The organism is Nonomuraea sp. NPDC050643 (assembly GCF_040654715.1).
Taxonomy (GTDB): domain Bacteria; phylum Actinomycetota; class Actinomycetes; order Streptosporangiales; family Streptosporangiaceae; genus Nonomuraea.
Genome location: NZ_JBFAIM010000020.1, coordinates 112,901 through 202,836 on the forward strand (window position 1 = coordinate 112,901; position 89,936 = coordinate 202,836).

The 89,936-nt window shown below is 71.8% G+C and carries 78 protein-coding genes and 1 pseudogene (1 of these 79 cut by a window edge); 35 read left to right on the forward strand and 44 right to left on the reverse strand.

Going from position 1 to position 89,936, the window contains the following annotated elements; genetic code table 11:
• Positions 1 to 370: the 5' portion of a M50 family metallopeptidase gene (locus tag AB0I15_RS27250; protein WP_358101186.1), read on the reverse strand. The gene continues 329 nt to the left of window position 1, outside the view; 370 of the gene's 699 nt are visible here — the first part of the coding sequence; its start codon is at positions 368 to 370; the stop codon falls past the left edge of the window.
• Positions 371 to 404: 34 nt separating this feature from the next.
• On the opposite strand from AB0I15_RS27250, the gene AB0I15_RS27255 reads away from it, so the two are divergent.
• From AB0I15_RS27255 to AB0I15_RS27285, 7 genes are all read left to right on the forward strand, one after another.
• On the forward strand, positions 405 to 1,295 hold the full coding sequence (locus AB0I15_RS27255) for an amidohydrolase family protein (protein ID WP_358101189.1): 891 nt from the start codon (positions 405 to 407) through the stop codon (positions 1,293 to 1,295).
• 7 nt (positions 1,296 to 1,302) lie between these two features.
• Complete coding sequence (locus tag AB0I15_RS27260; RefSeq protein ID WP_358101192.1) at positions 1,303 to 1,770, forward strand: nuclear transport factor 2 family protein; 468 nt, start codon at positions 1,303 to 1,305, stop codon at positions 1,768 to 1,770.
• Between the two features lie 19 nt (positions 1,771 to 1,789).
• Positions 1,790 to 2,908 (forward strand): magnesium/cobalt transporter CorA, encoded by a 1,119-nt coding sequence (gene corA, locus AB0I15_RS27265; RefSeq protein ID WP_358101195.1) that lies wholly within the window; start codon positions 1,790 to 1,792, stop codon positions 2,906 to 2,908.
• Positions 2,909 to 2,923: 15 nt separating this feature from the next.
• Complete coding sequence (locus AB0I15_RS27270) at positions 2,924 to 3,652, forward strand: hypothetical protein (RefSeq protein WP_358101198.1); 729 nt, start codon at positions 2,924 to 2,926, stop codon at positions 3,650 to 3,652.
• A 503-nt stretch (positions 3,653 to 4,155) separates the two neighbouring features.
• Positions 4,156 to 4,404: a hypothetical protein gene (locus tag AB0I15_RS27275; protein ID WP_358101201.1), complete on the forward strand. Its 249-nt coding sequence runs from the start codon at positions 4,156 to 4,158 to the stop codon at positions 4,402 to 4,404.
• Positions 4,405 to 4,433: 29 nt separating this feature from the next.
• Complete coding sequence (locus AB0I15_RS27280) at positions 4,434 to 6,464, forward strand: hypothetical protein (protein WP_358101204.1); 2,031 nt, start codon at positions 4,434 to 4,436, stop codon at positions 6,462 to 6,464.
• Positions 6,461 to 7,012 carry a hypothetical protein gene (locus tag AB0I15_RS27285; RefSeq protein WP_358101207.1) on the forward strand — a complete coding sequence of 184 codons (552 nt, stop codon included), beginning with the start codon at positions 6,461 to 6,463 and terminating at the stop codon, positions 7,010 to 7,012. Before AB0I15_RS27280 ends, AB0I15_RS27285 begins: the two co-directional genes overlap by 4 nt.
• 606 nt (positions 7,013 to 7,618) lie before the next feature.
• On the opposite strand, the gene AB0I15_RS27290 is transcribed toward AB0I15_RS27285, so the two are convergent.
• The 8 genes from AB0I15_RS27290 to AB0I15_RS27325 form a co-directional block, all read right to left on the reverse strand.
• Entirely contained in the window at positions 7,619 to 9,106 is a 1,488-nt protein-coding gene (locus tag AB0I15_RS27290; protein ID WP_358101210.1) for a heparinase II/III family protein, read from the reverse strand.
• A gap of 65 nt (positions 9,107 to 9,171) precedes the next feature.
• The gene (locus AB0I15_RS27295) at positions 9,172 to 9,948 is read right to left on the reverse strand and encodes a hypothetical protein (RefSeq protein ID WP_358101213.1); all 777 of its coding nucleotides are present in this window, start codon (positions 9,946 to 9,948) and stop codon (positions 9,172 to 9,174) included.
• Positions 9,941 to 10,576 carry an RNA polymerase sigma factor gene (locus AB0I15_RS27300; protein ID WP_358101216.1) on the reverse strand — a complete coding sequence of 212 codons (636 nt, stop codon included), beginning with the start codon at positions 10,574 to 10,576 and terminating at the stop codon, positions 9,941 to 9,943. The genes AB0I15_RS27295 and AB0I15_RS27300 overlap by 8 nt, the downstream gene beginning before the upstream one ends.
• Before the next feature lie 58 nt (positions 10,577 to 10,634).
• Positions 10,635 to 11,576: a winged helix DNA-binding domain-containing protein gene (locus AB0I15_RS27305; RefSeq protein WP_358101218.1), complete on the reverse strand. Its 942-nt coding sequence runs from the start codon at positions 11,574 to 11,576 to the stop codon at positions 10,635 to 10,637.
• 61 nt (positions 11,577 to 11,637) lie between these two features.
• Positions 11,638 to 14,229, reverse strand: coding sequence for a DUF3488 and transglutaminase-like domain-containing protein (locus tag AB0I15_RS27310; RefSeq protein WP_358101221.1), 2,592 nt, complete (start codon positions 14,227 to 14,229; stop codon positions 11,638 to 11,640).
• Entirely contained in the window at positions 14,226 to 15,323 is a 1,098-nt protein-coding gene (locus tag AB0I15_RS27315; protein ID WP_358101224.1) for a DUF58 domain-containing protein, read from the reverse strand. The genes AB0I15_RS27310 and AB0I15_RS27315 overlap by 4 nt, the downstream gene beginning before the upstream one ends.
• Position 15,324: 1 nt before the next feature.
• Complete coding sequence (locus AB0I15_RS27320) at positions 15,325 to 16,359, reverse strand: MoxR family ATPase (RefSeq protein WP_358101226.1); 1,035 nt, start codon at positions 16,357 to 16,359, stop codon at positions 15,325 to 15,327.
• A gap of 13 nt (positions 16,360 to 16,372) precedes the next feature.
• A complete protein-coding gene (locus tag AB0I15_RS27325; protein WP_358101229.1) occupies positions 16,373 to 18,505 on the reverse strand; it encodes a fibronectin type III domain-containing protein in 2,133 nt (710 codons plus the stop codon).
• Positions 18,506 to 18,658: 153 nt separating this feature from the next.
• On the opposite strand from AB0I15_RS27325, the gene AB0I15_RS27330 reads away from it, so the two are divergent.
• From AB0I15_RS27330 to AB0I15_RS27340, 3 genes are all read left to right on the forward strand, one after another.
• A complete protein-coding gene (locus AB0I15_RS27330; protein ID WP_358101232.1) occupies positions 18,659 to 19,855 on the forward strand; it encodes a hypothetical protein in 1,197 nt (398 codons plus the stop codon).
• Entirely contained in the window at positions 19,855 to 21,324 is a 1,470-nt protein-coding gene (locus AB0I15_RS27335) for a hypothetical protein (RefSeq protein WP_358101235.1), read from the forward strand. Before AB0I15_RS27330 ends, AB0I15_RS27335 begins: the two co-directional genes overlap by 1 nt.
• A gap of 122 nt (positions 21,325 to 21,446) precedes the next feature.
• Positions 21,447 to 24,635 carry a chromosome partitioning protein ParA gene (locus AB0I15_RS27340; RefSeq protein WP_358101238.1) on the forward strand — a complete coding sequence of 1,063 codons (3,189 nt, stop codon included), beginning with the start codon at positions 21,447 to 21,449 and terminating at the stop codon, positions 24,633 to 24,635.
• 54 nt (positions 24,636 to 24,689) lie between these two features.
• Here AB0I15_RS27340 and AB0I15_RS27345 read toward each other — a convergent pair whose 3' ends face one another.
• The 4 genes from AB0I15_RS27345 to AB0I15_RS27360 all read right to left on the reverse strand — a co-directional run bounded on the left by AB0I15_RS27345 (position 24,690) and on the right by AB0I15_RS27360 (position 27,563).
• Positions 24,690 to 24,812, reverse strand: coding sequence for a hypothetical protein (locus AB0I15_RS27345; RefSeq protein ID WP_358101241.1), 123 nt, complete (start codon positions 24,810 to 24,812; stop codon positions 24,690 to 24,692).
• A gap of 131 nt (positions 24,813 to 24,943) precedes the next feature.
• The gene (locus AB0I15_RS27350; protein WP_358101244.1) at positions 24,944 to 25,705 is read right to left on the reverse strand and encodes a hypothetical protein; all 762 of its coding nucleotides are present in this window, start codon (positions 25,703 to 25,705) and stop codon (positions 24,944 to 24,946) included.
• Positions 25,706 to 25,714: 9 nt separating this feature from the next.
• Entirely contained in the window at positions 25,715 to 26,092 is a 378-nt protein-coding gene (locus AB0I15_RS27355) for a hypothetical protein (protein ID WP_358101247.1), read from the reverse strand.
• A 115-nt stretch (positions 26,093 to 26,207) separates the two neighbouring features.
• A complete protein-coding gene (locus AB0I15_RS27360) occupies positions 26,208 to 27,563 on the reverse strand; it encodes a citrate synthase (protein ID WP_358101249.1) in 1,356 nt (451 codons plus the stop codon).
• A 69-nt stretch (positions 27,564 to 27,632) separates the two neighbouring features.
• Here AB0I15_RS27360 and AB0I15_RS27365 point away from each other — a divergent pair, with 69 nt between their 5' ends.
• Entirely contained in the window at positions 27,633 to 28,853 is a 1,221-nt protein-coding gene (locus AB0I15_RS27365) for a hypothetical protein (protein WP_358101252.1), read from the forward strand.
• A 98-nt stretch (positions 28,854 to 28,951) separates the two neighbouring features.
• Here AB0I15_RS27365 and AB0I15_RS27370 read toward each other — a convergent pair.
• Positions 28,952 to 30,167 (reverse strand): annotated as a pseudogene (locus AB0I15_RS27370) (MFS transporter); the annotation flags it as partial.
• Positions 30,168 to 30,273: 106 nt separating this feature from the next.
• Between AB0I15_RS27370 and AB0I15_RS27375 the strand changes: the two are divergent.
• Together AB0I15_RS27375 and AB0I15_RS27380 are read left to right on the forward strand one after the other, a co-directional pair.
• Positions 30,274 to 30,906, forward strand: a complete 633-nt coding sequence (locus AB0I15_RS27375; RefSeq protein WP_358101255.1) for an HAD family hydrolase — start codon at positions 30,274 to 30,276, stop codon at positions 30,904 to 30,906.
• Positions 30,907 to 30,925: 19 nt separating this feature from the next.
• Positions 30,926 to 31,555 (forward strand): dihydrofolate reductase family protein, encoded by a 630-nt coding sequence (locus tag AB0I15_RS27380; protein ID WP_358101258.1) that lies wholly within the window; start codon positions 30,926 to 30,928, stop codon positions 31,553 to 31,555.
• On the opposite strand, the gene AB0I15_RS27385 is transcribed toward AB0I15_RS27380, so the two are convergent.
• The 3 genes from AB0I15_RS27385 to AB0I15_RS27395 all read right to left on the reverse strand — a co-directional run bounded on the left by AB0I15_RS27385 (position 31,543) and on the right by AB0I15_RS27395 (position 37,341).
• Positions 31,543 to 32,430, reverse strand: a complete 888-nt coding sequence (locus AB0I15_RS27385) for an NAD(P)-dependent oxidoreductase (RefSeq protein WP_358101260.1) — start codon at positions 32,428 to 32,430, stop codon at positions 31,543 to 31,545. The two genes, AB0I15_RS27380 and AB0I15_RS27385, sit on opposite strands and share 13 nt — an antisense overlap.
• Before the next feature lie 75 nt (positions 32,431 to 32,505).
• Complete coding sequence (locus tag AB0I15_RS27390; protein WP_358101263.1) at positions 32,506 to 36,231, reverse strand: AAA family ATPase; 3,726 nt, start codon at positions 36,229 to 36,231, stop codon at positions 32,506 to 32,508.
• The gene (locus AB0I15_RS27395; RefSeq protein WP_358101266.1) at positions 36,232 to 37,341 is read right to left on the reverse strand and encodes an exonuclease SbcCD subunit D; all 1,110 of its coding nucleotides are present in this window, start codon (positions 37,339 to 37,341) and stop codon (positions 36,232 to 36,234) included.
• A 106-nt stretch (positions 37,342 to 37,447) separates the two neighbouring features.
• On the opposite strand from AB0I15_RS27395, the gene AB0I15_RS27400 reads away from it, so the two are divergent.
• Positions 37,448 to 38,941, forward strand: a complete 1,494-nt coding sequence (locus AB0I15_RS27400) for a prolyl oligopeptidase family serine peptidase (protein ID WP_358101269.1) — start codon at positions 37,448 to 37,450, stop codon at positions 38,939 to 38,941.
• Here the strand turns inward: AB0I15_RS27400 and AB0I15_RS27405 are convergent.
• Complete coding sequence (locus tag AB0I15_RS27405; RefSeq protein ID WP_358101272.1) at positions 38,914 to 39,852, reverse strand: alpha/beta hydrolase; 939 nt, start codon at positions 39,850 to 39,852, stop codon at positions 38,914 to 38,916. The genes AB0I15_RS27400 and AB0I15_RS27405 overlap by 28 nt on opposite strands.
• Before the next feature lies 1 nt (position 39,853).
• Entirely contained in the window at positions 39,854 to 40,714 is an 861-nt protein-coding gene (locus AB0I15_RS27410; RefSeq protein WP_358101275.1) for an enoyl-CoA hydratase-related protein, read from the reverse strand.
• A gap of 170 nt (positions 40,715 to 40,884) precedes the next feature.
• Between AB0I15_RS27410 and AB0I15_RS27415 the strand changes: the two genes are divergently transcribed.
• On the forward strand, positions 40,885 to 42,309 hold the full coding sequence (locus AB0I15_RS27415) for an LCP family protein (RefSeq protein WP_358101278.1): 1,425 nt from the start codon (positions 40,885 to 40,887) through the stop codon (positions 42,307 to 42,309).
• Here AB0I15_RS27415 and AB0I15_RS27420 read toward each other — a convergent pair.
• The 4 genes from AB0I15_RS27420 to AB0I15_RS27435 are packed head-to-tail and all read right to left on the reverse strand — an operon-like array spanning position 42,284 to position 45,603.
• Positions 42,284 to 43,237, reverse strand: coding sequence for an asparaginase (locus AB0I15_RS27420; RefSeq protein ID WP_358101281.1), 954 nt, complete (start codon positions 43,235 to 43,237; stop codon positions 42,284 to 42,286). The two genes, AB0I15_RS27415 and AB0I15_RS27420, sit on opposite strands and share 26 nt — an antisense overlap.
• A complete protein-coding gene (locus AB0I15_RS27425; RefSeq protein WP_358101284.1) occupies positions 43,230 to 44,051 on the reverse strand; it encodes an amino acid ABC transporter permease in 822 nt (273 codons plus the stop codon). Before AB0I15_RS27425 ends, AB0I15_RS27420 begins: the two co-directional genes overlap by 8 nt.
• Positions 44,048 to 44,692 (reverse strand): amino acid ABC transporter permease, encoded by a 645-nt coding sequence (locus tag AB0I15_RS27430; protein ID WP_358101287.1) that lies wholly within the window; start codon positions 44,690 to 44,692, stop codon positions 44,048 to 44,050. The genes AB0I15_RS27425 and AB0I15_RS27430 overlap by 4 nt, the downstream gene beginning before the upstream one ends.
• A complete protein-coding gene (locus AB0I15_RS27435) occupies positions 44,692 to 45,603 on the reverse strand; it encodes a glutamate ABC transporter substrate-binding protein (RefSeq protein WP_358101290.1) in 912 nt (303 codons plus the stop codon). The genes AB0I15_RS27430 and AB0I15_RS27435 overlap by 1 nt, the downstream gene beginning before the upstream one ends.
• Positions 45,604 to 45,710: 107 nt before the next feature.
• On the opposite strand from AB0I15_RS27435, the gene AB0I15_RS27440 reads away from it, so the two are divergent.
• The 3 genes from AB0I15_RS27440 (at position 45,711) to AB0I15_RS27450 (ending at position 47,924) form a co-directional block, all read left to right on the forward strand.
• Entirely contained in the window at positions 45,711 to 46,853 is a 1,143-nt protein-coding gene (locus AB0I15_RS27440; RefSeq protein ID WP_358101292.1) for an ROK family transcriptional regulator, read from the forward strand.
• A gap of 70 nt (positions 46,854 to 46,923) precedes the next feature.
• Complete coding sequence (locus AB0I15_RS27445; protein WP_358101295.1) at positions 46,924 to 47,562, forward strand: TetR/AcrR family transcriptional regulator; 639 nt, start codon at positions 46,924 to 46,926, stop codon at positions 47,560 to 47,562.
• 188 nt (positions 47,563 to 47,750) lie between these two features.
• Positions 47,751 to 47,924, forward strand: a complete 174-nt coding sequence (locus tag AB0I15_RS27450) for a hypothetical protein (protein WP_358101298.1) — start codon at positions 47,751 to 47,753, stop codon at positions 47,922 to 47,924.
• A gap of 150 nt (positions 47,925 to 48,074) precedes the next feature.
• On the opposite strand, the gene AB0I15_RS27455 is transcribed toward AB0I15_RS27450, so the two are convergent.
• Positions 48,075 to 48,587, reverse strand: a complete 513-nt coding sequence (locus AB0I15_RS27455) for a GntR family transcriptional regulator (protein WP_358101301.1) — start codon at positions 48,585 to 48,587, stop codon at positions 48,075 to 48,077.
• Positions 48,588 to 48,620: 33 nt separating this feature from the next.
• Here AB0I15_RS27455 and AB0I15_RS27460 point away from each other — a divergent pair, with 33 nt between their 5' ends.
• The 4 genes from AB0I15_RS27460 (at position 48,621) to AB0I15_RS27475 (ending at position 52,127) form a co-directional block, all read left to right on the forward strand.
• Complete coding sequence (locus tag AB0I15_RS27460; RefSeq protein ID WP_358101304.1) at positions 48,621 to 49,706, forward strand: MFS transporter; 1,086 nt, start codon at positions 48,621 to 48,623, stop codon at positions 49,704 to 49,706.
• Between the two features lie 103 nt (positions 49,707 to 49,809).
• The gene (locus AB0I15_RS27465) at positions 49,810 to 51,456 is read left to right on the forward strand and encodes a YwqJ-related putative deaminase (RefSeq protein ID WP_358101307.1); all 1,647 of its coding nucleotides are present in this window, start codon (positions 49,810 to 49,812) and stop codon (positions 51,454 to 51,456) included.
• A gap of 2 nt (positions 51,457 to 51,458) precedes the next feature.
• Positions 51,459 to 51,800 (forward strand): hypothetical protein, encoded by a 342-nt coding sequence (locus tag AB0I15_RS27470; RefSeq protein ID WP_358101309.1) that lies wholly within the window; start codon positions 51,459 to 51,461, stop codon positions 51,798 to 51,800.
• Positions 51,801 to 51,887: 87 nt separating this feature from the next.
• Complete coding sequence (locus tag AB0I15_RS27475) at positions 51,888 to 52,127, forward strand: hypothetical protein (RefSeq protein ID WP_358101312.1); 240 nt, start codon at positions 51,888 to 51,890, stop codon at positions 52,125 to 52,127.
• Between the two features lie 91 nt (positions 52,128 to 52,218).
• Here AB0I15_RS27475 and AB0I15_RS27480 read toward each other — a convergent pair whose 3' ends face one another.
• The 3 genes from AB0I15_RS27480 to AB0I15_RS27490 form a co-directional block, all read right to left on the reverse strand.
• Positions 52,219 to 53,223 carry an enolase C-terminal domain-like protein gene (locus AB0I15_RS27480; protein WP_358101315.1) on the reverse strand — a complete coding sequence of 335 codons (1,005 nt, stop codon included), beginning with the start codon at positions 53,221 to 53,223 and terminating at the stop codon, positions 52,219 to 52,221.
• Between the two features lie 10 nt (positions 53,224 to 53,233).
• Positions 53,234 to 54,616, reverse strand: coding sequence for an MFS transporter (locus tag AB0I15_RS27485; RefSeq protein ID WP_358101318.1), 1,383 nt, complete (start codon positions 54,614 to 54,616; stop codon positions 53,234 to 53,236).
• A gap of 77 nt (positions 54,617 to 54,693) precedes the next feature.
• Positions 54,694 to 55,434 carry a TetR/AcrR family transcriptional regulator C-terminal domain-containing protein gene (locus tag AB0I15_RS27490; RefSeq protein WP_358101321.1) on the reverse strand — a complete coding sequence of 247 codons (741 nt, stop codon included), beginning with the start codon at positions 55,432 to 55,434 and terminating at the stop codon, positions 54,694 to 54,696.
• Between the two features lie 98 nt (positions 55,435 to 55,532).
• On the opposite strand from AB0I15_RS27490, the gene AB0I15_RS27495 reads away from it, so the two are divergent.
• A complete protein-coding gene (locus AB0I15_RS27495; RefSeq protein ID WP_358101324.1) occupies positions 55,533 to 56,978 on the forward strand; it encodes a DHA2 family efflux MFS transporter permease subunit in 1,446 nt (481 codons plus the stop codon).
• 26 nt (positions 56,979 to 57,004) lie between these two features.
• Here AB0I15_RS27495 and AB0I15_RS27500 read toward each other — a convergent pair whose 3' ends face one another.
• From AB0I15_RS27500 to AB0I15_RS27520, 5 genes are read right to left on the reverse strand one after another with little or no spacing between them, the layout of a single operon-like run.
• Complete coding sequence (locus AB0I15_RS27500) at positions 57,005 to 58,150, reverse strand: VWA domain-containing protein (RefSeq protein WP_358101326.1); 1,146 nt, start codon at positions 58,148 to 58,150, stop codon at positions 57,005 to 57,007.
• On the reverse strand, positions 58,147 to 60,411 hold the full coding sequence (locus AB0I15_RS27505; protein ID WP_358101329.1) for a DUF5682 family protein: 2,265 nt from the start codon (positions 60,409 to 60,411) through the stop codon (positions 58,147 to 58,149). The genes AB0I15_RS27500 and AB0I15_RS27505 overlap by 4 nt, the downstream gene beginning before the upstream one ends.
• Entirely contained in the window at positions 60,408 to 61,472 is a 1,065-nt protein-coding gene (locus tag AB0I15_RS27510; protein ID WP_358101332.1) for an AAA family ATPase, read from the reverse strand. Before AB0I15_RS27510 ends, AB0I15_RS27505 begins: the two co-directional genes overlap by 4 nt.
• Positions 61,469 to 62,812 carry a DUF5691 domain-containing protein gene (locus AB0I15_RS27515; RefSeq protein ID WP_358101335.1) on the reverse strand — a complete coding sequence of 448 codons (1,344 nt, stop codon included), beginning with the start codon at positions 62,810 to 62,812 and terminating at the stop codon, positions 61,469 to 61,471. Before AB0I15_RS27515 ends, AB0I15_RS27510 begins: the two co-directional genes overlap by 4 nt.
• The gene (locus AB0I15_RS27520) at positions 62,809 to 64,428 is read right to left on the reverse strand and encodes an SWIM zinc finger family protein (RefSeq protein WP_358101421.1); all 1,620 of its coding nucleotides are present in this window, start codon (positions 64,426 to 64,428) and stop codon (positions 62,809 to 62,811) included. Before AB0I15_RS27520 ends, AB0I15_RS27515 begins: the two co-directional genes overlap by 4 nt.
• Positions 64,429 to 64,573: 145 nt before the next feature.
• Here AB0I15_RS27520 and AB0I15_RS27525 point away from each other — a divergent pair, with 145 nt between their 5' ends.
• On the forward strand, positions 64,574 to 65,119 hold the full coding sequence (locus tag AB0I15_RS27525; RefSeq protein WP_358101338.1) for a cupin domain-containing protein: 546 nt from the start codon (positions 64,574 to 64,576) through the stop codon (positions 65,117 to 65,119).
• A gap of 38 nt (positions 65,120 to 65,157) precedes the next feature.
• On the forward strand, positions 65,158 to 65,730 hold the full coding sequence (locus tag AB0I15_RS27530; RefSeq protein WP_358101341.1) for an HAD family hydrolase: 573 nt from the start codon (positions 65,158 to 65,160) through the stop codon (positions 65,728 to 65,730).
• A 47-nt stretch (positions 65,731 to 65,777) separates the two neighbouring features.
• On the opposite strand, the gene AB0I15_RS27535 is transcribed toward AB0I15_RS27530, so the two are convergent.
• Positions 65,778 to 66,299 (reverse strand): hypothetical protein, encoded by a 522-nt coding sequence (locus AB0I15_RS27535; RefSeq protein WP_358101344.1) that lies wholly within the window; start codon positions 66,297 to 66,299, stop codon positions 65,778 to 65,780.
• A gap of 159 nt (positions 66,300 to 66,458) precedes the next feature.
• Between AB0I15_RS27535 and AB0I15_RS27540 the strand changes: the two genes are divergently transcribed.
• From AB0I15_RS27540 to AB0I15_RS27555, 4 genes are all read left to right on the forward strand, one after another.
• Complete coding sequence (locus tag AB0I15_RS27540; protein ID WP_358101347.1) at positions 66,459 to 66,740, forward strand: DUF1876 domain-containing protein; 282 nt, start codon at positions 66,459 to 66,461, stop codon at positions 66,738 to 66,740.
• 72 nt (positions 66,741 to 66,812) lie between these two features.
• A complete protein-coding gene (locus AB0I15_RS27545; RefSeq protein ID WP_358101350.1) occupies positions 66,813 to 67,736 on the forward strand; it encodes an alpha/beta fold hydrolase in 924 nt (307 codons plus the stop codon).
• Positions 67,714 to 68,616: an aminoglycoside phosphotransferase family protein gene (locus AB0I15_RS27550; protein WP_358101353.1), complete on the forward strand. Its 903-nt coding sequence runs from the start codon at positions 67,714 to 67,716 to the stop codon at positions 68,614 to 68,616. Before AB0I15_RS27545 ends, AB0I15_RS27550 begins: the two co-directional genes overlap by 23 nt.
• A gap of 68 nt (positions 68,617 to 68,684) precedes the next feature.
• Complete coding sequence (locus AB0I15_RS27555) at positions 68,685 to 70,223, forward strand: aldehyde dehydrogenase family protein (protein ID WP_358101356.1); 1,539 nt, start codon at positions 68,685 to 68,687, stop codon at positions 70,221 to 70,223.
• Between the two features lie 40 nt (positions 70,224 to 70,263).
• On the opposite strand, the gene glnII is transcribed toward AB0I15_RS27555, so the two are convergent.
• Positions 70,264 to 71,283 carry a glutamine synthetase gene (gene glnII / locus AB0I15_RS27560; RefSeq protein ID WP_358101359.1) on the reverse strand — a complete coding sequence of 340 codons (1,020 nt, stop codon included), beginning with the start codon at positions 71,281 to 71,283 and terminating at the stop codon, positions 70,264 to 70,266.
• Positions 71,284 to 71,384: 101 nt separating this feature from the next.
• Positions 71,385 to 71,909, reverse strand: a complete 525-nt coding sequence (locus AB0I15_RS27565; protein ID WP_358101362.1) for a hypothetical protein — start codon at positions 71,907 to 71,909, stop codon at positions 71,385 to 71,387.
• A gap of 81 nt (positions 71,910 to 71,990) precedes the next feature.
• On the opposite strand from AB0I15_RS27565, the gene AB0I15_RS27570 reads away from it, so the two are divergent.
• Entirely contained in the window at positions 71,991 to 73,454 is a 1,464-nt protein-coding gene (locus AB0I15_RS27570) for an LLM class flavin-dependent oxidoreductase (protein ID WP_358101365.1), read from the forward strand.
• A gap of 15 nt (positions 73,455 to 73,469) precedes the next feature.
• On the opposite strand, the gene AB0I15_RS27575 is transcribed toward AB0I15_RS27570, so the two are convergent.
• Complete coding sequence (locus tag AB0I15_RS27575; RefSeq protein WP_358101368.1) at positions 73,470 to 74,384, reverse strand: FAD-dependent oxidoreductase; 915 nt, start codon at positions 74,382 to 74,384, stop codon at positions 73,470 to 73,472.
• Positions 74,385 to 74,511: 127 nt separating this feature from the next.
• Here AB0I15_RS27575 and AB0I15_RS27580 point away from each other — a divergent pair, with 127 nt between their 5' ends.
• The gene (locus AB0I15_RS27580) at positions 74,512 to 75,705 is read left to right on the forward strand and encodes a TerC/Alx family metal homeostasis membrane protein (protein ID WP_358101370.1); all 1,194 of its coding nucleotides are present in this window, start codon (positions 74,512 to 74,514) and stop codon (positions 75,703 to 75,705) included.
• A gap of 43 nt (positions 75,706 to 75,748) precedes the next feature.
• On the opposite strand, the gene AB0I15_RS27585 is transcribed toward AB0I15_RS27580, so the two are convergent.
• Together AB0I15_RS27585 and AB0I15_RS27590 are read right to left on the reverse strand one after the other, a co-directional pair.
• On the reverse strand, positions 75,749 to 78,940 hold the full coding sequence (locus tag AB0I15_RS27585; protein WP_358101373.1) for an AAA family ATPase: 3,192 nt from the start codon (positions 78,938 to 78,940) through the stop codon (positions 75,749 to 75,751).
• Positions 78,941 to 78,951: 11 nt separating this feature from the next.
• The gene (locus AB0I15_RS27590; RefSeq protein ID WP_358101375.1) at positions 78,952 to 79,599 is read right to left on the reverse strand and encodes a hypothetical protein; all 648 of its coding nucleotides are present in this window, start codon (positions 79,597 to 79,599) and stop codon (positions 78,952 to 78,954) included.
• A gap of 290 nt (positions 79,600 to 79,889) precedes the next feature.
• Here AB0I15_RS27590 and AB0I15_RS27595 point away from each other — a divergent pair, with 290 nt between their 5' ends.
• On the forward strand, positions 79,890 to 80,225 hold the full coding sequence (locus AB0I15_RS27595; protein WP_358101378.1) for a carboxymuconolactone decarboxylase family protein: 336 nt from the start codon (positions 79,890 to 79,892) through the stop codon (positions 80,223 to 80,225).
• On the opposite strand, the gene AB0I15_RS27600 is transcribed toward AB0I15_RS27595, so the two are convergent.
• A complete protein-coding gene (locus AB0I15_RS27600; protein ID WP_358101381.1) occupies positions 80,185 to 81,360 on the reverse strand; it encodes a PQQ-dependent sugar dehydrogenase in 1,176 nt (391 codons plus the stop codon). The genes AB0I15_RS27595 and AB0I15_RS27600 overlap by 41 nt on opposite strands.
• Positions 81,361 to 81,386: 26 nt before the next feature.
• Between AB0I15_RS27600 and AB0I15_RS27605 the strand changes: the two genes are divergently transcribed.
• Complete coding sequence (locus AB0I15_RS27605; RefSeq protein WP_358101384.1) at positions 81,387 to 82,136, forward strand: SDR family oxidoreductase; 750 nt, start codon at positions 81,387 to 81,389, stop codon at positions 82,134 to 82,136.
• A 130-nt stretch (positions 82,137 to 82,266) separates the two neighbouring features.
• Here the strand turns inward: AB0I15_RS27605 and ugpC are convergent, their stop codons facing one another.
• A complete protein-coding gene (gene ugpC, locus AB0I15_RS27610; protein WP_358101386.1) occupies positions 82,267 to 83,478 on the reverse strand; it encodes a sn-glycerol-3-phosphate ABC transporter ATP-binding protein UgpC in 1,212 nt (403 codons plus the stop codon).
• A 179-nt stretch (positions 83,479 to 83,657) separates the two neighbouring features.
• Here ugpC and AB0I15_RS27615 point away from each other — a divergent pair, with 179 nt between their 5' ends.
• Complete coding sequence (locus AB0I15_RS27615) at positions 83,658 to 84,740, forward strand: LacI family DNA-binding transcriptional regulator (RefSeq protein ID WP_358101389.1); 1,083 nt, start codon at positions 83,658 to 83,660, stop codon at positions 84,738 to 84,740.
• An 18-nt stretch (positions 84,741 to 84,758) separates the two neighbouring features.
• Here AB0I15_RS27615 and AB0I15_RS27620 read toward each other — a convergent pair whose 3' ends face one another.
• From AB0I15_RS27620 to AB0I15_RS27635, 4 genes are all read right to left on the reverse strand, one after another.
• Entirely contained in the window at positions 84,759 to 85,172 is a 414-nt protein-coding gene (locus tag AB0I15_RS27620; protein WP_358101392.1) for an RloB family protein, read from the reverse strand.
• A 268-nt stretch (positions 85,173 to 85,440) separates the two neighbouring features.
• A complete protein-coding gene (locus tag AB0I15_RS27625) occupies positions 85,441 to 86,688 on the reverse strand; it encodes an ATP-binding protein (RefSeq protein WP_358101395.1) in 1,248 nt (415 codons plus the stop codon).
• 142 nt (positions 86,689 to 86,830) lie between these two features.
• Positions 86,831 to 87,382 (reverse strand): helix-turn-helix domain-containing protein, encoded by a 552-nt coding sequence (locus AB0I15_RS27630; RefSeq protein ID WP_358101398.1) that lies wholly within the window; start codon positions 87,380 to 87,382, stop codon positions 86,831 to 86,833.
• 78 nt (positions 87,383 to 87,460) lie between these two features.
• Positions 87,461 to 88,591 (reverse strand): hypothetical protein, encoded by a 1,131-nt coding sequence (locus AB0I15_RS27635; RefSeq protein ID WP_358101401.1) that lies wholly within the window; start codon positions 88,589 to 88,591, stop codon positions 87,461 to 87,463.
• 187 nt (positions 88,592 to 88,778) lie between these two features.
• Here AB0I15_RS27635 and AB0I15_RS27640 point away from each other — a divergent pair.
• On the forward strand, positions 88,779 to 89,936 hold a 1,158-nt coding region (locus AB0I15_RS27640; RefSeq protein ID WP_358101403.1), incomplete at its 3' end, for an ATP-binding protein.

Genomic DNA, 89,936 nt, shown 5'->3' on the forward strand with positions numbered 1-89,936 from the left:
ACAGCAGCACGCTCCAGATCAGCAGCGTGATGCGGCCCTGCTCCACCAGCCACGCCGCGGCCAGCCCCAGCAGCGGCGGCGCGAGGTAGCCCGCGAGCGCCGTCAGCACCATGCCGGGACCGGTGGGCCTGCCCCGGGTCAGGGTCACGCCGGAGGTGTCGGAGTGCAGGCGGATGCCTTCGAGCTTGCGCCGGGTGAGCAGCGCCATCAGCGCGTGGCCGCCCTCGTGGGCGATCGTGATCAGACCCCTGGAGACCTGCCAGGGCATGCGGAAAGCGACGATCAGCAGGGCGGCCAGAACCGAGACCAGCACGACCAGGGGGTCGGGGTCAGGCTGAACCTTGATCAGGTGGGCCCAGAGCTCTTCCATCGAGGAGAAACCCTATCCGGGTAAAGTCTCGGCCGTGGCCACAGAACGACATTCTGACGCGCGGGTGCCGGACTGGTTGCGCGGGCTCGGGCTTCCCGGGCTGATCGACCTGCACGTGCACTTCCTGCCCGCGCGGATGGAGCGGCGGGTGTGGCACCACTTCAAGCACGGCGGGCCGCTCATGGGCGACGGGTGGCGCATCGCGTACGAGTGGCCGGTCGAGGCTCGGGTGGAGCGGCTGCGGGAGATGGGGGTGCGGGCGTACCCGGCGCTCGCGTACGCGCACAAGCCCGGCATGGCCGCCGACCTCAACGCCTGGACCCTGGACTTCGCCCGCCGTACACCTGGATGCCTCCCCTCGGCGACCTTCTACCCCGAACCTGGGGTCGTGGACTACGTGCGCCGGGCGCTCGACGAGGGCGTCAAGATCTTCAAGGTGCACCTGCAGGTGGGCGGGTTCGATCCGCGGGTTCCCGAGCTGGAGGGGGTGTGGGGGCTGCTGGCGGAGGCGGGGGTGCCGGTGGTGGTGCACGCCAGTTCGGTGCCCGTACCCGGGGGGTACGTCGGAGCCGAGCCCATCGGCCAGGTGCTGCGCGCGCATCCGGGGCTGCGGGTGGCGATCGCGCACCTGGGGATGCCGGAGTACGGCCCGTTCTTCGAGTTGGCCGCCCGCTACGAGCGGGTCGCGCTGGACACGACGATGGCGTTCACCGACTTCAGCGAGCGGGGCATGCCGTTCCCCGCCCGGTTGCGGCCCGCGCTGCTTGATCTGGGTTTGTCGGGGAAGGTGGTGCTCGGCAGTGATTTCCCCACCATTCCCTACCCCTACGCCCATCAACTCGACGCGCTGGCCCGGCTCGATCTCGGCGATGCCTGGCTGAGAGCCGTCTGCTGGGACAACGGCGTGGCGATGGCCATGGTCTGATAGAGGAGTGAACGATCGGCACGTGGCGCTCATCAGCGCTTTCTACGACGCTCTGGGGCGCGCGGACTTCGCGGCCATGGAGCGCTGCTACCACCCTGAGGCGAGCTTCGGCGACCCCATCTTCCAGGAGGTCGAGGGGCGGGACAGGGTGATGAGGATGTGGCGGCTGCAGCTCGGCGTACGCGACGGGCTGAAGTCGGAATACCGCGACGTGACGGCCGACGAGCGCAGCGGCTCCGCCCGCTGGACCGCCCGCTACATCTTCACCAGCACGGGCCGGGAGGTCACCAACGAGATCGACGCGCTGTTCAGGTTCGAGGACGACCTGATCGTGCGTCACCATGACGAGTTCGATTTCAGGCGCTGGTCGAAGATGGCGCTGGGCAGGCCCCACGGGCTGCTGTTCGGCTGGACGCCGCTGTGGCGCAAGACCATCAGAGACCGCGCGACGCGGCAGCTCGACGAGATGCGGTAGCCCGTACAGGAGGCGGTTCATGGCCAGGGTGAAGGGGTTCAGGCGCAGCGGGGACACGCGTGAGTCGGCGCCCGAACACTCGATGGACCCGCGTGCCGTGGAGGAACCGCCCTACCGCCCGACGGTCATCGACAACGCGATCTACGCCGACGGCGAGCGCGTCGACAATCCCGGTTCGCTCGCCGACGCCTTCGAACGCCTCAAGCAGATGCCCGACGCCATGGCCTGGATCGGGCTCTACCGGCCGAAGGAATGGGAGCTGGTCAAGCTCGCCGAGGAGTTCGAGCTGCACGAGCTGGCGCTCGAGGACGCCATCGTCGGCTCCCAGCGGCCCAAGGCCGACCGCTACGGCGACACGTTGTTCGTGGTGCTGCGGGCCGCGCGTTACCTGGACGAAGTGGAGGAGGTCGCGTTCGGCGAGGTGCACGTCTTCGTCGGCCCCGACTTCGTCCTCACCGTACGCCACGCCGAGGCCCCTGACCTGCAGGCCGTGCGCAAGCGCATGGAGTCCGACCCCGACCTGCTGCGCCAGGGCCCGCAGGCCGTCCTGTACGCCATCCTCGACGCCGTGGTCGACGGCTACGCCCCCGTGGTGGCCGGGCTGCAGAAGGACATCGAGGAGATCGAGGCCCAAGTCTTCAGCGGCGACCCGTCGGTGTCGCGCCGCGTCTATGAGCTGTCGGGCGAGGTGATCGAGTTCCAGCGGGCCACGGCTCCCCTGGTGTCGATGCTGCACGGGTTCATCGCGGGGGCGTCCAAATACGGGGTGACGGAGGAACTGCAGAGCTACCTGCGCGACGTGGCCGACCACGCGATCACGGTGACGGAGCGGATCTCGTCGTTCCGCCAGATGCTGCAGAACATCCTGATCGTCAACTCGACCCTGGTGACCCAGGCCCAGAACGAGGAGATGGCCCGGATGACGGAGGCCAGCATCCAGCAGGGGGAAGAGGTCAAGAAGATCTCGGCGTGGGCGGCCATCCTCTTCGCCCCGACGCTGGTCGGGACCATTTACGGGATGAACTTCGACTTCATGCCGGAGACGCACTGGGCGTTCGGCTACCCGTTCGCCATCCTTCTGATGGGCGCGGTCTGCCTCGTCCTGTACACGGTCTTCAAACGCCGCGACTGGCTCTAATTAGTATCTGGCCCCATGATCACTCGTACATTAGTGGGCACGGCCGCCGCCCTTACCGTCTTCACCACCACCGCGCACGCCGAACCCGTCAAGGGCGCTCCCGACCTGACCCACAACGCCCTCTACAAGGCGGCCAAGCTGCCCAAGGTCCCCTGCAAGCCGGTCAAGGGAACGAGCCTGGCCTCGACCAAGAACTACGTCACCAAGCTGGTCGACTGCCTGAACCGCGCCTGGAAGCCGGTCATCAAGGACTTCAGACCGGTCAAGGTGAAGTTCAAGGATGCGGCGGACAAGCAGTCCTGCTCCACCGGCCTCGACCTGTCCGGCTCCTTCTCGGAGATCTGCGCCACGACGATCAATGTGCGGGTGGCCTCGGACTGGATCAAGGCCAAGGACGATCTGAAGGTGTTCACCTCGATCGTCAGGACCTGGAGCTCGGTCGTCACCGGACAGACCGGGATCGGCCAGGCATGGTGGGCGCTGGAGAACGGCGCGTCGGAAGCCGTCATGGACGAGCACAACCGGCGGTACTACCTGCAGATCGACTGCTTCACCGGGGTGTCGGCGAAGAGTCTGGGGCGGGTCGTCAAGGACTGGAAGTCCGTGACCAGGATTCCGGAGTTCTGGAAGAACCGGTTCCACGGCACAGCGGCCAATCGTCTCCGCTGGAGCGAGCAGGGCTACAAGGCCGGCCGGCCGGGCGCGTGCAACACCTGGACGGCGAGTTCCGCCAAGGTCGCGTGACGCTTCAGAGCGCCGCGATCACCAGCCCCCGCCACGAACAGGGCTGTGCTTGCGGCGCACGCTTTACCTGCATGCGGCGACGTCCATCCACAGCCCTCCTCATGCGCCTTCGCTTCATCGTTCTTCTGGGCGTTCGAGCCCCTGGACGGATAGCCCCGTCTCCTGATGAATTGCGCGGACGATCCCACGGCCTGCGCCGGTCCATCAACCGGCGCTCATGCGATCGTGCCAGCGATTTCGAGCCGACGAGCCGCTCTTCGGCACCCTGTGCGCGCAGCACGTGATCCGCCGCTCCCGCTTGACGATCTCGGTCATTTCATTCGGCAATTAGACATTTATTTCCGGCATGCCCGGCATAGACCGCTAGGGCCTATATCTTTCTGCGGCCCCATAGCCTTTTCGCTGTATCGACGGGATTCCACTTCCCGGCGCCCGCCGCCACACCTACGATGCCATCGGTCTGACATCCCCTATTTCCAGGAGAGCGGCAGGATCGGGCGGCAATGGCGACGCAGGAAGAGATCGACACGGTTAGGCAGCGTATTGAACAGTTGCGCGAATTGCACGCGGGCGACGTGATCGCACTGGCCAGGCTGGTCGATGACGGCGCCCTCAAGGGCCAGGCCGGAGACCGGCTGACCACCGATCTACGGGCATGGGACCGGGCCTTCAAGGACCTGTTCACGCGCGCCCTGGCATCGCTCGACACACTCCAGCCGTCCGATCCCGTGAAGGGGGCCACCAGCAGGTGAGCCCTCAAGTCGGCATCAACCCCACGCTGATGACCCAGCTGATCAACGGCATGAAACGGGTCAGCGGCACACTCCCGGACGTCGCCCTTCAGGTGGAACGCTCTCTGACCTCTCTGGGCATCCGCCTGTGGAGCCCCACCCACGTCCACGTCATCGGCCGCCAGATGAGCGACCAGATCCCCGCGCTCCAGGGCCGCCTCGACCTGATCCTCGCCGCACCCGACCGCGAGTCCGACAAGGGCGGCGTCCTCTGGGCCAGCGAATCGGCGTGGCTGTCGAAGTCCCCCGCCGAAGGCGCCGCCACCGCCAAGGCCCTCGCCACGAGGCTCCGTGACCAGATCGCCGGCCATGCGCTCGACACCGAAACGGTGGCCGCGATCGAGTTGCACAAGAACGACCCGTACTTCGCCCTGGCCTTCGCCATGGAGGTCCCGCCGCGCGAGCTCAAAGCCCTGATCGCCAGAGCGTACGGCTCGGACCTACCGCCGTCGAACCGCCCGGTCCAGCATGACGTCCGAACACAGGACCGGCTCGCGACCATGCTCAGCACCCTCCTGGGCACGGCCTCCCGTGGGGTGGGCCGGATGCAACTGGCCGATGACTACACCGATCAACTGGTCGACGGCATCGAGAACCCGCAGGACGCGTTCGCGGTGAAGAGACTGCTCCAGGACGGGGAGTTCGACCATACCTTCCTGCTTACGCTGGTCCGCAAGCTCTACGACAAGGACATGGCCCATCCTCCCGACTTGAGCCTCCCTCGGGACATCTGGTCGATTCCCGGCCCCAAAGACACCTCCCCCGGCGACCTCAGCCCGATGGGTACGGCCCTGACCGCCCTGGCCCACCATCCCGCCGTCGCCCAGGACTTCTTCACCGACCCGCAACGTAGGCCACTGGCCTACTTGATGCGGCGGCACCACTGGGACAGCGACGCGGACACGGATCTCGGCTGGGCCATCGAGGCGGCGAGCACCGAATTCCGCGACCATGATTTGCCGCCGGGCGGGTCACGCGGCTACAAGTCGGCCCTGATCGCCTCATGGGCACTCCACTTCTGGAGCGACCCCAAGGTGCGAACGAACCTCCCACACACTCGCCATCACCTTGGCACAATCCTTGCCCAGTACCCGGGGGACGTGCACCGCGACACCCAGTCCTTTACTGACAAGGTGCCAGGTGCGGTCACGGATAAGGACCCGGACAAAAACGTACAAGGCACAGAGCCGTACGGCGCCAAGTTCAACGCAAATGAGATTCATTCGGTCATGATGTGGGCGTTCGAAGACGAGGACGCGTTCGAAACCATGGCTGCTGCACATGGACTGTACGCCGCTAAGATGCTAGACGAGCTTGCGACCAGGATCGCTACAGAAGTCCGGACCGAGTACGCGACATGGCGAAAATCGCATCCAGCAGCCACGCAACGTGAAATTAACGCCAAACGCCAGGACATCCTCGAACAGCGCATGAATCAGAGTGGAGGGCAAGAGTTCGCACGGGCCGCACGAAGCCTCAGCATGACTACTTGGATCATTACAGACGCTGCAAACGCAGCCGCCATCCAGGACGCGAAAGCACGTGATGCACGGTTTGCCGCCTTCAAAGACATGGCTGAGAGAGTCGCGGGGCTGGCTCCAGGCCCGCAAGGGAAGTTCGTCGGACTATTGATCGACAAAGCGAAGGGGACGGTCTTCGGGCAGTTGAGATCCAGTCACGAGGATCGGGCGCGCAAAGACGCGGACACCGCGCAAGGGGTCGCCAAGCACATGTTCACCGATCTAACGGCGGCAACAATGATGCGACACGGCTTGTTCGGAGGGAAATCCGCCTCCCCTAAGACGCATCCATATTCCCACGAAGATTATTCTCCGGGTTCGAAGGGCCACTTCATGAGCGAAGGAAGTATCAAACCGTGGGCCGATATGAATTCCGACGAGCGCGACGCCTACGAAGAATGGCTGAAACTGAATGAGGTCGGCCGCGTCTTCAACGGGCCGGACGGGGCCATCTCGCTCGGCTTCAAGGAGGCCGAAACCTATTACAGGCGCGACTCATGAGGCTCACCTCCTCGGCGGGAAGCATACTGACCCTGCTCGCCTTGACCGTAGCGTGCACGTCTCGTCCTGCTCCACTGCCGGATGACCGACCGCTGGGCAACGTGACCGCCTCTCCCCGAGAATGCGACCTTGTCTCGGCGAACGCGATTAAAATTGCAACCGGCTTCACTGAGTACAAAGCCGTCGGCACGAAGATGGACAAGGGTCGTTTCGCGTCGTGTTCAGTGGCCGAGAACCTGACGCCCAAAGGCAAGTTGGGACTGGTCATCGAACTTTTCGACCCGTCACCTAACGACGCGGAAGATCTAGAGAACACGAAACTGTCCACCCGAGGAAATGACCTACCAGACGAGCTGGGGCCTGGTTTCGCAGCGCAACGGAAGGACGGCAAGGAACAGACCATTTCCTTCGTCTACGGTTGGACCCCTGATATCCAGCGCCTTCTCACTGTGAGCATCGTGGAGAACGTTCCGGGCCGGGACTCGCTCGCGGATGCGACCGAGTTCTTCCGGCAACTTAAGCCCATCCTTCTGGACAAGCCCAAGTAGCTGGCGCCGACGTTCATCTCAAGCCGCAGGAATCCAAGTCCAGCCCCCTCCAGGGGAAGCCACTGCCATTCCCTTCAGCGTTACCGGATCAACGCGGAATGGGGCCCGAGTGCTGTCCATCGTCACTGCGATCGTCGACGACGTCGGGGACGAGGCTGTGGCCAAGTGGTGTGAGCGAAGACCCTTACACTGACTGGCTCTTGTCCTTTCAGGGTTCGTGATCCTGCGGCCTGTAAAGGCTGACCATGTCCTGGTGATCGGCTCGCAGAACCGTGTAAGCGTCGCCTGTGTGGCTTTCGGTGGCCAGTAAGGGCCTGATGACGTACTGCATGTCCAGGATGGTCTTGTCCCGTCACCCTGCAGCAGGCGAGCCCGTCCTAGAGCGGCGGTTCCTTGATCGAGTTGCGCGCGGCACAAGGATGCGTGCTTCCGGCGTTCGGGTGTGTCCTCGGTGTGTGGGCCTGAACGGGCTGCGGGCCTCTGTCAGCCGGAAGGGCCGGGAGGAGTTGCATGGCTTCTCTGGTGGGCCTGGGGCGGCGGGTCATCGGTGTGGGAGGTGGTTGGGTGGTCCGGTGAGGGTGATGGGGCCGTCTGGAGTGGGGAGGGTCAGGGGGTGGGGGTGTCTGTGCCGGGGATGATGAGGGTCAGTACGCGTGCCGCCTCCGGCGACAGTACGGTCACCCCCTCCGCGGTACGCAGGTAGCCCGGCGAGATCGGGCCGGACCCCACCTCCTGCCCCGCCCCCGGGAACTGGAGCATCGTCACCCGGAAGCCGTCCGAGTCGCCCAGCACCACCATCCCCTCCCCCTGGGAGACGATCCTGAGGGCGGGGTCGAAGTGCCACAGGCTGCGCAGGGTTCCCGTCGGTACGGAGTCGTGCACGGCCATGAGGTCGGACCCGTGGTGGACGAGGATGTGGCGGGTCCTGCGGACCCCGTAGGCGTCGTCGGCCAGCTCGTACGACTGCCGCCCCGGCCCCACCGAGGAGGCGACCAGGTCGGTGGCCGTGCCGGGGCGGAAGTCGGCACCCGTCACGATGGGGACGTTGTGCGCCTCCGGCGAGCGCGTCCACGCGACGTACTCGGTGCGCTCGTAGGAGTGGAACCCGGCCTCGACCAGGATGCGGCGGCCCTGGGCCGAGTAGGTGACGCCCAGGTGGTCCTCGTGGCCGTGCAGGCGCCGTCCCGGGCCGAACCTGATCGAGTAGTAGGCGGAGGCCGGGTCGTCCCACGCGGTCCTGCCGAAGACGTAGCCCGTGTCGAACACCCCCACCTCCGGCCACGTGTGGGCGAAGCCGTCGCCGCGGTTGTCGGCGGGGCTGTCGCCGAGGGGGACGAGGTAGCCGTCCGGCTGGGTGGCGTGGGCCACGTACGACTCCAGTGCCCGCCGTCTGGCCACCAGCCGCTGCGGCTGTTCGGCCCCGCTCTCGCTGATGGCGCGGAGGGCGGCGCCGAGGCGGCGGTGGACGTACACGCCGTAGCGCGGGGCCTGTTCGTGCAGGGCGCCCTGCGCGTCGATGGACAGTTCGGCCGAGGTCGTCATCCGGCGGATGGCCAGGTCCCGCCACTGCGTCCGGCCCAGGCGGCAGCCGACGACCAGGAGCGCGATGTCCTGGTCCAGGCCGTGGTTGTGGCCCTCGCGGTAGAGCGCGGGGTCGGCCAGGACCTCGCCGTGCTCGGCCAGGCTGTTCCAGAGGCGGCGGGTGCGTACGTGCTCGCTGAGGCACACCAGCGCGGGCGCCCGCAGCGCGACCGCGTGCTCGGCCCACGCCCACCGGCTGATCCCCGGGACGCCGCGCGGGTTGTGCCGCATCCAGTGGTCGGCCAGGTCGGCGGCGCGGTCGAGGTAGGCCTGCCCGCCCGAGCGCTCGAACTCGGCGACCAGGCGGCCCAGCCAGCGCAGTGAGTGCAGGTTCAGGGCCCAGGAGCGGTTGCCGTGCGGGTTCGCGGTCCAGTCGATCCTTTCCCCGAGGTCGACGGGCGGCAGCCCGACGAACCTCACCTTCCCGTTCATCACCTCCTCCGGCTTGATCACGGGAAACTGGTCGCTCAGGCAGATGGCCCTGCCTGACGTCGAACGGGCACGCCAGAACACGTCGTGGCTCCTGTTTCAGGGCGCGCGAGACCCACGCTCCGCGCTGATGGGCAAGGAAGGGGGGCTTAGGGCAGGTCGGGGCCCTGGTCGGTCCAGCCGGCCGAGAACACGATCTCCGGGCGCCCACCCCGGCTGTCCACGCTGGACAGCACCTGCGAGCTGACCGGGTCGATGATCAGCGTCCGTTCGGCGCCGGAGGGCAGTCCGTACGAGAACGCCTCACCGGTACGCCCCTTCGCGTCGGTGCCGGCGCCCAGGTAGCGGACCTCGGGCAGGTCGGCCAGCGCCCGGTAGGCGGCGGCGCGGACCCCCGGCGGGGACGGCTTGGTCCACAGCAGGCCACTGAGCGCGTCGGCGAGCAGCCCCTCGGAGCCCGGGGGCAGCATCGCGGCCACCCGCTCGCGCAGCGCGGCGGCGTCGGAGGGCAGCGCCTGGATCTGCTGGTACGTCAGGTCGCGCCCGGCCATGCTGAACGGCGACCCGCCGGTGATCGGGACGACCCTGCCCTGTTCGGCCTGCCACGCCCGGCCCTGCCTGGTCACCCAGAGCTCGGTACGCCTGTCGCCGTCGTGCAGCTTGCTGACGTGCCAGTACGTGCCGTCCTGGGCGGACGACGCCGCCGAGGTTGCCGCCGACAGCAGGATCGAGCGGCCGGAGAGCTGCTGGGCCGGGTTCATGAAGACGATCAGCGCCAGGGCCGCCGCCGCGACGGCGGGGATCATCAGCCACGACAGCCGCCTGCGCCGGCGCCTGGCCGCCAGCCGCCGCCACACCCTGGCCTGGGTACCGGGGCCGGGGCGGGGGTCGCCGAACAGGTCGCGTACGTGTGCCAGCTCATCCATGGACGGGCACCTCCCCGAGCCGGGCGCGCAACTTCTTCCTGGCCCGGCTGAGCCGCGAGCCGACGGTGCCGTACGGGATGCCGAGGACGGCGGCGATCTCGTCGTGGCTCAGCCCGGCCAGCGCGACCAGCAGCACCACGTCGCGGTCGCGCCGGTCGAGCGCGGCCAGGGCGGCGGCCAGTTCGGGACGCAGGCTCTGCGCGCTGACCCGCACGGCCACCGTCTCCTCGTGCCCGGGGGCGTCGCCGTCGGGGGCGCAGCGGCCGAGCGCGCGCAGGGTTCGGGCCTCCAGGCGGCGGTGCTTGCCGATGAGGTTGGTGGCGATGCCGTACAGCCAGGCCCGCACCCCCGCGCGGGACGGGTCGTACTGGGCGCGCTTGCGGAACGCGGTAAGGAATGTCTCGGCGACGATGTCCTCGGCGTGGTCGGGGCCGAGGCGCTGGGCGACATAGGTGTGGATCTCGCCGAAATGCGTGTCGAACACCGCGGCGAAGCCGTCCGCGTCGTCCAGCACGCCGTCCAGCAGGCCGTCCGGGGCTTTGTCCGGCGCGCCGACCGCGGCGCCCTGCGGTGGCCCGGGCGCTCGAGCGGCCCAGGGCACCGTGGTCGCGATGGTCTCCCCCGTCATGTGCAACCTTCCGGTGAATCAGTCGTCATCTGTTATCACCCGATGCACCGGTTTGCTTTCACAGGAATCTGCGGACGTCCGCGATCTCGTCGTCGAGCGGGCCCGCGGGCAGGTCGTCGAACGGTTGTACGGTGACGTTCGCGCCCTTCCTCCCCCACGTGCCCCTGATCGTCCCGTCCACGAGCACGACGGGGCGCAGGATGCCGCCGCCGGGGAACACCTTCTTCGCGTGTTCGGCGGGCAGGATCGGGTCTCTGCTGCGCCAGCCCATCAGGTATTCGTCGAAGGCGGGCGCGAGGCGTACCACGGGGGGCTCTTCCCGGGGCGGGGGCGCGGCGGCGCTCAGGCCCCAGGCCGTGCGGGCCTGGCCGAGCGGCAGGCCGGACCAGGCGGCCAGGTCGTCAGGGGTGGCGGGGTGGTGGGCGGCGCGGTAGCGGGTGGCCAGTTCCTTCAGCGCGCGCTCGCGGTCCGGTTCGGGGACGACGGGGGCGCCGAGCCAGTCGGCGGTGTGGACGTAGGTGGGCTTGCCGGAGCGCGACGGGGCCAGCACGGCCAGGCCGTGGTGGGCGGCCAGGGCCACCAGATGGACGATGCCCTGGCCGCGGGCCCGGCCCGCGAGGCGCTCCTCCAGGTCGGCCTTGGTGAGCGGGCCCTGGCCCTCGAGGGTGCGGCCGATGAGCGTGAGGAGGTCGTCGCCGGTGACGCCCTCCTCGGCCAGGCGGCGCAGGATGTTCGTGTCGCGCCGGGTGAGGGCGTGCATCCACGGGAGGTCTTCGGCGTGGATGAAGTGCAGGGTGCCGCGCGGGCCCCACGCCCTGACGATCTCGCGGTCGTGCCAGGCCTGCTCGACGTCGGCCGCGGTGAGGGTGGCGGAGCGGGCGCGGAAGGCGAGCAGGGCGGAGGGGACGTCCTGGGCCTGCACGGCGGCCAGGTGCCGGACGATCTCGCCCGCCGCCAGGCCGGGCGGGCGGTGCAGGAGCTGGGCCTCGACGCTTCTCACCCGCGACATCATCGCAGCCACCGCGGGCGGCGCGGCCTCAGCCGGCGGCGGGCGGCGCGCGTCATCGGAGCAGGAGGCGGTTGCGCAGGCGGGTGGTGAGGGGGGTGCGGGCGCGTACGGTGCGGCGGATGGCGTCGCTGCGCCGCCAGGCGGCCGTGGCGGCGTCGTCGGTGACGGCCTCGGGGGCGTAGCGGACGAAGTTCGAAATTTCGGCCAATGGCTGGAGATCGGCCGAGATGTCGCCCGGATGGCGGGACACCACGTCCCCCGCCGTCAGCCCCTTCACCCCCTTCAACCCCAGGTCGTCGCACGTCTGATGCCACGCGCCGAGCACCCGCTGCCCCGCGCCCACGACCGAGCGGCGCCGGCGCCGGCGCCACCAGGGCAGCGCCGCCACCACGCCCGCGTACGCCACCAGCGCCCCGCCACCCGCCACCCCCGCGAGCAGCCACGGGGACGGGCCGGTCGCCGGATCCTCGCCGTCCTTGCCCGCCTGCGGCTGGGACGTCTTGGGCCGATCGCTCCCGCCCTTGGCGAACTCGCCCTCCAGCTCCTCGCTCTCCTCGATCGCCGACGACACGACCTCATGATCGTCCTTGGCGCCGCTGCGGCCGGGCGTGGGGTAGAACGGCCGCCAGCCCAGCCGGTCGAACTTGATCTCCGCCCACGCCATCACGTGACCCGACTTGACGTGGTAGACCCCGCCGGACGACTGCCCGGGCCGGAACCCGACGACCACGCGCGACGGCAGCCCGAGCGTCCTGGCCATGAGCGCGAACGTGGCCGCGAACTGCTCCGACGTCCCCCGGTGCGTGGTCTGCAGGAAGAACTCCAGGCCCTTGAGCGAGTGTCCGGGCGGCGCGGTGACGTCGTAGCTCGCGTTGGTGCGCAGGTAGTTCTGGAGCCGGTACGCCTGCTTGATCGGCGCGTCGGCGCCCTTCGTGGCCTGCTGGGCGAGCCTGCGGAAGAGCTGCTCCTGCGGGCTGTCGGGGAAGGCGGTCAGGTCCGGGTCGCGTACGGGGGTGGCCTCCAGCAGGTCCTGCCTGGTCGGCCTGGCCACGCGCGAGGCCACCTCGTAGCCGAACCCCTTGGCCGGTTTCGACCCGGCCAGCAGGGCTCCGCTGTCGGGGTCCACCGCCAGGCCGCGCACGCCGATGACCTCCTGCGGGCGTTCGGCCGCGGGCAGCCAGGTGCCGGGCAGTCCGTCGAACTTCACCCACTGCCGTACGACCTCCGCCGCGCCCGTCCACTCCCCCTCAGGGACCCGGCCGCCGGTGGGCTGGAAGCGGGCGGCGGACGTCCAGCGCACGCCGTCGTACCGGTCGAGCACGGCCAGCCGCCAGTTGAGCGGTTTGCCGGACTTGACGGTGAAGAGCTCTCTGTCGGGGATCTGCAGCCAGGCCGAGACGCGGTCGAGCGGGCTCACGCTGTCCACGCGCCGGGGCGGCGGGAGGTCGGCGTCGTTCCTCGGGTTGTACGGCTGCGCGGCGATGGGCAGCAACGGCCCCGCCACCAGCGCCAGCGCGGCCACCGCGGCGGCGGCCGGGAGCCCGGCCAGCAGCCAGACCGGCGGACGGTCGTCGCGGAGCAGCGCAAGAGCGGCGACCAGGACGAAGAGCGCGCCCGCGACCGGGAGGTTCGAGCCCTGGCCGTCGACGCCGAGCATGAGCGCGACGCCGAAGACGAGGAGGGCGGGGACGGTGGCGGCGATCCTGGTCCCGGTGCGTGCCAGGGTCTCGGCGCCGATGGTGGCCGCCGCCCAGACGAGCGTGTGGACGAGGACCAGCAGCTCCGGCTCGGGCTGGGCGGGCAGGAGCGTGGTGAGCAGCGCCTGCCAGGAGTTGGCCACGTCGGCGAACAGGCCCGGTTCGAGGCCCTGGTAGAGGAGGATCGTTCCGGCGAACCAGAGGACGACGTCCAGGCCGAGGGCCAGCCAGAGGGGGCGCCTCCAGGTGAGGACGGCCACGGCGGCGGGGGCCACGGCGGCGGGCACGACGGCGGTCAGCAACTCCGTCCCGGGGAAGACCCGGTGGAACCCCCACCCGGCCACCCCCGCGACCCCCGCCACGACCGCCGCCCCGGCCACCCGCCGCCACAGCACCTGCTTCTTGCGGGCGGGTGCCTGGTCGTGGGGGGCGGGTGCCTGACCGTGGAAAGCGGGTGCCTGGCCATGGAAGGTGGGTGCCTGGGTCTTGCGGGTGGGTGCCTGGTCTTCGGTGCCCGCACGCCTGCGGGCACGCCGCGAGGGCCGCGCCGGTGTCCCGGCGGGCGGCTGTGCGGTGCCGGGAACCGCCTGTCCCTGGGCCGCCCCGCCGGAGGGCCCACGGTTCCCCGCCTGCCCGCCGACCGTGGCGGCGCTCGTGTGCGCCGGGCTCGGGGCCGGACCTCCGGGCCCGAGACCATGCCCGTCGCCGCCCGACGTGGCGCTCCACCCCTGCGACCCGGCGGACGCGGTGCCCAGGGGCGCCTGACCCCAGGACGGGGCGCCCGCCGACGCGGGCATGCCGTTGGTGGGGGCTGGGGTTCCGGGTGGGGTGGTGGGCAGGCCGCTCGTTGGAGTTGGGGGCCCGGGTGGGGTGGTGGGCATGCCGGTCGTGGAGGCTGGGGGCCCGGGGCGGCTGTGGCGGCCCGGCGGGGGGACGTGGTGGGTCATCGGGGACCCCAGGTGAGCGGGAGCTCGTCCAGGGAGGCGACGGAGACGACCTTGACGCCGGGCGCGCTCACCTCGCCAGGGCCGACGTAGACGCAGATGACGCGGTCGAAGCGGCGGCGTACCCCGGTCGCGCGGGCCGCCTCCGACGGGTCGGCGGTCACCAGGATCAGCGAGCCCCCGCCCCTGGCCAGGCGCATCGCCTCCGTGACCCCGGCCGTGCCCGGCCGTACCAGGGCCAGCCGGTCTAGGACCGTGTCGGCGTCCGGCTTGGCGTCCGGCAGGGGGCCGTCGCCGGTGAGGACGCGTACGGGGAAGCCCGCGCGGGAGGCGGCGACCGCGGCCGAGGCGGCGGCGTCCACGGCCAGCTCCGTCAGGCCGCGCGTGTCGAGCACCACCGTCGTCGTCGGCAGGCTGGCGTCGATGAGCTGGCGGACCATGAGCGTCCCGGTACGGGCGCTGGAGCGCCAGTGGACGTGGCGCAGGTCGTCGCCGACCACGTACTCGCGCAGGGTGTGGAAGGTGACCGTGCCGCTGGGCGCGTTGTCGCTGGTCGGGCCCTCCAGGTGGTGGGCCTTGCCGGACGGGACGACGGCCAGGGGGACGGTGCGGGGGCGTACGAGGAGCGTGGCGGGGCCGCCGTACTCGCGGACGCGGCGCGTCAGGCCGAACGGGTCCGCGCGCACCAGCAGCAGCGGGCCCACTGGGATCTCCCCGCGCGTACCGGTCGGCAGCGGGTACGACACCGTCCGTGCCGCCCCTTTCGGCAGCCGGGGCAGGTCGACCGTGTGCTCAGCGGCGCCGATCCGGTCCTGGGCGCGCAGGCCCGACAGGCCGCGGCGGCCGAGGTTGGCCACGTTCAGCACGGCCACGGCGGCGTCCCCGCGCGGCACCTTGAGCGGCGTGACCTCCCGGTGCACCTCGAGCCGCGGCCTCGGAGCGGTCCACGCCAGCGCCGCGGCCAGGGCCAGCAGGCCGCCCGTGGCGAGCACGACGGGCTCGGGGTAGCCGAGCGCGAACCCCGCGGCGTACAGGACGGCGGATCCGGCCAGCGTGCCCCACCCCAGCGGGGTCAGCACCCCGGCGCGCCGTGCCATCTCAGGCCGCCTGCGGCACCGGCATCCCGGCGAGGATCTCGCCGAGCGCGGCCGCCCCGCTCACCTCGCGCAGCTCCGCCTCCGGCGTGAGGATCAGCCGGTGCGCCAGCACCGGTACGGCCAGCGCCTTCACGTCCTCCGGAACCACGTAGTGCCGCCCGGCGGCGGCGGCCTTGACCCGCGCCGCCCGCAACAGGGCGAGGCTGCCCCGGGGGCTGGCGCCGAGCCGCAGGTGCGGATTGGTACGGGTGGCGGCGCACAGCGCCACGATGTAGTCGTAGACCGGGTCGGCCACGTGGATGCGCGACGCGAAGTCGATCATCCCGGCGACGTCGGAGGCCCGCGCCACCACCGGCAGCCGTTCGACCTGCGGCCCCGTCGGCATGCCCTTGAGCACCTCGACCTCGGACATGTGGTCGGGGTACCCGACGGAGATCTTCATGAGGAACCGGTCGAGCTGGGCCTCCGGCAGCGGGTACGTGCCGTCCATGTCCACCGGGTTCTGCGTGGCCACCACCAGGAACGGCCTGGGCACCGGATGCGGCTCGGCGTCCACCGTGACCCGGCGCTCCTCCATGACCTCCAGCAGCGCGGCCTGGGTCTTCGGGGAGGCGCGGTTGATCTCGTCGGCGAGCACGATGTTGGCGAAGACGGGCCCGTGGTGGAACTCGAACTTCTGGTGCGCCTGGTTGAAGATCGACACGCCGGTGATGTCGCTGGGCAGCAGGTCGGGGGTGAACTGGATGCGCCGCCACTCGGCGTCCACGCTGGCCGCGAGCGAGCGGGCGAGCGTGGTCTTGCCGGTGCCCGGCACGTCCTCCACCAGCAGGTGCCCCTCGGAGAACAGGCAGATCAGGGCCAGCTCGATGGCCTCGTGCTTGCCGCGGATGATGCGCTCGATGTTGCCCGCCAGCAACTGGAAACGCTGCGCGAACTGCCCGGCGAGCTGCTGCGGCGGCTGCTGCTGTTGCGCCGGCTGCTGCGGCTGCGCCTGGTAGGTCTGCTCGAACTGGTCCTGGTAGTTGTACTGGTTCAACTGAGTCCCCTTCTCAGTCGGTGCACTCGAAGAGCGGCGCTTCCGGGAAGCCACCGTCCGGAGTCGCTACCAGAGTGTCGCTGAGCCACCCGTTTCCGTACTGCGTTTCAACTTTGTTCCAAATGTCACTCGTGCTGCCGTCCTGCGACTCGGTCACGGACTGCCCCTTGACCTGGCAGATCACGGTCACGGTGATGTACTGACCCTGCGGGATCTTGCCCACGTTCTGGTCGCCGTTCTTGGCGGGTCCGGGCCGGATCAGGGTGTTGGTCTGGTCGTTGTTCTTGTTCTTGTACTGCTGGCGCGGATAGGCCAGGTCCACCTCGGTCGTGGCCACGTCGGGGCTCTCGCCGGCCGCGTTCCTTGCCTTGAGCCTGAAGGTGTGCTTCTGGTTGTTCTTCAGGCCGTCCACGGTGTACGACCTGCCTCTGATGGCGTCGTTCGTGGCCGCGCCGGTCAGCTCGTACGTGGTGTCGTCGGCGCCGCCCTCGGGGCCGTTCCAGCTCAGCTCGGCGCCCCGGTTCTTGGCCTTGGCCGTGAAGCCGGTCGGCGAGCCGGGTGCCACGCACGGCTTGGCCCCGGCGCTCGGCTCCGACTCGACCTCACCGCCCGACCAGTGCGCGACCACGACGAACGTGTACTCCTTCGCGCAGTCCCCGCCCGTGAACTCGAACTGGAACGGCCCCTCGGCCTCCGCCGACTCCGGCGTGGGCTGCCCCGCGCCGGTCGTCTTCAACGTGTAGCGCTCGACCTTGCCGCCCGTGGACGGGCTGAACGTCACGGTCACCTTGCCGGGCCCCGACCGGGCGGTGACGGCGCCGGGCGCACCGGGCGCGCTCGCCGTGGGAGTCGGCGTGGGAGTCGGGGTCGCGGAGGGGGTCTTGCTGGGCTCGCGCGTGGGCTCGGCCTCCCGCGTCCGAGTGGGCGTCGGCCGGCCGGTCGTCTCGATGGGCTCGGGATCGGGGTCGGGCCGGTCATCGCTCTGGCTGGGGTCGGGACGCGGCGTCTGCTTGGGCTTCGGCGTGCTGGTCGGCCCCGGTACGTCGGAGTCGTCCTTGTCGATGTCGTGCTTGCGGCCCTCGGGGTCGATGACGACGGCCTTGTCGCCGTTCTCGTCGTTGGCCCAGAGCAGGCCGTCCTTGACGAACACGTCCACCGGGCCAGGACCCTCGGCCACCCGTAGCGTGGTGGGCCGGCCGCCGGCCGCGCTGTCCCAGACGATGAGGGAGCCGCTGCCCTGGTCGGGCACGTACACCTTGGAGCCGAGCACCTGCGGCACGCCGAGCTTGGCGGGGTCGTCCGCGGCGAACTTGGTGCTGAGCACGGAGTTGGACCCGGTGTCGATCACCACGAGCAGCCCGGACTCCCCGGGCGTCAGGATCGGCACGAGGGCGCCCTCGGTGGCGGCCGGGGTGAGCGCCCCGCCCTTGGCGGCCTGGGCCACGCCCTTGGGCAGCGTGATCTCGCCGACGCCGCCGTCCGCGCCGATGATCGTGGCGGTGGCGGCGCGGCTGTTGACCACGACGGGCAGGCCGCCGGCGATCGTCACCGACAGCTCCTCGCCCGGCTCGCCGACCTTGACCGGGCTCGCCGCCGCACCCTGCGACACCGGTACGACCTCGCCCTTCGCCGTGACCGGCACCCACAGGCGCCCGCCGCCGTCGATGCGCGCCGCGCCGAGCGGCCCCGGCAGGGTGATCGGGGCGCCGACGGAGCCGAGCGTGACCGGGTCGATCTGCTGGACGCGGCCCGCGGCGGGGTCCACAGCGTACCCGGCATTGCCGGACACGGCGAGCTGCATCCCCGCCGCGCCGAAGTCGCGGGTCTGGGCGACGCTGAGCTGGCTGGGCTCGACCCGGCTGACATAGCCGGTACGGTCGTCGACGAGCAGCACGTTCCCGCCGTCCTGCACGACGCGGAGCTGACGGCCCGCCTTGTCGTTCAGATAGCCGTCGACCTCGCCCGACAGGCCGTTGACGTGCACGATCTTGCCTCTGACCTTGGTCCACAACCAGGCGCCGACGTCGGCCAGCTTGGGATTGGCACTGGAGACGCCCACGCCGAACCACGCCGCCGCGGCGACCAGGATCGTGGCCACCACACCGGCGATCACGGCCGTGCCTCGATCACCTCGGAGCACCCGCACCTGTCACTCACCCCGTATGTACGATTACAGAGCGTATTGCCCCCACATTTCGGGCATCACCCTAGCGCTTGTACGCGGGTACCGGCCGGTAGCCATGGAAGTCATGGTGCGCGAGTGCCAAGAGTGTCGGTCCGAAGCCGTACCTTAGAGCGCGTGTCCGATCAGCCCCTGACCCTCGACGCCGTCCTCACCGACGAGGCGGTTCTGTCGACCTATCGCCGCATGTTCGCCGCGCTGGCCCGCGACAGCGGGGCGGTGGTCGACGACCCGGCCCTGGTCGACATCGCCGAGACGCTGTTCGCCGCGTTCGCGGAGGCGGGCGAGGAGTGGCTGACGCACGAGCAGATGCGCTTCGCCTGCCGGGCCTACGCGACCGACCAGTTCGACAACCGGCTGCGGGTGCTCAAGGGGCTCGGCGCGATCCGCGAGGTGTTCCCCAAGCCCAACCAGCTCCGCTACCGCGCCTCGTTCACCAGCGTCGTGGGGCTGATGTTCATCCGGCGGATGATGGACGACGGCGGGCAGTCGGAGATGCACCGCCTGCTGGCGCTCGAAGACCTCAACGTGGCCGACCCGCGCACCACGATGGAGCAGGCGCGGGTGAGCGCGCTCAACCTGGCGCGGGCGTTCCGGCTGTGGGCGCTGGAGCTGATCACGCTCACCATGGGCACGATCGAGGAGCTGCGCGAGCAGGCGCCCAAGCTGTGGGGCACCGAGGAGATCGCGCGGCGGGCGCAGAGCCTGCACGGCACGATCCTGACCCGGTGGCCGGAGCTCGACCGGGTCTGCACCGACCTGCGGGCGGCGATCTACGCCTACAGCGACGCCTCCCGCCGCGCCGCCGGCCGCCTGGCCGACTCGGCGGGCACCACCCGCAACCTGACGCTGCTGCCGACGGAGACATGGCGCACGTTCGCCCAGACGGCCTCCAAGGAGCGGCTGGCGGCGGTCCTCGACGGCTTCGTCTTCGACGCCCCCGCGCCGTGGCACGACCCGGCCGCCATCGCCCGCGCCGTCGACGAGGCCCCGCGCCCGGCTCCCGCCCAGCCCACTCCCCCGCGCTCCAACCTGCCCGACCCCGGGCCCGGCTCCTCGCTCGACTCCGCACCCAGCGCGGCGCTGCGGCGGCTGACCGAGGTGGCGGAGTCGCTGCTGGGGCCGGCCGACCGGGTTGCGCTGCCCGACGTGCTCGGCTCCGACTGGCCCTCGGCCCGCCGCGTCCTCGCCGACCTGACGACCGTCGACCTGCGGCCCGAGCTGCCCTACCGGCTGACCTGGTCCGACGAGCTGACGGTCGACCCGGGCCGCGAGCCCGCCTGGCTCTCCCACGGCTACCTGGAGCGCACCTGATGCCCGCCGCCGACCACCACCCCACCGAACCACCCGAACAGCCCGCCGCCCATGGGGCCGCCGTGACACCCGAGCCCAACGTCACCGGACCTGCCGCCGCCGACCCCGCCGTGACACCCGAGCCCACCGATGCCGGGCCTGGCGTGGCGCCGGGGGCCGGTGGTGGGCGGGTGCGGTCCAGGGTGGCCGGGGGCGGGGTGGCCGCCGCTCGTGAGGGCGAAGGGGCCATCGCGCACGCGTGGGTGCGCGCCGGCGGGCCGCTGGACCTGGGGGCCGGGGTGGCGGCGCCGGCCGGGATGGTCCGGTTGACGCGGCCCGACTCCACGGGCGAGGCCCTGCCGGTGTGGCCCGACGGCGTGACGCCTTCGCTGCTCGAGGAGTACCAGGTGGCGCCCGTTCCCGTGGAACGGGCCGGGGAGACGCGGCGGGTGCTGGCGGCCGTGCTCAAGTGCTGCTGGAGTGACCTGTCCGTCGACCCGTGGCCCGGTGATCCGGCGCCCATGGAGCTGGTGCTCGACACCTATCGGGCGCTGATCGGGCGTACCGACGATCTGATGCGCAACTGGGCGATCGGGGCGCTGCGGCGCCTGCACGACTCCGCCTGGATCGTGCTCGACGACGGCGTGATCGTGCTGGGCCCGCGCTGCGCCCTGTGGCCGGTGGAGTCGCACGCCCAGTTGCAGGAGCTGGTGCGCCGCCTGCCCGAGCCCGAGCGTCCCGGCCTCACCGTGGTCGGCGACGCCGACATCGTCGCCGCCGCCCGTCCCGGCCCCGCCGAGGAGGAGACCCCGGGCGGGCCCGGCGGGCGGGTCGAGGGCGGGGCCGCCGAGTTCGACGACCTGCTGGGCGGCTACGACGAGCGGCGGCGGGCCGAGCTGGTCGCCGCCTACATGGCGGTCGAGCAGGCCGCCGAGCCCGTGCCGGAGGTGCGCTTCGCGGCCCTGCGCGACCCGGCGCTGCGCCACACGCTCGGCGAGATGCTGGCCAGGCGCGGCCGCACACTGATCCAGCACCGCGAGCGCTGGATCTCCGGCTACGACGACGCCCGCGCCGCCGCGCTCGGCGCCCTGGAGGCGGCGGGCCCGGCCGGGCGGCTCGGGGTGAGCGAGCGGGCGGTGCTGACGCTCGTCCTGGTGCACTCCGTGGCCATCCCGAGGGCCGAGGGGCTGCTGCCCGAGGACTCGTGGCTGTCGCCGCACCCCACGCCGGCCGACGAACTGCGCCGCCACACCCAGCTCCCGATCGGCGAGCTGGAGGCGGCGTTGCGCACGTTGCGGCACGCGGGCCTGCTCGGTCAGGTCAAGGCGGGCGGGGAGATGGGCGGGGAGGCGGGCGGCTACGTGCCGGGGCCGCAGTTCCACCGGCTCACGCCGGCGGCGCGGCGGCGGCTGCAGGAGGAGCTGATCCTGGCGGCCGGGCCGAACACACCGCTGGCCACCGCCGTACTCGCCCGCAGGTCGGCCAGATGAACCCGGCGGCAGGCCGGCCAGGCCGTCCCGCGCGCGGGACGGCCGGATGAGCCCGCGCGCGCGGGCCGTACAGATCAGCGTCATCACGGACGGAAGGGTTACGGGGGGCACAGGTGTCGCAGGTGGAGAACGTCGTCGGGGACCGGGTGCTGATCGCCGTGCAGGCGGTCAACATCTCACGGCTGTCGACCCATCCGGTGCCCACGGTTCCCGGCACGCTCATCGTGGTGGCGGGCGCCGGGCCCAAGGACTCCAACGGGGCGGGCAAGTCCTCGTTCATCGCCTCGATCACGGCGCTGCTCGGTGACGAGCAGTGGCGCTTCGCCTCGGGTGCCAAGGCGGTGTCCGAGCTGCTGTTCAACGCCGAGCTGGCCAGCGGCGCCGGCGCCCGGCAGTGGGCGAGCGCCGACCACGGCTACATCGTGGGCGTCTTCGGGCCGCCCGGCCTGGACTCCTTCGAGCCGGCCCCTGCTCAGGAGGTCGCACCCGTCGAGGACGGTGACGCCGAGACCGGCGGTGAGCTCGTGCTCGACGGCGCCGAGGAGCTGTTCGAGGTGCCCGACACCTCCGGCGGGGCGCTCACCGTGTGGCTCAAGGTCAACCAGGAGGCGCCGCACCTGGAGATACGCTGGCGGGAGGGCGTGCATCTGGCCGCTTCCCCGTCGGAGGCCGAGCGGGTGGCGCGGGCCGACGAGATCTGGGCGTCGCTGCCCAGGTCGGCGGGCCGGCGTGACGTGGTGGCGCGCGACCTGACCAAGGTGCTCTACGGCGACCGGGTCAGGTGCGTGTCGTTCCTGTCCACGTCCGTGCGCAGCAAGGTCGCCACCAACCTGCTGTCCCAACCGCTCAACGAGATCACCCCCGAGCGCGTCTTCGAGGCCATCGCCGCGCTCACGGGCCTGGACGCCGAGCTGGAGCAGGAGCGCGAAGCCCGCCGCGACGAGCACGCCAGGCGGGTGCGCGCGGCGCAGGCGGCCGACCGGCTGACCGAGTTCGAGGCGGAGTCGAAGGCGCTGCTGACCACGTTCGACCGGCGCGACCAGGCCCGGATCCGCCTCGCGGACGCGTTGCGGTGCTGGCGGGGGCGGCAGGCGCGCAAGCTGGCCGACGCGGCGGGCAAGGACGAGGCGCTGAGCGCCGACCTCGAACGGCACCGGGCGGCGGGCGAGGCGGCGGCCGAGGCGATCGCCATGGTGAAGGCGGAGATCGCCACCCTGCGGGAGGACACCCTCGACCGGCAGGTCTCGCAGGCCCGCAAGGAGCTGGCGGCGATGCAGGCGCGGGCGGCCAAGCTCGACGCCGACCGCGCGGTGGCGGAGAACTCCGCCGACGAGCTGCGCGGCCTGATCCCGGCGGTGGAGGAGACCCGCAGGTTCGCCGACGGGCGGGACGTGCCGACGGCGGAGCGGGAGCTGGGCGAGGTGCGCTTCCGGCTCAACGAGGCCCTCAAGGCGCTCGGGGTGGCCGACCGGGAGGTGTCCTCCGCGCAGGCCGCCCTCGACGATGCCGAGGGCGGCCCGGCGGCGGCCCAGCTCAACGTCCTGACGGCGGCGGGCATCGGCGCGACCGGCCTGCTCGACGCCCTCGACGTCGCCGAACAGGCCCGCGACGCCGCCCACACGCCACCTCCCACGGGCACCGGCACACGAGCCGCGACGGGTGGCGGTGACGGTGACAGTGGCGGTGACAGTGGCGGTGGCGCCGGTGGGCAGGCGCTCGGTGAGGCGCTCAGGGCTCGTTACGGCAAGGGGCAGGCGGGCGGGTCCGGCGCGGAGGCGCAGGGCGGGCTCGCGCTCGGAGAGCTGCGGGGCTGGCCCAACGAGCATGCGGTCATCGTGGACGCCGACCGGCTCGACGAGGCCGCCGCCGCCCTGGCGGACCTGCCGGGGTCCGTGCTGGTCAGCGCGGCCGGGGTCAGCGTCGTGGGGGCGTTCGACGGGGTGGCGACCGGGCGGGAGGCCCGGATCAAGGCCGCCGAACAGCGACTCAACCGGGCCAGGGACGTTCAGGAGACGGCGGCGCAGGCCGTACGCGATGGGGAGGAGGCGGTCGCGGAGGCGCAGCGGCGGCTCGAAGGGGCCAGGGCCGGGGTGCGGCTGGCCGAGCTGGAGGCGAGGCTGGCCGCGCGGCGGGCCAAGCTGGGCGAGCTCAACGCGGCCATCGAGGAGCTGACGCCCCGGGTGGCCGAGGCCGAGCGGCAGACGGGCGCGCTCGACTTCCGGGCCCGCACCAGGGACATGGAGATCGAACGCCTGGAGGGCAGGCGGCACCGGCACGAGGCCGAGCGGGCGCAGGCGCGCGATCAGGAGACGAAGGTCGGCTCGGAGCGCGATGCGCTCAAGCTCGACGCGCTGGCCGCCGACTGGGGCGGCACCACCGAGACGGCCCGCGAGTGGCTGCGGGCGCTGCCCGAGGAGGAGCGGCCCCGCGCGGCCGAGGAGTGGTGGCGGATCGCCGAGCGCCACCTCGACCAGGCGCTGCGCGACACGTTCCCGGAGGACGAGGCGGAGGTCCCGGAGGAGCTGCGGTTCCTGCTCAGCGAGCGGGAGGGCAGCACGGCGCGCGAGCAGGCGACGTTCGCGACGGTGTGCGGGTCGCTGGGGTCCTACCTGCGGGGGCAGGAGGAGTACGAACGCCACCAGCGGCGGCAGATCGAGGCGCAGGTCGTCTCCCGGCAGCGCGACCTCGCGGCGGCGGCCACGGGCGCGGAGGAGGCGGCGCAGTCGACGGCCGTGCACCGGGCGGCGCTGACGGCGGCGATCAAGGCGCGGCTCACGCGGGTGGCCGAGGAGTTCGACAAGCTCGACAGCTCCTACGGAGGCTACGGCGCGACGCTGGAGTTCCCGGTGCCGCCCGCGCCCGCCGACCCCGAGCAGCGCTGGCAGTGGCGGGTCACGCCGAAGTGGCGGCGCGGCGAGGGGCAGGGGTTCGTGCCGTACAACCGGCGGGCCAACACGGCGCTGATGGACGAGAAGGCCGTCAAGCTGGTGTGCGCGGCGGCCATCGCCTCCTCCGGGGGCGGGCATCTGTGCCTGGTGCTCGACGAGCTCGGCCGCAACCTGGGCAAGGAGCACCGCCGGGAGGCGGTGGCGCTGTTCAGGCGGATCGGGGAGACCTACGGGATCACCGTGATCGGGGCGCTGCAGGACGACATGGAGCCGTACGCGATCGACGCCTGCGGGCAATACGTCAAGCTGCGGCGCTCTTCGGACGCGATGCCGTACAACGAGCCGCCGGTGATCGTCGGGCACGACCAGCACGCCGAGCGGGTACGAGCGCTGGCCGCTTACGTCGACCGCACCCCGGCGTAGAAGACGCGAAAACCCCGCTCACCACTGCGGTGAGCGGGGACCCGGCGACCGAGGTCACATGTCCCGGTTGTCCGTGATCCGCACGCTGTCGGCCGTGGCCGAAGCGGCGGTCGCCACGGCGACGCCCCCACCGACCGCCAGAACGGCCAGGGCGGTCACGACAATGCGCTTCTTCACACCTTTCTCCTAATCCCGGAGGACTGGCCGGATCTCATCCTGCCCGCCGCCACCGGCGGTCATAAGGGACCCGGCTGCCATCGATCGCGCTGTTCCCGCCAGGTGCTCCTGGCGGGCGTTCCCAGCGCCCGTCAGCGCACGGCGGCGAGGACCTGTTCGGCCACGGCGTCGATCATGCGCTCCGCGGTGGCCCTGCCGATCGGTCTGCCTTCGCTGACGCGGCGGCCGGGGATGTCCGCGCCGCTCGCGCTGATCGTGATCAGCAGGTTGCCCTTGCGCAGGACGGCCCGGCCCTCACCGCGTCTGGCCCCGGCCACCTGATAGACGAAGAACACGTAGTACCCCTCGTCGAAGTGCCGGCCCGCGTCGGCGGTGCCGACGCGCCGGATCTCCCCCTTCACGGCGGGCACACCGCCGAAGACGCTGGGCTGGCGGTAGTCGCCGGCCCGTTTCTGCTTGAAGGACTCCTTCGCGTACGCCTCGGTGTCCGCGAAGCCGGGGTCGTAGGTGACCTTGAGGTCCCTGAAGCGGAACGGCGGCGCGGTGCCCGGGTCGTTCGACCACTGGCAGGCCACGGCCCGCTTGTCGCGTTCCGTCGTCTCCAGGCTCAGGGCGGTGCGGGTACGGGCGCTGAGGACCCGGCACGGCGCGGCGGGCGGCTTGAAGGAGGCGCCCGTGGCCGACTCGTCCTCTCCGGACTCCCCTGGCGACGGCTCCCCTGGCGGCGGCTCCTTCGGCGAGGACGACGGCGGTTTGCGTGACCGCTGGGGTGCCGAGGTGGCGGGCGAGGGGTCGGGGGACGCGGACTCCGGGAGCCCTGGCTGGGCGCAGCCCGCCGTGATGATCGCCGCCGCCATCGCCAGGGGTAGCCGCCCGCGCGGCCTTCGTGCCATTTCTCCCCGCTAGCGTGTCGCGGTGCGGGTGGACCACAAAGGCGTGTCGCCCTTGCCGACGACCACCACGTTGCCGTCGTCCTGCACGCCCAGCCACGCGCCCGGGTTCTGCCCGGTCCTGGTGTCCCAGATCGGCTTGCCGTTGCGCTGCATCACGAGGTTGCCGTCCTTCTGCTGGACGAGCATCGTCCGCCCGTCGGCGGAGGCGACCCACTGCCCGGGATTGAGCACCGCGCCCGGCGCGAGCCTGCCAGCCTGGGCCGACCGGGTGCCGTCCGCGGCCACCGCGAGTCTTTCCGTGGCGCCTCCCTGGGCCAGGGCCGTCCCGGGCGCGGCCACGGCGAGGGCCGCCAGCGTCAGCGCACCGGCAGAAATATATTTCTTCATTCTTTCCCCGCCCGAATTCCGCGATGATGACAACAGGTGATTTTAGTGATCTCCGGGAAAGCGCAAAGAATTATTCCTGCCATATTCCGTGACATTCCTGCCAGAGCGCGCGCCGCTAGGTGATCGGCGGGCCGGTGTAGGAGGCGCGCAGGCGGAGCAGGGCGCCTCGGTCGTACTCCTCCATGGCGTGCGCCAGCCAGCCCGCCACCCTGGCCACCGCGAAGATCGCCTCACCGGCGCCCGGTGTCATGCCGCTGACGGCGGCGAGCGTGGCCAGGGCGAAGTCGATGTTGCGGTCGGGCAGGCGGCGACGGCGCATCTCGGCCAGCACGGCCTGCCCGGCGGCGATCCGCTCGTGGCCGGGGGCGGCCTCCTTGACCAGGTCGAGCAGGAGGCCGCCGCGGCCGTCGCCGTTCTTGTAGACGCTGTGGCCGAACCCGGGGATGCGCTCGCCGCGGCGTACCCGCTCGGCGATGGCGCGGGGGGCCTGGCCGGGGTCGGCGATCTCGGCCAGCAGGCGTTCCGCGCCGTACGACGCGCCGCCGTGCAGGGGACCGCCGAGCACGCCGAGGCCGGTCAGGACGACCGCGTACGGGTCGGCCTTGGCCGAGGCGGCGACCCGGGCGGCCAGGGTGGAGGCGGCCAGCTCGTGGTCGGCGAGCAGGACCAGGGCGGCGCTCAGGGCGTCGAGCAGGGGCGGGGCGGCGGGGCGGGGGCACAGGCGGGACCACAGGCGCTCGGCGATCGAGTCGCCCCGCGGCGGGTCGCCGAGCCGGGGCAGCGCGTCGACCAGGCCCGCGATCAGGCGGCGGCCGGTGGCGGCGACCGAGACGGGGTCGAGCTGGAAGCGCAGGGTGTCGGAGGCGCCGAGGACGGTGGTGATCACTTGCAGGCGGTCCAGGGGCAGGAGGTCGGCGGGCAGGCCCCGCTGCGCGGCGACGGCGGCCCGCAGCCCCTCCGCGGGCTCACACCACCACGACCGCCCGCCCACCTCCCCGTCCCGAGCGCCCGTCACCGGCCCAGCCACCCGGCCGTCTCCAGGGCCCGGCACCGTCGCACCCGCCTGACCGCCTTGAGGGTTCCGTGCCGTCTCCTGACCGCCTTGAAGGTCCGGCGTTGTCGCGGTGGTCTGGTTGCCGGGGTGTTCCCAGACGGTGCGGTCGCCGGTCCACAGCCATTCGGCGACCGCCTCGAACGACGCCGTACAGGCCAGGCCCAGCGCGTCGATCCCCCGGTAGTAGGGCCGGTCCACGCCGAGCGCCGTGACGGCCGACTCGATGACCAGCTCCGGCGGCTGGCTGCGCGGTCGCCCCCGGCGCGCCAGGCGTTCGACCTCCTCGGCCGAGAAGAGGCTGCGCCGCCCGTCCTCCCCATGCCGCCGCCGCAGCACGCCCCTGCTCACGTACGCGTAAAGGGTCGCGGGCTTGACCCCGAGCCGGGCGGCCGCCGTCGCCGCGTCGATCCATTCCACCCCGACAGCCTTCCATGTTGACGAAAATCAATATTGATCCACGTTGAGCAGACATGTCAACGTGAGGACATGCCCAACGTTCATTTCCTCGATGTGACCAACCGGGACGGCGTGCAGACCGCGCGCACCGGCCTGTCGAAGTTCGGCAAGACCATGGTCAACTTCTATCTGGCCCGGCTCGGGGTGGCGCAGTCCGAGATCGGCTTCCCCTTCCTGTTCCATGAGGTCCCCTACGTCAGGGCGCAGGTGGCGCTGGCGGAGGCGGGGGCGTTCGGCGGGCTGCGGCTGTCCGGCTGGTGCCGGGGGGTGCCGCAGGACGTGGAGAAGGCGGCACCGCTCGGGCTGAAGCACTACAACCTGTCCATCTCGACGTCCGACTACATGATCCAGAACAAGTTCCGCGGCCGGCTGGACAGGGACGCGATCATCAGGGAGATGACGGCGGCCGTGCGCGCGGCCAAGGACGCGGGCGCGCTGACGGTGGGGGTGAACGCGGAGGACGGCTCACGCACCGATGACGGGTTCCTGATGGAGTTCGCGCTGGCGGCCAAGCAGGCGGGCGCCGACCGCGTACGCTACTGCGACACCATCGGCGGCGACACCCCCGACCGGATCCGCGAGCGCTTCGCCAAGCTGGCCTCCGGCACCGCGATGCCGGTCGAGACCCACTGCCACAACGACCTGGGCATGGCCGTGGCCAACTCGGTGTCGGGTGCGCTCGGTGACCTGGACGCCGGGCAGGACGCGTGGATCAACACCTGCGTGAACGGCATCGGCGAGCGCTCCGGCAACGCCGACCTGTTGTCCACGATCCTGGCCTTCCGGCACGGCTTCGGGCTCGAAGGGGCGGAGATCGGGGACGCGCTCAACATGGAGTGGGCGCGCAGGTTCGCCCTGTGGGCGAGTTACGCGCTGGGGCAGCCGCTGCCGTACAACCAGGTCGGGGTGGGGCGCAACGCGTTCGCGCACGAGTCGGGCATCCACGCCGACGGCGCGCTGAAGGACCACGGCAACTACGAGCTGTACGACGAGGCGACGCTGGGCCCGTTCCCCGAGGACTGGCACACGACGAACGGCCGGGTCGTGCTGACCGGCGAGTACGGCGGCAAGGCCGGGTTCCGGCACGTCATGGACGGCCTCGGCGTCGAGGTGCGTGAGGAGGACCTGGCGTTCCGGCTGGTCCAGCTCTGCAACGCGATGACGGGCAGGCCGCTCACCGACGACGAGCTGCGGCTGATCGCCGCCTACCCGCGCGAGCTGTCCCTGATGTTCCCCGGCTACGACACGTAGACCGGCCTCCCCGGCGGACGGGGCGGTCACATCGTCTCGTCGCCGGTCTCCGGCAGGGCGAACAGGCAGAGCAGGCTGAGCAGGGCCATCGCGGAGACGTACCCGCCGACGGCCAGCACGCCCAGCCCGCTCGCCTGCAGGCCGGTGGCCACCAGCGGCGGCACCGCGCCGCCGAGCACGCCGCCCAGGCTGTAGGCGACGGACGCGCCGCTGTAGCGGTATTCGGTCCTGAACAGCTCCGGCAGGTACGCCCCCATCGGCCCGAAGATCAGCCCCATCAGCCCGAGCGCCCCGGCCAGCGCCACCCCGACCAGCGCGACCGAGCGCGTCTCCATCAGCGGGAACATCACCAGCCCCCACGCGACCGCCACGGCCGTCCCGGTGATCAGCGTGCGGCGTCGGCCCAGCCGGTCGGACACCATCGCCGAGGCCACCGTGCCCGCCGCCATGAACAGCACCCCGACCATGGTCAGCCCGAGCATCGTGGTCTTCGGGATCTCCAGCGTGGTGGTGCCGTAGGCCAGGCAGTAGGTGGTGGCGGTGTAGAAGAGCGTGTACGCGATCGTCATGGCGCCGGCGCCGAGCAGCACCCGCCGCCACTGGTGCCTCATGAGCCCGGCGAACGGCACCTTGGCGATGCGGCGCTGGTCCATGGCCGGCCTGGAAGACGGGGGTCTCGGAGATCTTGAGCCGGACGTACAGGCCGACGATCACGAGCAGCAGGCTCGCCACGAACGGCAGCCGCCAGCCCCAGCCCTGGAACTGATCGTCGCTGAGCGTCTCGCCGAGGATGAGGAACAGCCCGTTGGCCACGATGAACCCGACGGACGGGCCGAGCTGCGGGAACATCGCGTACAGGCCGCGCTTGCCGGGCGGGGCGTGCTCGGTGGCCAGCAGCGCCGCACCGCCCCACTCCCCGCCGAGGCCGATGCCCTGGGTGAACCGCAGCAGCACCAGCAGCACGGGCGCGATCACGCCGATCGCCGCGTAGCCGGGCAGCAGGCCGATCGCGACCGTCGACAGCCCCATCACCAGCAGCGACACGACCAGCATGGACTTGCGCCCGACCCGGTCACCCCAGTGCCCGAACACGGCCGAGCCGAGCGGGCGCGAGATGAACGCCACGGCGAACGTCGAGAACGCCGCCAGGCTGCCCGCCATCGGGTCCATGTCGGGGAAGAACGCCGTGTTGAGCACCAGGGCGGCGGCGGTGCCGTAGATGTAGAAGTCGTAGAACTCGATCGCGGTGCCGGTGAGGCTGGCCGCCGCGACCCTGGACCTGCTCGGCGCGGCGAGCCCGGGGGATGCCATCATTCACGTCTCACTATGCGGACTTGCGTCTTGGGAAGCGGTACAGAGAAGCTATCACCTGCGCAATGTTAGGTTTCAGATGCGGATGACTCGTGGAAAGGAACACGGTTTGGCTGTCGAACTGGTCATCTTCGACTGCGACGGGGTGCTCGTGGACAGCGAGCCCATCTCCGTACGCGTGGGCACGGCCGCGCTGCGGCGACTGGGCTGGACGATCGACGAGGCCGAGTACGCCGAGCGCTTCGTCGGCTGCACCAACGAATACTGGGACGAGGCGGTCGGCCAGACCCCGCCGGGCTGGCGCGAGCGGCTGATCGCCGACTACTGGGCCGCCATGGAGGCCGAGCTGCGCGCCGTCGACGGCATCGCGACCGCGCTGGAGCGGCTGACCATCCCCATCTGCGTGGCCTCCAACGGCCGCCACCACACGATCCGCCGCAACCTCGAGCAGACCGGGCTGGCCGGCCACTTCACCGGGCGGGTGTTCAGCGCCGAGGACGTCGCCCGGGGCAAGCCCGCGCCCGACCTGTTCCTGCACGCCGCCGCCACCCTGGGGGTCAAGCCCGAGCGCTGCGTGGTGGTGGAGGACAGCCCGTTCGGGGTGACGGCGGCGATGAGCGCGGGCATGCGCTGCCTGGCCTTCGCCGGCGGCCTGACCCCCGCCGATCGCCTGTCCGGCCTGGGCGCCACCCTCTTCCACGACCCCGCCACCCTGCCCGACCTGATCGGCTCCCTCGGCTGAGGCGACGTACCGTGAAGCCATGCCTTCAGGTACGCAACGTCCCTACGTGGTGGCGCACGTGGCGGTGTCCGCCGACGGAGCGACCACGGGATTCCAGCCGGATGTCGCCCGGTTCTACCAGCTCGCCCAGACCTGGAAGGAAGACCTCACCCTGACCGGGGCCGACACCATCCTCGCGCAGGAGCCGGCCCTGGCCACGGCCGAGCTCCCCGGGCCCGCCCCGGACGGCCCGCTGCTGGCCGTCGTGGACGGCCGCGGGCGGGTCGGCCGGTGGGAGGCGCTGAGCCGGGCCGGCCACTGGTCCGGCGTCGTGGCGCTGCACTGCCGTGACACGCCCCCGCGCCCGCCCGGCCGCCCGGTGCGCGAGCTCGTCACCGGCGCCGGCCGGGTCGACCTCGACGACGCCCTGCGCACGCTCGGCCGTGACGACGGGGTCGGCGTCGTGCGGGTCGACAGCGGCGGCGCGCTCATCGGCGCCCTCCTGGGCGCCGGGCTGGTCGACGAGATCAGCCTGCTCGTGCACCCCTGCCTGGCCGGCGAACGGGCCACCCGCCACTGGTACGGCGCCGCCCCCGCCGCCGGCCTGGCCCTCGTCGCCGCGCAGAGCCTGCCCGGCGAGCTGGTGTGGCTGCGCTATCACCCCCGCTGACGCGTGCGGCCGTTCTCGTCCAGGTAGTCGCGCCACGAGCGCTTCGGGTTCCAGCCCAGCAGGCGGTGGGCCTTGGCGCACGAGATGCCCGAGGCGTCCGGCCGGGCCAGCGGGCGCAGCTCGACCTGGTCGCCGTGACCGCGCCGCAGCGCCTCGGCGAAGTCGTGGCCGCCCGCGTTGTCCGGTGAGGCGATGTAGAACACCTCGTGGCCGGGCAGATCGGACTCGGTGGCCAGCACGATCGCGTCCGCGAGGTCGTACACGTCGATGTAGCTCAACAGCCCCGCCCCGAGCTGGGAGCCGTCGCGGACCTGCGGGCCGAGGTTGCGCTCGTAGTTGCCCTCGTGCTGCACCCAGCTCGGCCGCAGCGAGACGCACCTGATGTCCGAGCGGCGCACGGCGGCGTCCATGAGCTGCTCGCCGAAGTGCTTGGCCAGCGCGTACGGGTCCTGCGGCTGGATCGGGTGCTCCTCGTCCACCGGCGCGTAGTCGGGCAGGAACGGCCGCTCCGGAAAGAAGAACCCGGGCACGGTCTCGCTGGAGATGTTGACGAACCGGGACACGCCGAACCGCACCGCGGCCTCGATCATGTTGAACGTCGCCATCAGGTTGTTCTGGAACACCACGTGCGGCGGGTTGGCGGTCGGGTCGGGGATGGCCGCAGCGTGCACGACCGCCTCCGCCCCGCGCACCACGGCGTACGCCTCGCCCGCGTCGGTCAGGTCGGCCTGCAGGTAATGCGGGGTGCCCGGCTCGCGCCGCTCCCATACCGGGCGCGTGAGGTCGGTGGCGGTCACCTCGTGACCCGCCTCGGCCAGGGCGGTGACGGCGGCCCTGCCCACCTTGCCGTGGGCTCCGGTGACGACGACGCGCATGAACCACTCCTAGGGGTAGATCTCAGCGCGCTCCAGCGTAATGCCGGCACCGGCGGAGCGGGACCGGTCATCGGCTCACCGCACCCCCGCCAGCGACAGGGTGGAGCCGGTGCGGGACTTGGACACCCTGAGCTGCGCCGTGATCCTGGAGCGCAGCTCCGCCACGTGGCTGACGATGCCCACGGCCCGCCCGCCGTCGCGCAGCCCGTCGAGGATGTCCAGGACGCCGTCGAGCGTGTCCTCGTCGAGCGTGCCGAACCCCTCGTCCACGAACAGCGTGCCCAGCTCCGCGCCGCCCGCCTCGGCCGTGACGACGTCGGCCAGCCCCAGCGCCAGGGCCAGGGAGGTGATGAACCCCTCGCCGCCGGACAGGGTCGCGGGGTCGCGGTCGACGCCGGTCCAGCCGTCGGCCACCCGCAGCCCGAGCCCGCCGCCCGCCCTGCCCCGCGACCCGGCCGTCTTGCGCAGGTCGTGGCGCAGCAGGTAGCGGCCGGCCGACATGTGGCCCAGACGCTCGTTCGCCGCGTCCACCACCTGCCGCAGTCGCTCGCCCAGCACGTACGACGACAGGCTCATGCTCCACTGGTTGTCGCCGGAGGTGCCGCCGGCCAGCGCCGCCATCCGCTCGGCCAGCCGGTGTCGCTCGGCCGCCGGCCCCCAGCGCTCGATGCGGGCCGACAGCTCGCCGTGGAGCTGCTCGAGCCGCCGCGCCCTGGCCGCCGCCCGGTCGCGGGTGCTCGACAGGCGCGTGTACGCCTCCTCCAGCGCGTCGCGCTCGGCCCCGATTCCGTCCAGGTCCGGCGCGGGCTCGGCCGCCGCGGCCACCAGCTCCGGGTCGGCCAGCACGGCGGTGACGGCGGCCTGCTCGTCGTCCAGTTTGCGCAGCAGCTCGGCCTTCCGCTCCCGCTCCCCCATCGTCCGGTACGCCGCCTCCGCCTCGCCCACGTCCGCGAACCCGGCCTCGGCCGCCGCCTCCTCGGCCGCCCGGCGGGCTCTGCCCAGCTCGTCACCGGCCGCCACCGCCGCCTGCGTGGCCTCCACGGCCTCACGCAGCAGCTCGGCCTCGTCGTTGAGCCGCCGCAGCCGGTCGGCCAAAGTGGTGTCGCCGCCCCTGGCCGTGTCGAGCCTGGCGCTGAGCCGGCCGGCGTCCCCGCTCAGCTCCTCGTGCCGGGTCCGGCAGGCCGCCAGCCGCGCGGACACCCTGCGCCCGCGTTCCTCCTGCTCCAGCCGCTCCCCGCCGAGCCGGGCCGCCTCCCGCGCCAGCACGGGCTCCTCGGCGGCCGACGCCTCCAGCCGCCGCACCTCCCGCTCGGCCGCGCCGAACACCACGGCACCATCCACCTGCGCACCACCCGGCACGGAACCGGCCCCGCCGCGCCCCGTGTCACCTCCCGATCCAACCCCGTCACCATGGCCCACACCGGCCCCGGCCCCGGCGGGCCGGTCGGTCTCGGCGAACTGGCCGGCCTTGGCGAGCTGGTCGACCTTGGCGAGTTGGTCGTGCAGGCGGGTGCGTTCGGCTCGTAGGTGCCGGTGGTGGGCGCGGTCGGCGGCGAGGGTCTCGGCGATCTCCCTGGCCTGGTCTCTGACCCGTTCCCGCTCGGCCTCGACACGCTCGAGCGCGGCGGACAGGGCAGGCTCCCGGTCGGCCACACTCCGCAGGCGGGTCAGCTCCTGCTCGGCCAGCAGCACGTGCGCCTCGGCCGTGTCGACGTCGAGATCCGCGGTGGCCGCGACGGCGTCGGCGTGCCGGGACTCGAGCGAGGCGAGGCCGCGTTCGGCGGCCTCGCGTTCGGCCAGCGCGGACTCGTGGGCGCTCTCGGCCTCGTGCTCGTCGTCGGCCGAGGGCGCGCTGGGGGCCGGGGAGGCCGGGTGGGGGTGGTGGTCGGAGCCGCAGACCGCGCACGGCGACCCGTCGGACAGGTCGCGGGCCAGCTCGGCCGCCATGCCGTCGATGCGGGCCTGGCGCAGGTCGAGCCAGCGCTCCCGCAGGGCCTGGGCGTGATCGACGAGCACCTGGTGGGCCGCGGCGGCAGCGTCCAGCTCCACGGCCAGGGCCTCACGGCGGTGGGTGGCCTCCAGAGCGGCCCTGGCGGCGTCGAGGCTCGCCGCCGCGGCCGGGATGGCCGCCGCCTCCGCGCGCACGTCGGCGAGGGCGGCGCCGGCGTCGGCGATCCGCGCGGGCAGCTCGGCGTCGGCCGCCGCCACCTCGGCCTCGCGCTGCGCGAGCGCGTCGAGCTCGGCCGCCAGCCGGGCCAGCTCGCCGTCCACCTCGATCAGGTGAGCCGCCGCATCGCGTACGGCCTGCGCCGCCGGGATCCGGGCGGCGTCCATCCGCGCCTCGGCCAGCCTGCTCTCGGCCCCCTCGATCAGCGCGGGCAGCGCCGCCAGCCGGGCGACCACCGCCTCGTCCGCCCTGACCAGCTCGGCCAGCTCCGCCTCCACCCGCAGCAGGTCGCGGCGCACCACCGACAGCCGGGCCTCCTCGGTGAGCAGCTCCTGCAGCCGGGCGATCTCGGCCTGCCGCTGCCGCTCCAGCGCCACCAGCTCACCCACCGACGGTTCCAGGCCAGGAGAGGGGGCGTGCCGGTGCGGGCGAGGACCGGACAGGAGAGGGCGGGCGCGGGCGAGGGCGTCGGCGGCGAGGGTGCGGGCCTTGGTGGCGGCCTCGGCGCGTTGCCCGGCCGCCGTGATGAGCGGGAGCACGCGGTCGGCTCTGGCGGCGTCGTCGAGGACGGCCTGCAGGTCGGCGCGCTCGTCGGCCCGCTCGTCCAGGGTCCTGCGCAGGGTGAGCGCCTCGGCGTGACGACGCCGGCGGTCGGCGAGCGCGGCGGCCCGCTCGAACCGCGCCCGCACCGCCCGCACCGCCTCACCGGCCGCCACGTGCTCCTGTTCGGCCCGCGCCACGACGGCCCGCGCGGCGTCCAGCAGGGCCCCCGCCCACCCCAAGGGATCGGTCTCGGGCTCGGGCACACCGACGACGGCATCCACACCCACCTCGGACACGGCACCGGCCGCACTCCCCGCGAGCCCGGCGGCGGCCCGCTCGGGAGCGGCATCGGTCTGTTCCGGGGCGGTGGGCTGCTCGGATGAGGTGGCCGGTCCGGGGGTGGTGAGGGCCGCGTGCAGGTCTGGGCCCGCCGCCTCCTCCACCCGCTTGATGGCGAAGTCGACCTCCTGCCGCAGCTCCTGCGACTCCCGCCAGGCCAGCTTGCGGTGCTCGGCCAGCCACGACTCCGCCTGCGTGAAGACCTTGACCGTGAACAGCCGCTCCAGCAGCCTGGCCCGATCATCCCCGTCGGCCCGCAGGAACTTGGCGAAGTCGCCCTGCGGCAGCATCGCCACCTGGCAGAACTGGTCGGCGTTCATGCCGAGCAGCCCGCCCACCAGATCACCGGCCTCGTCGAGCCGGGTGGTCAGCCCCTGCCAGTCGGACCCCTGCCACTCCGAGACGACGACCTTGGACTTCTCCTCGGTGACGCCCGTGCCGCGCAGCTTCGGGCGCTGCCATGACGGCGAGCGCCGGATGCGGAACAACCGGCCGCGAAGCGTCACCTCGAGCGCGACCGACGGCCCCGCCGAGGGCGGGGCGTGGTCGCAGCGCAGGCTGCGGGCGCTGTTGCGCTGCCCGGGGACCTGGCCGTAGAGGGCGAAGCAGAGCGCGTCGAGGATCGTGGTCTTGCCCGCGCCGGTGGGACCGTGGACGAGGAACAGACCCGCCTCGGCGAGGGCGTCGAAGTCGACCGTCTCGGTGCCGGGGAAGGACCCGAACGCCGTCAGCGAGAGCCGGTGCGGCCTCATCTACGCCATCGTCTCCTTCACCCTGGACGCCTCGATCGCCTGTCTTAGCAGGTCTTCCTCCTCAGGTGCGGCAGGCTCGCCGCGCACCTCCCTGACGAAGTCGAGCGCGACCTCCGCCTCCGGCCGGCCGCTCAGGCGCGCGGGCCGCCCGGCGGGGGTGGCGCCCACCGGGTCGAAGGCGAGGGCGAGGGTGTGCGGGAAGCGGGCGCGCAGCCGGTCCATGGCGGACTTGGGGCGGACGGCGTCGGTCAGCGTGACGTGCAGCCAGTGGTCCTCGACGTCGGCGTGGCGCGGCAGGGTCAGCAGCTCTTCCAGCTTCCCGCGCAGCCGCCCGACGGGGCGCGGCACGGGAGCGGGCACGAACTCCGCCCTCTCCCCCAGCGTCACCAGCCACGACCCCTTGACGTGGCCGGCCTCCGAGAACGAGTAGGCCAGCGGCGAGCCCGAATAACGCACGGTCTCCGACATGCGCTGCCGCCCGTGCAGGTGGCCGAGCGCCACGTAGTCCACCCCGTCGAAGGCCGACAGGGGGACGTGCGCCACCCCGCCCACGCTGATGTCGCGCTCGCTGTCACTGGCCTGCCCGCCGGTCACGAAGCAGTGGGACAGCACCACCGAGGCGCGGTGGCGCGCGGCGTCGGCCCTGACGCGGGTCATCGCGTGCGTGATCGCGGCGGTGTGGCTGCGGTCGGGCAGCTCCCAGGCGGCCCGCACCAGCTCGGGCTCCAGGTAGGGGATGCCGTAGAAGGCCACGCCGTCCACCACCACCGGCTCCCACGACCGGTCGGGCGAGGTGCGCACGTGCACCCCGGCGGCCTCGAACAGGCCGGAGCCGAACCGCAGCCGCAGCGCCGAGTCGTGGTTGCCGCTGATCAGCACCACCCGGGCCCCGGCCGCGCGCAGCCGGGCGAGCGCGTCGTCGAGCAGCGCCACGGCGTCGACCGGCGGCAGCGCCCGGTCGTAGACGTCGCCGGCGACCGCCACCACGTCGACCCGCTCGGCCCGCACCGTCTCCACCAGGTGATCCACGAACGCCGCCTGCCCGGCGAGCAGACTCTCCCGATGGAACGAGCGCCCCAGATGCCAGTCGGAGGTGTGCAGGATCCGCATGTCGCAGCAAGCTAACAGTTCTCACTGACAAATGCGGTCTCACCTGTCCCACCCGCCGGGAGTAGGCTGGAAGATCAGCGGGCAAACCAACGCACAGGGGAGGCCAATGCGCACTGGCCGTGGCACTTTGAGCGTCGCCGCCGGTCTGGTGCTGGTGGCTCTCGCATCGGTCGGTTACGTGCTGCCACCCGCGTTCGACCCGCCGCCGCTCAAGGCCGATCCAGCCTTCCAGTCCATCCCCCCGCAGCCGTCCGGGGAGGTCAGGCCGGTGGTGGCGGCCGACCCCATCCGCCGTCAGGAGATCTCGATCGCGGGCGAGGGGCAGCGCCTGGAGGGCACGCTCCGGGTGCCGCTCACCCCTGGGCGGCACCCGGCGATGGTGTTCGTGTCGGGGTCGGGCAACGGCTCCCGTACGGAGTTCACGCCGCAGGCGGAGTTCCTGGCCAAGGCGGGCGTGGCGACGATCGCGTTCGACAAGCGCACGATCGGCTACAACTTCCGCGAGCGCGACTTCGGGCTGCTCGCCGACGACGCGCTGCGGATGGTCGAATACCTGCGCGGCCGTCCCGAGGTCGACCCCGACCGCGTCGGCGTGTGGGGCGTCAGCGAGGGCGGCTGGGTGGTGCCGATCGCGGCGGCCAAGAGCTCCGGGGTCGGGTTCATCGTGCTGGTGTCGTCCCCCAACGTCTCCCCGCTGCGCCAGGTCGCCTGGGCGCTCAACGAGCAGTTGCTCAGGCTGCACGCCCCCATCGGTGCCCGCGACCTGCTGACCAGGGCGATGGGCGGGGTCGGCTTCAACTTCCTGCGCTATGACGCGATGCCCGCGTTGAGCCAGATCAAGCAGCCGGTCCTGGCCTTCTACGGCACCACCGACCCCTCGATCCCCTTCGTCGAGTCCACCAAGGCGCTCATCACGGCGCTCGGCAAGGCGGGCAACGACAAGTACACGATCCGCTTCATGGCCAAGGGCGACCACGCCATGCGGGTCAACGGCGGCGCGTTCACCAAGGGCTATTTAGAAACCCTCGCCAACTGGATCATGGGTCTGCCCGGCACGGGCCGGCCCGCGGTGCACATGGCGGGCGCCACCCCGGTCCAGCGGTTCGAGGCCAGCGACGTGCCCGCCGCCCCCTGGTACGCCGGCGGCACCATGCTCGGCCTGACGATCTGCCTGGCCGCCGTCGGCTACGTCGCCGGCCCCGTCGCGGCCATGGTCGTCCGCCTGCGCCGCCGCCGTCCCACCCCCGCCGAGACCAACGCCAGGCTGTGGCCGCCGATCCGGCGCAGGATGAGCCGGATGGCGTGGACCAGCCTGGGCCTGCTGGCCTCGGTCGTGGCGTTCATCACGCTGCTGGTGCTGTTCTCGGTCAACCAGGCGGGCGCGTGGCCCGCCGTGCTGGGCGGCTGGCTGATCATCCGCCTGCTGGCCGTGCTCATGCTGATCCAGGAGGTCACGGCCGTGGCGGCGTTCGTGTCGGCCCTGCGCGAGGGCCTGCAGCCGAGCCGGTGGCAGCACGTGACGGTCGCGGGCGTGCTCGGCGGCACCGGGCTGCTGCTGGTGGCGGCGGCCTACTACGGACTGTTCTCGTTTCCCTGGTAGACATAGGCGTTCATCCAGCGGTCGAGCTCGGCGAAGACCTGCTTGCGCGCCGGTTCGGCCGACAGCACCAGGTCGTGCAGGCCGTCGGGGATGCGCACGCAGGTCACGTGCGGGCCGAGCTGGGTGGACCAGCGGGCGATGTGGCGGGGGTCGAGCACGATGTCGGCCGAGCGCGCCTCCGGGACGAAGTCGCGTACCCGCAGGCCGTTCGTGGAGGCGAGGACGAGGACCGGCACGTCCACCTTCAGGCCCGCGTGCAGGCGCCGCTGCGCGCGGCGGATCGCGGCCAGCCACATGGCGTGCACCGAGAACCCGCTCAGCGGCTTGAGCTCCAGGTCGTAGTCCCATTCGCCCTGCTCGCTGCGGTGCAGGGTCTGCCCGTAGACGGTGCTGACGCCGAGCGGGAGCGCCCTGCGCGTGTACGCCAGCGGCGTCTTGAGCAGGTCGGCCGCCAGCCGCATCGGGGTGGGCACGTTGAGGTCGAAGAACGGGCTGTTGAGCACCAGCCCCTGCACCAGGCCACGGCCGCGGACCCGGTCGGCCCACAGGGGGGCGATCAGGCCGCCGGTCGAGTGGGCGTTGATCGTCAGCTCGTCGTGGTCGCGGCGGATGACCCGGACGGCCTCGTCGATCTCCGGGAAGTAGTCGGTGACGCTCCTGACCAGGCCCCTGGTCTGGTGCGGCAGCAGTGAGCGGCCGTATTTGCGCAGGTCGAGCGCGTAGAAGTCGACGCCGCGCTGGACGTAGTGCTCGGCCAGGTGGTCCTGGAAGAAGTAGTCGGTGAAACCGTGCAGGTAGAGCACCGCCCGGCGGGAGGGGGTCTCCCCTGTGGCGGCCTTCCTGCACACCAGCGTGGCGACGACCGCTCCCTCGAAGTCGTCAGGCATGGGCAGCACGGTGGTCTCGTACATGCTAGACACCATAGGGATTGTCGGGCCATGAGGGCACACCGGGCGGCAGGTCCTCGCTCACCCTCATCGGGAAGTCGGCGCGCCGCTTCTCCAGGAACGCCGTGACCCCCTCCGCCGTGTCGGGCGCGCCGCCCAGCTCGGCCATGAGGCGGGAGTCGGCCGCGTGCGCCTGCCACGGGGAGGCCGCCGACAGGCCGGACCACATCAGGCGGCGGATGGCGGCCACGGAGACGGCCGAGGTGTTGTCGGCGATCTCGCGGCCCAGCGCGTACGCGGCCGGCAGCAGCTCCCCGTCCGGGAGGACACGCGAGACCAGCCGCCCCTCCAGCGCCTCGGAGGCGGGGAAGACCCGGCCGGTCGCGGCCCACTCCATGGCCTGAGCGATGCCGACGATCCTAGGCAGGAACCAGCTCGACGCGGCCTCGGTGACGATGCCGCGACGGGCGAACACGAACCCGAAGCGCGCCGACTCGGCGGCGAGCCTGACGTCCATGGGCAGCGTCATCGTGACACCGACGCCCACGGCGGGGCCGTTGATCGCGCCGATGACCGGCTTGAGCGAGCGGGCGATGCGCAGGGCCACCGTGCCGCCGCCGTCGCGGGGCGCCCCGTCCACGGTCTCGCCCTTCTCGCGCAGGCCGAACGTGCCCCCGCCGCCGCTCAGGTCGGCTCCCGCGCAGAACGCCCGGCCCGCCCCGGTGACCACCACCGCGCGGACGCCGTCGTCGGCGTCGGCCAGGTCGAACGCGTCGATCAACTCTCCGCGCATCGTAAAGGTGAAGGCGTTCAGGCGGTCCGGCCGCTTCAATGTGACGGTGGCGACACGGTCGGTCACCTCGTACTCGATCTCCGAGAAGGACATGCCTAGAATCTTATTCGGTTACTGATGTTCACCCTCTGATAAGGACAGATTTCGTATTTGCTCCGTAGGCTGCCGCCTCTATTGAGCGGGTTTCGCGTCCATGGCGGGTTTCGCGTCTACGGTGGAACACAAGGGGAAACGGGGAAGGCGTGCGGCAGGCTAAGGAACCGGTGAGCGCCGGAGCGGTCCTCGGGTGGCTGGTGCTCGCCGCACTCGCGCCCGGGGCCGCACACTTGCGCGCCGGATGGCGCAAGACCGGCCTCGTCCTGATCTCCTGCTACGCGGCCGGCCTGCTGGCACTGCTCGCCGTATGGCTCATGAACGACCTCGGCAACCTCGCCGGCTCCCTGACCGAGAGCTCCTGGCTCACCTCGATCATGATCGGCTCCGGCGTGCTGGCCGCCGCCTGGTTCGCCCTGATCGTGCACTCCTTCGTCGTGCTGCGCCCCGGCCGGCTGCCCCAGGCCGGGCAGATCCTGACCGGCACGGTCGCGGGCCTGCTCGCCGTCGTGACCGTGGTGCCGTTCGGATACGTCGGACAGCTCGCCTGGACCTCCCAGAAGACGTTCGAGGGCATCTTCGCCCCGCCCGAGGGCGACGACTCCCCCGCCGTCGCCGACCCCAAGCCCGAAGACCCCTGGGCCGGGCGCGGCCGGGTCAACATCCTGCTCCTGGGCGGCGACGCCGACGACCACAGAAGCGGCGTGCGCACCGACAGCATGAACCTGGCCAGCATCGACGTGAAGAGCGGCAACACCGTGCTGTTCAGCCTGCCGCGCAACCTCGAGGACGTCCGCTTCCGCCCCGGCACACCCATGGCCAAGCGCTTCCCCACCGGATTCCGCCTGCCGCCCGACCCCGGCGGCGGCCGCAGCGACCTGCTCAACAGCGTCTGGGAATACGCCGACGCCCACCCGGAGATCTTCGGCGGCAGGCAGCACCAGGGCCCCAAGGTCCTCATGGACACGATCGGCTACACCCTCGGCGTCAAGGTCGACTGGTACGCCCTCGTCAACATGTGGGGCTTCGCCCGCCTCATCGACGCCATCGGCGGCGTCACCATCACCGTCGAACGCGACGTCGTCTTCGGCAAGTACAACGAGGGCCTCGTCAAGGCCGGCACCCGCAAGCTGAAGGGCGCCGACGCCATGTGGTACGCCCGCTCGCGCACCTACAGCGACGACTACACCCGCATGCGCCGCCAGCGATGCGTGCTCGGCGCCATCCTCACCCAGGCCGACCCCGCGACCGTGCTGACCCGGTTCAACCAGATCGCGCTGGCCACCAAAGAGCTCATCAGGACCGACATCCCCCGGCCGATGCTCAGGCACCTGGTGCCGCTCGCCCTCAAGGTCAAGAACGCCAAGGTGTCCAGCGTGCAGTTCGTACCACCACTGATCAACACCGGCTACCCCGACTGGGACAAGATCCGCGACATCTCCGGCAAGGCCATCCGCGACTCCGCCACCACGAGCCCCGCCGTCGCCGCCACCGCGAGCCCGTCACCGACCAAGCCCGCCAAAAAGAAGAAGCAGCAGCAGCCCGAGGGCAACGACCCGACGAAGGGCCTCACGGAAGGCTGCGGCGCACTCTGATCTCGCCGACGGCGACGCCGCCGCCCAGCACCTCCACCCGCTGGAACGCCTCCGCGCCGCCCACGTCACACCCCATCAGGCGCAGCACGTCCAGCGCCACGACCGTGGTCGCGCGCGGGCTGCCGTCGATCACCTTCACCGCCGCCGAATGACCCGACTCCAGCGCCACCACCAGCACACCCTCCGCGCCACCCTTCACCACCGCGCCCGGCAGCGCCCGCATCAGCTCGGTGTTCTGATGACCGGTGCCGCCGACGTACTCCGGATGACCACGCATCGCGTCGGCCACCTGACGCGGCGCACTGCCCGGCGCCGCCACCACCAGACCCTGCACCGCCCGCGCCAGCCCCGTCAGCGACAGCCCGAACAGCGGCGCCCCGCACCCGTCCACCGCCACGTGCGCGGCCTTCTCCCCCGCCAGCTCCTCGGTCACCGAACGCACCCTGAGCTGCAGCGGATGCACGGACGACAGATAACCGGGCACGTCCCAGCCGTTCGCCACACAGGCGGCCAGCATCGCGGCGTGCTTGCCCGAGCAGTTCATGCGCTCACGGGAGACACCCTCACCCCGCCTGACCAGCTCCTCCATCGTGGCCCGATCCTCCGGCCACGACACCGGGCAGGCCAGCGCCTCGAAACCGAGGCCATAGTCGGCGAGCAGCTCACCCACCAGCCCGACATGGAAATCCTCACCCGTGTGACTGCCCGCCGCGATCGCCAGCCGCGGCCCCGCCAGCGCCGCGCCCGCGGTCAGACAGGCCAGCGCCTGGAACGGCTTGGCCGACGAACGCGGCAACACCGGCGCGTCCACCCGGCCCAGCGCCACCTCGGCCCGCCCCGACGGGCCCAGCCCGACGGCGCTGCCGTAATGCACGCTCTCCACGAACCCCGAGCGGACCACCTCGGCCAGGACGGCGAGCTCACGCACCTGCGGTTCTCCTTCTGAGCGTGACGGGCTGGCGGGCCTCCAGCGTGCGGGCCAGCTTGGACAGCGACGCGTTGACCACCAGATAGATCAGCGCGACGACCAGATACGTCTGAATGAGCAGGCCGTTGTAGGCGGCCAGAACCTTGCCGCTGTACAGCAGCTCCCCGTAACTGACGACGAAACCCAGCGAGGTGTCCTTCAGCAGGCCCACCGACTGACTGACGATCGACGGCAGCACCCGCCGCGCCGCCTGCGGCAGCACCACCAGGCGCATCGTCTGGAACCGCGTCAGGCCGACCGCCAGGCCCGCCTCCGTCTGACCGCGCTCGATCGCGTTGATGCCCGCCCGGAAGATCTCGGCGTACGCCGCCGCGTTCGACACCGCCAGCGGCACCACCAGCTTCCAGAACAGCGGCAGATCCAGCCCGTAGCGCGGCAGCGCGAACAGCACCACGTACACCAGCAGCAGCGCCGGGATCGTCCGCACCACCTCGACGTACGCCGCCGCCGGACGCCGCACCCACGCCAGCGACGAGACCCGCCCCAGCGCCAGCAGCAGGCCGAACGCCATCGCGAGCACCGCCGAGACCACCGCCGCCAGGAACGTCGACCACAGCCCGTCCAGCAGATAACGCCACATCGGCCAGGTCGCGTACGGCTGCCAGCGGGCCGCGTCGAGCTGCCCGTTCGCCGCGAACTGCCGCACCGCCAACGCCACCAGCGCCACCGCCGCCAGCGTGCCGGCCACGGTCGCGACCCTGATGCGCCGCCTGGCCTTCGGCCCCGGCTCGTCGAACAGCGCGGTGCTCGTCATCGCAGGACCACCAGCTTGCGTTCCAGGCGACCGGTGACGAACCCGGCCGCGGCGGCGATCAGGGCATAGGCCACACCCGCGCCCACGAAGATCGGAATGGGCTGCGCCTCGACGAGGTTCACCCGGTTGGCGGCGGCCGTCAGATCGACCACGCCCACCGCCGCCGCCAGAGCGGTGTTCATGGCGGTCGCGATGAAGATGTTGCCGATCGGCTGCACCACCGTCCGCAGCGCCTGCGGCAAAATCACGTGCCGCAGCGACTGGCCGAACGTCAGCCCGATCGCCCGCGCGGCCTCGCCCTGACCCTTCGACACCGAGTTCACGCCCGAACGCAGGGCCTCACCGATGTAGGCGGCCTCGTACACGGCGATGACCACGATGGCCGTCACCAGCGGCTCGGCCTTGATCCCGATCTCCGGCAGGCCGAAGAACGCCAGGACCAGCAGGACGAGCAGCGGCAGGTTCTGGAACGCCTCCACGTACGCGGTGCCGATCGCGCGCAGCACCCGTACCGGGCTCACGCGCAGGGCGCAGACCAGCATGCCCAGCACCGCCGCGCCGGTGAACGACGCGGCGGTGAGCTGGAGCGTCACGATCAGCCCCTGCCACAGCTCGGGCAGATGATCGAGGAGCACGGACATCAGGACCCCGGCACGCTGCCGATCCGCGGCGGCTGGGGCGCCTCACCGGTCACGACCGTGCCGATGGACTTCTTCCAGATGTCCTGCCACAGGCCGGTGTCCTGTGTCTTCTTCAGCCAGTCGTTGACGAACTTCTTCATCTGGTCGTCGCCGTGCTTGAGGCCGATGCCGTACGGGTCCTCGGTGAACGGCGTGGTGACGATCTCGATCGACGGGTCCTTCTTGGCGTCGGCGATCAGGATCGTCTCGTCCTGCACGTACGCCACGCCCCGGTCCTGCTTGAGCGCCTGGATGCACTCGGGGTCGCTGCCGAACGTGATGATCTCCGCCTGCGGGGCCAGCTTCTTGATCGCCGGGATGGCCGGCGTGTTCGCGCCCGCCAGCACCTTCTTGCCATTGAGGTCCTCCGGCTTGGTGATGCCGGTCGTCCCCTTCTTGACCGCGATCGTCAGCCCCGAGGTGTAGTACGGCCCCGCGAACGCCACCTGCTTCGCGCGCTCCTCGGTGATCGTGTACGTCTGGAACACCACGTCCACGGTGCCGTTGGCCAGCAGCGCCTCGCGGGTCTCCGACGCCGAGTTGACGATCTTCACCTTGGGCTCGCCCAGGATGTACTTGGCCAGCGCCTTGCCCATGTCCGCGTCGAACCCCTCGACCTGGCCGGTCACCGGGTTCTGCTGCGAGAGCAGGGGCGCGTCCAGCGAGCCGCCCACGAGGAGCTCACCACGCTGCTTGATCTTCTCCATGGTCGAGCCCGGCAGGATCTCGGCCGCCGTCGCGACCGGCGCCTTGGCCAGCACGTCGGCGGCGCCACTGCTCTGCGGCTCTCCCGGTACGGCTGGGCTGCTCGACTCACCGCAGGCCGCCAGGGCTAACAGGGAGGCGGCGGCGACCGCGACCAATCTCTTCATGAACAGCTCACTTCCTTCGATTTCGAAGATAAAGCGGACCGTAGTGGGAAATTTCGTAGCAAGTCAATACGTTGTCGGCCGAAGTCTCGCCATGGTAGGTATCTCACATGAACCAGCGGCTGCCCGTGCAGGGGGCACAGGGCGACCTGCTGCGACTCGTCGCCACCGGCAAGGCCGAGTCCCGAGCCGACCTGGCCCGCTTAGCAGGCCTGGCGGCCTCCAGCGTCTCACTCCGCGTCGAAGAACTCATCGACGCCGGCCTCCTCGCCGAAGAAGGCTCCGGCACCTCCCGCGGCGGACGCCGCCCCCGCCGCCTGCGCCTGTCCCCCGAAGCCGGCGTCCTCGCGGTGGCCGACCTGGGCGCCCACCACGTACGACTCGGCCTGCTCGACCTGAGCGGCACCCCCCTCGTCATCGAAGAACGCCCCTGCGAGATCGCCGAAGGCCCCCGCGCCACCCTCGACCGCATCGCCGACGCCTTCGACGACCTCCTGACCGAACACATCCCCCCGAACACCCCCCTGAGAGGCGTCGGCACCGGCATCCCCGGCCCCGTCGACCCCGCCACCCGCCGCGTCGTCACCCCCTCCCGCATGCCCGGCTGGAACGACTTCCCCGTGGCCGAGCACCTGGCCACCCGCTACGACCTGCCGATCCTCGTCGAGAACGACGCCAACCTCATGGCCGTCGGCGAAGCCAGCTGCTGGCCCGGCAGCGACAACCTCATGGTCGTCAAAGCCGGCACCGGCATAGGCTGCGGCGTCATCGTGGGCGGCCACCTGCACCGAGGCCGCGGCGCGGCGGGAGACATCAGCCACGTCCGGGTCCGCTCGGACTCCTCCATCCTGTGCGCCTGCGGCCACCCGGACTGCCTGGAGGCGTACGCCAGCGGCGCCGCGCTCATGTCCGCCCTGACGGAATCAGGCATAACGGTGACCCGCCCGGCCGACATCGTCACCCTCGTCAACGACGCGGTCCCGGAGGCCACCAGCCTCGTCCGCAACGCCGGCCGGCGCATGGGCGAGGTCCTCACGGTCCTGGTGAACTTCTTCAACCCGGACGTGGTGGCGGTGGGCGGCAGCCTGTCGGCGGCCGAACCGCTGCTCACCTCGATCAGGGCCGCGGTATGGGAACGATGCCTGCCGTTGGCGACGCGGGACCTGGAGATCGCGCCGGCGCGGGCCGGCAGGGACGCGGCCCTGCAGGGCGCCGGCACGCTCCTCCTGGAGGCCGCCCTGGCCGGCCCCTGACGGACGTCCTTTACGTTGTAGATCACAAAGATGGATACATAGCAGTGCCATGCTATGTATCCTGTGCGCCATGGTGAGGACGAAGGACCCCGCGGTCCGCACCCTGCTCCTCGAGCGGGCCGCGCACATGCTCCGCACCCGCGAGCCCATCACCCTGCGCTCGCTGGTGGCCGGCACCTCCGTCTCGACGATGGCCGTCTACACCCACTTCGGCGGCATGGACGGCATGTGGCGGGCGCTGCGCCAGGAGGGCTTCACCCGGCTGGACGCCGGCTTCGCGACGATGACCAGGTCCGCGGACCCGGTGCGCGACCTGAGCGCCCTGCTCGCCGCCTACCTCCGCAACGCCCTCGACCACCCCGACCTCTACAGGGTCATGTTCGACGCCGGCTTCGACCTCGAAGACCTCAAGGCGGCGGACGCGACCCTCGACCATCTGGTCCAGGCCGTCCGGCGGGCCAGGGACGCCGGCCGCTTCCGCGCCGGCACCGACCCGCTGGACCTGGCGATCCAGAGCTGGGCCATCGGCCACGGCCTGGTCTCCCTGGTCGCCAACGGCCCCCTGCCGCGCAGCACGCTCGACCACTGCGTCCCCATGCTGACCGCGCTCTACGTCAGCGTGGGAGACGACCCCGGCACCTGCCGCACGTCCGTCGAGCTCGGCTGGCGGGACCTGTTCCCGCCCGTCGAGGAGGCACCGCCGGCCTAGGCACGATCGCGGCGCCCGGCGTACGGGTCGTTCCGGAGACCACCCGTCGACCGGACACGCATCCCAGCTTTCTGGACCGAGGGCCCTCGATCGTTCGCGGCACCGGCCCCGGTGAACAAGAGTCGAAGGAGACGGGGGCGGCGGGGAGGGAGACCCGCGCCGCACAGGCGATCGAGGGGAGAGGCGACATGAGGATGGTCGTAGCGGGGGCGGCGGTCACGATGAGCGCGGCGCCGGCCGCCGGAGCGGCGGGGACGATCGAGGACGGATCCGCCTTCACCGGTCGCGACCGGATCGGGATGACGCCCGCGGACGACGACTGGACCGGCGTCGCGCCGGCCGACCGGCCCTGGATCGGGTAAGGGACCCCGCGGATTGCGAGGGCGGGAGTCGCGCCAGGTAGTCGCGGAACCGCCCCACCGAGTACGGCGACTCCCCACCGCCACCGGGATGGAGGTCGACCGGGCCGGCTCCCGGTGTCCCTGGACATCGCCGGCCGGGGACGATCTTCGTCATGCGGTCGGCCCTCTCCTGAGGAAACGGTCACGGGCGGCCGTGAGGTGGTCGCGCATCGCCGACTCGGCCGCCTGCGCGCCGCCCGCGGTGACGGCCTCGGCGATGCGGGCGTGCTCGGCGAGCGTGGGCTCACCGCTGCGGCGGCCCTCGTACTCGATGCGGAACAGGTGCAGGTGGCAGTGGGTACGCCGCAGCGACTCGCGGAGCGCCTCACTGCCGGACAGCTCGGCCAGCAGGTCGTGGAAGCGGGCGTCGTGGGCCGCGATGTCGTGGTAGTCCTCGTACCGCGTGCCCTGGGGGGCCTGCGGCACGCCGGCCAGCTCCGCGCGCAGGCGGGCGGCGGCTCCGGGGGTGATCCGCTCGGCCGCCCTGGCCGCGGCCCACGGCTCGATGAGCAGCCGGAGCTGGTAGAGGTCGGCGACCTGCCCGGCGGTGAGCACGGGGGTGACCGAGTAGCCGCGCAGCGCCTCCTTGGTCAGCAGGCCCTCCGACTCCAGGGCTGACAGCACCTCGCGTACCGGCGTCTGGGAGACGTCTGGTTCGTGGACCGGTACGGGCCGCGCCGGACGTTCACGTTCGCCGCCGTGTGGTGGTCGCTGTTCACCTCGCTGACGGCGCTGGCCGGCAACTTCGCCGCGCTGTTCGGGGTGCGCCTGCTGCTCGGCATCGGCGAGAGCCCGGCCGCCACGACCAGCGCCAAGGTCGTGGGCCGCTGGTTCCCCCGGCACGAGCGGGCCCTGGCCACCGGGATCTGGGACTCCGGCTCCCGGGTGGGCGGCGTCATCGCGCTGCCCATCGTCACCGCGCTGATCGCGTGGCTGGGATGGCGGTGGACGTTCGCGGTCATCGGCGTGCTCGGGCTGGTGTGGGCGTTCGGCTGGTGGCGGGCCTACCGGGATCCGCAGGAGCATCCTCGGATCAGCGAGGAGGAACTGGCGTACCTGCGCGAGGGCGGCGCCCGGTTCGAGGGCGACGACGCCGGCGAGGCGAACGCGATCCGCTGGCGGGACCTGTTCCGCTACCGCACGATCTGGGCGATGATGCTGGGCTTCTTCTGCCTCAACATGGTCGTCTACTTCTTCCTCACGTTCTTCCCGACCTACCTGGTGGAGGAGCGCGAGTTCAGCCTGCTCAAGCTGGGGCTGTTCGGCGCGCTGCCGGGACTGGTCGCGATCGCCGCCGAGTGGCTGGGCGGCTGGCTGGCCGACCGGCGCATCTCGGCGGGCGACTCGGTGACGCGGGTCAGGAAGACGTTCATCTCGGGCGGGTTCCTGGTCTCGACCGTGATCGGGGTGGCGGTGTGGGTGCCGCAGGCGTGGATGGCGCTGGCGCTGCTGTCGATCGCGTACGCGGGCTCGACGTTCGCCGCCGCCAACATCTGGTCGCTGCCCGCCGACGTCGCCCCGGCCGACCGGTACGTCGCCTCGATCGGCGGCATCCAGAACTTCGCCTCGAACTTCGCCGGCATCGTCAGCCCCATCATGATCGGCGTGCTGGTCGACGCCACGTCGTCGTTCACCGTGCCGCTGATGGTGATCGCGGGGGTCGCGCTGCTGGGCGCCTTCACGTACGCGGTGATCCTCAAGCGCGTGGAGCCCATCGGCGTCCCGGCGCGGGCGGAGGCGTAGAGACCCCTCTTCGCGTGCCCCATGCCTTCTCGCGCTCACGCTGAACCCGGCGCGGGCGCGGACGCGTACAACTTCCGGAAGGCGCGGCCACGTGGAGGGCGTCATGAGCATGCCGACCGAATGGCAGGTGCTGGGGCTGGCGGACGACCCCGCCCCGGGAGACCCCGGCCAGGTGCGTACGATCGCCCGTGGCCTGCTCGACCAGGCCGCGCTGGCCGACCACAACACGGCCCGGCTGGCCACGGTCTCGGGCGGCGGCGCGGCGCTGCGGATGCGCGGCGACTACGCGGCCGCCTACACCGAGGCGCTGGGCGTGCTGCCCGCCGAGCTGGCCAAGCTCGGCAAGGCGTACCGGGGCGCGGGGGACGCGCTGATGACGTACGCGGGCACTCTGGAACAGGCCAAGGGGCAGGCGGGCGCGGCGTTACGCCAGGGCGGCGCGGCCCATGAGCGGTACCAGGGGGCGTTGCGCGAGGTCTCCGCCCGCCTGCCCGCCGCCGGCGGGCTGCGTACGCTCTCCGACGTCGAGCACGTGGTCGGCACCGCCGAACCGGCCGTCGCCGTCTCGGTACGCCCCGCGCTCGAACGGGCCCGCAACGCCGACGCCGACAGGGCACGCGCCCGCCGGATCGCCGACGAGGCGGCCGGGCTGCGCGCGGAGGCGGAGACGCGAGCCGTCGAGGAGATCGAGCGGGCGCTGGCCGGCAGCGGCATCCAGAACCGGTCGTGGCTGGCCCAGGCGTGGGACACGATCTCGACGCCGTTCCGCTCCTGGGACGACTTCGTCAACCTGGCCCGCAACATCGCCATGGTCGCCGGGATCGCCCTGCTCGTCATCGGCACGGGCGGGCTCGCGGGAGTGCTCCTGATGGGCACGGTGGTGGTCGCCGGGGCGCTCGTGCTCGGGGACTCGCTGAACAAGTACCGCCAGGGCAAGGCCGGCCTCGGGCAGGTCATCCTGGACGGCATCGGGATGCTGCCGGGCGGGAAGGGCGTGGGGCTGCTCGCGCAGGCCGGTGGGGTGGTCGCGGGGCTCGGGGCCGCCGCGAAGGCCGTCCGCGCCGGCTTCGGCAAGCTCTTCGGCCGCGCCGCCCGCCACGAACCCGGCCCGGCGGCCCGCGCCCTGGCGGACGCCCCCTCACGTCTGCGGCGCACCGGTCACGACCTACCCGATCCCAGGGGGCTCCCCATGACGCGCGGGCGCGACGGGCTGATCGACACGGTGGACGGCCGGCCGGTACGCGAATACGTCCAGGAGGTCGCCGGCCAACGCAACGCCCTCTACCAGGACCTGCAGCGCACCGATCCGGAGAACTTCACCAGGCGGACGACCGGCAGGATGCACTCTCTCGCCTTCGACCGCCGCACCGGGCAGCTCTTCGAAGCCGACAACCGGACGATCCCCCACGAAGTGCCATCGGACCTCCACCCCACTCTGCAGACCCGGCTCGACGAGCTGAACGACTTCGCCGCCGAGCACCCCACCGCCTACGACTACGGCGCGGGGCGCCAGGGCGGCTACCCGGACCCGGACATGGCCGGGACACACTCGGAGGTGGTGGCGACCAACCAGGCGCTGTGGGCCAGGGAGACGGTCGGCGCCCCCACCGGAGAGGCCCACCTGTCCGAGATCATGATCGACAACCGGCGCCTCTACGGCGGCGGCGCCGGATTGCCCGCCCCGTGCTGCCCGAACTGCACCGCTATCCTGGGCCCCATCGACGCGATCCCCGGCAGGAGGACGGCATAGCCATGCTCCGAGTGCCTCTGCACGACACCCACGAAGACGACCAGGACCGGGTCACCTACAACGGAGAGCGGTTCACCGGCGTCACCGTCGAGACCTTCCCCGACGGGCGCCTGCTCGCCGAGTCGTCCTTCACCGACGGCGTCCAGGACGGCCCCGAGCGCCAGTTCCGCGCCGACGGCTCGCTGTGGGTGGAGAACATCTACGAATTCGGGTGGACCGTCCGGGAGCGCGAGTGGCATCCCAACGGCAGGCTCGCCCGGGACAAGCTGCTCCGCGGCGGCCAGGTCGTGAGCCAGCAGTGGTGGGACGAGAACGGCGACCCCATCGCTCAGCCCGGCCAGTGAAGGGCCGGCCGCCGACTCCGTCAGCGGGAAGCGCGAGCCCGCGCGGCACGCTCACGCCCCGTCGCCGGCCCCTCCCGGCGGCAGCCCGTGCGGCTCCCCTCGTTCCGCCCTAGCCGCAAGTTCTACCAGGTCGCCCCGGTCACCGGCCGGGCCCAAGAGGCGGGTGGTGGCGTCGAGCACCGCCTCGCGTTCGACGCGGGGCGGCTGCTCGCTCGCGAGGGCGGCGGCCCGGGAGCGGACACGAGCCAGCAGGTCGCCGTGGCCGATCTTCCACCGGAAGCTCTCGTAGAGGTCGTCGGCTCCTCCCCGGTACGCGGTGCCAGGTGAAGGCGCCCGTCGCGACCACCTGGGTCGCGGCGGCCAGGTCGTCCAGGGAAACGGCGGGCAGCGCCGGTGAAACGCCTTGATCACGCCCCCGTCACGCGTGGAACAGGTCCTTGGCCATACGCCGCAGCCGCGTCTCGTCGATGTCGTGCCCCAGCCCGGACTGCGTCAGCGGCACGGCGATGACCCCGGCGTTCGCCCCCACGATCGGGGTGACGATCTGGTTCTGGCGTGGCGGCTGCGTGACGTCGCACGGCAGCGTGCACCCCGGCAGGCTGGCCACCGCCACCGTGGCCGCCCTGGCCAGGCCCGCCCCCTGGCCGCCCGCGCACTGGATGTCCCAGCCCGCCGCCGCGGCCCGGTCGTGGGCCCGCCTGGCCTCCGACAGCGAGGGGAACGAGGAGGGCCGCAGCAGCAGGACGCGCGCCGCCCGCAGCGTCAGGTAGTCGTCCAGCTCGGTCGTCGTGCCGACCTCGACCGCGACCGAGGCGGTCACCTGGTCCTGGAGCGAGGCATGGGAGTAGGTGTCGCCCACCGCGAACGGCCGCTCGATGACCTCCAGGCCGTAGGAGTCGAGCGCGACGAGCTGGCCGAGGTCGGAGTAGGCGTTGCCGCAGTCGACGGCCAGCGTCAGCGCCGGGTACGCCGCCCGCACCGCCCGCACCGGCTCGACGTCCCACCCGGGCCTGATGTCCAGCGTGACGTGCCCGTAGCCGGCGCAGACCTGCTGGTTGACCCGGGACACGAGGCTCTCGATCGACGGGTCGGGGGCCAGCCGGACGGTGGCCATCAGCGAGGTGCGGGTGCCGCCGATCGCCTCGGCGAGCGGCACCCCGCGCATCCTGGTCCACAGGTCCCAGCAGGCCATGTCGACCGCCGAGTCGCCGCTCGGCACGGAGTCGGGGTGCTCCCAGTCCACCCCGATCAGCAGCGCGGCCAGGCTCTCCTCGAGCCTGGCCCAGGTCTTGGGCTGGGGGGAGGTCGCCTCGCCCCAGCCGGTCATGCCGCCCTGGTCGGTGAGTTTCACGAGCAGGCTCTCCGACCTCCTGCCGTAGGGCAGGACCAGCCGGAATACCTCAAGCTCCCGCACTCGCGGCATGTACCCCCCTTTATGACGCGGTCTCCTCCATAGTGCCTGCTGCCGGGGCGTGCACAAAACGCGGGGCCACGAGTACGGCCACAATGCCCAGCGCGGCGGTGAAGGCCAGACCCGCCACGTAGTTCCCGCCGGCGGCGGTGAACAGGGCGCCGCTGACCGCGACGGCCACCACGGTGAACACCGACTCCCCCACGCCCACGGCCGCGGTGTTGTTGCCCTCCTCGCCCTCCGCGGACATCTCCAGCACCAGCACCGACACCGTGGGGTGCAGGGCGCCGATGCCGAGCCCGCCGATGGCCATGGCCACGTGCGCGATCGCGAGCGGCATCGAGTCGATCAGCACCAGCGTCACCAGCCCGATGCCGATGGCGATCATGGCGGCGCCGCCGCGGATGGCGGTCAGGTTGCCGATCATGCCGCGGCCCTTGATCCAGGAGCCGGTGGACCAGCCGAGCGCCCCGACCGTCAGCACGATGCCCGCGCCGGTGGGGCTCAGGCCGCGCTCGTTCATGAGCATGAGGGGGATGAGCACCTCGGCCGCCGTGAACGCGCCGAAGGCCAGGCCGCGCAGCACGGGCCCGCTGGGCAGGCCGCGGGCGGCCCTCAGCGAGCCGGGCAGCAGCAGTCTGGGCAGGGCCACGGCCAGCAGGACGACGCCGGTCGCGAGCAGGGGCAGGCCGGCGAGCTTGAGTGCGCTGCCGTACTGGATCAGGGCGGCGGCCACGGCGGTCAGCGTGGCCCAGATGAGCTTGCGGCCGAGGCCGGGGGCGGGCTCGGCGATGCCGTTCTCGATCGCCCTGCCCACGGTGCCGCGCCAGAGCAGCAGCGCCGAGGGGATGACGATGAGGACGACGCCGAGGAAGATCCACCGCCAGTCGATGTTCTCGACCACGAATCCGGCGATCGCGGGGCCGATCATCGAGGGCACCACCCAGGCCGCCGAGAACAGGGCGAACACCTTGGGATGCATCGCCCCCGGATAGACCCTGGCGACCAGCACGTACAGCGCCACCTGGGTCAATCCGGTGCCGAGCCCCTGCACGAACCGGCCCGCCACGAACACCTCCATGTTCGGCGCGAACCCGGCCAGCAGCAGCCCCGCCACGAAGGCGCCCACGCCGGCGGCGATCGGCTGGAGCGGCCCCCGTACGTCGCTCCAGCGACCGCCCAGCACCGTGGCGATCACGCTGGCCGCCAGGGTGGCGCTGAAGGCCAGGTTGTACAGGTGCATGCCGTCCAGGTCGCGCGCCACGGTGGGCATCGCGGTGGCCACCGCCATCGCCTCGAACGCCTGCAAGGTGACCAGCGCGACCAATCCCACGCTGAGCGCGCGATATTGCGGGGACACCACGCTGACCGGGGGTGCCGGAGATCGTTCAACCGTCGTCGTCATAGCGGCACGCTATGACGAACCCCCAGGTCAGCACATCGGGCGCGGGGCCTAGGCCATTAGCCCTAAGGCGGGCGGGCTCACCGTCTCGGCATCCGGGCCTCGACGCCGTCGAGCAGCAGTTCGAGGCCGTAGCGGAAGCGTTCCTCGCCGTCGTCGGCGATGAGGTCGTCCACGTATTTGCTGACGTGCGGAAAGCGTTCCGACGGCAGCGCCCGGTAGTAGCCGGCGATCTGGCCGACGAAGGACTCGAAGTATTCGCGCCTGTCGCTCATCCCGGCCGCGCGCATCCGGGCGTAGTGCAGGGAGCCCTCGTAGGCGTCGCCGACGAGGTAGAGGGACAGGCGGTCCATGACCAGGGACGCCTCCCTCGGCGCCATGCCGGTCTCGATGAGCAGGCCGAAGACGAACTCGCCCGCGCGGACCGAGTTCTCCCCCGTGGGGATGTTGGCCAGCGCCGCCCTCGCCACGTCGGCGTGGGCGGACAGCACGCGGTGCACCTCCATCGCGTACGCCCGCAGTTGCTCCTTCCAGCGGCTCGCGTCGCGTTCGGGCAGGCGGATCTCGCCGAGGACCCGGTCGTAGATCAGTTCGAGCAGCTCGTCCTTGCCGGCCACGTGCGCGTAGAGCGAGGCGGGCCCCGTGTCGAGCTCCTGGGCCACCCGTCTCATGTTGAGCGCGTCGAGCCCTTCGGCGTCGAGGATCCGCAGCCCGGCCTCGATGATCAGCTCCTGGTTGAGCTGCCGCCTGGGCAGCGCCGGCTTGCGCGATCTGCGCCAGGGGGGCGCGGGCACCCCGTCCTTCTCCGTGCGATCCACCATACGAACACTGTACTTGACACGAACGCCGTTCGTCACTAAAAACGTTGTTCGTAACGAACAACGTTCGTTGAATTGAACATCGTTCTTAGGAGACCCCCATGACCACCACCGCCTCCGTGGAGGCCACCGGCGTCCAGCCCCATCCCCGGCGCTGGACAGCCCTGTTCGTGATCCTGGCCGCCGAGGTCATGGACCTGCTCGACGCGCTCGTGACCACGATCGCCGCCCCCACGATCCAGAAGGAGCTGGGCGGCTCCGACAGCCTGGTGCAGTGGCTCGGCGCCGGTTACACCCTCGCCATGGCGGTCGGGCTGATCACCGGCGGCCGGCTCGGCGACCTGTACGGCAGGAAGCGCATGTTCGTGCTCGGCGCCTTCGGCTTCACCGCCGCCTCCCTGCTGTGCGGCGTGTCCGTCAGCCCCGAGATGCTGATCGCCGGCCGGGTGCTGCAGGGCCTGTTCGGCGCCGTGATGATCCCGCAGGGCCTGGGCCTGATCAAGGAGATGTTCCCGCCCCAGGAGCTCGGCAAGGCGTTCGGCATGTTCGGCCCGGTCATGACGATCTCGTCCGTCGGCGGCCCCGTGCTGGCCGGCTGGCTGGTCGACGCCGACTTCTTCGGTACGGGCTGGCGCATGATCTTCCTGATCAACCTGCCGATCGGCCTGGCCGCCGTGCTGGCCGCGCTGCGCTTCCTGCCCGAATACCGCCTGTCCAACGCCACCCGGCTCGACCTGCCCGGCGTCGCGCTCGTCTCGGCGGCCGCGTTCCTGCTGATCTACCCGCTCATCCAGGGCCGCGAGCTGGGCTGGCCCGCCTGGACGTTCGCCTCGATGGCGGCCTCGATCGTCATGTTCGCCGTGTTCGGCCGTTACGAGTCGCGCCGCGCCGCCTCGGGCCGGGACCCGCTGGTCACGCCCGGCCTGTTCCGCAAGCGGGCCTTCACCGGCGGCCTGGTCGCCGGGCTGGCCTTCTTCTCCGGGTTGATGGGCTTCAGCCTGGTCTTCAGCCTCTACACCCAGATAGGGCTCGGATTCACCCCGCTGCAGGCCGGTCTGGCGAGCCTGCCGCAGGCCCTCGGCGGCGTGGCGGGCTTCGGGCTGGCGATGTCCGGGCTGCAGGAGCGGCTGGGCCGCGGCCTGCTGCAGATCGGCACCGTCGTGATGGCGGCGGGCGCGGCCGTGCTCGCCCTGACCATCCACCTGGCCGGGCTCGACGTCGGCGCCTGGCAGCTCGCCCCCGGCCTCGCCCTCGTCGGCATCGGGATGGGGCTGACCATGGCGCCGTTCTTCGACATCGTGCTGGCCGGGGTCGAGCCGCACGAGTCCGGCTCCGCCTCCGGCACCCTGACCGCGATCCAGCAGCTCGGCGGCGCGCTCGGCACCGCCGTGCTCGGCACGCTGCTGTTCAACCTGCTCGCGCGCCAGTGGGACTTCGGGGCGGCGGCGCAGGTCGCGGCGTGGGTCGAGGTGGGGTTGCTGGCGCTGACGTTCGTGCTGTCGTTCCTGCTGCCGCGGCGGGCCAGGGCCGAGCAGGCAGGGCCCTGACCGCCCGCCCCCCTTTCACGGCGGTCTCAGAGGTCGGTGTGGCGCTCCACCCAGCGCGCGATGTCGCGGCGCTCGATCGCGGCCGCCATCAGGTCGGGGAAGGCGTCGGGCGTGCAGGCGAAAGCGGGCACCCCCAGCGCGGCCAGCGCCGCGGCGTTCTCGTGGTCGTAGAACGGCGCGCCCTCGTCGGACAGGGCGAGCAGCACGATCACCTGGACGCCGGCCTCCTTCATCGCCGCCACCCTGCGCAGCATCTCCTGCCTGACGCCGCCCTCGTACAGGTCGCTGATCAGGATGAAGATCGAGTCGGCCGGGCGGGTGATGAGGCCCTGGCTGTAGGCGATGGCCCGGTTGATGTCGGTGCCGCCGCCGAGCTGGGTGCCGAACAGCAGCTCCACCGGGTCGTGCAACTGGTCGGTGAGGTCCACCACCGCCGTGTCGAACACCACCAGCGAGGTCTTCAGCGACCGCATCGAGGCCAGCACCGCGCCGAACACGCTCGAATACACCACCGAGGCCGCCATCGACCCGCTCTGGTCGATGCACAGCACCACCTCGCGCTGCACGGAGCGCTGCCTGCGCGCGTAGCCGACCAGGCGGGACGGGACGACGGTGTTCTTGTCCGGCAGGTAGTTCTTGAGGTTCACCCTGATCGTGCGGTCCCAGTCGATGTCGGACACCCGCTTGGGCCGGTGCGTCCGCGCCGAGCGGTCGAGCGCGCCCGTCACGGCCGCCCTCGTCTTCTGGACCAGGCGGCGCTCCAGCTCCTCGACGACCTTGCGCACCAGCGCCCTGGCCGACTCGCGGGCCTGGTCGGGCATCACCTTGTTGAGCGCGAGCAGGGTGCCGACCAGGTGCACGTCGGGCTCCACGGCCTCGAGCATCTCGGGTTCGAGGAGCAGCCTGGTGAGGTTCAGCCGCTCGATCGCGTCCTGCTGCATGACCTGGACGACGGTGGAGGGGAAGTAGGTACGGATGTCGCCCAGCCAGCGGGCCACGCGCGGAGCGGACGCGCCGAGCCCGCCCTCCCGGCCGACGCCCTGGTCGTAGACGGCGCCCAGCGCGGCGTCCATCCGGGCGTCCATGCCCTCCAGGCCGCACCCGGTGCCGTCGGCCGCGCCGCCGCCCAGCACCAGCCGCCACCGCCGCATCCGCTCGTCCGCCGCGCTCATCGGCCCGCCTTCCCCAAGATGGACAGGACGGTGGAGACGGCCGCCGCCGCGCGCCGCTCGTCCACGTCCTGCTCGCCTTCCCCCTCGTCCCGGCCGGCCGAGCGCAGCCGCTCGCCGATGGCCCTGCGCTCCGGCGCGGCGAAGGCGCCGAACGTACGGCGCAGCAGCGGGAGCACGTCGATGAACTGCTCGCCCGGCAGGCCGCTGAGCCAGTCGTCCAGCAGGCCGAGCAGGCGCGGGTCGTGCACCAGCAGCAGCCCGCCCCCGGCCAGGAACCCCTCGACCCAGGCCGCCGCCCTGGCCGGGCCCTGTCCCCGGGACATCGCCCTGGACATGCGGTCGGCGGGGTCGTCGAGCTCGCCGGAGTCCAGCAGGATCCTGGTGAGACGCCCCTCGATGAGCCCGTGCAGGTCCTGCCGGTCGCTGAGGCCGCGCAACGTGCCCAGCCACCGCCCACGCGGCGCCCCACCGGCCCCCGCCGCACCGTCCGCGAGCGCCGAGCCCTCCTCAAGCGCCGGGCCGTCCGCGAGCGCCGGATCATCGGCGGGGGGCGGGCCGGGGGTGAGGGCCGGGTCGGAGAGGAGGGCGACCGCCGAGTGGACGGCGTCCACGTGTTTGAGCAGGTCGGCCGCCGCGCCGTCGTCGAGGTTGGTGACCGCGACGGGCAGCCCGACGCAGATCCGCTCCAGCATCGAGCGCACGATCACCGCCAGCCCCTCGGCCGGAGTGCCGCGCACGTCGCCGTAGCGGTGGGCCCGCACCATCGCCGGCAGCGCCGCCATCAGGTGCGTGACGTCGGTGTCGAGGGCCGCCTTGGCCGACAACGCCGCCAGGACGCCGGGCAGCGCGTCCGGCAGGTCGGCCAGCAGGCACTGCTCCACCAGCGACGTCAGGTCCGCCAGCGCCGCCGACTCGGCCCCGGCGAGGTCTCTGGCCCGCCGCCCGGCCGCCGCGACGACCGTGGTGCCGAGGGCGGCGTGCTCGATGAGCGCGAGATCGTGCTCGGGCCGCCACCGCAGCGTCCACGTCTCCCTGAACGTGCCCTTCCCGCGCGCCTGCCCCGGCGTCCCCCAGTCCACGCCGAGCAGCCGCAGCCGGTGGAACAGGTGGCTGCGGTCGAGGTCGAGGGGCTTGCGCAGGTCGAGGTCGATCTCCCGGTCGAGCGCCTCCGGCTTGAGCTTCAGCCGCCGCTGCTGTTCGCGCAGATCCCGCTGGAGCGGCACCATCGGCGTGCCGTCGCCGACGTGGCCGAGCCGGTCGCCGACGACCATCCGCCGCTGGATGAGCTCCACCGCCAGGTCGTCGCCCTCGCACAGCACGGCCCTGGCCGCCTCGGTGACCTCGCCGAGCCCGGCCAGCGGACGGCCGCGCAGCGCGGCCAGGCTGTCGGCCAGCCGTACGGACTCGATGACGTGCGCGGACGACACCGCGAGGCCCTCGTCGCGCAGCACCGCGGCGGCCTCGGCCAGCCACCGCTCGACGGGCCGGTCAGGCGTCTGGAACAGGTGGTGGTACCAGCCGGGCGAGGTGATCCCCGCGCCATAGCCGCTCCACGAGGCCAGCCGCCCGTACGTCCACGGCACCCACGCCAGCTCGGCCTTCACCTTCGGCAGGCCGCGCAGGAGCGCGTTGTCGGCCGTGGCCGACGGAAGCGGACCGGCCAGCGCGGGCACGTGCCAGGCGCCGCAGACCACCGCGATCCGGCCAAAGCCCTGCTTGAGGGCGGCGCGGAGGGTCTTGCGCATGTACGCCTCGCGCCGGGCCTCCCGCGCCCCCGGCTCGTGACCCTCGCGCACGGCGGACATGGCCTCCGCGATCACCTCGAACGGCGTGTCGCCGCGGTGCTCGACGACGTCCTCCCACCAGCGTTCCGGGTCGTCGTAGCCGGCGGCGGCGGCCAGGGAGCCGATGGGGTCGGCGTGGAACGGCTCAGGGTCTTCGGGCTCGGCGGCGGCCAGAGAGTGCGCCGCCGGCAGGTCGCAGAAGCGTACGGGGATCCCGGCGGCGGTGCCGTACAGGATGGCCTGCCATTCGGGGGAGAACGCGGCGAACGGCCAGAACGCCGCGCGGTCGGGCGCGCCCGGCACGTGGGCGAGCAGCGCGACCGGCGGTTCCAGGCCGGGCACGTGCCCGATGAGCGCGTCGGCCTCCGGCGGGCCCTCGATGAGGACGGCGTCGGGGCGCAGCCGTTCGAGCTCGCGCCGCACGGCGCGGGCCGAGCCGGGGCCGTGGTGGCGTACGCCGAGGACCGAGACGTTCACGAGACCTCGCGGCACGCGCGGTAGAAGTCACGCCAGTCGGAGCGCTCGCGGACCACGGTCTCCAGGTATTCGCGCCACACCACCCGGTCGGACACCGGCTCCTGCACCACCGCGCCGACGATCCCGGCGGCCACGTCGGACGGCCGCAACACCCCGTCACCGAAGTGGGCGGCCAGCGCGATGCCGCTGGTGAGCACCGAGATGGCCTCGGCCGTGGACAGGGTGCCGCTCGGCGACTTGACCTTGGTGCGGCCGTCCTCGGTCACCCCCGCGCGCAGCTCCCTGAACACCGTCACCACCCGGCGGATCTCCGCCAGGCCCGTCGTCGTCTCGGGCAGCGCCAGGGCGCGGCCGAGCTGGGTGACGCGGCGCGCCACGATGTCCACCTCCTCCTCGGCGGTGGCGGGCACCGGCAGCACGACCGTGTTGAAGCGGCGGCGCAGCGCGCTGGACAGCTCGTTGACGCCGCGGTCGCGGTCGTTGGCCGTGGCGATCACGTTGAAGCCGCGCTCGGCCTGGACCTCGCGGTTGAGCTCGGGGATCGGCAGCGTCTTCTCCGACAGGACGGTGATCAGGGCGTCCTGGACGTCGGAGGGCATGCGGGTGAGCTCCTCGACGCGGGCGATCCTGCCCTCGGCCATCGCGCGCATCACGGGCGAAGGGGTCAGCGCCTCGATGGAGGGGCCCTCGGCGAGCAGCCTGGCGTAGTTCCAGCCGTAGCGGATGGCCTCCTCGGCGGTGCCGGCGGTGCCCTGCACGAGCAGCGTCGAGTCGCCGCTGACGGCGGCGGCCAGGTGCTCCGACAGCCACGTCTTCGCGGTGCCGGGCACGCCGAGCAGCAGCAGCGCGCGGTCGGTCGCCAGGGTGGCGACGGCGACCTCGACGATGCGCCGCGCGCCCACGTATTTGGGGGTGATGCGGTCGCCGTCGCCCAGGAGGTAGGTGGTCACGGCCCACGGCGACAGCTTCCAGCCCGGCGGCCGCGGCCGGTCGTCGTCCTTGGCCAGGACGGCCAGCTCCTCGGCGTACTGGTCTTCCGCGTGCGCGCGCAGAACGGTCATCGGGCAAGCTCCTTGTACATGTCAGCTCGGAAACGCAGCAGGGCGGCGACCTGCTGGATGGACTCGACCGGCGAGTAGCTCTCGGCGAGGGGGAACAGGGCGGGGTCGATGTGCTCACCCGCCAGCTTGACCAGCTCGCCGAGGTTCCACGGCTGCGTGGTGGACACCTTCACGATCTTGCGCAGCACGGCCGTGGCCAGGCCCTCGCGCCAGTGGGACGACACGCCGCCCAGCACCATGATCAACTGGCTGTCCAGGTCGTGTTCCCTGACGAAGTCGGCGGCCAGCTCCTGCTGCTCGGCGGGCGGGAGCGAGTCGAGCAGGTCCGCGATCGGGTCCCAGCCGAACATGGCCCGCGCCCATTCCGGGTCCTTCTGCAGCACGGCCGCGCGTACCCAGGCGGCCTTCACCTCGGTGTCCCAGTCGGGGATCTTCATCGCGAGCAGCCGGGCGGGCGGCTGCTCCCACACGGTCAGCGGGGCGCGGGCGATGATCTGCTGCAGCCACCAGGCCCGCTCGCCGAGCCCGCGGGGCGGCTTGGGGCGTACGCCGTCGCGTTCCATCTCCTTGTCGCAGACGACGGGGGCCTCGATGGCGATGACGTCTTTCCGTACGGTCACGCAGGCGCGCACGCGCTCGGCCATGCGCTGCGACAGGCGTGAGTCCGGCAGGCGGGTGAGCAGGTTGGCGGCGGCCTGGCGCACCTCCCGGCGGCGGTCGTCGAGCGCCTGCTCCAGGAACGGCTCGTCGTCCATGCTCAGCCCGGCGGCCAGCACCTCGACGAACTCGGCCCGGTCGTCGGGCCCCTCGCGCTCCCACGTGCTCTCCAGCAGCCGCCGCGCCCTGCCCGGGTCGGCCGCCCTGAGCGCGCGCAGGTGCTCGCGCCGGTCGGCGGCGCCGCCCAGCTCCCACGTCTCGCCCGTGGGCTCCTCCAGCAGGTAGTCCCAGGCGGGATTGAGCCCGGCCAGCCAGCGGCCCCGGTGCCCGGCCAGCACACCGAGGTGCACCCGGATGGAGCGGTCGCGCCGGCCGCGTTCGAGCAGCTCGGGCAGCACGTAAGGGGGCACCCGGCGACCGGTCGCCGCCGCGGCGGCCAGCCACTCGGGAATCAGCCGCTCATGCTCTCCGCCCAGCATCCGGCCCAGCCGCTCGGCGGCCGGCCGGCCCACGGCCCGTCTCTCCTCCTCGGGCGCGCGCTCCTGCCCGCCGCTCTCACCCACCCGCCGTCCGGCCCGCCGCCGCGCCACCTCGACGGCGGCCGTCTCGAGCAGATCACCCTGGTACGGCCTGCGATCGGTGCCCACGAGCGCCGTCGAGGTCAGCTCCTCCCAGCCGGTCACAGGATCACCGCCGTGCCTTCGTCGTCCCAGGTGGTCAGCGGGCGCAGGCCCTGAGGGCTCCATTCGGCGGCCACGGTCACCGGCCGCCCGCCGGAGACGGCGATCAGCCGCCAGGGGTCGCGGGCGCGGGGGTGCAGCGGCAACCCGCCGATCGAGGCCCGCTCGGGGACCACTCCGGCGAGCACGAACGGCCAGGACTCGGTCCACGGATCCTCACCCAGGGCCCGCGCCACCTCGTCCAGCGCCTCCTCGGCCGACACCCCGGGCGGCACCCCTCTGGCCACCTCCGACACGACCGCTCCGAACGCTGGGGCGGCGGGGGCCGGGGCCGGGAGGGGGGCAGGGGCAGGGGCAGGGGCGGTGCCGTGAGCCGGGGCCCGGGCCGGAGCCGGAGTCGGGACGGTGCCGTGGCGGGTGGCTACCAGGGCGCGCAGGGGAGCGGCGCCCGGATAGTAGGTGAGGTCGGCGTCGATCGTTGTGCCCGTGACCAGGGAGGCGTCCAGCGGCTGCCCCTGCGGCGCGAACGACAGGATGAGCGCGGCCCTGCCCGTGCGGCGCCCCCGCAACCAGACCCGGCGGGCCGTCAACCGGTCCTGCGCCTCGTCGCGCCTGCCCAGAACGTCCCAGTGATCCCGCACCACCGGCCCGGCCAGCACCTCTTCCCTGGTGACGGGGAATCCGGCCCGGATGAGGACGGTGTGCGCGAGCGGCCCCGGCAGCCCGGCCCGCTTGCGGTAGGCGACGGCGAGCAGGTTGATCAGGGCGTATTCCTCGAGCAGCCGCCCCGGCCAGTCGTCCTCGGCCCGCACGCGCGACAACCGGGACACGACCCCGGCGACGCCGGGCGCCTGGGCGTCGATGAGCCGCTTGGCCAGCCCGTCCCAGTCGTGCTCGGCGGCCCCGGCCAGCCCCTGACGCACCTGGTCGGCCAGCCACCGCTCCAGCTCCCCCAGCCCCGAGGCCACCCGCCCATGACGTACGGACTCCACCCCGGAGGCCGCCCCACCGGCGAACCCGGAACCACCACCCCCGGCCCGCGCGACCGCACCGGCACCACCGTCGGCGTCACCGGCTCGCCCACCCGCCGCGAAGGCCCCCGCTTCACCGCCCTGCCCACCCTGCCCGGCCCGTCCAGGCTGCCCGGCTTCAGGGGCTTCGGCCGCTTCGGCGGCTTCGGCCGCTTCGGCGGCTTCGGCGGCTTCGGCGGCGACCCTGGCGCGGGCGGCCTCGAGCTTGGCCGCCGCCTTCTCGGCCCGCTCGGCCCGCGACTCCAGCCACTCCGCCACCCACGGCGGCATCGCCTCCAGCGCGGGAATCCCGTCGGCGGACCACATGAGCAGCAGCCCCAGCGCATGCTTGCAGGGGAACTTCCGGCTGGGGCAACTGCACCGGTATGCGGGCTCGGTCAGATCGACGCACGCCAGATAGGGGTTGGCCCCACTGCCCTTGCACTCGCCGTAGAGGACCGTGCCCGTCGCGCCGCGTAACGACCACTTCCCAGGTGCCGCGACCCCCTGCGCCGCCTTCTGGGAGGAGGCGTCGGGGGCGAGGGCGAGCACCTGATCACGGCTCCACCGATCGATCACCTGCCGCAGACTAGCCACCCCGACCGACATTTCGCGCCGGCTTCCCGGGAACAGTTCGGCCCCACTCACGACCCGGGTGAAGGAGTGGCCGCCCGCGCCGACGTACCTGCCGGTTCGGGACAGCACGGACACCCCGGGCAACAACCCGCCCGACATATCCCCATAAACTCTCCACGTGGAGCTACGGATCTACCCGGACGGCCCGTCCACCGAGGTACCCGACGAGACGGCGGCCCTCGCCAGCCCGCTCGACGGCCAGCTCGTCCTCGACGGCGACCGCTTCCTGCGCAGGGACGTCACGGGCGCCCCCGTCGCCTACGTACGACGCCCGCCCGTCGCCGCGGCCCTCGACCTCCTCCCCCACCCCGAGGGCGGCTGGTTCAGGGAGACCTGGCGCTCACCGGTGACGATCCATCCGGACGGCTACCCGGGACGGCGGGCCAGCGCCACGGCCATCTACTTCCTGCTGAACCCCGGCGAGGAGTCGGTCCCGCACACGGTCAGGTCGGCGGAGCTCTGGCTGTGGCACCGCGGCGGCCCCCTGACCCTGACGATCGGCGACACCACCGTCGCCCTGGGCCCCGACGTCGAGCACGGCCAGGTCCCGCAGGCGATCGTGCCCGGCGGCGTCTGGCAGTCGGCCCGCCCGGCGTCCGACGAGGCGGTCCTGGTGAGCTGCGTCGTCTCCCCCGGCTTCGACTTCGCCGACTTCACCGCCTGACCACCGGCCCCGGATGGCCTGTACAGGAGGCATGCCGGATGTGGAGGCGCGCTGACCGCCGCGGGCAGGTCGAACGCCGAACGCGCTCACCACCAGGGCGGAGCGCAAGGAGCGCGGCTCAGACTCTGAGGGACCTCGTCCAGAGCGGCCTCCGCGACCGGGAGGCTCGACGGCCGGCTTCAGGGCTGCGCGTCACCGCCCTGGCCGCGTGTTATTCGGGTGTGCCCGACGCGCTGGCGGAGCTGCGGGCGGCCGGGTGGCGGGTGGGCATCGTCACCAACGGCGCGGCCGGACGTCAGCTCGCGAAGATCCGGCGGACCGGGCTGGACGGGATGGTCGACGGCTACGCGATCTCGCAGGCCGAGGGGGTGCGCAAGCCGGCCGTGGAGCTGTTCGCGATCGCGGCGCGGCGGTGCGGGACGGATCTCGGCGAGGGCGGCTGGATGGTCGGCGACAACCTGGCCACCGACATCGTGGGGGCCCGGGCGGCGGGGTTGCGGGGCGTCTGGGTCGACCATGGCACCTGGCCGGGACACGACGACGCCCTGGCCGACCACGTGGTGGCCCATGTGGTGGAGGGCGTCGCCGTCATACGGAACGCCCACCCCTGAAGGGGGGCGGGCGTTGCGAGGCGATCGGGTGCCGGTGGGCGAGGGTGCTACCTGAGCCAGGCCGTGCGCTGGACGAGGGGCAGGCGTCCGAGACCCCAGGTGGCGCCCGCGTCGGTGAGGGCGAGACCGATGAGGACGATCGCGTAGACGAGGTGCTCGTCCATGAACGGGTTGTTGGCCAGGGGCAGCTCGGCCAGCCACATCAGGAGCAGCATCAGCGTGCCGGTGACGGCGGCGACGCGGAGGCCGATGCCCAGGACCAGCGCCAGGCCGATGCCGAGCAGGCCGGCCATGAACAGCCAGTCCACCCACGCCTGCCCCGCCAGGCTCGAGAAGAGGCCGCCGAGCGCGTTCTCGCCGGTGCCCTTGAGGAACCCGGTCGTCGGGCTGCCGCCCGCGGCCCAGGCCCGCTCGGCGGGGGTGGCGAGCCCCCAGCCGAAGGTCTTGTCCAGGAACGCCCACAGGAAGATCCAGCCGATCGAGATCCGGGCTATCGCCCAGACGTGGTCGGCCGCGTGGCGGGCGCGCGCGCCGTTCTCCGTGACGGGCCCGCTGATCGTGGCGGCCATGACGGCCTCCTTTCGAGGATGATTCGCCGTGCTGGTCACACCACAAGGACACCGTTTCCGGCGGCTTTCGCTCAGTGCCGTACGTCCCGCGCTCCCAGGACCTTGGTCCTTCACAGCGTTCGCCACGGTGTTTCGCCGGGATCCGGAGGGGCAGCGCGCGTGGAGAAAGGGGGTGCCGCCATGGTGGCCAAGGAATGGACCGTGCGGATCCGGCTCGACGAGGAGGGTGACGACACCACGGCACGGGCGACGCTGACGACCGGGGACGGCTCCGAGGTCACGGGGACCGGTCAGGCCCGGCGCAATCCCGCGGACGCGGCGGTGCCGGAGATCGGGGACGAGCTGGCCGCCTCACGCGCGCTGGCGGACCTGGCGGGCAAGCTCGCGATCATCACGAATCAGGATATAGCGGATTCACCGCCGGCCAACCGCTCTTGGTAAGTAAAATTATACCATGAAAATCGAAATGCCGCATTTTTGAGTAATAAATGCGGCATTCGCTATATTGACACCATGGGGAAATTCATCGCCTCCGGGGAATTGCCATTGTGGACCGAGCGATTCGGTGACGTACGCGATCCCGTGGCCCTGCTCGTCATGGGCACGTCCACCCCAGGACTCGGCTGGCCGGACAGCCTGGTGGAGACGCTCGTCCGGGGCGGGCTGCAGGTGATCAGGTTCGACCATCGCGACACCGGCCGCTCCGGCTGCGTCGACTTCACCGTGCACCCGTACACGCTCAAAGACATGGCCGCCGACGCGATCGCCGTGCTCGACGCGTACGGCGCCGTGACGGCCCACATCGCGGGCGCCTCGCTCGGCGGCGCGATCGCGCAGTGGCTGGCGGTGCACCGCCCGGAGCGGGTGGCCACGCTGACCGCGATCATGACCGGACCGATGGGCGCCGACGCCGGGCCGGCCTGGGCGCGGGCACTGGCCGGGCAGGACCCCGACCCCCGCGACCTGCCGCCGCCCGCCCCGCGCTTCCTCCAGCACCTCGCCCGCTCGGCCGCGATGCCCAGGACCACCCGCGAGGAGGTCCTCGCGGTGAACGTGGAGACCTGGCGGGTGCTGCACGGCGACGTCCTGCCCTTCGACGAGGAGGCCGCGCGGCGCCTGGCGGAGGAGGCCCACGACAGTACGAGCGACCCGACCGCGGCGCTCAACCACGACCTGGCCGGACGCGTGATGACCGCGGACCGGCTGGCCCCGCTATCCTCGATCACGGCCCCCACGCTGGTGATCCACGGCACGGAGGATCCGCTGCGCCCCCTCCCCCACGGTGAGGCGGTGGCCGCCGCGATCCCGGGGGCGCGCCTGGAGGCGATCCCGGGCATGGGCCACTCGCTGCTCTCGCCGGGACTGCCGCGCAGGGTCGCCGAGCTGATCCTCAGACAGTCACGAGAGGGTGTTCATGGACAGGATGCACGCCGGTGAGGCGGACATCGACGACGACCTCGTACGGCGGTTGCTGACCGGGCAGTTCCCGCAGTGGGCGGACCTTCCGCTCCAGCCGTTCCCCTCGCCCGGCACCGTCAACGCGGTCTACCGGCTCGGCGAGCACCTGGCCGTCCGGCTGCCCCGCGTCGAGTGGGGCGTCGACGACGTGGAGACGGAGCACCGGTGGCTGCCGCGGCTGGCCCCGCTGCTGCCCGTCCCCATCCCCGAGGTGCTCGGCAAGGGCGTCCCGGCTGAAGGTTTCCCCTGGCCGTGGTCGGTCTGCCGGTGGCTCGCCGGGGCCAACCCGGTGGAGGGCCGGCTGGACGATCCCGAGGCGGTGGCCAAGGACCTGGCGCGGTTCGTGGCCGCCTTCCGGCGGGTGGAGCTGCCCGGCGGGCCGGCGGCCTACCGGGGCGGCCCGCTGGAACGGCTCGACGCGGCCACCCGCGAGGCGATCGGCCGGCTCGGCGAGCTGATGGACGAACTGGAAGGCGGGCCGATCGACACCGCGGCGGCCACCGCCGCCTGGGAGTCGGCCCTGCGGGCGCCCGCCCACGCGGGGCCGCCGGTGTGGGTGCACGCCGACCTGATGCCCGGCAACCTGCTGGTCGAGGACGGGCGGCTCACCGGAGTGATCGACTTCGCGACCGCGGGCGTGGGCGACCCGGCCTGCGACCTGATCGCCGCCTGGAACCTCTTCCCGCCCGCCGCCCGCGAGGTCTTCCGCGACGCCCTCGGCGCCGACGACGCCATGTGGGAGCGCGGCCGGGGCCGGGCGCTGTCCATGGCGCTCGTCCAGCTCCCCTACTACCTGGAGACCAACCCGTCGATCGCCGCCAACGCGCGCCATGTGATCGACGCCGTGCTCACCGGGTGATCATGGGCTCCTTGGGTTTTTTCCGGCGAGATGATTGTGTGTCCGGAGGAACTATGAGGAGGGCATCCGTGAGCCGTCAGATCGTTTCCATCGTGGGTGGCAAGGAAGCCGAGAGCGCGGCCACGTACGACTCGACCAACCCGGCCCGCACGGGCGAGGTCGTGGCGCGCGTCGGGCTGGCCGGCGCGGAGACGTTCGCCGCCGCCTGCCGCACCGCCAAGGAGGCGCAGCGGGAGTGGGCCAAGGTGCCCGCGCCGGTGCGCGGGCGGGTGATCGCCTCCATCGGGCGGCTGGTCGAGGCCAACGCCGAGCGGCTGGCCAGGCTGGTGACCGAGGAGATCGGCAAGCCGTACGCCGAGGCCCTCGGCGAGGTGCGCGAGATCGTGGACACCTGTGACTTCTTCCTGGGCGAGGGCCGCAGGCTCTACGGGCAGACGGTCCCGTCGGAGATGCCGGACAAGAACCTGTTCACCTTCCGCAACCCGATCGGCGTGGCGGCGGTGATCACCGCGGGCAACTTCCCGGTCGCCGTCCCGTCCTGGTACCTGGTCCCGGCCCTGCTGTGCGGCAACGCCGTGGTCTGGAAGCCCGCCGAGTACGCCGCCGCCTCCGCGCACGCCATGTTCCGCCTGTTCGCGGCGGCGGGCCTGCCCGACGGCGTGCTGAACATCGTGTTCGCCGACGGCGCCGAGACCTTCAGGGGTCTGGAGCTGGCCCTGGACGAGGGCACCGTGCAGAAGGTCGGCTTCACCGGCTCCAGCGAGGTGGGCCGGAAGGTCGGCGAGCTGACCGGGCGGCACCTGCAGTCGGCCTGCCTGGAGCTGGGCGGCAAGAACCCGATGGTGATCATGCCGGACGCCGATCTCGACCTGGCCGTGGAGGGGGCGCTGTTCTCCGGTTTCGGCACCGCGGGTCAGCGCTGCACGAGCCTGGGCACGGTCATCGTGCACGAGAGCGTTCACGAAGCGTTCGTCGAGCGGTTCGCGCGGGCGGTGCGGGAGGCCAGGATCGGCGACCCGGAGCAGGACGTGCTGGCGGGGCCGCTGCTCGACCAGAAGTTCGCCGACCGTTACGAGGAGTACCTGACCTGGATCCAGCCCCACCACCAGGTCGTGTCCGGAAATGTCGGCCGGATCGCCAAGGACAACCCGCGCGGCGACTTCGACGGCGGCGAGGGCATCTACTACCACCCGGTCATCGTGGACGGCGTCCGGCCCGGCGACCGGCTGTTCCTGGAGGAGACGTTCGGCCCGATCGTCGGCGTCACCGCGTTCAGCACCCTCGACGAGGCCATCGAGCTGGCCAACCGCCCCGGCTACGGCCTGTCGAGCTCCATCTACACCACCGACCCCAAGAACGCCTTCCGCTTTCGCGAGGGCGTCTCGGCCGGCATGGTCAGCGTCAACAACTCCACCTCGGGCGCCGAGGCCCACCTGCCCTTCGGCGGCAACGGCAAGTCCGGCAACGGCAGCCGCCAGTCCGGCGTGTGGGTGCTCGACCAGTTCACCCGCTGGCAGGCGATGAACTGGGACCACTCGGGCCGCCTGCAGAAGGCGCAGATGGACGTGGCGGAAATCACCCCCGATCTGGACTTCCGCCTGGCATGAGAAAACGGGGCCCCCGCGCGGGGCCCCGTTCTCGTCAGGATCAGACCTGGCCGGCCTTCTCCAGGGCGGCGCAGCAGGTGTTCACCAGCAGGCGGGTGACCACGTAGGGGTCGACGTTGGCGTTGGGGCGGCGGTCTTCGATGTAGCCCTTCTTCTCCACCTCGACCTGCCACGGGATGCGCACGGAGGCGCCGCGGTTGGAGACGCCGTAGCTGTACTTGTTCCACGGGGCGGTCTCGTGGTGGCCGGTGAGGCGCAGCTCGATGTCGGCGCCGTACTGGGAGACGTGCTCCATCGGCTTGTCGCCCTCGCCGAGCGCCTCGCAGGCGGTGATGATGGCGTCGTAGCCCTCGCGCATGGCGCGGGTGGAGAAGTTGGTGTGCGCGCCGGCGCCGTTCCAGTCGCCGCGGGCGGGCTTGGCGTCGAGGGTGGCCTCGACACCGAACTCCTCGGCCGTCCGGTAGAGCAGGTAGCGGGCGACCCACATGTGGTCGGAGACGTCGAGCGGGCTCGCCGGGCCGACCTGGAACTCCCACTGGCCGGGCATGACCTCGGCGTTGATGCCGGAGATGGCCAGACCGGCGGCGAGGCAGCGGTCGAGGTGGAGCTCGACGATCTCGCGGCCGAACACGGCCTCGGCGCCGACACCGCAGTAGTAGTGGCCCTGCGGGGCGGGGAAGCCGCCCTCGGGGAAACCGAGCGGGCGGCTGCCCTTGAAGAAGGTGTACTCCTGCTCGATGCCGAACCAGGACTCCTGGTCGGCGTACTGCTCGGCGATCGGGCGCAGCAGGGCCCGGGTGTTGCTGACGTGCGGGTCGCCGTTGATCTCCTCGACCTCGCACAGGACCAGCTTGTTGGCGCCGCCGCGAATGGGGTCGGGGCAGACGAACACCGGGCGGAGCACACGGTCGGACGAGTGGCCCTCGGCCTGGTTGGTGCTGGAGCCGTCGAAGCCCCAGACCGGGGGCTCGGCACCGTCGACCAGGATCTTCGTCTTCGAGCGCAGCAGAGCGGTGGGCTCGGTGCCGTCGATCCAGATGTACTCAGCCTTGTAGCTCACAGCGGTCCTTTCCAGGTTTCTCTCAGCCACGCCGAGTCTTATGGATGACCGTTTCCCGGTTTTTGCCCGAATGTGAACGGCGTGTTAATCGCTGCGCCGGATCACCGTTCGCGCACCGTGCCATCAGCCTCGATGGTGAGCTCGATGTTGGGGCCGCCTTCGCCGCACTCGGGGCCGTTGGGAAAGCGGCCCTTCGGGGTGGCGGTGACCGTGCGCTCCATGACCGGGGCGGAGGCGGCGTCGCGCAGCGTCAGGCGGACCTCGACAGGCCGCTTGGCCAGCCCGGCGACGTTGGCGAACCCGTGCTTGCCGCCGGTCGGGGCCATGGTCGCCGAGCAGGAGTCGCCCTCCGGGCAGGTCTGCTCCACCGCCTGGGTGGACGGCTGCAGGTCCGTACGCGCCTGCCGGCACGCGCCGTCCCAGCACACCTCCATCACGGCGGTCTGCGCCTTGTCCGCGAGCGCCCCTTCGACCTGGACGCCCACGCCGACGGGGGTGCCGATGGCCGTGCAGGGCCGCTCGTTCGAACAGCCGGCGGCGAACAGCAGGGCCGCGAGCAGGGCAGCGGTATTGGCAGCGGTACGGGCGGTGAGCCGGGCGGCGGTCTGGGCGGCGAGTCGAGGCACATCCCTAAGACGCGGCCCAGCCGCTCCCGGTTCGAAGCGCCGTGCGACCATCACATCAGGGGGCGGATCAGGGGGATTCTCATGCACGATCTGTGGTTCGGCGCGTTCCTGTCGCCTGAGGCCGGAGGGCGCGACCGGCTGCTGCGCCACGTCACGCTGGCCGACCGGCTCGGGCTCGACCTGATCGGCGTCCAGGACCATCCCTACCAGGCGGACTTCCTGGACACCTGGACGCTGCTGTCGGCCGTCGCGGCGCGTACCGAGCGGATCCGGCTGGTGCCCGACGTGCTCAACCTGCCGCTGCGGCCCCCCGCCGTGCTGGCCAGGGCGGCGGCCTCGCTCGACCTGCTTAGCGGCGGCCGGGTGGAGCTGGGGCTGGGGGCGGGCGCGTTCTGGAACGCGATCGCGGCCATGGGCGGGCGCCGGCTCTCCCCTCCGGAGTCGATCGAGGCGCTGGCCGAGGCCATCACGGTGCTGCGCGCGCTGTGGACGCCGGGCGAGCCCGTCGTGTTCGAAGGCACGCACTACCGGCTCGGCGGCGCGCGGCCGGGACCGTTCCCCGCGCATCCGATCGGCATCTGGATCGGCGCGATCAAGCGCAGGATGCTGGAGCTGACCGGGCGGATGGGCGACGGCTGGCTGTGCTCCTCCTTCTACAGCCCGCCCGGCGCGGTGGCCGGGCAGGCGAAGGTGCTCGACGCGGCGGCCGCGGACGCCGGGCGCGATCCGGCGCGGATCCGCAAGGTCTACAACATCGGCGGCACGTTCGCGCCGCTGCCCGGCCCCGGCTTCCTCGACGGGCCCGCCCGGCTGTGGGCCGAGCAGCTCACCGAGCTGGTGCTCGGCGTGGGCATGACCGGGTTCGTGCTGGCGCCGGGGCCGGAGGCGGAGCGGGACCTGCGCACGTTCGCCGAAGAGGTCGCGCCCGCCGTGCGCGAGGCCGTGGCCAGGGAGCGGGGACGGCCCGCGCCCGCGCCCGTCGAGCGGCCGATCACGCTCGCCGACCTGGACGAGGCCGGACGGCCGCGGGCCGGCAAGCACGACCCGGCGGAGCTGACGCCGGAGCAGCGGCGGCTCGGGCGGCACCTGGTCGAGGTGCACGACGGCTACCGGCAGGAGATGCGGCAGGTCCAGGACGCGGTGGAGCAGGTGGCCACGGAACTGCCGGACGCCGGGCGACCGCGTCCGGCGAACGACCGGCCGGCCATGCGCCAGAACCTCTGGACGCTGGGCACCTACTGCGCGACGTTCCGCCGGCTGCTGGCCGTGCACCACACGGTCGAGGACGAGAGCATGTTCCCGGCCGTCCTGGAGCGTGAGCCGGCGCTGGCGCCGGTGATCAAGAAGCTGGAGCAGGAGCACGAGGTCATCGCCGAGCTGCTCGCCGGGCTCGACGAGGCGTGCGTGGAGCTGCTCGGCGACCCGGCCGCGCTCGACCGGGTCAGGGCCAGGGCGGACCGGCTGGCGGACGTGCTGTCGTCGCACTTCGCGTACGAGGAGGAGGAGCTCGTCGAGCCGATCGCCCGCCTCGGCATCCGGGTATAGGCGGAGCGCGGGCGTCTACGGAGCGAAGGCGCTGATCTCGGGCGGCGTCTCGCGCTCCAGGATCGAGCGGGCCAGCGCGTCGCCGGTCAGCGGCGCCATCGTCAGCCCCGCCGCGCCGAACCCGGTCACCACGTGCAGCCCCGCCGCGCCCGGCAGCGCGCCCACGATGGGCAGCTCGCCGCCGGGCAGGGGCCGCAGCCCGACCCGGGTCTCGATGAGCGTCGCCCCGGCCAGCCCCGGCGCCATCCCGAGCGCGTCCGACAGCACCTGCCACTGCCCGCGCGCGGTCACCCGGGCGTCGAACCCGCTGCCCGTCTCCCTGGTCGCGCCGACCACCACCCGCGAGTCGTCGAAGGCCACCAGGTAGTGGTGCGACAGCGGATGCACCGAGGGCCAGCCGCCGGTGTCGACGCCGTCGAGCCGGAGAAGGGTGATCTGCCCCCGCTGCGGCTCGACCGCCAGGCGGACGCCGAACGGTTCGAGCAGGTCGTTCACCCAGGCCCCCGACGCGATCACCACGTCGTCGGCCTCGAGCACGCCCGCGTCCGTCTCGACGGCCGGCGCGCCGTGCGGGCGCGGCAGCAGGCGGGCCCGGCCCGGCACCGGCCGCGCGCCGTGGTGGGCGGCACCGGCCAGCAGCGCGTCGCGCATGGTGCGCCCGTCCACCCGGCCGCCGCCCGAGATGAACACGCCCTCGAGGTCACGGGCGAGCACCGGGACCAGGGCCCGCACCTCGTCGTTGCCGAGGCGCCGGACCTCGCCCTCGACGCTCGACGCCCAGGGCGAGATGATGCCCGCGCCGGCCGCCGTCGCCTGTCCGGGCAGGGCGGAGTCGACGACCGTGACGTCCGCCCCGCGGCGGGCCAGCGCGAAGGCGGTGCTCGCGCCGGCGATGCCGCCGCCGATGACGATGACGCGGTGCTGTTCCACGGTGCCGCTCCCCCGATCCTTTCCCAGGAGGCTATCCTCGTCACACACGTCCGTCCGCTTGGGGCCCTTCTGATCGGGTAACACCTGCGACGACACATCTTTCCCGTACATCACAGTGGAGCCGGGCTTGGACGTATCCGCCGCCGTGTGGTGGCTGACGATCCTGGGGATCGTCGGGCTGCTGCTGTTCGACTTCGTCTTTCATGTGCGCAAGGCGCACGTGCCCACGCTGCGCGAGGCGGCGGTCTGGTCGGCCGCGTACGTGGGCTTCGCCCTCCTGTTCGGCGTCGGCGTCTGGATCTTCGGCGGGTCCGACCCCGGGACCGAGTATTTCGCCGGTTACATCACCGAGAAGGCGCTGTCGGTCGACAACCTGTTCGTGTTCCTCGTCATCATGGGCAGCTTCAAGGTGCCGCGCGCCGACCAGCAGAAGGCGCTGCTGTTCGGCATCGTCTTCTCGCTCATCGCGCGGACCGGGTTCATCCTGCTCGGGGCCGCGCTGATCAACACGTTCGCCTGGGCGTTCTACCTGTTCGGCCTCATCCTGCTGGTCACGGCGGGCAACCTGCTCAAGCAGGAGGGCGAGGAGGGCCGCTCCCCCGACAACCTCATGGTCCGCGTCGCCCGCAGGCTGGTGCGCACCACCGACCACTACGACGGCGACAGGCTGTTCACGGTCGAGAACGGCAAGCGGGTCATGACGCCGATGTTGCTCGTCATGATCGCCATCGGCGGGACCGACATCCTGTTCGCGCTCGACTCGATCCCGGCCATCTTCGGCCTGACCCAGAACGTCTTCATCGTCTTCACCGCCACCGCCTTCTCCCTGCTGGGGCTGCGGCAGCTCTACTTCCTCATCGACGGCCTGCTCGACCGGCTGATCTACCTGTCCTACGGCCTGGCCGTCATCCTCGGCTTCATCGGGGTCAAGCTCATCCTGCACGCGCTGCACGAGAACAACGTGCCGTTCGTCAACGACGGCGAACCGGTGCCGGTGATGGAGATCAGCACCGGGCTGTCCCTGTCGGTGATCCTCGGCGTGCTGCTGATCACGGTGGTGGCCTCGCTGGCCAGCCCCAAGGGCCGGGCGCAGAACACCGTGTCGGCGGCGCGCCGGCACGCCCAGGAGTATCTGGAGGTCGAGCACGACCCGGAACTGCGCGAGGAGCTGTTCGGGAAGCTGTGCGCCGAGGAGCAGCAGCTCAAGAAACTGCCGGAGAAGTACCGCAGGCTCATCCGCCAGGAGGAGAAGCTGATGTCGCTGCTGCGCCGCGCGCACGAGGAGCACGAGGAGGACCGGCGCCGGGGCGTCGCGGACTGACGCCCCGGCGTACGGTCGCACCCACTCGGTCACACCCACTCGGTCACGCCCGCTTGTGACCGTCCGAGCCGTTGCCGTCGTAGCCGAGCAGCCGCATGGCCGTGTCCGGGTCCATCGCGGCGGCCAGGAGCTGGGCTCTGGCGTGGGCCTGGTCGCGTTCGTGTTCGGCCTTGACCTGCGAGGCGCGTACCCCCTTGATCGCGACGAACGCGAGCCCCGCGCCCACGATCACCGCGACGATCACCACGAACAGCAGCAGCATCAGCGCCGGCGAGGCCCCCAGAGGTGAGGGGACCGCGTTCGAGCCATTGCCGGCCGTGCTCGTGCCCGTCACCGCGAGCGCCGCGATGATGGACAGCACCACGAGCCCGAGCAGGCTGGCGATGACCAGCCAGACCCGGCCCGCGAGCCGGCGCCGCGCGGACGGCGGGCCGGCGACCGGGGCGGGGGTGGCGACCACGAGGGGCGCCTGCGGCGTCGCCGCCGCCACGGGGGCGGGCGGTGCGACGGCCGCCCACGGCACGAACTCCGGCCGATCGGGCTGGTGGTCACCGGGCGCGACCGGCACCCCTTGAACGGGCACCCCTTGAACCGGCGCCTGCGCGACCGGCATCCCGCCGACCGGCGCCTGGGCGGCCGGGGTCTGGGCAGCCGGGGTCTGGGCAGCCGGGGTCTGGGCGGCCGGCGGCGCCTGGATCACCGGCCTCTGCCCGTCCGGCGGCACCTGACCCAGCGGCGGCACCTGACCGAACGCCGGCGCCTGACCGGCCAGCGGCGCGTGACCGAGCGGCGCCTGACCGAGCGGGCCCGTCAGGCGGATGGCCTTGACACCGGGGCCGGTGAAGGCGACCGGGGCCAGCTCGACCGGCTCCTCCACCAGGCCGGGCAGGTCGCGCTCGATGCGGCTGTGCTCCTTGTGCGCCCTGGCCGCGTCGTGGTGGTAGTCCTCCAGCTCCTGGTAGAGCTCGTCGGAGGCGTAGATCGTGCCGTCGATGAGCGGCCCGGTCTCGCCTCGGATGATCGCCACCACGTCGTCGCCGTTGAGCGTCTTGTGCGTCTCCAGCGCGTGCGCCAGGCAGAGCACCTCCCTGCGGTGCTCCTGCAGCAGCGCCTCGGTCTTCTCCAGCAGCCGCACCAGGTTGAACTCGATCCGCTCCCCCAGCACGTCGGGGGTCAGATCGGGCTGGTTCCTGGCGGGCTCCCGGTCGGTGATGCCGATGGCACCACCGACGCCGCGCTTGCGCACGGCCTTGCCGCCCATGATCTCCAGCTCCTGCAGCGCGGGCAGCGAGGTGACGCCGGAGCCCATGCCCCAGTACGACTCCATCATCGCCGTCAGGTACGTGGCCGAGTACAGGTCGCCCGAGACGCCCGAGGAGTTGTCCTCGCCGAAGAACATGCGCTCGCCGGCCAGCGAGGCCAGGGAGACCATGATGTCGGCCTCGTGCTCGGACTTCCACCGGGTGAACTGGTCCTCGGGCTTGATCGAGGCGACCATGCCCAGGTAGTCGGCGCCCTTCTCGATCGTGGCGATGTCGATCTCGAGGTGGAAGCGGGTCACGTACGCCACGACGGCGTGGCAGGCCTCGTGCACGGCCACGGCGTGCCGCTCGCGCTCGATGTACTCGACGTCCTCGGGCGGGCCGAGCTGCTTGAGCCGCTTGGCGCGCAGCACGTCCGACCAGGTGATGATCTCGCGCCCGTCCCGGATGGCGGTGATGAGCGACTCGTTGACCAGGTCCTTGATCGTGGCGCCGGTGGCGTACGGGGTGATGGTGGCGAGTTTGTCGATCTGCTGCGGGGTCAGCTCGTGCCACACCTTGTCGAAGTACCCCTGGTACGTGCGCACCCGCCCGGCCTTCGACGGGTAGCCGACCTTGTAGATGCGGTCGATGCGGCCGGGCCGCAGCAGCGCCTCGTCCAGCGCGTCGGGCCGGTTCGTGGCCATCATGACGAGGATGCGGTATTTGGGCGGCGGCTTCGGCCGCATCCCGAGCAGCCGTCGTACGAGGCGGTTGAAGAACCCGCGCGGCTTCTTGAGCCCGGACAGCTCGGTGAGCAGCGCCTGCAGCGTGCCGGGGTCGCCGCTGCTGTTCATGCCCCCGCCCATGAAGAAGCGGTTGCGCCGGCCCGGGTCCTCCTCGGCCCGGCCCCCGGCGCGGAAGGCGAGCATCTCGCGGGTCTCCTCGGACAGGTAGTTCATGCCGTGGCAGCCGGCGTGGCCGGACAGCCCCGAGAATCCGCCCTGTCCGGGCGGGCCCTGCTGGGCCAGGCGGCCGCGCTTGCCGAGCGAGTCGGCCTCGTCGAAGAAGACGATCACGCCGCCGTACCGGAGCGCGAGCTTGCGCAGCTTCCTGAACAGCCCCTTGACCTTGAGGATCCCGATGCCCATGAACATGTTCGTGAACGCGCCCGGATCCACGAACACGTACGGCTTGCCGGTCTCGCCGGCCACGGCCTCGGCCATGAGGGTCTTGCCGGTGCCCGGCGGTCCCCACAGCAGCAGGCCGCTGGGGACGTACCCGCCGCGCTTCTCGATCTCGTCGGGCCGCTCCAGGAAGACGATGTTCTCCTGGACGCGCTCCACCACGTGGTCCTGGCCCCACACGTCGTGGAAGCGGGTCTTGATGTCGTCGGGGAAGTACGTCTCGACGCCGCCCCTGGACAGGAACCAGAACAGGCCCACGAACTGGATGATGATGACGAAGAACAGGAACACGATCTGGAGCAGGAACGGCAGCGCCTGCCAGATCAGCGCGGGCGCCTGCATGAGGGCCACGAACGGGCTGACGTCCAGCACCGCTCCCAGCACCAGGGCGATCAGCGTGACGAAGAACACGATCTTGAGGGCCCGCGAGAGGCGGTAGCGGGTCCAGTCGTCGAAGCGGCGGTGCGTCCAGCGTTCGAACCCGCCGAAGACCTTCACGCTCCAGAAGCGGTGGTAGGCCGACCAATGCTCGCTGACGAAGAAATGGAGCTGGCGGACGGCCTCCAGGCCGATCAGCCAGAAGATCCAGGGATGGTCGTACGCGATCTGCTGCGCGGCCTGGGAGAACGTGGCGATGCCCTGATAGTCGGCCATCATCTTCCACGTGAGGATCAGGTAGGCCAGCACCAGGGCGATGAGGAATTTGCTCCGGTCCCAGAACTGCATCTTCTTTCTGGTGACGGCCTCGGGATCGGATGGACCGCTGCCGGGGGCGCGCAGCCCTTCATGGTGAGTGCTCGTGGTCAATGGTGCTCCCCTTATCCAGGCAGCCGGAGCAGCTTGAAAGAACTCGCGATCTTGTCGAACTCGGCGGCGCGCTTCCGGAAACAGAGCGATCGGCAGCCGATGAGCATGACGGAGACCGTGGCGCCCTTCTCGTCGAGGATCGCCGTGTGATCGAACGTCTGGATGTCGTTGCCGATCTGGTAGTTGAAGCGGACCCGGACGCCTCGTGCGCCGGCGTCGAGGGACAGCACCTCGTCCTTGACGGCTTCGAAGCGGTTGAACATCGGCGGCTGGCCGGCGGCCACCGCCTGCTGCAGGTAGAGCAGGCGTACCTGCTCGGTGACCGGCAGGACGAAGTCGCGCAGCCTGTTCAGGGAGATGGAGTCCCGTTGCTCCTGGGTGAGCTGGTGCACGGTGGCGTAGACGAACGGATCCGCCGAGCCGAGCAGATGATTGACCGACGGTTCCGCCGCCTGGTCGAACGCCGTCGACCAGACCCGCTGCGCCCGCAGCAGCGCCGCCTGCGAGTTCGGATGGTCGCCGGACAGGTACAGCTCGATGGGATAGGCGTCGAGCTGCGTGAACGTGGCGGGGACCTTGAAATAGGTCGTACCGGCCTTGTCGCGTACGTAGGTGAACTCCGGCTGCCCGCAGGCGGACAGCGTCAGGACCGCGACCATGAGCGCGATCAAAGCCCGTGCTTTTTTCACCAGGGCTTACCTCCGCTTTACGGACCAACGGAGTTGTTGTGCCCGCTTTCCAGAGGAATGGACCCGATAGAGGCTGGAAAATCTTGACCAAATCTTGGCCAAGCATTGGCTTTACTTGTTACAGATCAAATATGCCGCGCGTGAAGGGGTTGCGTCACTCCGTGGTCGCGGTGCGTACAACGTTCATGCAACCCCCATTGGTTCAACTCAGGAAGTAGCGAAAGATATGAGGATCCCTTCCGACCACCTCGGAGCGCACAATGACAGAACCCGCAATGGAGACCGTCGACTCCTTCGGTATGACGGCCGAGCGCCAGTTCGCCGACGTGTGGTCCAGAACGGTCCTGTCGGTGCGGGAGCGCCGGTTGCTCCTGCTCGGGCTGCTCGTCGGCCAGGGGCTGCACGACCTGACCGACGACCAGCTCGACGTCGCCCTGCGCGCGGGCGACCTGACCGAGACCGAGCTGCGGGAAGTGGTCGTGTTCCTGACGCACTACGCGGGCTGGGCCCGGGGCGGCATGCTGAACGACCAGGTGGAGCGGCTGGTGGAGCGGGTCAGGCAGGGTCGATCCGGTAAACAGGACCACGCAGACTGAGCGCGTACAGCTCGCCGTCGGGGCCCTCGCCGAACGACGAGAGCTGGTCGACCTCGCCGACCTCGGCCGCGGCCTCGATCTCGTCGACGGGCGCGGCCTTGACCCAGCCGGCGCAGAAGTCGCCGTACAGGAAGTGTCCCCGCAGCCAGGGGATCTTCGTGCCCCGGTAGACGTGCCCGGCGATGACCGAGCAGTTGCCGCCCTCGTTGAGCGGGTAGACGATCACCGGGTCGACCAGCTCACGGCCTCGCCCGCCGTTGAAGGGGCGCTTGCCCTCACGCAGGTTCCAGCCGTAGTTCTCGCCGCCCTCCGAGCCCGCGGGCTGGTGGTCGACCTCCTCCCAGGCGTTCTGGCCGACGTCGCCGATCCACAGGTCGCCGGTGTCGCGGTCGAAGCTGAACCGCCAGGGGTTGCGCAGGCCGTACGCCCAGATCTCGGGCCGCGCGCCCCGCTCGCCGACGAACGGGTTGTCCTCGGGAACCGTGTACGGCCTGCCACGCGGGTCGATGCGCAGGATCTTGCCGAGCAGCGTGCCCAGGTCCTGGCCGTTGCCCTCCGGGTCGCCCCCGCTGCCGCCGTCGCCGAGCGCGATGTAGAGGTGGCCGTCGGGGCCGAAGGCGAGCTGGCCGCCGTTGTGGTTGGCGTACGGCTGGTCCTGGGTGAGGACGTCGCGCCTGGCGGTGGCCCGGGTGCCGTCGTAGGCCCACTCGGTGACGTGGGTGTCGCCCTGCGCGTCGGTCCAGTCGAGGTAGACCCAGCGGCCCGTGGGGTGGAACGCCACGCCGAGCAGCCCCTGCTCGTTGCCGCCGCTCACCTCCTTGGACAGGTCGATCACCGTCTTGCCGCCGGAGGTGCGCAGCCGGCCCGTCTGCTCGGCGATGTAGAGCCGGTCGTCGCCCTTGCGCACGGCGAAGGCCACCGGCTGCTCCAGCCGGGCGATCTCGGTGAAGCGCAGCTCTCCCGGCTCGGTCTCCTGGGGAGCCGCAGGGGTGGTCGTCTCAGGCGCGGCGGTCGTCGGCTCAGAAGCGGACTCAGAGGCCGGCCGGGTCGCCGGTTCCGGGACCGGCCGCGCGGCCGAGCATGCTGTGAGGGCCACGAGGACGAGCACGGCCAGGACGAGGCGCACGTCGTTCATCCTGCCATGGACGTTAGGGTTCAGGCATGCCTACCGCATTGATCACCGGTGCCACCGCCGGCATCGGCGCCGCCTTCGCCCGCCGCCTGGCCGCCGACGCGTTCTCTCTCGTCCTCGTGGCCAGGGACGAGCTCCGGCTCGCCCAGGCCGCCGACCAGCTCAAGCTCAGGTACGGCGTCGACGTCGAGGTGCTGCCCGCCGACCTGGCGACCGAGGAGGGTCTGGCCAAGGTCGAGGCGCGGCTAAAGGACGGCGTGGACCTTCTGGTGAACAACGCCGGTTTCGGCAACCCCGGCCGCTTCCCGCATGTGCCGGTCGAGCGCGAGCTGCGGATGCTCAAGGTGCACTGCGAGGCGGTCCTGCGGCTGACACTGGCCGCGCTGCCCGGCATGCGGGAGCGGGACCGGGGCGCGATCGTGAACGTGGCCTCCGTGGCGGCGTTCTTCACCCGCGGCACCTACGGCGCGTCCAAGGCGTGGGTGGTCAACTTCAGCGAGTCCGCCGCGAACGAGGTGCGCAACCCGCGCATCAAGATCATGGCGCTGTGCCCCGGTTTCGTGCGGACCGAGTTCCACCAGCGCGCCTCGATGGACACCTCCGGCATCCCCGGCTTCCTGTGGCTGAAGGCCGACGACGTGGTGCGTGAGGCGATGCGCGACCTGGCGATGGGCAGGCGGGTGTCGGTCCCCGACCTTCGCTACAAGGCCATCGTGGCGGTCGGCCGGCTCGTGCCGCGCGGCCTGCAGTCCCTGGTGTCGAACCGGATCGGCCGCTGACGAGCCCCGAACCCGTACCCGTACCCGAACCCGTCAGGAGATAGAACGGGCCCCCGCCGCGGGAGGGGGTCGCGGTGGGGGCCCGAGCGGCCGTGGGCGACGCCCACGGCCGGGAATCAGGGGTCAGAGGTCAGCGGTTCGCCTCGTGACCGATGGACAGACCCGAGGACGGGTCGAAGAAGTGCAGGTTGTGCGTGTCGAGGACCAGGTCGATGTTCTGGCCGGGGCGCACGTGGCTGCGGGCGTTGACGCGGGCGGTCCACAGGGACTTGTCGCCCACGAGCGGCAGCGCCGCCTCCTCGTCGTCGCCGGTGTCGGCGGCGGCGACGGTGTCCTTGTGCTCGACGGGCGGGGCGTCGATCAGGAACAGCACGTTGATCTCGGAGCCCAGCTCCTCGGTGACCTCCGCCTTGACCGGCAGCGTGGCCCAGCCGTTGGCGTGGTTGCCGGCCGACGTCGCGTCCTCGAAGTCGGACGGGCGGATGCCGAGAATGATCTTCTTGCCGATGTACTGGTCGAGACCGGGCTTGTCGGTGAAGGTCGAGTCGGGGATCGACAGCTTGATGTCGGCGAAGGTGACCGCGGCGCCGCCGTCGCGGACCAGCTCGGCGGTCACGAAGTTCATCGACGGCGAACCCATGAAGCCGGCGACGAACAGGTTGACCGGCTTGTCGAACAGGTTCTGCGGGGTGTCGACCTGCTGCAGGAGACCGTCGCGCAGGACGCAGACGCGGTCGCCGAGGGTCATGGCCTCGACCTGGTCGTGGGTGACGTACACGGTGGTGACGCCGAGACGCTCGTGCAGCGTGTTGAGGGAGGCGCGCATGGAGACGCGGAGCTTGGCGTCCAGGTTGGACAGCGGCTCGTCCATGAGGAAGGCCTGCGGCTCACGCACGATGGCGCGGCCCATGGCGACACGCTGGCGCTGACCACCGGAGAGGGCGGCCGGCTTGCGCTTGAGGTAGGTCTCGAGGCCGAGCATCTTGGCGGCGTCGTTGACGCGCTTCTGGATCTCCGGCTTGGGCATCTTGCGGAGCTTGAGGCCGAAGGCGAGGTTCTCCTCGACCGTCATGTGCGGATAGAGCGCGTAGTTCTGGAAGACCATCGCGATGTCGCGGTCCTTGGGCGGCAGGTGGTTGACGACCTTGTCGCCGATGGAGATCTCTCCGCCGCTGATGTCTTCGAGGCCGGCGATCATCCGGAGCGCGGTCGACTTACCGCAACCGGAGGGGCCGACCAGCACCATGAACTCGCCGTCCTTGATCTCAAGGTTCAGCCCGTTCACGGCCTTCACGCCACCGGCGTAAATCTTGTCGACGTTCGTCAGAACGATGGATGCCATGACATTCCTTCGCGCTCCAGGGCTGTGGCCCGGACGTTGTTACCGTTGCCCCACGTACGTGGATACGTTTTCAAGCATCTCACCCGAAACGGACATCGGTGTCAAGGGCTACGGCGTGACCAGCCTTTGTGGGCGCGGCCGTCTTCCAGTTCGGATGAAACCATGATGGAATCGTTTCCATGGAGAGGCGAGCGACGATCAAGGATGTGGCCGAGGCGGCCGGCGTGGGCGTCGCGACCGTGTCCCGGGTGCTGTCGGGCGGCTCGGCCAGCCCGCAGACCAGGGAGCGGGTCCTGGCCGTCGCCGCGCAGCTCGACTACCGCCCCAGCGCGCTGGGGCGCAACCTGCGCCAGCGGCGTACGGGCGGCATGGGCCTGCTCGTCCCCGACCTTACCGACACCTTCTACGGCCAGCTCGCCGAAGGCGTGCTCGCCTGCGCCCGCTCGGCCGGCGAGCCGGTCGTGCTCGGCTCCACGGGCGGCGATCCCGAGCAGGAGGCCGACCTGATCGGCATGCTGCTGGAGCAGAGCGTCGACCGCATGATCGCGGTGCCGTCGGGCGACGCGGAAACCTGGAGCCCAGCTATCCGCGCGGGCATGACCGTGGTCTTCGCCGACCGCCTCCCGGCCCCGCCCGGCGCCGCCGAGGACCCGGCGGGGGCGGCGGTCAAGGACCTCATGCTCCTCGACGGCCTCCCGTCCGCCGCAGCGTCAGCCGCGGCGGCCGCCCAGGCCCGCCGGCTGGACGTCCCCTCGGTGGTGGCCGACGACCGGGCCGGCATCCGTACGGCGGTCCGCTACCTGCGGGGCCTGGGCCACAAGCGCATCGCCTTCCTGGGCGGCCCCGGCCAGGACCGGCGGGTGACGGCCTTCAGGGAGGCGGTGGGGGCGCCGGTGGACGAGGAACTGGTCGTGTTCGGCACGGGCAGCCGCGACTCCGCCTACGCCGCCGCCTCGGGCCTGTTCCAGAGCCGCCCCGACCTGTCGGCGGTGGTGGCCGGCGGCAACGTGCTCGGGGAGGCGGCGGTGCTGGCCGCCAGGGAGCTGGACCTGCGGGTGCCGAAGGACGTGTCGCTGGTGATGTACGACGACGTGCCCTGGGCCGAACTCTGCTCCCCGCCCCTGACGGTGATCGCCCAACCGGGCCGCGACATGGGCTACCGCGCGGCCGAACTCATCCTCCGCTCAGGCGGCCGCCGCCCCCGCAGCGTCGTCCTGCCCACCGAACTCATCATCAGAGGAAGCTGCGGCCCCCGCCGTTAGGCTTCGGGACCCCGGTGTTCACCCGGGCACGACACCGAGCTCGACCAGAAGCCGCCACACCTCCGTTGAAGGAGCCCGGTCGAGCACCTTGCAGTCCGCCGCGTGTCCCTGTTTCGCGGAGCAGGCCATGCTCGGGCAGTTGGTGATCAGTGACCTGGCCCGGCCGACCGCGTCGGCCTCACCGCCGTTCAGCGCGGCCAGAGGAGCGGTGTCGAGGCGCTTGTCATAATTGCGAAAGGCGCGGTGAGCCGCCCGGAGCCGGTCCTGGACGTTCTTGGAGGTCGGCGCGCCGGGCACGCCTGCCATGAAGTGGAGCAGCAGCCAGAGCTCGAAGCACGGATGGGAGAACGCCACCCGCACTCCGGCCCTCTCGGCCCGCTCATGGGACTGCGCGACCCGGCTGTGCTCGTCCCTGTCGAAGAACGCCCACACCTGCTCGCGCGTGGGTCGTCCACTTCATCGAGCTTGTCCATGGCCCAGTTCACGACTTCGTCGGGTTTCAGCCCCTTGCGCTTCCAGAGCACGTGGATCTCGAAGGTGCGCGGATCGCCACCGAACCGCTCTTCCAGATGGCCCAGGTAGTCGCGCTCGGTGCTCTCGCCCTCGACGACCGCGTAGATGACCTTGCGTCTTCTGCCCTCGGTCACCGCACGTGGCACGCGGGCGCCCCCTGTCGGCGGCCCCTTCCTCCGCACCCCGCTCACGTGCGGACTCCGGCGGAACGCCTTTCGATCTCCACCGCCATACCGCCGAGGCCGATGTGGGGCACCCCGCCATAGCGGCCGCGCAGATATCCGCGTTCGAGACTCTCGTCCGCGCGCACACCGACCGACGTGAGGGGATAGAGCTCGGACTCGCCGGTCTTCCGCTTCTCGGTGATCCACACCTGCTCCCGATCCAGCGGGCGCTCGACGTGGGCCTTGCTCAGCAGGGTCACGTCGTGCCCGGTGAAGAGGAGCTGCGCTCCGCGCGGGTTGGCCACCGGGTCCTCGAAGAGCCGGACGACCTCGGCGACCAGCAACGGGTGCAGACTGGAGTCGAGTTCGTCGACCAGCAGCACCGCCCCGCCGTCCAGGGCTTCGAGCAGCGGCCCCAGGAACGCGAACCAGGCGAGGGTGCCGTAGGACTCCTCGTGCCCCATGTCGAGGGGAACGGGCTCCTCCTTGCCGTGGTGGACCAGGGAGACCTCGGGCGTCTCCTCGCCCCGGTCGGCGATCTCGACCCCGATGACACCCAGATCGGCCACGGCCAGCAGCCCCTCGATCCGATCGCGGAATCCGGGCCGCAGGAGTTTCCACCTCGTGGACGCATCGCGGTCGCGCAGGTCGTCACCCGGGCCGACGAGCCACAGATTGCGCTTGAACCAGTCGTGCAGCGGCGTCAGCTGCTTCAGCTGGAGTGAGCCCGCCGCCGTGAGGAACAAGGCGTTGGGCCTGGTGTAGTCGACCACCGGCCGCTTGGCGCCCTTCAGCCATTCGCTGGGGAAGCGGTATTCGGCCTCGCCGCGCTCCGGACGTTCCGCGTCCCGCTCGAACCACACCTGCCGCCGTCGGCTGCCCTGGCGGTAGACGTGGAGCCACTCGGTCTCCACCCGGACGTCGGACATCTCGAAGCCGTAGACGTATCTGTCCTCGCCGAGGACGACGTCCACCTCGAAGAGCGAGGCATCGCCCGACGCCTCCCGCTCCAGCGCGAAGGACCGCCTCGGTACGCCGGCGATGCGCGCCCAGTCGGCCACCGAGTCGAGCACGGCGTGCCGCATCCAGCACATGGCGTTCAGCACATTGGTCTTGCCCGAGGCATTGGCTCCGAAGATCGCCGCCACCGGTGAGATAGGCAGGCCCTGGACGGATCGAGCGGTGCGGTCGCTTCCTTCCGGAGTGAGCAACGACAGCTCGAACTCCTCCCGGAACGACAGGACGTTCGCGGCCCGGAACCCCACGAGCATGCCGTGCCTCCTCAGCGAACCAGGTGTCTGCCCCTAGCTTAAGCCTCCAGCGGAGAAAAACTCTCCAGATCGGCATCGAAATCCGGTATGACTGCCGATCTGGCCGGTCGCTCGATCCGGACGGCCGCCCTGAGCCCCGCCGTTAGAGGCCCAGGAGGGTCGTGGCGCCGTGGAGGAGTTCGGCTCGCAGGTCGGCGGCCGGGACGTCGGGGAGCTGGGTGATCGGGTCGGTGACGGCGGCGAACGCCTGGGCCGCGCGTACGCGTCCGCGCCAGTCCGGGTCCGGGCCCGCCAGCAGGTCCACCGCCCGCGTCATCAGGGCCACCACCCGCGACATGACCTCGGTCGTCTCGTCCCCGTAGACCGAGGCGTCGCGGAGGAGCAGGGCCATGGTGGCGCGGTGGGTCAGCATGACGTCGAGGCAGCCTTCGAGCACCTGCCGCTGGACCTCCGCCGGCTCCCGCCGCGCCGCCGCCGACTCGACCGCCGCCTCCAGCTCGTCGATCGGCGGGCCCACCAGGCTCGCCAGCAGCTCGCTCTTGCTGCGGAAGTGGTGGTACAGCGACGGCTTGGTGATGCCGACGCGGGCGGCGATGTCGCGCATGGAGGCCGCGCGGTAGGTCTGCGCGGTGAACAGCTCCCGTGCGGTCTCGATGATGCGCGACCTCGTGTCGCCCGACTCTTCCCTGGTCAACGGTGTGCTCCTCCGGCGGCGTACGGGTCGCCACAGCGTAGCAGCCCTACCTACCGGTAGGTTGATGGTCTTTCGCGGTCAGCCACCGGCCCCGGTGTAACGGCGCGGCAGGATGATGGCCGGGTTGTCGTCGAGGATCACGTCCGGCGGCCCGAACCGCGCCGCGACCTCCCGGATCTCCGGCTCGTCGAGCAGCAGCAGCCGGCCCTCGTCGATGAACGTCTCCCCGTCGACGACCACGGTGGGCCGGTCCACCTGGCAGTCGCAGTGCGCGAACCCGGGCCCCGACTTGACCGGCACGCCGTCGGTCAGGCCGTCGATGCCGCAGTAGAAGGCCCCGGCGTGCTTCTCCCGCTCGAACTGGGTGCCCCCGGCGATCCGGACCTTGGGGTTGAGCCCGAACAGGCCGTGGCGCATGTAGTAGCCACCGGGCGAGTAGCGGCGGAGCTGGGCCGCGGCGGCACCGCCCTCGATCTTGCGGACCAGGTTGCCCTCGAGGGTGATGCGCAGGGGCTCCTCCGGCACGCCGGTGACGGTGCAGTCCTCGACGACCAGCACGCCCTCGGTGTCGGTGGGCCAGAAGTTCGCGCCACCGTACGGAAAGGGCCGCCAGTCGCCGGGCCGCATCGCGCCGGGGTCGGGGTCGAACGCGAGCCCGCTGAACGTCACGTCGGTCCCCCGCCCGGACCTCACCCGGATCGACCCGGCCGCCGAGAGCTGCCGCAACGCCCGCTCCAGCAGCGCGTAGAAGACGGGCGCGGGCAGCCGCCCGCCGGTCAGCAGCGCGCCGGCGGTCGCGGTCATGTGGAGCGACAGGAAACGGGAGGACCGCGACTTGATCTGGTCGAAGAACAGCGGCGCCGTGTGCACCTCCCCCCACCAGGTGCCGCTGATCACCACGTCGGCCTCGTGGAACGCGGCCGTCTCGATCACGTGCGACGCCTCCCGGTCCCACCCACCGGGGCTGAACGGCGGCACCGACAGGATGCGCACGTCGGCGTCGCGCAAGGCCGCCGCCGCGGCGATGGCCTGGACGACGACCGGGTCCACCGTGTGCTCCATGAGCAGCAGGACCCGCTCTCCCCCTGTCAGCCGCACGTATTCATAAAGGTTGCGGACACCGGGCATCAACTCGACGATCGAGTACGGCCCCACCGCCGGCTGGTCGACATAGCTGAAAGGCGATCCTGCGTACGGATTGATCGTCATCGCGCGCTCCCTGCGGGCCAGGTCCGGGGGCCGGCGGCGGGCCGGCCGACAGCGTAGATCGATACCCAGCGCGGACGACCGCGTACCGCATCCGGGCCATCACGCTTCGAACGCCCATCGTCCGGTCATCCTCACCGATCACGCCGGTGACGCCGGAGGCTTTTCCCAGCTAATAGGGTCTTCCTTTGTGCTGTACGGCAGATCGGCGGAAATCGCCGCCATCGACGGGGTGATCTCCCAGGCCCGCGCCGGCGCGGGCGCGGCCCTGGTGCTGCGGGGCGAGGCGGGCGTGGGTAAGACGGCCCTGCTCGACCTGGCGGCCACCCGGGGCGGCGGCATGCGGGTGCTGCGCACCACCGGCGTGGAGCCGGAGTCGGACCTGGCGTTCGCCGCCCTGCACCAACTGCTGCGCCCGGCGGCCGGGTTGATCGACACGCTGCTCGACGCGCTGCCCGGGGTGCAGCGGGAGGCGGTACGCGGGGCGTTGGGGCTGGCCGCCACGGCGTCGGGGGATCGGTTCCTGCTGGCGGCCGGGGTCCTGTCCCTGCTGGCGGAGGCCGCCGCGCCGGACGGGCTGCTGTGCGTGGTGGACGACTTCCAGTGGGTGGACCGCGCCTCGGCCGACGCCCTGGTGTTCACGGCCAGGCGGCTGAGCACGGAACGCATCGCGATGCTCCTCGCCGTACGCGGGGACGGGGCCGCCGTGAAGGGTGTGCCGTCGGTGGAGGTCGGCGGGCTGTCCGGGAGCGCGGCGGCGCAGCTCCTGGACGCCGGTGCCGCGATGGCCCCGCAGGTCAGGCGGGAGCTGGCCGCGTTGACGGCGGGCAATCCGCTGGCCCTGCGCGAGACCGTCCGGCTGCTCACGCCCGGCCAGCTCACCGGCCGCGAGCCGCTGCCCGACCCGCTCCCGGGCGGCACCCAGCTCTTCGGCGACCAGGTGACCGCCCTCTCCGTGACGGCGCGCCTCGTCGCCCTGCTCGCGGCCCTCGAAGGCGACCTCGACCTGGTGCTGCGGGCCACCGAGCGGCTGACCGCGGCCCCGGCCCCACGCGCCGAACCGGGCGCGGGGCGGGTCGCGCTGGCGGAGGTGGAGGCGGCCGGGCTCGTGCGGGTGTCGGGGGCGAGCGTGCGTTTCCGGCACCCGCTCATCCGCTCGGCCGTGCACGAGGCGGCCACCCCCGCCGAGCGCCGGGAGGCGCACGCGGTGCTGGCCGGGCTCGCCGGCGGCGACCGCCACGCCGCACCCGCTCGAATCGGCATCGTTGGACTTGGCGAACCCCACCCCGATGCCCTTGGAGATGTCTCGCGTGCCCAGGTTGGTGGTCATGATGATGACCGTGTTCTT

Excerpts from the sequence above, each read along its gene's own strand:
- corA (WP_358101195.1), top strand. The coding sequence starts at position 1,790 with ATGGCCAGGGTGAAGGGGTTCAGGCGCAGCGGGGACACGCGTGAGTCG.
- AB0I15_RS27270 (WP_358101198.1), top strand. The coding sequence starts at position 2,924 with ATGATCACTCGTACATTAGTGGGCACGGCCGCCGCCCTTACCGTCTTC.
- AB0I15_RS27275 (WP_358101201.1), top strand. The coding sequence starts at position 4,156 with ATGGCGACGCAGGAAGAGATCGACACGGTTAGGCAGCGTATTGAACAG.
- AB0I15_RS27280 (WP_358101204.1), top strand. The coding sequence starts at position 4,434 with ATGACCCAGCTGATCAACGGCATGAAACGGGTCAGCGGCACACTCCCG.
- AB0I15_RS27285 (WP_358101207.1), top strand. The coding sequence starts at position 6,461 with ATGAGGCTCACCTCCTCGGCGGGAAGCATACTGACCCTGCTCGCCTTG.
- AB0I15_RS27295 (WP_358101213.1), bottom strand. The coding sequence starts at position 9,948 with ATGGATGAGCTGGCACACGTACGCGACCTGTTCGGCGACCCCCGCCCC.
- AB0I15_RS27300 (WP_358101216.1), bottom strand. The coding sequence starts at position 10,576 with ATGACGGGGGAGACCATCGCGACCACGGTGCCCTGGGCCGCTCGAGCG.
- AB0I15_RS27310 (WP_358101221.1), bottom strand. The coding sequence starts at position 14,229 with ATGACCCACCACGTCCCCCCGCCGGGCCGCCACAGCCGCCCCGGGCCC.
- AB0I15_RS27315 (WP_358101224.1), bottom strand. The coding sequence starts at position 15,323 with ATGGCACGGCGCGCCGGGGTGCTGACCCCGCTGGGGTGGGGCACGCTG.
- AB0I15_RS27335 (WP_358101235.1), top strand. The coding sequence starts at position 19,855 with ATGCCCGCCGCCGACCACCACCCCACCGAACCACCCGAACAGCCCGCC.
- AB0I15_RS27350 (WP_358101244.1), bottom strand. The coding sequence starts at position 25,705 with ATGGCACGAAGGCCGCGCGGGCGGCTACCCCTGGCGATGGCGGCGGCG.
- AB0I15_RS27355 (WP_358101247.1), bottom strand. The coding sequence starts at position 26,092 with ATGAAGAAATATATTTCTGCCGGTGCGCTGACGCTGGCGGCCCTCGCC.
- AB0I15_RS27365 (WP_358101252.1), top strand. The coding sequence starts at position 27,633 with ATGCCCAACGTTCATTTCCTCGATGTGACCAACCGGGACGGCGTGCAG.
- AB0I15_RS27380 (WP_358101258.1), top strand. The coding sequence starts at position 30,926 with ATGCCTTCAGGTACGCAACGTCCCTACGTGGTGGCGCACGTGGCGGTG.
- AB0I15_RS27385 (WP_358101260.1), bottom strand. The coding sequence starts at position 32,430 with ATGCGCGTCGTCGTCACCGGAGCCCACGGCAAGGTGGGCAGGGCCGCC.
- AB0I15_RS27390 (WP_358101263.1), bottom strand. The coding sequence starts at position 36,231 with ATGAGGCCGCACCGGCTCTCGCTGACGGCGTTCGGGTCCTTCCCCGGC.
- AB0I15_RS27395 (WP_358101266.1), bottom strand. The coding sequence starts at position 37,341 with ATGCGGATCCTGCACACCTCCGACTGGCATCTGGGGCGCTCGTTCCAT.
- AB0I15_RS27400 (WP_358101269.1), top strand. The coding sequence starts at position 37,448 with ATGCGCACTGGCCGTGGCACTTTGAGCGTCGCCGCCGGTCTGGTGCTG.
- AB0I15_RS27405 (WP_358101272.1), bottom strand. The coding sequence starts at position 39,852 with ATGTACGAGACCACCGTGCTGCCCATGCCTGACGACTTCGAGGGAGCG.
- AB0I15_RS27410 (WP_358101275.1), bottom strand. The coding sequence starts at position 40,714 with ATGTCCTTCTCGGAGATCGAGTACGAGGTGACCGACCGTGTCGCCACC.
- AB0I15_RS27425 (WP_358101284.1), bottom strand. The coding sequence starts at position 44,051 with ATGACGAGCACCGCGCTGTTCGACGAGCCGGGGCCGAAGGCCAGGCGG.
- AB0I15_RS27430 (WP_358101287.1), bottom strand. The coding sequence starts at position 44,692 with ATGTCCGTGCTCCTCGATCATCTGCCCGAGCTGTGGCAGGGGCTGATC.
- AB0I15_RS27435 (WP_358101290.1), bottom strand. The coding sequence starts at position 45,603 with ATGAAGAGATTGGTCGCGGTCGCCGCCGCCTCCCTGTTAGCCCTGGCG.
- AB0I15_RS27440 (WP_358101292.1), top strand. The coding sequence starts at position 45,711 with ATGAACCAGCGGCTGCCCGTGCAGGGGGCACAGGGCGACCTGCTGCGA.
- AB0I15_RS27445 (WP_358101295.1), top strand. The coding sequence starts at position 46,924 with ATGGTGAGGACGAAGGACCCCGCGGTCCGCACCCTGCTCCTCGAGCGG.
- AB0I15_RS27450 (WP_358101298.1), top strand. The coding sequence starts at position 47,751 with ATGAGGATGGTCGTAGCGGGGGCGGCGGTCACGATGAGCGCGGCGCCG.
- AB0I15_RS27465 (WP_358101307.1), top strand. The coding sequence starts at position 49,810 with ATGAGCATGCCGACCGAATGGCAGGTGCTGGGGCTGGCGGACGACCCC.
- AB0I15_RS27470 (WP_358101309.1), top strand. The coding sequence starts at position 51,459 with ATGCTCCGAGTGCCTCTGCACGACACCCACGAAGACGACCAGGACCGG.
- AB0I15_RS27480 (WP_358101315.1), bottom strand. The coding sequence starts at position 53,223 with ATGCCGCGAGTGCGGGAGCTTGAGGTATTCCGGCTGGTCCTGCCCTAC.
- AB0I15_RS27485 (WP_358101318.1), bottom strand. The coding sequence starts at position 54,616 with ATGACGACGACGGTTGAACGATCTCCGGCACCCCCGGTCAGCGTGGTG.
- AB0I15_RS27490 (WP_358101321.1), bottom strand. The coding sequence starts at position 55,434 with ATGGTGGATCGCACGGAGAAGGACGGGGTGCCCGCGCCCCCCTGGCGC.
- AB0I15_RS27495 (WP_358101324.1), top strand. The coding sequence starts at position 55,533 with ATGACCACCACCGCCTCCGTGGAGGCCACCGGCGTCCAGCCCCATCCC.
- AB0I15_RS27500 (WP_358101326.1), bottom strand. The coding sequence starts at position 58,150 with ATGAGCGCGGCGGACGAGCGGATGCGGCGGTGGCGGCTGGTGCTGGGC.
- AB0I15_RS27510 (WP_358101332.1), bottom strand. The coding sequence starts at position 61,472 with ATGACCGTTCTGCGCGCGCACGCGGAAGACCAGTACGCCGAGGAGCTG.
- AB0I15_RS27520 (WP_358101421.1), bottom strand. The coding sequence starts at position 64,428 with ATGTCGGTCGGGGTGGCTAGTCTGCGGCAGGTGATCGATCGGTGGAGC.
- AB0I15_RS27530 (WP_358101341.1), top strand. The coding sequence starts at position 65,158 with ATGTGGAGGCGCGCTGACCGCCGCGGGCAGGTCGAACGCCGAACGCGC.
- AB0I15_RS27535 (WP_358101344.1), bottom strand. The coding sequence starts at position 66,299 with ATGGCCGCCACGATCAGCGGGCCCGTCACGGAGAACGGCGCGCGCGCC.
- AB0I15_RS27545 (WP_358101350.1), top strand. The coding sequence starts at position 66,813 with ATGGGGAAATTCATCGCCTCCGGGGAATTGCCATTGTGGACCGAGCGA.
- AB0I15_RS27550 (WP_358101353.1), top strand. The coding sequence starts at position 67,714 with ATGGACAGGATGCACGCCGGTGAGGCGGACATCGACGACGACCTCGTA.
- AB0I15_RS27570 (WP_358101365.1), top strand. The coding sequence starts at position 71,991 with ATGCACGATCTGTGGTTCGGCGCGTTCCTGTCGCCTGAGGCCGGAGGG.
- AB0I15_RS27590 (WP_358101375.1), bottom strand. The coding sequence starts at position 79,599 with ATGGTCGCGGTCCTGACGCTGTCCGCCTGCGGGCAGCCGGAGTTCACC.
- AB0I15_RS27595 (WP_358101378.1), top strand. The coding sequence starts at position 79,890 with ATGACAGAACCCGCAATGGAGACCGTCGACTCCTTCGGTATGACGGCC.
- AB0I15_RS27600 (WP_358101381.1), bottom strand. The coding sequence starts at position 81,360 with ATGAACGACGTGCGCCTCGTCCTGGCCGTGCTCGTCCTCGTGGCCCTC.
- AB0I15_RS27605 (WP_358101384.1), top strand. The coding sequence starts at position 81,387 with ATGCCTACCGCATTGATCACCGGTGCCACCGCCGGCATCGGCGCCGCC.
- ugpC (WP_358101386.1), bottom strand. The coding sequence starts at position 83,478 with ATGGCATCCATCGTTCTGACGAACGTCGACAAGATTTACGCCGGTGGC.
- AB0I15_RS27615 (WP_358101389.1), top strand. The coding sequence starts at position 83,658 with ATGGAGAGGCGAGCGACGATCAAGGATGTGGCCGAGGCGGCCGGCGTG.
- AB0I15_RS27625 (WP_358101395.1), bottom strand. The coding sequence starts at position 86,688 with ATGCTCGTGGGGTTCCGGGCCGCGAACGTCCTGTCGTTCCGGGAGGAG.
- AB0I15_RS27635 (WP_358101401.1), bottom strand. The coding sequence starts at position 88,591 with ATGACGATCAATCCGTACGCAGGATCGCCTTTCAGCTATGTCGACCAG.